General features: G+C 58.0%; 88 protein-coding genes, 2 rRNA genes, 1 other RNA gene and 3 pseudogenes (1 of these 94 running past the window's edge). 34 read left to right on the top strand and 60 right to left on the bottom strand.

The features are described 5' to 3' along the window. The 6 genes from carB to grpE form a co-directional block, all read right to left on the bottom strand. A protein-coding gene (carB, locus tag WG29040_RS20945) for a carbamoyl-phosphate synthase large subunit (protein WP_003439590.1) crosses the window boundary here: on the bottom strand, positions 1-372 show its start. 2,850 nt of this gene lie to the left of the window's left edge; the window shows 372 of its 3,222 coding nt (coding positions 1-372); its start codon is at positions 370-372; its stop codon lies off the left edge, out of view. Positions 373-486: 114 nt separating this feature from the next. Beyond that, positions 487-1,623 (bottom strand): glutamine-hydrolyzing carbamoyl-phosphate synthase small subunit, encoded by a 1,137-nt coding sequence (carA, locus tag WG29040_RS20950; protein WP_003439586.1) that lies wholly within the window; start codon positions 1,621-1,623, stop codon positions 487-489. Between the two features lie 259 nt (positions 1,624-1,882). Next, positions 1,883-2,689, bottom strand: coding sequence for a 4-hydroxy-tetrahydrodipicolinate reductase (gene dapB / locus WG29040_RS20955; RefSeq protein ID WP_127196819.1), 807 nt, complete (start codon positions 2,687-2,689; stop codon positions 1,883-1,885). Positions 2,690-2,699: 10 nt separating this feature from the next. Beyond that, on the bottom strand, positions 2,700-3,824 hold the full coding sequence (gene dnaJ, locus WG29040_RS20960; protein WP_003439584.1) for a molecular chaperone DnaJ: 1,125 nt from the start codon (positions 3,822-3,824) through the stop codon (positions 2,700-2,702). Positions 3,825-4,145: 321 nt separating this feature from the next. Further along, on the bottom strand, positions 4,146-6,059 hold the full coding sequence (gene dnaK, locus WG29040_RS20965; protein WP_003439583.1) for a molecular chaperone DnaK: 1,914 nt from the start codon (positions 6,057-6,059) through the stop codon (positions 4,146-4,148). A 100-nt stretch (positions 6,060-6,159) separates the two neighbouring features. Then, positions 6,160-6,726, bottom strand: coding sequence for a nucleotide exchange factor GrpE (gene grpE / locus WG29040_RS20970; protein WP_003439582.1), 567 nt, complete (start codon positions 6,724-6,726; stop codon positions 6,160-6,162). 253 nt (positions 6,727-6,979) lie between these two features. On the opposite strand from grpE, the gene recN reads away from it, so the two are divergent. Continuing rightward, the gene (gene recN, locus WG29040_RS20975) at positions 6,980-8,662 is read left to right on the top strand and encodes a DNA repair protein RecN (protein ID WP_003439581.1); all 1,683 of its coding nucleotides are present in this window, start codon (positions 6,980-6,982) and stop codon (positions 8,660-8,662) included. Positions 8,663-8,758: 96 nt separating this feature from the next. Here recN and fur read toward each other — a convergent pair whose 3' ends face one another. Further along, the gene (gene fur, locus WG29040_RS20980) at positions 8,759-9,172 is read right to left on the bottom strand and encodes a ferric iron uptake transcriptional regulator (protein ID WP_003439580.1); all 414 of its coding nucleotides are present in this window, start codon (positions 9,170-9,172) and stop codon (positions 8,759-8,761) included. 97 nt (positions 9,173-9,269) lie between these two features. On the opposite strand from fur, the gene WG29040_RS20985 reads away from it, so the two are divergent. After that, positions 9,270-9,803, top strand: coding sequence for an outer membrane protein assembly factor BamE (locus WG29040_RS20985; protein ID WP_003439579.1), 534 nt, complete (start codon positions 9,270-9,272; stop codon positions 9,801-9,803). Between the two features lie 56 nt (positions 9,804-9,859). Here WG29040_RS20985 and WG29040_RS20990 read toward each other — a convergent pair whose 3' ends face one another. From WG29040_RS20990 to WG29040_RS21000, 3 genes are read right to left on the bottom strand one after another with little or no spacing between them, the layout of a single operon-like run. After that, positions 9,860-10,165 (bottom strand): RnfH family protein, encoded by a 306-nt coding sequence (locus tag WG29040_RS20990; protein WP_127196820.1) that lies wholly within the window; start codon positions 10,163-10,165, stop codon positions 9,860-9,862. A 5-nt stretch (positions 10,166-10,170) separates the two neighbouring features. Further along, on the bottom strand, positions 10,171-10,605 hold the full coding sequence (locus tag WG29040_RS20995; protein ID WP_003439577.1) for a type II toxin-antitoxin system RatA family toxin: 435 nt from the start codon (positions 10,603-10,605) through the stop codon (positions 10,171-10,173). 7 nt (positions 10,606-10,612) lie between these two features. Beyond that, positions 10,613-12,016, bottom strand: a complete 1,404-nt coding sequence (locus WG29040_RS21000) for a sodium-dependent transporter (RefSeq protein WP_003439573.1) — start codon at positions 12,014-12,016, stop codon at positions 10,613-10,615. Positions 12,017-12,156: 140 nt separating this feature from the next. On the opposite strand from WG29040_RS21000, the gene smpB reads away from it, so the two are divergent. After that, positions 12,157-12,639 (top strand): SsrA-binding protein SmpB, encoded by a 483-nt coding sequence (smpB, locus tag WG29040_RS21005; protein ID WP_003439570.1) that lies wholly within the window; start codon positions 12,157-12,159, stop codon positions 12,637-12,639. A gap of 60 nt (positions 12,640-12,699) precedes the next feature. Here the strand turns inward: smpB and WG29040_RS21010 are convergent, their stop codons facing one another. Further along, positions 12,700-13,467: a GntR family transcriptional regulator gene (locus tag WG29040_RS21010; RefSeq protein WP_003439567.1), complete on the bottom strand. Its 768-nt coding sequence runs from the start codon at positions 13,465-13,467 to the stop codon at positions 12,700-12,702. A gap of 252 nt (positions 13,468-13,719) precedes the next feature. Between WG29040_RS21010 and WG29040_RS21015 the strand changes: the two genes are divergently transcribed. The 9 genes and pseudogenes from WG29040_RS21015 to WG29040_RS24605 all read left to right on the top strand — a co-directional run bounded on the left by WG29040_RS21015 (position 13,720) and on the right by WG29040_RS24605 (position 23,124). Next, complete coding sequence (locus tag WG29040_RS21015; protein WP_127196821.1) at positions 13,720-15,414, top strand: lactate permease LctP family transporter; 1,695 nt, start codon at positions 13,720-13,722, stop codon at positions 15,412-15,414. A 139-nt stretch (positions 15,415-15,553) separates the two neighbouring features. Beyond that, positions 15,554-16,378 carry a (Fe-S)-binding protein gene (locus WG29040_RS21020; RefSeq protein ID WP_127196822.1) on the top strand — a complete coding sequence of 275 codons (825 nt, stop codon included), beginning with the start codon at positions 15,554-15,556 and terminating at the stop codon, positions 16,376-16,378. Continuing rightward, positions 16,375-17,835 (top strand): LutB/LldF family L-lactate oxidation iron-sulfur protein, encoded by a 1,461-nt coding sequence (locus WG29040_RS21025; RefSeq protein ID WP_127196823.1) that lies wholly within the window; start codon positions 16,375-16,377, stop codon positions 17,833-17,835. The genes WG29040_RS21020 and WG29040_RS21025 overlap by 4 nt, the downstream gene beginning before the upstream one ends. Beyond that, positions 17,832-18,503, top strand: coding sequence for a lactate utilization protein (locus tag WG29040_RS21030; protein WP_127196824.1), 672 nt, complete (start codon positions 17,832-17,834; stop codon positions 18,501-18,503). Before WG29040_RS21025 ends, WG29040_RS21030 begins: the two co-directional genes overlap by 4 nt. Then, positions 18,500-21,304, top strand: a complete 2,805-nt coding sequence (locus WG29040_RS21035) for an FAD-binding and (Fe-S)-binding domain-containing protein (RefSeq protein ID WP_127196825.1) — start codon at positions 18,500-18,502, stop codon at positions 21,302-21,304. Before WG29040_RS21030 ends, WG29040_RS21035 begins: the two co-directional genes overlap by 4 nt. Before the next feature lie 230 nt (positions 21,305-21,534). Beyond that, positions 21,535-21,834 carry a hypothetical protein gene (locus WG29040_RS21040; RefSeq protein ID WP_003439557.1) on the top strand — a complete coding sequence of 100 codons (300 nt, stop codon included), beginning with the start codon at positions 21,535-21,537 and terminating at the stop codon, positions 21,832-21,834. A 76-nt stretch (positions 21,835-21,910) separates the two neighbouring features. After that, positions 21,911-22,302, top strand: a transfer-messenger RNA (tmRNA) gene (ssrA, locus tag WG29040_RS21045). A 75-nt stretch (positions 22,303-22,377) separates the two neighbouring features. Next, positions 22,378-22,818: pseudogene (locus WG29040_RS21050) on the top strand (integrase); the annotation flags it as partial. Next, positions 22,815-23,124 (top strand): annotated as a pseudogene (locus WG29040_RS24605) (hypothetical protein). The pseudogenes WG29040_RS21050 and WG29040_RS24605, both read left to right, overlap by 4 nt. Before the next feature lie 81 nt (positions 23,125-23,205). Here the strand turns inward: WG29040_RS24605 and WG29040_RS21060 are convergent. Further along, positions 23,206-23,571 carry a very short patch repair endonuclease gene (locus tag WG29040_RS21060; protein ID WP_372238810.1) on the bottom strand — a complete coding sequence of 122 codons (366 nt, stop codon included), beginning with the start codon at positions 23,569-23,571 and terminating at the stop codon, positions 23,206-23,208. A gap of 61 nt (positions 23,572-23,632) precedes the next feature. On the opposite strand from WG29040_RS21060, the gene WG29040_RS21065 reads away from it, so the two are divergent. From WG29040_RS21065 to WG29040_RS21085, 5 genes are all read left to right on the top strand, one after another. Continuing rightward, complete coding sequence (locus WG29040_RS21065; RefSeq protein WP_127196826.1) at positions 23,633-25,258, top strand: DNA cytosine methyltransferase; 1,626 nt, start codon at positions 23,633-23,635, stop codon at positions 25,256-25,258. A gap of 218 nt (positions 25,259-25,476) precedes the next feature. Then, positions 25,477-26,943, top strand: coding sequence for an ATP-binding protein (locus WG29040_RS21070; protein ID WP_127196827.1), 1,467 nt, complete (start codon positions 25,477-25,479; stop codon positions 26,941-26,943). After that, complete coding sequence (locus tag WG29040_RS21075) at positions 26,940-29,669, top strand: Z1 domain-containing protein (RefSeq protein WP_127196828.1); 2,730 nt, start codon at positions 26,940-26,942, stop codon at positions 29,667-29,669. The genes WG29040_RS21070 and WG29040_RS21075 overlap by 4 nt, the downstream gene beginning before the upstream one ends. Next, the gene (locus WG29040_RS21080; protein WP_165878379.1) at positions 29,659-30,591 is read left to right on the top strand and encodes a PD-(D/E)XK motif protein; all 933 of its coding nucleotides are present in this window, start codon (positions 29,659-29,661) and stop codon (positions 30,589-30,591) included. The genes WG29040_RS21075 and WG29040_RS21080 overlap by 11 nt, the downstream gene beginning before the upstream one ends. A 17-nt stretch (positions 30,592-30,608) precedes the next feature. Then, a complete protein-coding gene (locus WG29040_RS21085; protein ID WP_127196830.1) occupies positions 30,609-32,696 on the top strand; it encodes an AIPR family protein in 2,088 nt (695 codons plus the stop codon). A 550-nt stretch (positions 32,697-33,246) separates the two neighbouring features. Here WG29040_RS21085 and WG29040_RS21090 read toward each other — a convergent pair. After that, positions 33,247-34,020 carry an AraC family transcriptional regulator gene (locus WG29040_RS21090; protein WP_003439496.1) on the bottom strand — a complete coding sequence of 258 codons (774 nt, stop codon included), beginning with the start codon at positions 34,018-34,020 and terminating at the stop codon, positions 33,247-33,249. 373 nt (positions 34,021-34,393) lie between these two features. On the opposite strand from WG29040_RS21090, the gene WG29040_RS21095 reads away from it, so the two are divergent. From WG29040_RS21095 to WG29040_RS21115, 5 genes are all read left to right on the top strand, one after another. Beyond that, on the top strand, positions 34,394-36,031 hold the full coding sequence (locus WG29040_RS21095; RefSeq protein WP_127196831.1) for an APC family permease: 1,638 nt from the start codon (positions 34,394-34,396) through the stop codon (positions 36,029-36,031). Between the two features lie 43 nt (positions 36,032-36,074). Beyond that, complete coding sequence (locus WG29040_RS21100; protein ID WP_010656949.1) at positions 36,075-37,001, top strand: 4-hydroxyproline epimerase; 927 nt, start codon at positions 36,075-36,077, stop codon at positions 36,999-37,001. 77 nt (positions 37,002-37,078) lie between these two features. After that, on the top strand, positions 37,079-38,026 hold the full coding sequence (locus WG29040_RS21105; protein WP_003439474.1) for a dihydrodipicolinate synthase family protein: 948 nt from the start codon (positions 37,079-37,081) through the stop codon (positions 38,024-38,026). Between the two features lie 118 nt (positions 38,027-38,144). Continuing rightward, positions 38,145-39,722, top strand: coding sequence for an aldehyde dehydrogenase (NADP(+)) (locus tag WG29040_RS21110; protein ID WP_127196832.1), 1,578 nt, complete (start codon positions 38,145-38,147; stop codon positions 39,720-39,722). 3 nt (positions 39,723-39,725) lie between these two features. Next, complete coding sequence (locus tag WG29040_RS21115; RefSeq protein ID WP_010656947.1) at positions 39,726-41,012, top strand: FAD-binding oxidoreductase; 1,287 nt, start codon at positions 39,726-39,728, stop codon at positions 41,010-41,012. Positions 41,013-41,201: 189 nt separating this feature from the next. Here WG29040_RS21115 and WG29040_RS21120 read toward each other — a convergent pair whose 3' ends face one another. From WG29040_RS21120 to WG29040_RS21130, 3 genes are all read right to left on the bottom strand, one after another. Then, positions 41,202-42,509 (bottom strand): OprD family porin, encoded by a 1,308-nt coding sequence (locus tag WG29040_RS21120; protein WP_003439465.1) that lies wholly within the window; start codon positions 42,507-42,509, stop codon positions 41,202-41,204. A gap of 248 nt (positions 42,510-42,757) precedes the next feature. Then, complete coding sequence (locus WG29040_RS21125) at positions 42,758-44,164, bottom strand: YfcC family protein (RefSeq protein WP_127196833.1); 1,407 nt, start codon at positions 44,162-44,164, stop codon at positions 42,758-42,760. A 28-nt stretch (positions 44,165-44,192) separates the two neighbouring features. Next, a complete protein-coding gene (locus tag WG29040_RS21130; protein WP_127196834.1) occupies positions 44,193-45,317 on the bottom strand; it encodes a M20 family metallopeptidase in 1,125 nt (374 codons plus the stop codon). Between the two features lie 123 nt (positions 45,318-45,440). Here WG29040_RS21130 and WG29040_RS21135 point away from each other — a divergent pair, with 123 nt between their 5' ends. Continuing rightward, positions 45,441-46,364 (top strand): LysR family transcriptional regulator, encoded by a 924-nt coding sequence (locus WG29040_RS21135; protein WP_003439457.1) that lies wholly within the window; start codon positions 45,441-45,443, stop codon positions 46,362-46,364. Positions 46,365-46,543: 179 nt separating this feature from the next. Here the strand turns inward: WG29040_RS21135 and garD are convergent, their stop codons facing one another. The 11 genes from garD to WG29040_RS21190 all read right to left on the bottom strand — a co-directional run bounded on the left by garD (position 46,544) and on the right by WG29040_RS21190 (position 61,027). After that, on the bottom strand, positions 46,544-48,097 hold the full coding sequence (gene garD / locus WG29040_RS21140; protein WP_010656944.1) for a galactarate dehydratase: 1,554 nt from the start codon (positions 48,095-48,097) through the stop codon (positions 46,544-46,546). Positions 48,098-48,108: 11 nt separating this feature from the next. Beyond that, complete coding sequence (locus tag WG29040_RS21145) at positions 48,109-49,473, bottom strand: MFS transporter (RefSeq protein ID WP_003439453.1); 1,365 nt, start codon at positions 49,471-49,473, stop codon at positions 48,109-48,111. Positions 49,474-49,628: 155 nt separating this feature from the next. After that, positions 49,629-50,540: a 5-dehydro-4-deoxyglucarate dehydratase gene (gene kdgD / locus WG29040_RS21150; protein WP_003439451.1), complete on the bottom strand. Its 912-nt coding sequence runs from the start codon at positions 50,538-50,540 to the stop codon at positions 49,629-49,631. A 375-nt stretch (positions 50,541-50,915) separates the two neighbouring features. Next, positions 50,916-51,662 carry a FadR/GntR family transcriptional regulator gene (locus WG29040_RS21155; RefSeq protein ID WP_003439449.1) on the bottom strand — a complete coding sequence of 249 codons (747 nt, stop codon included), beginning with the start codon at positions 51,660-51,662 and terminating at the stop codon, positions 50,916-50,918. 112 nt (positions 51,663-51,774) lie between these two features. Next, positions 51,775-52,551, bottom strand: coding sequence for a TorF family putative porin (locus tag WG29040_RS21160; protein WP_127196835.1), 777 nt, complete (start codon positions 52,549-52,551; stop codon positions 51,775-51,777). Between the two features lie 94 nt (positions 52,552-52,645). After that, positions 52,646-54,388 (bottom strand): amidohydrolase, encoded by a 1,743-nt coding sequence (locus WG29040_RS21165; protein WP_127196836.1) that lies wholly within the window; start codon positions 54,386-54,388, stop codon positions 52,646-52,648. A gap of 77 nt (positions 54,389-54,465) precedes the next feature. Next, entirely contained in the window at positions 54,466-55,764 is a 1,299-nt protein-coding gene (locus WG29040_RS21170) for an FAD-binding oxidoreductase (protein ID WP_127196837.1), read from the bottom strand. 51 nt (positions 55,765-55,815) lie between these two features. After that, entirely contained in the window at positions 55,816-56,904 is a 1,089-nt protein-coding gene (locus WG29040_RS21175; RefSeq protein WP_003439441.1) for a polyamine ABC transporter substrate-binding protein, read from the bottom strand. A 53-nt stretch (positions 56,905-56,957) separates the two neighbouring features. Next, positions 56,958-58,316 carry a glutamine synthetase family protein gene (locus WG29040_RS21180; protein ID WP_010656940.1) on the bottom strand — a complete coding sequence of 453 codons (1,359 nt, stop codon included), beginning with the start codon at positions 58,314-58,316 and terminating at the stop codon, positions 56,958-56,960. 150 nt (positions 58,317-58,466) lie between these two features. Further along, positions 58,467-59,345 carry a helix-turn-helix domain-containing protein gene (locus WG29040_RS21185; protein WP_127196838.1) on the bottom strand — a complete coding sequence of 293 codons (879 nt, stop codon included), beginning with the start codon at positions 59,343-59,345 and terminating at the stop codon, positions 58,467-58,469. A gap of 1,199 nt (positions 59,346-60,544) precedes the next feature. Then, positions 60,545-61,027 (bottom strand): Lrp/AsnC family transcriptional regulator, encoded by a 483-nt coding sequence (locus tag WG29040_RS21190; protein WP_127196839.1) that lies wholly within the window; start codon positions 61,025-61,027, stop codon positions 60,545-60,547. Positions 61,028-61,163: 136 nt separating this feature from the next. On the opposite strand from WG29040_RS21190, the gene WG29040_RS21195 reads away from it, so the two are divergent. Next, positions 61,164-61,781: a LysE family translocator gene (locus WG29040_RS21195; RefSeq protein WP_127196840.1), complete on the top strand. Its 618-nt coding sequence runs from the start codon at positions 61,164-61,166 to the stop codon at positions 61,779-61,781. Positions 61,782-61,812: 31 nt separating this feature from the next. Here the strand turns inward: WG29040_RS21195 and WG29040_RS21200 are convergent, their stop codons facing one another. From WG29040_RS21200 to WG29040_RS21260, 13 genes are all read right to left on the bottom strand, one after another. After that, positions 61,813-66,501: an AAA domain-containing protein gene (locus tag WG29040_RS21200; RefSeq protein WP_127196841.1), complete on the bottom strand. Its 4,689-nt coding sequence runs from the start codon at positions 66,499-66,501 to the stop codon at positions 61,813-61,815. A gap of 242 nt (positions 66,502-66,743) precedes the next feature. Continuing rightward, complete coding sequence (locus WG29040_RS21205; protein ID WP_003439429.1) at positions 66,744-67,322, bottom strand: TerD family protein; 579 nt, start codon at positions 67,320-67,322, stop codon at positions 66,744-66,746. A gap of 37 nt (positions 67,323-67,359) precedes the next feature. Next, a complete protein-coding gene (locus WG29040_RS21210; protein WP_003439428.1) occupies positions 67,360-67,935 on the bottom strand; it encodes a TerD family protein in 576 nt (191 codons plus the stop codon). A 26-nt stretch (positions 67,936-67,961) separates the two neighbouring features. After that, positions 67,962-69,005, bottom strand: a complete 1,044-nt coding sequence (locus WG29040_RS21215) for a TerC/Alx family metal homeostasis membrane protein (RefSeq protein ID WP_003439426.1) — start codon at positions 69,003-69,005, stop codon at positions 67,962-67,964. Between the two features lie 7 nt (positions 69,006-69,012). Next, positions 69,013-69,462, bottom strand: coding sequence for a tellurite resistance TerB family protein (locus tag WG29040_RS21220; protein WP_003439424.1), 450 nt, complete (start codon positions 69,460-69,462; stop codon positions 69,013-69,015). A gap of 66 nt (positions 69,463-69,528) precedes the next feature. Then, positions 69,529-70,737, bottom strand: a complete 1,209-nt coding sequence (locus WG29040_RS21225; RefSeq protein WP_127196842.1) for a TerD family protein — start codon at positions 70,735-70,737, stop codon at positions 69,529-69,531. Further along, positions 70,734-71,324 carry a TerD family protein gene (locus WG29040_RS21230; RefSeq protein WP_003439420.1) on the bottom strand — a complete coding sequence of 197 codons (591 nt, stop codon included), beginning with the start codon at positions 71,322-71,324 and terminating at the stop codon, positions 70,734-70,736. The genes WG29040_RS21225 and WG29040_RS21230 overlap by 4 nt, the downstream gene beginning before the upstream one ends. A 73-nt stretch (positions 71,325-71,397) precedes the next feature. Beyond that, positions 71,398-72,072, bottom strand: coding sequence for an HAD-IB family hydrolase (locus WG29040_RS21235; protein ID WP_003439418.1), 675 nt, complete (start codon positions 72,070-72,072; stop codon positions 71,398-71,400). Beyond that, entirely contained in the window at positions 72,069-73,028 is a 960-nt protein-coding gene (locus WG29040_RS21240) for an HpcH/HpaI aldolase/citrate lyase family protein (RefSeq protein WP_127196843.1), read from the bottom strand. Before WG29040_RS21240 ends, WG29040_RS21235 begins: the two co-directional genes overlap by 4 nt. Next, positions 73,028-74,122, bottom strand: coding sequence for a cysteine protease StiP domain-containing protein (locus WG29040_RS21245; RefSeq protein WP_127196844.1), 1,095 nt, complete (start codon positions 74,120-74,122; stop codon positions 73,028-73,030). Before WG29040_RS21245 ends, WG29040_RS21240 begins: the two co-directional genes overlap by 1 nt. Further along, positions 74,115-74,873 carry a hypothetical protein gene (locus WG29040_RS21250; RefSeq protein ID WP_003439414.1) on the bottom strand — a complete coding sequence of 253 codons (759 nt, stop codon included), beginning with the start codon at positions 74,871-74,873 and terminating at the stop codon, positions 74,115-74,117. Before WG29040_RS21250 ends, WG29040_RS21245 begins: the two co-directional genes overlap by 8 nt. Beyond that, positions 74,863-75,999 (bottom strand): phosphoribosyltransferase domain-containing protein, encoded by a 1,137-nt coding sequence (locus tag WG29040_RS21255; RefSeq protein ID WP_010657268.1) that lies wholly within the window; start codon positions 75,997-75,999, stop codon positions 74,863-74,865. Before WG29040_RS21255 ends, WG29040_RS21250 begins: the two co-directional genes overlap by 11 nt. 97 nt (positions 76,000-76,096) lie before the next feature. Continuing rightward, on the bottom strand, positions 76,097-77,119 hold the full coding sequence (locus WG29040_RS21260; RefSeq protein WP_127196845.1) for an ATP-grasp domain-containing protein: 1,023 nt from the start codon (positions 77,117-77,119) through the stop codon (positions 76,097-76,099). Positions 77,120-77,363: 244 nt separating this feature from the next. On the opposite strand from WG29040_RS21260, the gene WG29040_RS21265 reads away from it, so the two are divergent. Both WG29040_RS21265 and WG29040_RS21270 read left to right on the top strand, forming a co-directional pair. Then, positions 77,364-78,830, top strand: a complete 1,467-nt coding sequence (locus tag WG29040_RS21265) for a glycosyltransferase family 39 protein (protein ID WP_127196846.1) — start codon at positions 77,364-77,366, stop codon at positions 78,828-78,830. 91 nt (positions 78,831-78,921) lie between these two features. Beyond that, positions 78,922-79,428 (top strand): hypothetical protein, encoded by a 507-nt coding sequence (locus WG29040_RS21270; protein ID WP_127196847.1) that lies wholly within the window; start codon positions 78,922-78,924, stop codon positions 79,426-79,428. 119 nt (positions 79,429-79,547) lie between these two features. On the opposite strand, the gene WG29040_RS21275 is transcribed toward WG29040_RS21270, so the two are convergent. Next, the gene (locus tag WG29040_RS21275) at positions 79,548-80,225 is read right to left on the bottom strand and encodes a histidine phosphatase family protein (protein ID WP_127196854.1); all 678 of its coding nucleotides are present in this window, start codon (positions 80,223-80,225) and stop codon (positions 79,548-79,550) included. 544 nt (positions 80,226-80,769) lie between these two features. Here WG29040_RS21275 and WG29040_RS24745 point away from each other — a divergent pair. Together WG29040_RS24745 and WG29040_RS24750 are read left to right on the top strand one after the other, a co-directional pair. Continuing rightward, positions 80,770-81,702 (top strand): annotated as a pseudogene (locus WG29040_RS24745) (methyl-accepting chemotaxis protein); the annotation flags it as partial. Positions 81,703-81,843: 141 nt separating this feature from the next. After that, positions 81,844-82,557, top strand: a complete 714-nt coding sequence (locus WG29040_RS24750; RefSeq protein ID WP_369826392.1) for a methyl-accepting chemotaxis protein — start codon at positions 81,844-81,846, stop codon at positions 82,555-82,557. A gap of 57 nt (positions 82,558-82,614) precedes the next feature. Here WG29040_RS24750 and WG29040_RS21285 read toward each other — a convergent pair whose 3' ends face one another. The 9 genes from WG29040_RS21285 to WG29040_RS21325 all read right to left on the bottom strand — a co-directional run bounded on the left by WG29040_RS21285 (position 82,615) and on the right by WG29040_RS21325 (position 93,564). Beyond that, the gene (locus WG29040_RS21285; protein WP_127196848.1) at positions 82,615-84,045 is read right to left on the bottom strand and encodes an amidohydrolase family protein; all 1,431 of its coding nucleotides are present in this window, start codon (positions 84,043-84,045) and stop codon (positions 82,615-82,617) included. A gap of 1 nt (position 84,046) precedes the next feature. Continuing rightward, positions 84,047-84,907 (bottom strand): MurR/RpiR family transcriptional regulator, encoded by an 861-nt coding sequence (locus WG29040_RS21290; RefSeq protein WP_003439399.1) that lies wholly within the window; start codon positions 84,905-84,907, stop codon positions 84,047-84,049. Next, positions 84,908-86,257 carry a gluconate:H+ symporter gene (locus WG29040_RS21295; RefSeq protein WP_003439398.1) on the bottom strand — a complete coding sequence of 450 codons (1,350 nt, stop codon included), beginning with the start codon at positions 86,255-86,257 and terminating at the stop codon, positions 84,908-84,910. 259 nt (positions 86,258-86,516) lie between these two features. Then, entirely contained in the window at positions 86,517-87,962 is a 1,446-nt protein-coding gene (locus WG29040_RS21300) for a SulP family inorganic anion transporter (protein WP_003439397.1), read from the bottom strand. Positions 87,963-88,124: 162 nt separating this feature from the next. Further along, positions 88,125-89,792, bottom strand: coding sequence for a gamma-glutamyltransferase (gene ggt / locus WG29040_RS21305; RefSeq protein ID WP_003439396.1), 1,668 nt, complete (start codon positions 89,790-89,792; stop codon positions 88,125-88,127). A 176-nt stretch (positions 89,793-89,968) separates the two neighbouring features. Then, positions 89,969-90,862: an NAD-dependent epimerase/dehydratase family protein gene (locus WG29040_RS21310; RefSeq protein WP_003439395.1), complete on the bottom strand. Its 894-nt coding sequence runs from the start codon at positions 90,860-90,862 to the stop codon at positions 89,969-89,971. Between the two features lie 114 nt (positions 90,863-90,976). Continuing rightward, positions 90,977-91,888 carry a LysR family transcriptional regulator gene (locus WG29040_RS21315; RefSeq protein ID WP_003439394.1) on the bottom strand — a complete coding sequence of 304 codons (912 nt, stop codon included), beginning with the start codon at positions 91,886-91,888 and terminating at the stop codon, positions 90,977-90,979. A gap of 159 nt (positions 91,889-92,047) precedes the next feature. Next, the gene (locus WG29040_RS21320; RefSeq protein WP_003439393.1) at positions 92,048-92,632 is read right to left on the bottom strand and encodes an NAD(P)H-dependent oxidoreductase; all 585 of its coding nucleotides are present in this window, start codon (positions 92,630-92,632) and stop codon (positions 92,048-92,050) included. Between the two features lie 167 nt (positions 92,633-92,799). Then, positions 92,800-93,564 (bottom strand): sulfite exporter TauE/SafE family protein, encoded by a 765-nt coding sequence (locus WG29040_RS21325; RefSeq protein ID WP_127196849.1) that lies wholly within the window; start codon positions 93,562-93,564, stop codon positions 92,800-92,802. Between the two features lie 159 nt (positions 93,565-93,723). Here WG29040_RS21325 and WG29040_RS21330 point away from each other — a divergent pair, with 159 nt between their 5' ends. From WG29040_RS21330 to WG29040_RS21340, 3 genes are all read left to right on the top strand, one after another. Beyond that, a complete protein-coding gene (locus WG29040_RS21330) occupies positions 93,724-94,617 on the top strand; it encodes a LysR substrate-binding domain-containing protein (RefSeq protein WP_060781833.1) in 894 nt (297 codons plus the stop codon). 137 nt (positions 94,618-94,754) lie between these two features. After that, positions 94,755-96,158: an amino acid permease gene (locus WG29040_RS21335; protein WP_003439390.1), complete on the top strand. Its 1,404-nt coding sequence runs from the start codon at positions 94,755-94,757 to the stop codon at positions 96,156-96,158. A 165-nt stretch (positions 96,159-96,323) separates the two neighbouring features. Continuing rightward, entirely contained in the window at positions 96,324-96,668 is a 345-nt protein-coding gene (locus tag WG29040_RS21340; RefSeq protein ID WP_003439389.1) for a cupin domain-containing protein, read from the top strand. Positions 96,669-96,722: 54 nt separating this feature from the next. On the opposite strand, the gene mmsB is transcribed toward WG29040_RS21340, so the two are convergent. Together mmsB and WG29040_RS21350 are read right to left on the bottom strand one after the other, a co-directional pair. Further along, on the bottom strand, positions 96,723-97,610 hold the full coding sequence (mmsB, locus tag WG29040_RS21345; protein WP_003439387.1) for a 3-hydroxyisobutyrate dehydrogenase: 888 nt from the start codon (positions 97,608-97,610) through the stop codon (positions 96,723-96,725). A gap of 11 nt (positions 97,611-97,621) precedes the next feature. Then, positions 97,622-99,136: a CoA-acylating methylmalonate-semialdehyde dehydrogenase gene (locus WG29040_RS21350; RefSeq protein WP_003439386.1), complete on the bottom strand. Its 1,515-nt coding sequence runs from the start codon at positions 99,134-99,136 to the stop codon at positions 97,622-97,624. 182 nt (positions 99,137-99,318) lie between these two features. On the opposite strand from WG29040_RS21350, the gene WG29040_RS21355 reads away from it, so the two are divergent. The 3 genes from WG29040_RS21355 (at position 99,319) to WG29040_RS21365 (ending at position 102,563) form a co-directional block, all read left to right on the top strand. Beyond that, positions 99,319-100,266: a LysR family transcriptional regulator gene (locus tag WG29040_RS21355; RefSeq protein ID WP_003439384.1), complete on the top strand. Its 948-nt coding sequence runs from the start codon at positions 99,319-99,321 to the stop codon at positions 100,264-100,266. A gap of 210 nt (positions 100,267-100,476) precedes the next feature. Beyond that, entirely contained in the window at positions 100,477-101,226 is a 750-nt protein-coding gene (locus WG29040_RS21360) for a carbonic anhydrase (protein WP_003439381.1), read from the top strand. A gap of 146 nt (positions 101,227-101,372) precedes the next feature. Then, on the top strand, positions 101,373-102,563 hold the full coding sequence (locus WG29040_RS21365; RefSeq protein ID WP_127196850.1) for a glycoside hydrolase family 5 protein: 1,191 nt from the start codon (positions 101,373-101,375) through the stop codon (positions 102,561-102,563). A 77-nt stretch (positions 102,564-102,640) separates the two neighbouring features. Here the strand turns inward: WG29040_RS21365 and WG29040_RS21370 are convergent, their stop codons facing one another. From WG29040_RS21370 to WG29040_RS21405, 8 genes are all read right to left on the bottom strand, one after another. Next, positions 102,641-103,144, bottom strand: coding sequence for an OmpA family protein (locus WG29040_RS21370; protein ID WP_003439378.1), 504 nt, complete (start codon positions 103,142-103,144; stop codon positions 102,641-102,643). A gap of 21 nt (positions 103,145-103,165) precedes the next feature. After that, entirely contained in the window at positions 103,166-104,422 is a 1,257-nt protein-coding gene (locus WG29040_RS21375; protein WP_003439376.1) for a diguanylate cyclase domain-containing protein, read from the bottom strand. Further along, on the bottom strand, positions 104,419-104,994 hold the full coding sequence (locus WG29040_RS21380) for a YfiR family protein (RefSeq protein WP_003439374.1): 576 nt from the start codon (positions 104,992-104,994) through the stop codon (positions 104,419-104,421). Before WG29040_RS21380 ends, WG29040_RS21375 begins: the two co-directional genes overlap by 4 nt. A gap of 168 nt (positions 104,995-105,162) precedes the next feature. Then, a complete protein-coding gene (gene recD / locus WG29040_RS21385; protein WP_127196851.1) occupies positions 105,163-107,247 on the bottom strand; it encodes an exodeoxyribonuclease V subunit alpha in 2,085 nt (694 codons plus the stop codon). Further along, positions 107,244-110,933 carry an exodeoxyribonuclease V subunit beta gene (recB, locus tag WG29040_RS21390; RefSeq protein WP_127196852.1) on the bottom strand — a complete coding sequence of 1,230 codons (3,690 nt, stop codon included), beginning with the start codon at positions 110,931-110,933 and terminating at the stop codon, positions 107,244-107,246. Before recB ends, recD begins: the two co-directional genes overlap by 4 nt. Beyond that, positions 110,933-114,382, bottom strand: a complete 3,450-nt coding sequence (gene recC / locus WG29040_RS21395) for an exodeoxyribonuclease V subunit gamma (protein WP_127196853.1) — start codon at positions 114,380-114,382, stop codon at positions 110,933-110,935. The genes recB and recC overlap by 1 nt, the downstream gene beginning before the upstream one ends. Positions 114,383-114,661: 279 nt before the next feature. Next, positions 114,662-114,777, bottom strand: a 5S ribosomal RNA gene (gene rrf, locus WG29040_RS21400). 156 nt (positions 114,778-114,933) lie between these two features. Further along, positions 114,934-115,033 (bottom strand): 23S ribosomal RNA (locus WG29040_RS21405); the annotation flags it as partial.

Genomic DNA, 115,033 nt, shown 5'->3' on the forward strand with positions numbered 1-115,033 from the left:
GTCGATGGTGTCGGCATTGGCGCCGATCATTTCTACGCCGAACTTCTCCAGAACGCCTTCACGCTCCAGATCCAGTGCGCAGTTCAGAGCAGTCTGGCCGCCCATGGTCGGCAACAGAGCGTCCGGACGCTCTTTTTCGATGATCTTGGCAACAGTCTGCCACTTGATCGGCTCGATGTACGTTGCGTCGGCCATGTCCGGGTCGGTCATGATGGTGGCCGGGTTGGAGTTCACCAGGATGACGCGATAGCCTTCCTCGCGCAGAGCTTTACAAGCCTGGGCGCCGGAGTAGTCGAATTCACAGGCCTGGCCGATAACGATCGGGCCAGCGCCGAGAATCAGGATGCTTTTAATGTCTGTACGTTTTGGCATGGGTTTGTCACTCAAATCCGCAGGTCAGTCGGCAAGCCGTCGATCAAGTCTGTGAAGCACCCAAGGGGCCGCCGGAGTCCGGGGCCGGCACTGGGTACTAGCACAAGGGTATGATCAGCGGCGCTTGGCCATCTCATTGATGAAACGATCGAACAGCGGCGCTACGTCGTTCGGGCCAGGGCTGGCTTCAGGGTGACCCTGGAAGCTGAAAGCGCTCTTGTCGGTCAGCTCGATACCTTGCAAGGTGCCGTCAAACAGCGACTTGTGGATTGCGCGCACGTTGGCCGGCAAAGTCGCTTCATCAACCGCAAAACCGTGGTTCTGACTGGTGATCATCACAACGCCCGTGTCCAGATCCTGAACCGGGTGGTTCGCACCGTGGTGGCCGTGACCCATTTTCACCGTCTTGGCGCCGGACGCCAGAGCCAGCAACTGGTGTCCCAGGCAGATACCGAACACCGGAATTTCGGTTTTCAGCACTTCCTGAATAGCCGTGATTGCGTAGTCGCATGGCTCCGGATCACCCGGGCCGTTGGACAGGAACACACCATCCGGATTCAGTGCCAGTACGTCGCTGGCCGGAGTTTGTGCCGGCACAACAGTGACGCGGCAGCCACGCTCAACCAGCATGCGCAGGATGTTCCACTTTACGCCGTAGTCGTAGGCAACTACGTGATAAGGCAGCTCGGACGCTTCAATTGTCGGATGGCTATCGGTGGCCAGGTTCCAGACACTGGAGCGCCACTCGTAAGCCTTCTCGGTGCTGACAACTTTCGCCAGATCCATGCCTTTCAGGCCCGGGAAGCCGCGCGCAGCAGCAATGGCAGCTTCGTCAGAAATGTTGTCGCCGGCCATGATGCAGCCGTTCTGCGCACCTTTCTCACGCAAAATGCGGGTCAGGCGACGGGTATCGATACCTGCGATAGCGACAACATTGTTGGCTTTCAGGTAATCGGAAAGCGACATCGTGTTGCGCCAGTTGCTGGCAACCAGTGGCAGATCACGAATAACCAGACCTGCGGACCAGACACGATCAGACTCGGCATCTTCCGGCGTAGTACCGGTATTGCCAACATGCGGGTAAGTCAGGGTAACGATTTGCTGAGCGTAGGATGGATCCGTCAAGATCTCCTGGTAGCCAGTCATTGCGGTGTTAAACACCACCTCTCCAACGGTCTGACCGTCGGCTCCAATGGCTTCGCCGCGAAAAATGCTGCCATCAGCGAGGGCGAGTATGGCTTGCTTAGTCAAGAAGACCTCCCGTAAATAAAGCCTGAAAGGGCGATCGCAGGTTGTAAAAAAGCGGAGTGACGTATGGACACGTCACCCCGCTTCTTCATCGAATTATCTGCGCGCTTTTAGTGGACACACTAAAGCTGTAGCTTACAGAAAAAGGCTTTTTTGGTCTACCGCTAAAGAGCCTAAAAGGCAGAGGAATGCGACAGAACATCGCTTAGCGGTTAAAAGTCAGGCTGCCGGCGCGCCAACAGCCTGATTTTACAGAGACAACTCAACGCAGGTCGAGCACATCCTGCATGTCATACAGCCCGGGCTCACGCCCGTCGAGCCACAGCGCAGCACGAACGGCACCCTTGGCGAAGGTCATGCGGCTGGATGCCTTGTGGGTGATCTCAAGACGCTCGCCCTCGGTCGCAAACAGAACCGTATGATCCCCCACCACATCACCGCCCCGAACTGTCGCAAAACCGATGGTTTCGCGCTCGCGGGCGCCGGTGTGACCTTCGCGACCATAGACCGCCACCTGCTGCAGGTCACGCCCCAATGCACTGGCAATGACCTCACCCATGCGCATCGCGGTTCCCGAAGGCGCGTCGACCTTGTGCCGGTGATGAGCTTCGATGATTTCGATATCAGCATCTTCACCCATCACCCGTGCCGCCATATCCAGCAGCTTGAACGACAGGTTGACGCCCACACTGAAGTTGGAGGCAAAAACAATCGCAATATCCTGGCCGGCTTCAACCAGCAACTGCTTTTGTTCGGCATTCAACCCCGTAGTACCTATCACCATGGCCTTGCCCAACTGGCGACACACGGCCAGGTTGGCCAGCATCACCTCAGGCAGGGTGAAATCGATCAGTACGTCGAAATCAGCCGCGACCGCATGCAGGTTTTCCGACAACGGCACACCGATACGCCCGATAGAGGCCAGCTCACCGGCATCCGCCCCCACCAGGGAGCTGCCCGGGCGCACGATGGCCGCCGTCAGCCCGCACACTGGTGAGCGCTGCTGCACCGCATCGACCAAGGTCTTACCCATGCGCCCAGCAGCGCCCATCACAGCCATACGTCGCATGTCCCGCTCCTTACAAATCGCCGAAGAAGCGCTTCACGCCTTCGAACCAGCCGGTTGCGTTCGGCGAATGACTACTATCGCCTTCGAGTGTCGAACGGAACTCTTCCATCAGCTCACGCTGACGACGGCTCAGTTTCACCGGCGTCTCGATCACCACACGGCACATCAAGTCACCAGCGCCGCCGCCACGTACCGGAGCAACACCCTTGCCACGCAGACGGAACTGCTTGCCGGTTTGCGTGCCTTCCGGAATCTTCAGCTTGACCCGGCCATCCAGGGTCGGCACTTCAATCTCGGCACCCAGCGAAGCATCGGCAAAGTTGATCGGCACTTCACAGAACAGATGCTTGCCGTCGCGCTGGAAGATCGCGTGCTCACGCACTTCGATCACCACGTACAGATCGCCGGTCGGCCCGCCCTGCACACCCGCCTCGCCTTCGCCCGAAAGACGAATCCGGTCGCCCGTATCTACGCCCGCAGGCACTTTTACGGAAAGGGTTTTGTATTCCTCTACGCGGCCTTCGCCACGGCAGCTGTCGCACGGATCAGAAATGATCTTGCCCTGACCGTGGCAACGCGGACAGGTCTGCTGCACAGCAAAAAAGCCCTGCTGCATGCGCACCTGGCCAATACCGCCACAGGTCGTACAGGTAACCGGCGAAGAACCTTTCTTGGCACCCGAACCATCGCATGGTTTGCAGTTGACCAGCGTCGGCACACGAATATTGACCGTGGTACCGCGTACGGCCTCTTCCAGATCCAGCTCCAGCGTGTAGCGCAAATCGCTACCCCGTTGAGCGCCGCCCCGGGAGCCACCGCGACCACCGCCGAAGAAATCACTGAACACATCGCCGAAAATATCGGAGAAGTTCTGCCCGCCAAAACCGGCACCGCCACCACCCATTTGCGGATCAACACCGGCATGGCCGTATTGATCATAGGCGGCACGCTTACTGGAGTCCGACAGAACTTCGTAAGCCTCGTTGGCTTCCTTGAACAACTCTTCGGAAGCCTTGTCATCCGGATTGCGATCCGGGTGATGCTTCATTGCGAGGCGACGATATGCCTTCTTCAACTCCACTTCAGTGGTAGTACGTTCAACACCCAATATTTCGTAATAATCGCGCTTTGCCATAATTCTTTGCACTCTCAAGGACGTTCGGCAAAACCCTCCCGAGCCTCACCAAACCCGCCGGACCCCAGTAAAGACCAAGCCCGACTCACGTCTTTTTCAACGATATTGGTTTCTGATTAACAGCCAATGCATCGGCCAACAGGAGCGGTTACAGCCAAGCGGAAACAAAAAAGATCCGGACCCAACCGCAAGCATTCGACCATGTCGCATGCTGTAAAAATTCCTCTACTCCAGACACGCCAACGCGGGAGCAAGCTCCCGCGCGGCGACATCCTACCAGTCACCGCTAATGCACGGTCAACCGGCCGACCAACAAGCTAATTACTTGTTGTCTTTTACTTCTTCGAACTCGGCGTCGACAACGTCGTCAGCCTTGGCTTCTTCAGCAGGCTTGGCCGCTGCGTCTGCCGGGTTCGCTTGCTCGGCGTACATTTTCTGTGCGACCGGAGCAGACACCTTGGACAGCTCTTCAACCTTGGCTTCGATAGCAGCCTTGTCATCGCCTTTAACAGCGGCTTCAAGTGCAACTACTGCAGCTTCGATTGCAACTTTCTCTTCTGCGGTCACTTTATCGCCAGCATCAGCGATCATTTTACGAGTCGAGTGAACCAGTGCGTCGCCCTGGTTACGTGCAGCTGCCAGCTCTTCGAACTTGCGGTCTTCTTCAGCGTTGACTTCAGCGTCACGAACCATCTGAGCAATTTCTTCCTCGGACAGACCCGAGTTAGCCTTGATCACGATGGACTGAGACTTGCCAGTCGCCTTGTCTTTTGCACTTACGTGCAGGATGCCGTTGGCATCGATGTCGAAGGTCACTTCGATCTGAGGCACGCCACGTGGAGCTGGTGGAATGTCAGCCAGGTCGAACTTGCCCAACGACTTGTTCTGAGCGGCTTGCTTGCGCTCGCCTTGCAGCACGTGAATGGTCACTGCGCCCTGGTTATCGTCAGCAGTCGAGAACACTTGCGATTTCTTGGTAGGAATCGTGGTGTTTTTCTCGATCAGGGCAGTCATTACGCCACCCATGGTTTCGATACCCAAAGTCAGCGGGCTCACGTCCAGCAACAGAACGTCTTTCACATCACCGGCCAATACTGCGCCCTGGATAGCAGCACCCATTGCAACAGCTTCGTCCGGGTTCACGTCTTTACGTGCTTCCTTGCCGAAGAACTCGGTTACCAGCTTCTGTACCAGCGGCATGCGAGTCTGACCACCGACCAGGATCACGTCGTTGATCGCGCCAACGTCGATACCGGCGTCTTTCAGTGCAGTGCGGCAAGGCTCGATGGTGCGCTGAACCAGGTCTTCAACCAGCGATTCCAGCTTGGCGCGGGAAATCTTCACGTTCAAGTGCTTAGGACCGGTGGCATCTGCAGTGATGTACGGCAGATTCACGTCGGTCGACTGGCTCGAAGACAGTTCGATCTTGGCTTTTTCAGCAGCTTCTTTCAGACGCTGCATCGCCAGCGGGTCACCTTTAAGGTTCATGCCGCTTTCTTTCTTGAACTCGTCAACCAGGTAGTCGATCAGACGGATGTCAAAGTCTTCACCACCCAGGAACGTGTCACCGTTGGTCGCCAGCACTTCAAACTGGTGCTCGCCATCCACTTCGGCAATTTCAATTACCGACACGTCGAAAGTACCGCCACCCAGGTCATAAACGATGACAGTGTGGTCGCCTTTCGCTTTGTCCATACCGTAAGCCAGAGCAGCAGCGGTTGGTTCGTTGATGATGCGTTTTACGTCCAGACCCGCGATACGGCCGGCGTCTTTGGTCGCCTGACGCTGGCTGTCGTTGAAGTAGGCCGGAACGGTGATAACCGCTTCAGTCACTGGCTCGCCGAGGTAGTCTTCGGCGGTTTTCTTCATTTTCTTCAGAATTTCAGCCGAGATTTGTGGCGGAGCCATTTTCTGGCCGTTCACTTCAACCCAAGCGTCGCCGTTGTCAGCCTTGGCGATCTTGTACGGAACCATCTGAATGTCTTTCTGCACAACTTCTTCGTCAAAACGACGACCGATCAGACGCTTCACCGCGTACAGGGTGTTATGCGGATTGGTCACTGCCTGACGCTTGGCCGACTGGCCAACCAGAATTTCGCCATCGTTGGCATACGCAACGATCGACGGCGTGGTACGCGCGCCTTCAGCGTTTTCGATAACTTTTGCTTTACCGTTTTCAAGAACCGAAACACACGAGTTGGTGGTCCCGAGGTCAATACCGATAATTCTGCCCATGTTAACTCTCCCTAAATTTGAATTTTTTTGCCGCAGCAGTAATGACCAACTGCGGCATTACTTAACGCTTGACTTCTAAATGGGGGCCTTGCGGCCGATTTCAAGCCTGCTCGTCAATCGATGGCGAAACCGGCGCTGGAGCCTTGCTGACTACGACCATAGCCGGGCGCAGCAAGCGACCATTGAGCTGATAACCTTTTTGAAACACCTTGAGCACACTGTTTGGCTCCAGGTCAGCGCTTTCCTGCATTGCCATCGCTTGGTGATGCTCGGCATTGAAGGGCTCGCCGTGTGGATCGATAGCTTCCAGGTGATAACGCTTCAGGGTGTCCTGGAACATTTTCAGGGTCAGCTCGATCCCTTCACGCATTGGACGAATGCTTTCGTCGTCCGGGTTCGACAGCTCAAGGCCGCGTTCCAGACTGTCGATTACCGGCAACAGGTCGCCAGCAAATTTTTCCAGTGCAAATTTGTGTGCTTTTTCAACGTCCTGTTCTGCACGGCGGCGAACGTTCTGTAGATCGGCAGCTACGCGCAAAGCCTGATCATTAGCGGCCGCCAGCTGCTCTTCAAGCACTTGCACGCGGGATACCAGATCTTCGCTTCCTGCATCAGCGGCCTGATTAGCGTCTTGATTCTGCGTATCCATAGTCTGTTCGTCTGCCATAGATTTCTCCTTTCAAACTTTGTCCGCGAGCTCGACTCGCGCTTCTGCCAAGGTATATGGGGTCGCAATTTTCAGGTTCAAGAGCCAAAAAGCAGTAAGTGTGGTCTTTCCCCTCGAGCAAAAGCCCCGGCTGGACAATCGAAACGACCTAAAAAAGCAAAACGACCAAGCAAATCGAACTAAACGAAGGCATTGTCAGCACGAAACAAAACACTGTATAAATAACCAGACATTACGTTTTGGAGCAGCTCCTATGCTGGTGCACCTGTCCGTACATAACTACGCCATCGTTGAACATCTCGATCTTGAACTGGATCGCGGGATGAGTGTAATCACTGGCGAGACCGGTGCCGGTAAATCGATCATGCTCGATGCGCTCGGCCTTACCCTGGGTGACCGCGCCGACAGTGGCGTAGTTCGCCCCGGGGCCGAAAAGGCCGACATCCTGGCCACCTTCGACCTGCAGGATATCCCCGAAGCCCGGGCATGGCTTGCCGCACGCGATCTCGAGGCTGAAGGCCCGTGCATCCTGCGCCGAGTGATCACCGCCGAAGGACGCTCACGCGGCTACATCAATGGCACACCCTGCCCTCAAGGCGACCTGAAAGCCCTGGGCGAGTTGTTGATCGATATCCACAGCCAGCACGAACACCAGTCGCTGCTCAAACCCGACACCCATCGCCGCTTGCTGGACGAGTATGCGGGAGCCACCGATCTGGCCCGCCAGGTCCATCTGGCAGCACAACGCTGGCGCCAGACCCGCCAGGAACTCGAGCACCTGTCCAACTCGGGTGACGAGCAGCGCGCACGCCACCAACTGCTGAGCTACCAGCTCGAAGAACTCGAAACCCTCTCGCTGGGCGAAAACGAACTGGAAGAGCTGGAGCAGGAACACAAGAACCTGACCAACGCCGAAACCCTGCTGACTATCTGCCGCCAGGTGGTTGAACAGTGCAGCGAAAACGATTCCGGCAACGTACTCAACGCGCTGACCGTGAGCCTGAATCGCCTGTCGAGCATCAACAACAACTCCGGCTCGCTGAGCGAAGCAACCGACCTGCTGGCCAGCGCACAAATTCAAGTCGAAGAGGCCGTGGGCGAACTTAACCGTTTCCTCGATCATTTTGATGCTGACCCGGGCCGCCTGCAGTACCTCGAAGAGCGACTGGACACCATCTACACCCTGGCACGCAAACACCGCGTCCAGCCAAATGACGTTGCCGCCCTGCAGCAACGGCTACTGGAAGAGATCGAAACCCTCAACGCCAACGATGAGTCCATTGAACGCCTGAACAATGAACTGACCGCGTACACCCGCCACTATCAGGAGTGCGCACGCGAACTCAGCGGTTTGCGTGCCCATGCGGCAACACAGCTGAGCAGTGCAGTAGAAGAAGAAATCCAGCGCCTGGGCATGCCTGGTGGCCGCTTCGTCATCGAGTTGCGCCCACAAAACAGCACCGACCCGATGCCCCACGGTCTGGAGCAAGTTGAACTGCTGGTCAGCGCCAACCCCGGCCAGCCTCTTAAAGCCCTGGCCAAGGTGGCCTCTGGCGGCGAACTGTCACGCATCAGCCTGGCCATCCAGGTCATCACCGCACAAACCTCACGCGTACCCACCCTGGTATTCGACGAAGTCGACGTGGGCATCGGCGGTCCAACTGCTGAAATCGTTGGCCAGCTGCTGCGCAGGCTTGGCGAGCGCGGCCAGGTGCTGACGGTCACCCACCTGCCGCAAGTGGCAGCGCAATGCCACCAGCACCTTTTCGTACACAAGGTTCGCGAGAGCGAAACCACACGCACCGCCGTGTCGAAACTCAGTCAAAAAGAGCGAGTAGAAGAAGTCGCGCGCATGCTCGGCGGCATCGATCTGACCAAAGAATCATTGGCTCATGCCAAGAAAATGGTGGTCACAGCAAAAAACCTGGCAGCTTAACGACGAACGGTCAACAAACACCAAGATTCAGACAGCACGAAGGCGACCCTGGGGTCGCCTTCGTTGGTTTCGCGAACCGGGGTTCGCGCGACATGCTTATTTAGTTTTCTTGCGTACGTACAGCACCAGATTGTGATCTACCAGCTCGACGCCATGTTTGGCGGCGATGGCATGTTGCAGTTTTTCGATGTCTTCGTCGAAAAACTCGATCACTTCACCACTGTCCACGTTCACCATGTGGTCGTGGTGTCCGCCGTCGGCATCGGCCAATTCAAAGACCGCATGACCGCCATCAAAATTATGGCGAATCACCAGCCCTGCGGACTCAAACTGCGTCAGTACACGGTAGACCGTGGCCAGACCGACGTCTTCGCCAGCTTGCATCAATGCCTTGTAAACATCCTCGGCACTCATGTGACGCTGCTCGGCAGAGTCAAGCATTTGTAGAATCTTGACTCGTGGCAGAGTCACCTTAAGTCCGGCCTTACGTAGTTCGCTATTTTCAACCATGGTTAGCTTTCTCGCGGAAGCGCTTCGCAGCTTCTCTTAATACGGGTATGATCGGCGTTTACGTTGTCCCAGCCAAGATAGTGGAAGTCGCCCACCGATGCAAAACACCAAGCTCTTGCTAACCAGTTTCACCTTTGTGGGACTGCTCGCACTCGCCGGTTGTTCATTCCCCGGGGTTTACAAAATCGACATCCAGCAGGGCAATGTCGTCACGCAGGACATGATAAACCAGTTACGCCCGGGAATGACCCGCCGGCAAGTGCGGTTTATCATGGGCAACGCCCTGCTGACCGATACATTCCATCCGGATCGTTGGGATTATTTGTATAGCCTGCAACCCGGTGGCGGTGAACGCCAACAAGAACGCGTGAGCGTGTTCTTCAACGAAAACGACCAGCTCATCAGCTTGTCAGGCGATTTCAAGCCTGGCGTGAGCCGCGACGAGGCAATTCTCGGCAAAGACACTGCCCCGGGTGAAACCGCCCCGCCAGTGCCTGAGACTGCCCCGAGCGAGAATAGCGATGAGCCACCTAAACCTGGCTCGCTGCTCGATCAGATCCAGAAAGACGTCGATGGAGTCAAAGCGGTACCTGTACCGACTCCAGCGCCTCTGGATACAACCGAACAATAAAGGTTCGGCACAAAAAAGCCCGGCATGCCGGGCTTTTTGTTGTCTGTCTAAAGTGCTTACAGCTGGCTCAGGCGCTTGGCTTCAGCCGCTTTGGCTGCACGCTGGCGCCGGATTTCTTTAGGGTCGGCCAGCAAAGGACGATAAATTTCAACCCGATCACCGGCCTGCAATACATGGCTGTCTGGCGCTGCGACCTGCTTGCCGAAAATCCCCACAGGGCAATTCAGCAGATCCAGCTCCGCAAACTCGCTATCCATACCCGACGCCAGCACCGCCGCCCGTAAAGTAGTGCCTTGCGGCACCGCCAAAACCAGCAAGCGCTGACGATCGACAGCCGCGTAGACAACCTCAACATCAATCATCAGAGTCAGCCATACAACTGCTTGGCGCGCTGGCAAAACGCATCTACCAGCGTATTGGCGGCCTGATTGAACAACGGCCCCAAGGTCGCCTTCACAATCGCCCCGGCGTAATCAAACGTCATATCCAGACTGATCTTGCAGGCTTTCTCGCCCAATGGCTTGAACACCCAGAGGCCGTGCAACTTGGTGAATGGCCCCTCTTCCAGATTCATCTCAATGGATTGCCCCGGCACCAGCGTGTTACGCGTCACAAAGTGCTGGCTCAAACCGCCCTTGGCCACACCCAGGCTGGCGCGCATCAGCACCTCGGTGCTTTCAAGAATTTCGGCCGATGAACACCACGGCAAGAACTCCGGATAACTCGCAACATCGTTAACCAGGTCATAAAGAGCCTGCGCCGGATAAGGCAGCAAGGCGGAGCGTTGGATATGGGTAGTCATGTCAGCGTTACTTCCACAGCTGGGCGGCAAACACAATCAGAATGCCGAGTGGCGCCACATAGCGCATCAAGAAAAGAGTCAGGGTGAACATCGCCGGGCTGCGCATCGACAACTCGTCGCGTACCGCGCCACGCCCCATGATCCAGCCTGCAAAGACCACAAAGCACAGCCCGCCTAAAGGCAGCATGATACGCGAGGTGAAGAAATCAACGACACCAAAGAAGTCCAGACCGCTGGCAGCCCCCCATTGGTACAGGTGAAAACCTGATTCTTCGCTCACGAAAAACTTGGCCTGCTTCCAGATATTGAACGAAAACACCGTACCCAGACCGACGAACCAGCAGGTAAAGGCCAGCCAGAACGTGACCCAAAGGCGCCTGACCCGGGTCCGCTCAACAAGGTAAGCCACCATCGGCTCAAGCAGTGAGATAGCCGAACTCCAGGCTGCCACGGCCACCAGAACAAAGAACACCACCCCCATCAACTGACCGAACGCTACGTTGCCAAAGGCAAACGGCAGGGTCACAAACATCAGCCCTGGGCCTTCGCTCGGGTTCAAACCCGAAGCGAATACAATTGGAAACAATGCCAGTCCGGCCAGCAATGAGACAAAGGTATCGATCAGCGCCACACCGACAACCGTCCCGGAAATCGATGCGTTTTTCGGCATATATGCACCGTAGATCATGATAGAACCCACGCCAACACTGAGCGAAAAGAACGCATGCCCCATTGCCGCCAGCAAGCCGTCGAGCACCCGGTCGGGGTTGAAGTCGAACATGAAATGCACGCCCTCCATGAAGTGCCCCGTGGTCATGCTGTAACCCAGCAGCACCAGCAACAGTACAAACAGAATTGGCATCATGATCCGCAAACTGCGCTCAAGACCCGCTACCACGCCCCTGGCGATCACAAACGCTGACAGAAGCATGAACGCCGTATGCCAGAACGTAAGGCGCCATGGGTCGGCTATCACGCCACCGAAGTAAGCACCCACCTGATCAGCCGTCGCGCCCTGAAAATCGCCCTTGCCCATATTGATGATGTAATCCAGCGACCAGCCGCCGACCACACTATAAAAAGACAGGATCAGCAGTGCCGTGATCATCCCGGCAAAAGCCCCCCAGGACCAACGCCCGGAATGCCCGGCCTCCACCGCCAATACCTTCAAGGCATTTGCCGGACTCAGTCGCGCCCGCCGACCGATCAGGGTTTCAGCCAGCATCACCGGCACACCAATCAGCGCGATACAGGCCAGAAACACCAATACAAAAGCGCCGCCACCGTAGACGCCCACCATGTAAGGGAATTTCCAGATACTGCCCAGACCCACGGCAGAACCGGTCGCGGCGAAAATAAAGACCCAACGGCTTGCCCAACTGCCGTGGACAGAAACCTTGTCTGTCGACATCGTTACTACGCCCAACCACTAAAAAAAGAGGGCGCATTGTCCGGGAATCACCCTACGCGCTCAAGCACGCAGTCCTGCACGCACAAACTCGCAGGTTGGCCGTAGCCGACACGCTAGCAACTGCCTATAATGCCGGCCCTATGGCTAAACAGAAGAAACACCCCACAGGGACCATCGCGCAGAATAAAAAAGCGCGACACGATTACTTCATCGAACATCGGTTCGAGGCTGGTCTGGTCCTGGCCGGCTGGGAAGTAAAAAGTCTGCGTGCAGGCAAGGCACAGCTGGTCGACAGCTATGTGCTACTCAAGGACGGTGAAGCCTGGCTGCTTGGCAGCCATATTGCCCCCCTGACGACAGCCAGCACCCACGTTATTGCCGACCCGACGCGCAGCCGCAAACTGCTGCTTAACCAGCGCGAGCTGGAAAAGCTGTTTGCCGCGGTGCAGCAGAAGGGTTACGCCTGCGTCTGCCTCTCGCTTTACTGGAGCAAGCACTTGATCAAGTGCGAAATTGCCCTGGGTAAAGGCAAGAAGGAATACGACAAGCGTCATACCGAGCGTGAGCGCGACTCCGATCGCGAGCTGCAGCGTGCAGTGCGCAACAAGGGCAAGGAAGACTAAACCTCCCTGCCCCTATTATCTGCAGGAGCGAGCTTGCCTCGCCCCTGCAGGTTTGGCCCCTTACAGCCCGTTACGCCGCTCAGCCCGCGCCATGCGCTGAACTTCCTGACGCACCTCTTCCAGAACTTCCTGCACGTACACCAGGTGCCGGCTCGCCACTTCCCGGGCATCCTCTGCACGCCCCTCGATAATCGCCAGATACAACTCGCGATGCTGACTGATCAGCATGTCGCGCGTTTCACTGCGCTGCTTGTACATACCCCCGATGTTGGTCACCACGTTGCGCTTGAGCAGGTCGAACAAGCCCCGAATGGTGTGCAGCAACACTGCGTTATGACTGGCTTCGGCGATAGCCAGATGGAAGTTGGCATCCGCCTCGCCCTCCTCGGCGCGGCTCACCTCATCGACCCGCGCATAACAATCCTGCAACTGCTCAAAGGCCAGGCGCAGACGCTCGCGATCCATCTCGGTGGCGCGCGATGCCGCGTAAAAGGCACATGAAGCCTCAAGGGTATGGCGAAACTCCAGTAAATCGCGCTGCGCTTCGGGATTGCTCTCCAGCAATTGCAACAACGGATCACTAAAGGTCGAACCCAGCGCAGTCGCCACATAATTGCCGCCGCCCTGGCGACTGACCAGCAAACCTTTGGCCGACAGCTTTTGAATGGCCTCGCGCAACGACGGGCGCGACACACCAAACTGCTCCGCCAGCGCACGCTCAGCCGGCAAGCGCTCGCCTGACTTCAACGTTCCCTCAAGGATCATGCCCTCAAGCTGCTCGACAATATCGTCCGACAAACGGCGCTGACGAATTTGATCAAACCCCATAACTGCTCTCCACCCTCCCGACCGAGCGCCGGGGGCCGCTATTCTCGCCGATTGGCGCAATCCGCACACTCATCAGAAGCGCCGCTCCGGCCCCCATCAGATGCACTGAACACGAACATCCCGACAAAAGATTTAAGAGCGGCAAATTGACACATACCGCATAAGGCTTTTACCCTAGCCGGTAGCGGTTGTAAATTGGTAATACCAATTATCCAAGCACGCTCGACCAATAACAATTAGGGGCCACCCCATATGCAAACCTGGCAACAGCTCTATAGCCCGCTCGGCAGCCTCGGCCTGTCCGCTCTCGCGGCTGTCATTCCGATCGTGTTTTTCTTCCTGGCTCTGGCCGTGTTCCGTCTCAAAGGACACGTCGCCGGGAGCATTACCCTTGCCCTGTCCATTGTGGTGGCCATCTTTGCCTTCCAGATGCCTGTCGACATGGCCTTCGCAGCTGCCGGCTATGGATTTGCCTATGGCCTCTGGCCAATTGCCTGGATCATCGTTGCCGCGGTGTTCCTCTACAAACTGACGGTTAAAAGTGGTCAGTTCGAAATCATCCGCAGTTCGGTACTGTCGATCACCGATGACCAGCGCCTGCAAGTGCTGCTGATTGGCTTCTGCTTCGGTGCCTTCCTCGAAGGTGCAGCCGGTTTCGGCGCGCCGGTAGCCATTACTGCCGCACTGCTCGTAGGCCTGGGCTTCAACCCGCTGTACGCGGCGGGCCTGTGTCTGATTGCCAACACCGCCCCCGTAGCGTTCGGCGCACTGGGCATTCCGATCATCGTGGCGGGCCAGGTGACGGGCATCGACTCGTTCAAGATCGGCGCCATGGCCGGCCGTCAGTTGCCATTGCTGTCGCTGTTCGTACCCTTCTGGCTGGTGTTCATGATGGACGGCCTGCGCGGCGTGCGTGAAACCTGGCCGGCAGCCCTGGTGGCCGGCTTGAGCTTCGCCGTCACCCAGTACTTCACCTCGAACTTCATTGGCCCTGAGCTGCCGGACATTACCTCGGCCCTCGCCAGCCTGGTCAGCCTGACCTTGTTCCTGAAAGTCTGGCAGCCAAAACGGACTGCAGGCGCACAGATAGCAGGCGTTTCCTCTGACGTAATCGTGACAGCCAGCGCAGGAGGTTTCGGCAAACCGAGCAACCTCATGGCTTCGCCTTACAGCCTGATGCAGATTCTCAAAGCCTGGTCGCCGTTCCTGATCCTCACCGTTCTGGTCACCATCTGGACCCTCAAACCGTTCAAGGCCCTGTTCTCACCGGGCGGCGCGATGTATGGCTGGGTGTTCAACTTCGCCATTCCGCACCTTGATCAACTAGTGATCAAAACCGCACCCATCGTAAACGCACCGACCGCCATTGCTGCCGTGTTCAAACTGGACCCGATTTCAGCAACCGGCACAGCGATTTTCTTCTCTGCATTGATCTCGATGCTGATCCTGAAAATTGACATCAAGACTGGTCTTACCACTTTCAAAGAGACCCTCTACGAACTGCGCTGGCCGATCCTGTCCATCGGCATGGTGCTGGCCTTTGCCTTCGTCACCAACTACTCGGGCATGTCTTCCACCATGGCTCTGGTGCTGGCCGGGACTGGCGCGGCGTTCCCGTTCTTCTCGCCGTTCCTCGGCTGGCTGGGCGTATTCCTGACCGGTTCCGACACCTCCTCGAACGCGCTGTTCAGCTCGCTGCAAGCCACCACCGCGCACCAGATCGGCGTCAGCGACGTGTTGATGGTTGCGGCCAATACCAGCGGCGGCGTGACCGGCAAAATGATTTCCCCGCAATCAATCGCCGTAGCCTGTGCGGCCACCGGCCTGGTGGGCAAAGAGTCAGACCTGTTCCGCTTCACCCTCAAGCACAGCCTGTTCTTCGCCACCATCGTTGGCCTGATCACACTGGCGCAGGCCTACTGGTTCACCGGCATGCTGGTGCACTAATAAGACTATGGTTACTGCACGATAAAAGGCGCCGGCCTGCACGCCGGCGTCATTCATTCCAAACCCGGTCTGCCTGGCGGCTGAAGACGGTTTCAGCTGCTGACGCGGACACATAACCGGGACCACCCGGAGACGCCTGATGAGCGAGCTTTTTTACAACGCCGTGCCGAATGCGACCCGCGTCGCCCCGCCCCTCCCGACACCTCGTCAATACCCCTCGCACAAGCCACGCAAGGTCTATCTGTTTGGCACCTGCGTAGTGGACCTGTTCTTCCCCGAAGCCGGAATGGACGCCATTCACCTGATCGAACGCGAAGGTATCGCAGTCGACTACCCCCAGGGTCAAAGCTGCTGCGGACAACCGGCCTATACCTCCGGCTATACCGATCAGGCCCGCGAAGTCGCACGGTCGCAGTTGGCATTGTTCGCCGAAGACTATCCCGTGGTCGTGCCGTCCGGCTCTTGCGCCGGGATGCTGCGCGAGCACTACGAAGACCTGTTCAAGGACGAACCCGAAACCCTGCTCAAGGTCCACGCCCTGGCCGATCGCACCTTCGAACTCACCGAATTCCTGCTGTTTGTGTGCAAGGTGCAATTCAAGGACAGCGGTGCTCCGGTCAAAGTAGCGCTGCACACCTCATGCTCCGCACGGCGCGAAATGAACACCCACCTGCATGGCCGCGAAATGCTCGCGCAACTGAGTAATGTCGAACGTATCGACCACAGCCACGAAAGTGAATGCTGCGGTTTTGGTGGGACATTCAGCGTACGCATGCCGGATATTTCCGGGGCCATGGTCGCCGACAAGACCCGCTCCTTGATTGAAACCGGCGCCCATCAGGTACTGACTGCCGACTGCGGCTGCCTGATGAATATCAATGGCTCGCTGGAAAAACAGAAGCAGGCCCTGCGCGGCCAGCATCTTGCCAGCTTCTTGTGGCAGCGCACCGGAGGCCAGCAATGAGCACCAGCACACTGATCCCCACCGTCGCGATTGAAGAAGACTTTCGCGAGCGCGCCCACGAAGCCTTGGCCGACACGCAACTGCGAAACAACTTTCGCAGTGCCATGGACTCTTTGATGACCAAACGTGCGGCGTCCTTCAGCGACGCCCATGAACGCGAACACTTGCGAGCCCTGGGCAATGCAGTGCGCGCACGCGCCTTGTCCAAACTGCCCGACCTGCTGCAACAACTGGAAGCCAACCTGACTCGCAACGGCGTGCAGGTGCATTGGGCCGAAACCGTCGACCAGGCCAATGAAATCGTGATGTCCATTGCTCGCCGGCGCTCAGCCAGGCAAGTGATCAAAGGCAAGTCCATGGTCAGCGAAGAGATGGAGATGAACCACGTGCTCGGCGCCCAGGGCATTGAATGCCTTGAGTCCGACATGGGCGAGTACATCGTTCAACTCGACAACGAGAAGCCGTCCCACATCATCATGCCGGCGATCCACAAGAATGCCGGGCAAGTGGCTGACTTGTTCCACGAAAAACTCGGTGTGGACTACACCAAAGACGTCGACCAGTTGATCCAGATCGGCCGACGCGTGCTGCGCCAGAAATTCTTTGAAGCTGACATCGGCGTGTCCGGCGTCAACTTCGCAGTCGCCGAAACCGGCACCCTGTTGCTGGTGGAAAACGAAGGCAATGGCCGCATGTCCACCACAGTGCCGCCGGTGCATATCGCCGTCACCGGTATCGAAAAAGTCGTCGAAAACCTGCGCGATGTGGTGCCACTGCTGTCACTGCTGACCCGCTCGGCCCTCGGCCAGCCGATCACCACCTACGTCAATATGATCTCCGGCCCGCGCAAACCCGGCGAACTGGACGGCCCCGAAGAAGTGCATCTGGTACTGCTCGACAATGGCCGCAGCCAGGCATTTGCCGACAGCGAGTTACGCCAGACTCTTAACTGCATCCGCTGTGGTGCCTGCATGAACCACTGCCCGGTATACACGCGCATCGGCGGCCATGCCTACGGCGAGGTTTACCCGGGGCCGATTGGTGCAATCATCACGCCGCACATGGTGGGCCTGGCCAAAGTTCCGGATCACCCCAGCGCGTCGTCGCTGTGCGGTGCCTGCGGCGAAGTGTGCCCGGTAAAAATTCCGATCCCGGCCCTGCTGCGCCGCCTGCGCGAAGAGAACGTCAAAGCGCCGGATGCTTCGCCCCGAATCATGCGCGGCCAGGGCAGCAAGTACTCGCGCAAAGAGCGCCTGGTCTGGAACATGTGGGCCAGACTCAATAGCTCTCCCACCCTCTACCGCGTGTTCCTCAAGGCTGCCACCCGCCTGCGCGGGCTCACGCCGAGCAATGTCGGGCCGTGGACGCAAAACCACAGTGCCCCCAAACCCGCAGCCCGCTCCCTGCACGATATGGCCCGCGAGCACCTGGCGAAAAAATCGGGAGACCCGCGATGAGCGCTAGACAAAACATCCTCAACAAACTGCGTAACAGTCTGACAGGGACCACACCGGTGCCTGACAACTTCGACGAAGTGCTGGTGACACAACCCTGGACTTATACCCCGGAGCAACGCATCCCTCAGCTGCGCAAACTGATGGAAGCGGTGCACACCGAAATCCACCTCAGCACCGAACAGGACTGGCCCGCACTGTTGGCGCAATTGGTCACCGACCGTCAACTGCCGAGCCTGCTGATTGCCCCGACCACGGCCCACGGGCAAAAAGTGACGGCGCACTGGGAGCAAAATCCCGGGTTGGCGCCGCTCAAGGCCTACAACCGCCCGGTGGAAGAATGGAAAGCCGAACTGTTCAATGACACCCCGGCCAGCCTGACCACGACCCTGGGCGCGATTGCTGCCACCGGCAGCCTGATCATGTGGCCAACCCCTGAAGAACCGCGCCTGATGAGCCTGGTACCGCCGGTGCATTTCGCCCTGCTCAAGGCCAGCGAAATCCGCGACAACTTCTATCAGGTGCAGCAAGAGATGAACTGGGCCGCCGGGATGCCAACCAACGCATTACTGGTATCCGGCCCGTCGAAAACCGCCGATATCGAGCAAGTGCTGGCCTACGGCGCCCACGGCCCGAAAGACCTGGTGGTGTTGATCCTGGAGGATGCATGAGCCTGCCCGCTGCCTTTGTGCGTGATGTCGAACAACTGATCGCGCAGGACCGCCGTTTCAGCGACCCGCTGTCCACCCTGGCCTTTGGCACTGACGCCAGCTTCTATCGGCTGATCCCCAAGCTGGTGATCCGCGTCGAGTCCGAAGACGAAGTGGTCGAACTGCTGCGCCTCGCCCGTCGCGATCAGGTGCCGGTGACTTTTCGCGCCGCCGGCACCAGCCTGTCGGGGCAGGCCATCAGCGACTCGGTGCTGATCGTGCTTGGGGATAACTGGAACGCCAAGGAAATACGCGGCCAGGGCACACAAATCCGCCTGCAACCCGGGGTTATCGGCGCCCAGGCCAACGCCTGGCTGGCACCGTTCGGGCGCAAGATCGGCCCCGACCCGGCCTCGATCAACGCCTGCAAAATCGGCGGCATCGTCGCCAACAATGCCAGCGGCATGTGTTGCGGCACCGCGCAAAACACCTACCACACCCTGGCTGGCCTGCGCGTGGTGCTGGCCGACGGTACCCGGGTCGATACCGAAGACGCGAACAACGTCGCCGCCTTCCGCCAAAGCCATGCTCCATTGCTCGAACAGCTGGCGACATTGGCCCGCGAGACCCGCGCCAATCCTGAACTGGCTGCCAAAATTCGCCATAAATACCGTCTGAAAAATACCACTGGCCTGTCGCTCAACGCCCTGGTGGATTTCGATGACCCGCTGGATATCCTCAGCCACTTGCTGGTGGGCAGCGAAGGCACGCTGGGCTTCATCAGCTCGGTGACCTACGACACGGTAATCGACCATCCGAACAAAGCCTCGGCGCTGATCGTGTTCCCCGACGTTGAAACCTGTTGCAACGCAGTCACCGTACTGAAAAGCCAACCTGTGTCCGCCGTGGAGCTACTGGATCGTCGCAGCCTGCGCTCGGTACAGGACAAGCCCGGCATGCCGGCTTTCGTACAACAGCTGTCGGCCAATGCCTGCGCCCTGTTGATCGAGTCCCGTGCCGCAACCTCGACCTTACTGCACGAACAACTGGCGCAAATCATGGCGTCGATGGCGGCGTTCCCGGTCGAGAAACAAGTCGACTTCACCGAGGACCCGGTGGAAAACGCAAAACTGTGGGCGATCCGCAAAGACACCTTCCCTGCAGTCGGCGCCGTGCGCAAAACCGGGACCACGGTCATCATCGAAGACGTGACCTTCCCGGTCGAACAACTGGCCATCGGCGTCAATCGCCTGATCGAGCTGTTCGACAAACACCACTACGACGAAGCGATCCTGTTTGGCCATGCCCTGGAGGGCAACCTGCACTTCGTCTTCACCCAGGGTTTCAACAACCCCGAAGAAGTGGCGCGTTACCAGGCATTTATGGATGACGTGGCGCAACTGGTGGCCGTGGAATTTGGTGGCTCGCTCAAAGCCGAGCACGGCACCGGGCGCAACATGGCGCCTTTCGTAGAACTGGAATGGGGCAGCGATGCCTACCAGTTGATGTGGCAGCTCAAGCGTTTGCTGGACCCCCAGGGCATTCTCAACCCGGACGTGGTCCTCAGCGAAGACCCGCACATCCATCTAAAGCATCTGAAACCGATGCCCGCCGCTGACGAGATTGTGGATAAGTGCATCGAGTGCGGCTTCTGCGAGCCGGTATGCCCATCAAAAGGCCTGACCCTCAGCCCGCGCCAGCGGATTGTGATTTGGCGCGACATTCAGGCCAAAAAGCGCGCAGGTATCGACACCCTAGAACTGGAAAAAGCCTACGCCTACCAGGGCATCGACACCTGCGCCGCTACCGGTTTATGCGCGCAGCGTTGCCCGGTGGGTATCAATACCGGCGAGCTGGTGAAAAAACTCCGGGCACGCAGCGCACACAGCGTGAAAACCGCCGACTGGCTGGGAAATCACTTTACAACCACGCTGCAAGGCGCCCGCTTCATGCTGCACGCCGCCAATGGCGCACGCATGCTGCTGGGTGCGCCGCGGCTGGGCAAAATCTCGGCCGCGCTGACCAAGGCAAGCAAAGGCCGGGTACCCTTGTGGACCAACGCCATGCCGCAACCCGAACGGCCGATTCGTTTCAGCCCGCCGGTCAATGATGCACGGCCGCGAGTGGTGTATCTGGCCGCGTGCGTTTCACGGGTGATGGGGCCGGCGGCAGGCGACAGCGAGCAAATGTCGCTTCTGGATAAAACCCGCGGCCTGCTGGAAAAAGCCGGTTACCAGGTAGTGTTCCCCGACAACATGGACAGCCTGTGTTGCGGCCAGCCGTTTGCCTCCAAAGGCTATGCCGAACAGGCCGAACACAAACGCCAGGAACTCATCGGCGCCCTGCTGCATGCCAGCCGTGGCGGGCTTGATCCGATCTACTGCGACACCAGCCCTTGTACCTTGCGCCTGGTGCAGGACCTGAACCAGTCGCGCCTGGACCTGTACGACCCGGTGCGTTTTATCCGCACCCACCTTGTGCACAAGTTGAACTTCACCCCGCAGACCGCGCCGATTGCCGTGCATGTCACTTGCAGCACCCAGCACCTGGGCGAAAGCCAGGCGCTGATCGACATTGCACGGCTGTGCAGCACCCAGGTAGTGATTCCCGAAGGGATTCATTGCTGCGGATTTGCCGGCGACAAAGGCTTCACCACACCGGAGTTGAACGCCCACTCGCTGCGCACCCTGAAAGACGCCGTGCAGCATTGCAGTGAAGGGATATCCACCAGTCGCACCTGCGAAATCGGCCTGAGCCAACATGGCGGAATCGATTACCACGGGCTGGTGTATCTGGTGGACCGGGTGACCACCACCCTGTAGGAGCGAGCTTTTTACGTCGACGGCATGCAGGCTGGCTCGCCCCGGACGCCCTGCCGAACACTCAAAAAAACGCCCCACTTTTGGGCATAAAAAAACTCATTCCATGGCGGCCAAATACAGGCAGAACTCCTGAGCACAGCTATAGTCAATTGGCTTAAGGCCCCAATGTTTGGGGCATATAACCGAGTCCGGAGACACCGGGCCTACCCTGTACACAAGGAGTTTTCCCCATGAAGCGTACCGCTCTTGCTGGTCTGTTTATTTCCGCTGTGATGTTGGCCTCTCCGGTGTTTGCGGCTGAAACCGTTCCTGCAAAGGATGATTTGTGCGCCATCAACCTGCAAAGCATTGAAAACGCCATGGCTACTTCTGGCCAGACAAGTGAAAACACCGCCGACGACATCAAGGCTGGTTACGAAAAGGCCAAGAAAGAACAGGCCAGCGGCGATGACAAAGCCTGCATTTCAACCACCACTCAATTGCTCCAGCGTATCCAGGATAACAACAAAGGTGGTGATGACGGCAAGTAAGCCCTTGATGGGGTTGGCCTTCTGCGCCGCAAAGGCGTACACTCCGCTAGCTTGCTGGTAATACACAGCAAGCATCGGGGCCGTTTAGGATTCGACGCCGGTTGCGAAACTCTAGGTGCATGCCGAGTTGGTAACAGAACTCGTAAATCCACTGTTGCAACTACTTATAGTTGCCAATGACGAAACCTACGAGGGTCAAGCTCTCGCAGCGTAAGCTGCCTTAGCCATCCTCCTGGTACCTTCGGGTCCAGCAATCACTAGGGGATGCCTGTAAACCTGAAGTGATTGTCATATAGAACAGGATCGCCGTGCAGTACGTTGTGGACGAATCGGCTAAAACTTACACAACTCGCCCAAAGCACCCTGCCCTTCGGGTCGCTGAGGGTTAACTTAATAGATACGGCTAAGCATGTAGTACCGACAGCGGAGTACTGGCGGACGGGGGTTCAAATCCCCCCGGCTCCACCAACTCAACAAAAAAAGACGTCCTCGGACGTCTTTTTTTGTGCCTGGAATCGAGTGAATACGGGGGTTTCATGGCTGTTGCGCAACGAGGCCAAGCATTTGGGTCGCATCAATATCCAAGACGGCACCAAAGGCGGTCGCTCTGGGGCATCAGAGCCGCGATGGATTACTGCTAACAATGAGGTAAACGAGGCAATCCTCTTCGCAAGAAATGCATCACCGAGGGGCAGCCGTAACCTGCTGGCCCCAGAAGAAATCTACGCCGCGTTCCTGCAATTGACTGTGCGCCCCGCCCGCAAGATTCAGCATAGGCACAAGCTAAAGGGATTTCATGAACTGGGCGCCGCCTACGCTTGCAAACGCTACGAGCATTTCACAGGCTATGCAGCCCCAATCAATGGCGGCCACTGCTATCGCATCGACCCCGACCTAGATAAACAGGCACGCCTACAAATCAGTCTTGAGCTCGGACATAACCGGCTCGATGTGGTTTCGACCTACATCGGTGGCCGCTCATGAGCAAATCCTTTAATATGACGTTGTACCTGATCGGCGTTCAGTGCGGCTCGAAGAGCACGCAGCAAAGACACCTCCGACAAACTCAAATCATGCAAGCGGCGATCCAACACCGCTGGTAACGAAACCCCTTGGACCTGGCAGCAAAAGCATATGCGCTGGTTTTTGACTCACTTTCTAAAGGACCACTCAAGCGCAAGCCAGTACTACTACAAACTCATCGCTTTACTAATCAGTAAACGGCTAGGGACTACGTGGTTGCTGACAGATCGATCAATTGACAAGCACCCCTGCCGCAGACGGCCGTAGAAGCCACGATCACCATGTCCAGTCGGCACCAAGATTACCTAAAGCGAGGCCTCGCTGAGGCAGCGGACAATTCCCTCACCTTTAGGGCCTCATGTAAATCAGACAAGCGCCCCCCGCCTTGCTTGATCTCGCACTCCCACACAACCATGACCGTCCAGCTTTGGCCTGCAGCGCCTGTACATTTTCGAGGTCTCTTTCAACGTTCCTTGAAAATTTTGCCGCCCAGAATTCGCTCCGAGTCTTAGGTGTAGTAGCGTATGGACAGCCCGCATGTCGATGCCAAAAACATCCGTGTACAAATATACAGGTCAGGAGCTTGGGCATTACAATGTCGGGCTTGCCAGGGAGGTCCTTGCGGTGCAGGCGAAAACGATAACCCAAAGCATAAAGGAAACGGCGCAATGTGAGCTCGGGCTGTGTATTTTTGCCGGTTATCGCAGCCATCATCCGAGATCTGGTCGCTTTATCTACAACATCCACTTTCGTTTACCTTTGGCAGATGTAGCTCATGAATTGTAACAACCCTTTACAGGTCGTGGATCTCTTCGCTGGCCCTGGCGGCCTTGGTGAAGGTTTCTCTTCACTCAATGAGGGCAGAAGCTTTGATGTATTAGTCTCAGCAGAAATGGACCCGTTCGCTCGATCTACGCTAAGACTCCGTGCATTTTATCGCGCGCTTAAAAAAAATAATCCAGCAGCCCTTGACGACTACTATTACTACTGCGAGACGGGTAGGGCATCACAACCTTGGACTTCGAACAGCGCCAAAGAATGGCAGCATGCAGATAAAGAGGCCCGCCAAATTAAACTAGGGAGTGCGGAGGGAAATGCCGAGCTAGACCGCATTCTAGAAACTAGACTAGATACCAGTAAACCTTGGGTATTGATTGGTGGCCCCCCTTGCCAAGCTTATTCAATAGTTGGGCGAGCACGCAACAAGGGAAATGCAGAATACAAAGCGGAAGATGACCAACGCCACTTCCTCTACCGGGAATATCTTCGGATAATTCAGAGCAAGCGCCCTGCAGTATTCGTCATGGAAAATGTCAAAGGGATTCTTTCCTCTAAGGTTAGCGGAACTCAAATATTCCCACAAATACTCCAAGACCTAGCTGACCCTGATGCCGCATTAGGTATCAAAAACGGATGTGGTACAAAATATAAAATCTGCTCCTTGGTCTCTAATGAAATATATGAATCAGGAATGCCGCCAGATTCAATTGACTTTAGTAACTTTGTAATACGCGCTGAAGACTATGGCATCCCACAAGGTCGCCATCGGGTCATTTTGATCGGTGTTTCACAAGATTACATTGGTGAGGTTAACGAGCACAAGCTTGAAACTGCCGAACCAGTTACAGTTGGAGACGTAATCGGAAACCTTCCGCCTCTACGAAGTACGCTATCGAGGGGAAATGATACTCCAGACAAGTGGTGCAGTGAAGTTTTAAATCACTTGGACACTTTATATGCAGACCTGATTTCCTCTGGGAAGCAGGACCCAAACTTAGAGATGAACCTTAAAATCTTCCGAGATTCATTTTCGGGAGGCAGGTTGGATAATGGCGGGCTGAGAGTAAGAAAGACAAGCTCTTGGAGTGGAAGAACAAGATCGGAGGATTTGAACTCGTGGTTTACAGACGACAGGTTAAACGTTTGGCTCAACCATGAAGCTCGAAGTCACATGAGTGCAGATCTCAAGCGATATGTTTATGCCTCCGTCTTCGCACAGGCTCATCATATCTCTCCAAAGGGCCATAAAGAATTCAATCTTCCCGGATTGGCACCTGACCATAAAAACTGGGAAAGTGGTAAATTTAGTGATCGCTTTAGAGTACAACTTAACAACCAGTACTCCTCAACGATTACAAGCCATATATCGAAAGATGGCCATTATTTTATTCATTATGATCCCAATCAATGTCGCAGCCTGACTGTTAGGGAAGCAGCCAGATTGCAAACTTTCCCAGATAATTATTTTTTCCTAGGCAATCGCACACAGCAATACCACCAAGTTGGGAATGCAGTCCCACCGCTTCTTGCAAGTAAAATTGCCAAACTAGTAGAGCGTATAATTAAGGGCGGAGCTTCAAGTCCGGAGCATGCAGGAGTAGTGGATTCGATGATCATCTAAGTGATGACTAGGCAGGTCCAAAGCAGCGGAGGCTGAAAATGAGGCTTGCATCATAACCATTTCCATGCGAGGAATAGTGGCCAATGGATGTCACACCCTGCCGTGTGCGACTTATGCCCCACGGTAGAGGGACTGTAGGAAATCAACGCGAACCCTTGGGGGATAGAAATGTTGTTGGAGAGAGTCTTGGTTACCTTTTGTACTAGGAGACTGGTGCGATGATAGAGGTTCAGCACCCTCCCCACGCAGCGTCACTGCTCGAATCAATGCGGTCAATTGGCTACACCTTGGATTCGGCGTTGGCGGACTTAATTGATAATAGTATTTCCGCCCACGCCAAAGAGATCCACATCGAGTTCCGTCCTACTGACAACCCGTACATCGCGATAATAGATGACGGAAAAGGAATGTCGCATGAGGTATTGCAGAGCGCAATGCGACACGGTAGCAAAAACCCTCTTTTAGAGAGGGGGGAAGACGATATGGGTCGGTATGGCTTAGGGCTCAAGACAGCCTCCATATCACAATGCCGCCGGATGACTGTCATTTCCAAACAAGATGCTGATATCAACGCATTTTGCTGGGATCTCGATGTCGTTATCGAAAAAGGCGCTTGGGTCATGCTTCAGCTTGAAATTTCAGACTACCAAGCCTTACCGCACTTTAGTCAGCTAGAAAGTAAAAAATCAGGAACGATGGTACTGTGGCAAGAACTCGACAAATTGCTTGTTGGGGAAGCCGATCCAGAAAACGCATTGGGAACGAAAATGCTTGCGGCCCGCGAGCATCTATCACTTGTTTTCCATCGTTTCCTAACAAAAGAAGGGAGCAAGCCAAAAATATCAATGGCTCTCAACGGTTCTGCGATTGTTCCATTTGACCCTTTCTTGGCCAATCATAAAGCTACTCAGCCTCTGGATGAGGAGAAGTTTTCCGTCGAAGGCAAAAGGGTAATAGTCAAACCTTTTATTTTGCCACACATGAGCAAACTTAGTAGTAATGATGTACAGCTGATCGGCGGTAACGAAGGCTTTCGAAGCCAGCAAGGATTCTATATATATAGAAATAGAAGACTGATAATTTGGGGAACTTGGTTTCGCCTAGCAAGAAAAGACGAGCTAAGCAAGCTTGCACGAGTACGGGTGGATATCCCCAACACACTTGATCACCTTTGGACTCTAGATATAAAGAAATCTGCCGCTCACCCGCCTGAGTTGGTTCGGCAAAACTTAAAACGCACTGTAGACAGAATCAGATCTGTCAGCGGCAGAACGATCGCTTTTAAGGGTCGCAAAATCTCTGACTCTGATGTAGCCCTTGGCTGGAACGAAGTTCTCGATAGATCAGGCGTTAGATTCGATGTAAATCGGAACCACCCACTAATTTCAGAGTTCTCAAAATCTCTTGACAAAGAAGGAAGAGCACGACTAAACCTGGTTTTAGGGGTTATTGAGAGTTCATTCCCTGCGGACGCTTTGTACAACCGTATGGCAAGCGACGTCCGACCTGATTTCGCAAGTGACAGTGCGGTAGAAAACATCAACGATATGATTTCGACAATTATAGTAAATATGCCCGTAGATTCGCCGACCAGAAGGCAACTGCTAATGTCGCTTCATTTAATAGAACCATTTAATCTATATCCAGAACTGACAAAGAAAATTGTTGAGGAATATAACTTGTGAGTGAGACGTCAAGGATGGTGCTGTCAGCTAATGCTCGTCGCTTGGAATTGGGCGTTATCACAGCCCTAACAGTTGATGGGGTTCCAACCGAAGGAGCCATCTTTGACATGGCGTCCACTCTAAGGAGTATACCGCCCTACACTGTCACGGACGACGAGTTCGAAGTAGTTATTAAGCGACTTCATGAAGCTCTTACAGTTGATATGGGATTGGGAGACTGTGTTTATGATGAGCACAATCCTTGGCTGAGAGCTAAAAAAGCTGCAATCGAACCATTTTATTGGAGTCGCTATCAAACCGATCTTTTGAAGCAGGGTTGGGGTCCAAAGGTTGTCAACTCGCTAGATAAGGTAACGGATGAAATCCTAGATTTGATGGGCGACCCATCAGGTCGTACAGGATGGCCGCGCCGAGGTTTAGTAATGGGCGACGTGCAGTCGGGGAAAACCTCTAACTATACAGGTTTGATTTGCAAGGCGGCAGATGCCGGGTACAAATTAGTAATTCTGTTAACAGGAACGCTGGAAAGTTTGAGAAGACAAACTCAGGAACGTTTAGACTCTGGGTTTGTAGGACTGGATAGCTCGGGCGTCGTAAACAATCGAAAGCGCCACCGCAAAGAAATTGGCGTTGGATTAATCAATGGTGCACGCTCAGCAGGTGTCTTTACGTCTACAGTAGTAGATTTCCGGGCGGCAATGGTAAACCAACTTGGATTTAGGTTAAACGACTACAGAGAGCCTGTTCTTCTTGTAGTTAAGAAAAACAAGCGAATCCTCGAAAACCTTGCCGAGTGGCTGGTTAATTATAATGCTGGCTCCAGCGGAAACATTGACATCCCCCTTCTACTTATTGATGACGAGGCGGACAATGCGTCCATCAATACAAACCCCAAAAAGGCAACTGCTATAAATTCGGGAATACGTGGATTGCTGAAAGTTTTCCCGAGATCGAGTTATGTAGGGTTTACCGCGACTCCGTTTGCCAACGTATTCATCAACCCTGAAACAACGAATAATGTCGAGGGGGACGATCTATTCCCTCGCGATTTTATTTACACATTAGACGCGCCTACAAATTATGTTGGGGCAAGCCGGATTTTCGGCGAAAACTCCGACCTAGAGTGCTTAAACGTTATTGATGATGCCGAAGATTACTTTCCGCGTGGACAGGCCTCTGACAGCGTGGTGGAGGGCGTCCCGTCATCGCTTAAAGATGCGATCACATGCTTCTTCTTAGTTAACACGCTAATGGACATTCGTGTTGGGATGCCAAAGCATAGATCCATGCTAGTAAATGTTAGTCACTTCACCTTGATACAAAATCAAGTCCGAGACATCATCGACCATGAAGTCCGGCTGATGCAGGGAGACATTCGAAATTACGCTTCCTTACCTTTCGATGAAGCTATACGTAACAGCTCCATTAAATCTCTATACAACGTATTTCAGAGAAACTTCTCCAACCTAGAAGTAACGTGGCAGCAGGTTCAAACCCAACTTTCAGCTTCTACGATGCCGATTCAGACTACTGCAGTAAACCAAAAAAGCGGGCCGGCCAGTTTAGATTATACCGCCTACAAGGAGCACGGCTTGAGGGTAGTAGCAGTTGGTGGCAATAGCCTAGCGCGTGGTTTGACGCTTGAAGGGTTGTGTATTAGTTACTTCTACAGAACAACTCAAATGTATGATGCTTTACTTCAAATGGGACGGTGGTTCGGCTATCGATCCGGTTACGAAGATCTATGTAAAATCTGGATGACTGAAGAGACAGCAGATTGGTATGCACATATATCAGAGGCAACTGACGAGCTTCGTAACGAAGTGCGTAGAATGCAGAACTCTCGTCTCAAGCCAATCGATTTCGGGCTTCGCGTAAGATCTCACCCTGAGTCTTTACTCATTACCGCCAGAAACAAAATGAGGGACTCGGATGAAATAGTCCAGATAATATCTATTACTGAAGAGAGCTTGGAGTCGCCCCGTTTACTAAAAGACCCCTCGATAGTTTCCTCAAACTACAAGGAGGCGCAGAATTTTATACGATCAGTAACAAGCAGTCCAGATTCTAAAAAGATAGAAGATGGCGCCTTCCCCGTATGGCGGTCCGTGCCGAAGCAACTGGTCGTAAAATTCCTGAAGGCATTCATCAATCATCCTCTTAGCGTAAAGTTGCAAACATCTAGCTTGGCTGATTTTATTGAAAAATCAACAGACCACAAGCTTGATTTATGGGATGTAGCTTTACCCACGGGTAGCGGCAGCTCGATAAAATTTGCAGAAGAGTTAGAGCTAAAAAGAAGAGTTCGCAAGATATCTATTGATGACAATATAAAAGCCTTGCTTGTTAACGGGACTAAACTGCGGGTGGGATCAGCAGCCGACGAGAAGGCAGGATTGTCAAAGCCTGAAATCGAGGCAGCAGAGATTAGGTATAGAAGCGAAGCCAAAAAGACTATCCAAACAATTCCGGGTAAAGCATACACTGCCGTTAGACAGGCACCGCTATTGCTAATCCATTTGATTGAGCCCAGAAAAGAAAGTAAGTTTCAACTGCCGCCCGATTGCGACGCGCTTGTTGCCATAGGCCTAAGCTTTCCATCCCTTGATATCAGCAGTCATCGTGTAGCTTATCGTATTAACCTTGTCGAACTCCGAAATATGTTGTCGGGGGATAGCTCCTCAATTGATGACAACGATGATGAGGAAGACGATGATGACGAATAAAGTCAAACTTATTTGGGACACAGTGAAAGCAGAAGCGGTCGGATCAGGATTTCGCAGAGTTGATGTAGAGCACATCCTTGATTTCTACGCAGGCGTGGATTCATTGGGTCGACTCACTCTTTTGTTGATTACGCAAGAAAATCCCGGCGTTGACTTGGAACTTCAATCAGTAAAAATACACACTCTGCTCCGGGAGGATGGCCGATGGTCGCTACTATTCATATTGGAAAAGCCAGATCTTTTTGAGCTATTTCGATTGTTCTGTGAAGATTTAATTACATCTTCACGCCAATGCTCGGATAAATCTAATGGCCTTCCGTTCGTTTTAGCGCGTCTTGTTAGCTGGCGCCTACTGTTCGAACGAGGCAACCTAGAAACCTTGAACGAATCTCAAGTCCGGGGGTTGAGCGGCGAACTTCTTCACCTCAAATCACTCATTGAGATGATTAGCGCGCCTGCAGCTATTCAGAGCTGGAAGGGGCCTGATCGGGCTGATCAAGATTTCCAATTCGAGAAGCTGGCTTGGGAAGTAAAAACTGTCTGGCCATCAGTAAACGAGGTGACAATTGCATCTGAAAGACAGCTCGATTATACCCACCGCGAATTGCAGCTTGTTGTTGTTCAGCTGGGAAGCGGAGCAGAGAGCACAGCTAATGGATTTACGCTGAATCAGCTGGTTGACGATATCCGAAAATCACTTAAGTCAGACTTCGAAACCTACTCAGCCTTTGAAAACTGCCTATTGAGATGTGGGTACGCCACACATCCGGAATATGACAACCAGGTGATGATATTGTATAGCACCTCTCTTTACAAAGTAGTCACTGGCTTCCCTTGCATCCGACCGCAAGATTTGCCGCCAGGTCTTAGCAATGTAACATACAAGTTAAACCTTAATAATTGCACAGCCTTTCAAATCTAGCGCACGGGTCAATTCATATGAATCTTGATACTTTCCATAAAGATTTTATAGAGGCCGTTCGCTCAAAAGCGGAGTCTTCACGCGACTTTATCCGCACTGCTTTTGTGGAGGACTGCGGAGATAGACTCATAGAGGCTGAAGAGCTTCTATCCTTTGAAGTTTGTAGATTTGAAGGTGTTAACGGAAAACGCAAAAAGCTGCGCATCGACGGCTATGCATTTGATGATGCAGACAATTCGATGGCGCTTCTAGTCGCTGAGTTCTTCAATGAAGATGAAGTTACCTCATTCGTAACTTCCGATGTCAAGGCTGCAATTGGTGACTTACGCGCCTTCCTAGAGGAAGCATTGGACGGGAATTTGACTGACGGTAGCGTGGACGAAAGCCAACCAGGGCATGGCTTTGCATGTGACCTAATGGATTGGCATTCAAAGATAACTAAATATCGCTTCTATTTCGTCAGCGACGCGATGCTTAAAACTCGCCAAAAAGGCTGGCCTGAAGAGCAAGTGAGAGGAACCCCAGTCGAGTTTCATATCTGGGATATTGGAAGATTCCATTCAGCTTATGTATCAGCTACAGGACGGGATGATCTTGTGGTTGATTTTTCCTCAACTGTAAGCAGTGGATTGAAATGTCTTGCGGCAGCCGAGTCCCAAGGGGACTATAGCGCCTATCTCTGCATGATTCCTGGGGACACCTTGGCAGACATATACGACATGTATGGCAGCAGATTGCTTGAAGGGAACGTTCGAACCTTTCTCAGCACTAAAGGAAAAGTTAACGCAGCCATTCAAAACACTATACGCAATCAGCCTGAGATGTTCTTCGCTTTCAATAATGGAATTGCAGCTACTGCTGAAAATGTCGAACTTGAAGAAGATGCAGGCGGGGTGCGTATTCGAAGCGCCGTTAACCTGCAAATCGTGAATGGTGGACAAACCACTGCATCACTAGCGTTTGCGAAGAGAGGCGGTGCAGCCCGCAAAGAATGCTTGGACCTCTCGAAAGTTATGGTTCAAATGAAGCTTTCGGTTTTGCCTCCAGAAAAAGCAGGTGAATTAACGCCAGAAATTGCACGTTACGCGAATAGCCAAAACAAGGTAAGCGACGCAGACTTTTTCTCCAACCATCCGTTCCACATTCGACTTCAAGAGTTCTCCCGTAGGTTGTTTACCTCACCAAGCGGCGGGGCTCAGTATGGTACACACTGGTTCTATGAGAGAGCTCGTGGCCAATATCTAAATGAGCAAGCAAAACTATCGGCCGCCCAAAAAAATCATTTCTTAACGCAAAGCCCAAAAAGTCAGCTTTTCACAAAGACTGATGTTGCAAAATATGAGAACAGCTGGCGCGAGCAGCCTCACAGAGTAAGCATGGGCGCTCAGAAAAACTTCATATTCTTCGCCGACACTATCTCCAAGTCATGGACATCGGATGGCAAGATCTATAACGAAGAATATTTCCGCAAGGTAGTTGCTTTAGCTATAATCTTCAGAAAAACAGAAGCCTTGGTCAGTCAGCAGCCGTGGTATCAAGGAGGGTACCGAGCGAACATTGTCACGTACTCAATCGCTAAGCTGCACAACTTAATATCTGAAGATGCACTTGGCAAACAGCTTAACTTTAGGGCCATCTGGGACTCACAAGCTGTCCCACAATCGCTATGCGAGCAATTGTCCATAATTTCAGAAAAAGTCTTCCATGTGCTAACCGATCCTGACAGACCTAAAGACAACGTTACTGAATGGGCAAAAATGCAGGCATGTTGGGAGCAGGTAAAAAATACAAAAATAAGCTTAGTTTCAAACGCCGAAGAATTTTTCCAAGAGGTACGCCAATCTGTCGAAGAAGTTAAAAAATCCAAATCTACACAAAAGACTGATGACAGTATTCAAATTCAGATCATGGTAGTTGATCTACCTGGTGCTGAATGGACTCGACTATTGAACTGGGGAGTTAAAAAAGAAAAGCTTTCTCCTCGACAGATAAATCTATTAAAAATCGCCGCGCAAATACCACACAAGCTCCCTACAGAACGCCAATGCATCGAACTTTGGAAACTACGTGGAGAATTAGTCAAAGATGGCTATCTTGCCCTTTAAATAAAGCATAAAGGTAAAAGTGGAGAGCTACTGCTTTTACCTTTTTATCTAAACGCGCTTAAATCCACATTTATCTGAAAATATGTGCTGCTACTTTTTTGATTACCACGTGGCTTCGGCCCTCTAAGAGGGCCGAAGCCACACTGGAGAGCACCGTTCATGTACAGGAGCATAGGGTCGCGCAGTCGCATCATGCATGCAGCAGGTAAATCCGACCAAGCAATTCACTAGCATTCAAGATTAATTTGCGTGCTGCACACCATTTCATACAGCTGGAATAAATTAGACTCAGCGGTTAATCGAGTGGGAAAGCTATACCCTCGGCATTCCAATCAGTATTCCAACAAAATTCGATTACTAAAATCACTATTATTAGTCAATACCTTGCCCGCTCCGTTCAACTTCCCCCGGCTCCACCAACTCAACAAAAAAAGACGTCCTCGGACGTCTTTTTTGTGCCTGGAATTCAGGGCTTTCAGCGCCGCTGACGAGGTGTGACCCATGACATTGCGCAGGAAAACGCCTCAGGTGCTGCCTGTCACCTCGGCCCTCAATGCCCGGTAGCCTGCCGATACTGACGCGGGGTAAAGCCGGTCAATGCCTTGAACTGTCGGGTGAAAGCGCTGTGGTCGGTATAGCCGCACTGCAACGCCACTTCGGTGATGGGCATGTCGGTATGCAGCAGGCGATGGGCGTGCTCCAGGCGAACCTTCTGGATCATCTGCCGCGGCGTCAGGTGGAACACTCGCTTGCAGTATCTTTCCAGTTGCGCCACGGAAATGCCGGCGATTCGCGTCAGCTCGCCCAAGGTGACGCGGCGATTGAAATGCGCGCGTATGTATTCGTCGACCGCGGCCAGGCGCTGGTAGGCCGGGTGCGTGTCGGCGGCCGATTGCAGGTCAACCGAAATCCCCGCCAGGCCGATGATTTCTCCGTTGCGGTTATATAGCGGCCGTTTGTGGGTCAGGCACCAGCCGGGCTCCCGGCTGCCGTATAAATGCAGCTCCAGTTGGTCTTCCAGGACCAGGCCCTGTTCCAGAACCCGGCGGTCCTGTTCGGTGTAACCGGGGCCCAGTTGCGCGGGGAATACTTCGGCACTGGTTTTGCCAAGCAAGGGTTGCAACTGTTTCAACCCGCAGCGCTGAACCAGGGTGCGGTTGGCCATCACGTAGCGCGCGTGGATATCTTTGATAAAGATCGCGGCATTCGGAATCACATCCAGCAGCGGCAACAGCAACGCCACCCCCGCCAGTAGTTCATCGAGGCTGTCAGGGCGGCTCCGGTCGCTGCCCTGCCCCAGGATCGCAAACGCGCTTAGCGGCATGACTCTCACTCTCTCAGGGTTCGGACAGGCAAAAGTCTACCCGTGCCGCACCTCGTCGGCAATTTGGAATTGTGCTGATTTCGTCATCGACCCAAGTGAAAAACATCAATCGAGCAACCGCTGAAAAGTCCACTCTAGAGCCATTGCATGCCCCTTGAAAAACTCTGACGGATTGGCAAGCAAGCGTCAGCCCGCATCCAGGAAGGTATAGGCGATTACACGGCACGACCTATGGAAGTGAAGGATTCCTGAACCCGGTTTTTATAAGTGCGCGGTTGTTAGCAGCCGCAACGTTATCTACGGCGATCCCGAGCATAACGTTTTCAAATGACATCACTCCTGCCTATCCAATAACTCACAAGAAGGCACCGCCATGTCAGGCAAAGGTAAGTTCAAAAAGCAGCTTTCATTGATAGACCTTACGTTTATCGGGCTGGGAGCCATCTTCGGTTCTGGCTGGCTGTTTGCCGCCAGCCACGTTTCCGCCATTGCGGGCCCCGCAGGCATCTTTTCCTGGCTGCTGGGCGGGTTTGCCGTGCTGCTGCTGGGCATCGTTTACTGTGAACTGGGGGCAGCACTGCCGCGGGCCGGCGGTGTGGTTCGTTACCCGGTGTACTCCCACGGCCCGTTGCTCGGCTACTTGATGGGCTTTATCACCCTGATCGCCTTCTCCAGCCTGGTGGCAATCGAAGTAGTTGCCTCTCGCCAGTATGCTGCCGCCTGGTTCCCCGGGCTGACCCAGGCCGGCTCCAACTCCCCTACGGTGATTGGCTGGCTGATGCAGTTCGGTCTGCTCTGCCTGTTCTTCATGCTCAACTATCGCAGTGTGAAGACCTTCGCCAAGTTCAATAACCTGGTCAGCGTATTCAAGTTCATCGTTCCGCTGCTGGTGATCGGGGTGCTGTTCACCTTCTTCAAACCGGCAAACTTCGAGGTCCATGGCTTCGCGCCATTCGGCATGGCGGGCATCGAGATGGCCGTTTCCGCTGGCGGTGTGATCTTCGCTTTCCTGGGGCTGACCCCCATCATCTCGGTGGCCAGCGAAGTACAGAACCCGCAACGCACCATTCCGATTGCACTGATCCTGTCGGTGCTGCTGTCCACCGCCATTTATGTGCTGTTGCAGACGGCCTTTCTCGGCGGTGTGCCCACCGAGATGCTGGTCAACGGCTGGACCAGTGTGTCCAAGGAACTGGCGCTACCTTATCGCGACATCGCCCTGGCCCTGGGTGTGGGCTGGCTGGCCTACCTGGTGGTGGCTGATGCGGTGATCTCGCCCAGCGGTTGCGGCAACATCTATATGAACGCTACCCCGCGGGTGGTCTACGGCTGGGCAAAGACCGGTACCTTCTTCAAGATCTTCACCCGCATTGACGAAAATTCCGGCATCCCGCGCCCTGCGCTGTGGCTGACCTTCGCCCTGTCGGTGTTCTGGACCATGCCCTTCCCTTCCTGGGAAGCCCTGATCAACGTCGTCTCCGCAGCACTGGTGCTCAGCTACGCCGTGGCTCCGGTGTCTGTGGCCGCACTGCGCCGCAACGCCCCTGACATGCCGCGCCCGTTCCGGGTCAAGTGGATGGCGGTACTGGGCCCGCTGTCGTTCGTCATCGCGGCACTGATTGTCTACTGGTCAGGCTGGAACACCGTGTCCTGGTTGCTTGGCCTGCAGATCGCGATGTTCGTGGTGTACCTGATGTGTGGTCGCTTTGTACCCACCTGGCACCTGAATCTGGCCCAGCAAGTTCGCTCTTCCATGTGGTTGATCGGCTTCTACGCCGTGACCATCGTGCTCTCCAAGCTCGGCAGTTTCGGTGGCATGGGCGTGCTCACTCACCCCTTCGACAACCTGGTGGTGGCGACCTGCGCCCTGGGCATCTACTACTGGGGCGCGGCCACCGGTGTACCGGCGCATCTGGTGCGCCTGGAAGATGAGGACGAAGACGATGAACAGGTAGTCCATCAGGCAGCAGCCCACTCTGCGCATCCCGCCGGGGCATACGCCGGGGCTTGATCCCGGGATTCCAGGCCTCTTTGCGCGTCTAAAGGACAGGTATATGAAACAAGTACATATCATTGATTCCCACACCGGCGGCGAACCCACGCGCCTGGTCATGAAAGGCTTTCCGCAACTGGCCGGCAACACCATGGCCGAGAAGCTCAATGCCCTGCGCGACCAGCATGACCAATGGCGTCGTGCCTGCCTGCTGGAGCCCCGCGGCAACGATGTGCTGGTAGGCGCCCTGTACTGCGAGCCGGTCTCGCCGGATGCCACCTGTGGCGTGATCTTCTTCAACAATGCCGGCTACCTCGGCATGTGTGGTCACGGCACCATCGGCCTGGTGGCCTCGTTGCATCATCTGGGGCACATCAGCCCGGGCGTGCACAAAATCGATACGCCAGTGGGTCCGGTCAGCGCCACGCTGCATGAAGATGGCGCTGTGACCCTGCGCAACGTACCCGCCTACCGCTACCGCAAACAGGTGCCGGTGGACGTCCCCGGCCACGGCCTTGTGTACGGCGATATCGCCTGGGGTGGCAACTGGTTCTTCCTGGTTTCCGATCACGGCAAAGCATTGCAACTCGACAACGTCGAAGCCCTCACCGAGTACACCTGGGCGATGCTCAAAGCTCTGGAAGCCCAAGGCATCCACGGCGAAGACGGCGCCCTGATCGACCATGTCGAGCTGTTTGCCGAGGACCACCAGGCCAACAGCCGCAACTTCGTCATGTGCCCGGGCAAAGCCTACGACCGCTCACCCTGCGGCACCGGCACCTGCGCCAAGCTGGCTTGCCTGGCAGCCGATGAAAAACTGGCCGCAGGCGAGCGCTGGGTCCAGGCCAGCATCACTGGCAGCCAGTTCATCGGCAGCTACGAATGGGAAGGCGAGCGTATCCGCCCTTCCATTACTGGCCGCGCCTACATGACCGCCGACAGCACGCTGCTGATCGACGAACAGGATCCCTTCGCGTGGGGCATTTGAGCCACCCCGCCGGATGCCGTTCAGACGGCCCCTTATAGCTTCAATAGACAACAATAAATTTTCCAGGAGTTACAGCAATGACCGATAACATTTTCACTGGCTGCATGCCGGCCCTGATGACCCCTTGCACCGCTGACCGCCAGCCGGATTTTGACGCGCTGGTGGCCAAGGGCCAGGAACTGATCGATATCGGCATGAGCGCCGTGGTGTACTGCGGCTCCATGGGCGACTGGCCACTGCTGACCGAAGCCCAGCGCCAGGAAGGCGTCGCGCGCCTGGTGGCCGCAGGCATTCCGACCATCGTCGGTACCGGTGCGGTCAACAGCCGTGAAGCGGTTTCCCACGCAGCCCATGCAGCCAAAGTTGGCGCCCAGGGCCTGATGGTTATCCCGCGCGTGATGTCCCGTGGCGCCTCTGCCGCCGCGCAAAAAGCTCACTTCGCCGCGATCCTGGAAGCCGCTCCGGGTTTGCCGGCAGTCATCTACAACAGCCCTTACTACGGCTTTGCCACCCGCGCCGACCTGTTCTTCGAACTGCGTCGCGAGTACCCGAACCTGATCGGCTTCAAGGAGTTCGGTGGTGCTGCAGACATGCGCTACGCCGCCGAGAACATCACCTCCAAGGACGATGACGTGACCCTGATGGTCGGTGTCGACACCCAGGTGGTGCATGGCTTCGTCAACTGCAACGCCACCGGCGCCATCACCGGCATCGGCAACGCCCTGCCGCGCGAAGTGCTGCAACTGGTAGCCCTGAGCAAAAAAGCCGCCAAAGGCGACGCCAAGGCTCGCCGCCTGGCCCGCGAACTGGAAGCTGCTCTGGCCGTGCTCTCGTCCTTCGACGAAGGCTGCGATCTGGTGCTGTACTACAAGCACCTGATGGTGCTCAACGGTGACAAGGAATACACCCTGCACTTCAACGAGACTGATGTGCTCAGCGATGCCCAGCGCAATTACGCCGAGAACCAGTACACGTTGTTCCGCCAGTGGTACGCCAACTGGTCGGCAGAGCAGAACGTCGCCTGACGTTTCGCCCACCACCTGCCTGCACGGCGGCGCCCCGATGCGCGCCGCCCTCTATTTATGCCCGGCTGCCAAGCCCCGTGTTTGGCAGCCGGACTCCCCTACTGCTCCAGGAACCGCCATGACTCTGACAGGCCAAATGCTGATCGGCACCCACGCCATTACCGGCAGCCGCGAAGCGATCCGGGCGATCAATCCCGCCACCGACCAACCGCTCGAACCGGCCTATCCCGGCGGTACCGCTGAGCATGTAGAACAGGCCTGCGCCCTGGCATGGGCAGCCCTGGACCGCTATCGCGAGACATCACTGGCGGCACGCGCCGAATTCCTCGAAACCATTGCCGATGAAATCGAAGCCCTTGGCGATGAACTGATCGACCGCGCCACGGCCGAGAGCGGCCTGCCACGCCCGCGTATCCAGGGTGAACGTGGCCGCACCTGCCACCAGCTGCGCACCTTCGCCCGCACGGTACGTGCCGGCGAATGGCTGGATGTACGGGTCGACCCGGCACTACCGGAACGTCAACCTCTGCCCCGCTCTGACCTGCGCCAACGTCAGGTGCCGCTGGGTCCGGTGGCCGTGTTCGGCGCCAGCAATTTCCCCCTGGCCTTCTCCGTTGCCGGCGGCGATACCGCCTCGGCCCTGGCTGCCGGTTGCCCGGTCGTCATCAAGGCCCACAGCGCGCACCCGGGCACCAGCGAACTGGTAGGCCGCGCAATTGGCCGCGCCGTGGAAAAATGCGCTCTGCCTGAAGGCGTGTTCTCGCTGTTGTTCGGCTCGGGTCGCGAAGTGGGGATCGCCCTGGTCAGCGACTGGCGGATCAAGGCCGTCGGCTTCACCGGCTCGCGCAGTGGCGGCATGGCCTTGTGCAAGGCGGCCCAGGCACGCCCGGAGCCGATCCCGGTGTATGCGGAAATGAGCTCGATCAACCCGGTACTGCTTTTCCCGGCGGCCCTGCACAATCGTGGCGAAGCGCTGGCACAAGGCTTTGTCGCTTCCCTGACCCAGGGCGCCGGCCAGTTTTGCACCAACCCGGGCCTGGTAATTGCCCGTCAAGGCCCGGCCCTGGACAGTTTCATCCGCGTGGCAGCGGACTTCGTCCAGCGCAGCCCGGCGCAGACCATGCTTACCCCCGGCATCTTCAGCGCCTATCAAGCCGGTGTCGGCGCTCTGGCCGAAAACCCCCACGCCCGGGCAGCGGCTGCCGGCCTGCAGGGCGAAACCCCGAACCAGTGCCAGGCCCGACTGTTCGTCACCCGGGCAGAAGATTTCCTCGCCGACCCGTCCCTGCAAGGCGAAGTGTTCGGTGCCGCGTCGCTGATCGTGCAATGTGCCAATGACGACGAAATCCGCCAGGTTACCGAGCACCTGGAAGGCCAGCTAACCATCACCCTGCACCTGGATGACGCCGACCTGGAAAGCGCCAGGGCGCTGCTGCCGATCCTGGAGCGCAAGGCCGGTCGCCTGCTGGTCAACGGCTGGCCAACCGGTGTTGAAGTGTGCGATGCCATGGTCCATGGCGGTCCTTTCCCGGCCACCTCCGACACGCGTACAACCTCGGTCGGCACCGCCGCCATCCTGCGTTTCCTGCGGCCGGTCTGCTACCAGGACTTCCCCGATACCTTGTTGCCAGCCGCGCTCAAGCACAGCAACCCGCTGCTGCTGCGCCGCCTGTTCGACGGCCAGAGAGAAGCCTAGGAAATGTCGAACCCCTTCAATTCCAGCAACCCTGACGACAGCGTTGACATTGCCGTGGTCGGCGCCGGGATCATCGGCGTTGCCTGTGCCCTGCAACTGGCACGCCAGGGCCAGCGCGTAGTGGTTATCGACCAGCAGGACCCCGGCCACGGCGCCTCATTCGGCAACGCCGGGCATCTGGCGACCGAGCAGGTGTTTCCCATCGCCGATGTGTCGATCCTCAAGCGCTTGCCCGCCATGCTCATGGACCCCATGGGCCCGCTGCGCCTGGACTGGAAATACCTGCCCCGTGCCATGCCCTGGTTCACGCGCTTGTTGTTGAACCTGCGACCGGCGCCTTACCAGCGCACCGTGGCCGGCATACGTGCGCTCAACGAAAGCAGCCTGGGTGCCTGGCACCGGCTGCTGGAGTCGATCGAACGGCCGAACCTGATGAAGGAAGACGGCTCGTTGCTGGTGTTCGAACGCGCCGAGTCGCGCCAGGCGATCGAAGCGCTACAGGCACGCATGCGTCAACAAGCAGTACCGGTCGATATGTGGCAGGCCCAGGCCATCCGCGACGTCGCCCCGCAATTGAGCGAGCAGATCCAGGGCGGGTTGTTCTTCCCCAGCACAGGGCATTTTCTGGACCCCTACCAGGTGGTCTGCGAACTGGTCGAGGCCGCCAAGGCCTGCGGTGTGCGCTTCATCAAGCAACGGGTGCAGGACGGACACCTGCATCAGAACGGCGTTTCGCTGCACACCGACCAGGGCAGTTTGACTGCCCGCCAGGTACTGATCGCCTGTGGCGCCCACTCAGCCAGGCTCACCGCAAAGCTGACGGGCAAGAAGGTCCCCCTGGATACCGAGCGCGGTTATCACCTGATGCTGCCCCATGAACACGAGCGGCTGCCTTTCGCAGTCACCTCGCTGGAACGCAAGTTCATCATGACCCCCATGACCGATGGGCTACGGTTGGCCGGCACTGTCGAGTTCGCCGGCCTGGAGCGCCCCCCGACCATGGAGCGCGCCTGGCAGTTGCACCGGTTGAGCAAAGGTCTGTTCCGCCAGGACTTGAGCGCCGAGGGTGCCACTCCCTGGATGGGTTTGCGCCCGTCCTTGCCGGACTCTCTGCCGATCATCGACCGGGTATGCAACGGCAAGGTACTGCTTGCCTTCGGCCACCAGCACCTGGGCCTGACACAGGCCGCAGTCACTGCCGAGCTGATTGCGCGGATGGTTGCACCGGCGACCGCGACCCCGTCTCATCCGTTGCCGGGGCTCGAACCGTACCGGCTGGATCGCTTCTGAGGCAATCGCGGGAAATGGCTGGCTGCGGGCCCGACGCCGGCAGGCCATGCCCCTGCGGGAGCAACGATTCACAATAGAAGCTTCAGGCAAAAAAACGGGCTGCCAGGTATCACCTGGCAGCCCGCTGGCCTTGGGAGAAAAGGCTCGATGCGCCTGTTCAGCGCACTTGAGGGCTAGTGCCCAGCGGCCTTAGAAAAGCGCAATGCTGTAGCTCAGAAACACCCGGTTCTGATCTTGATTGCGGGCTGCCTGGCTATGGGACTTACCATTGCGCCAACCCAGCCCCACACCTTTAAGCGCTCCGGATTGCACGACGTAATCCAGGCTGAAATCCCGCTCCCATTCCTTCAGCCTGTCGCCGCTGACAGTCTTGATATTGTCCCCCCGCAGGTACATCACCGAGGCTTTCAGGCCCGGCACGCCGAGGGCAGTAAAGTCATAGGCATACTGGCCAAATGCTGTGCGCTCCCCGGCCCGGGTGAAACTTTGGGTCAGGCGGTCGGTGTACAGGTACAAGCTCGCGCCGCCAGCACCTTTGCCTTCCAGCCCGCCCTGATTGAGCTGAGTGAAATTACTGCCGTCGGAAACACTTTGATAGCCGGCGGTGACCCCATGGCTGCCAATGCTGTAAATAAATGCAGCACTCCAGGTACGGTTGTCGATCTCGCCATCGCCCTCTTTGGTGTAACCACTGATGCGGTAGCCCGCAGCTCCCGAACTGTTTTTACCCGAAGATTCAGTTCGGAAATAACGCAGGTCGGTTTTTAAAGACTGGTCATTCGAAAACTCAAGGGTGTGAACCAATCCAAAAAACTGCTGGCTGTAATAGTCTTCAAGGTGACCGTAGTAATACTGTGCGAGCAGGTCCCTGGAAACTCTCCAGTCAGCCCCGGCAAAATTGAACTGGTTGCTTTCGCGCTGACCACCCACAGCGGCCAGACCGGTCCGGTCAGTAGATCCACGGCCAGTTGCATGCTCAATCCGCCCACCATTGAAGGTCACATTAGCCAACTCCCGTGAGACTACCTGGCCCCCCTCGAAGGTTTGGGGAAGCAGCCGTCCATCGTTGGCAACCAGCACCGGAAGTCTGGGCAGAAGTGTTCCGTAGCGAAGTTCGGTCCTGGAAACTTTGACTTTCCCCGTCAGCCCCAGGCGCCCCCACTGACTGACGGGCCTGTCGTCACTGCCGACTGGAATCATGGTGCTACCCACAGACCGCCCCTTGCCGCCATCCAGGGTCACACCCAGCAACCCCAAGGCATCGACCCCAAAGCCGAAAACGCCGTCGGTATAGCCCGACTTGTAATCCAGCATAAAGCCCTGCGCCCACTCTTCGGTTTTTGAAGGCTTCGCGGCGCCCTCACGACTGTCATTGTTGAAGTAGAAGTTCTTCAACCCCAGCGTGGCTTTACCGTCACGCAGAAAATCAGCCTGTGCCTGAGTACTCAGGGCAATACCGCCCAGAAGAAAAGTTGCAGCTATATTGTTTACGGTCACTTACAGCGCTCCGATTTATTATTTTAATTTGCTCAATCCACAGGCAAACCCGCCCGCTGCCCCAAGGCTGTTTACTTGAACCATTGCTATCGCAACTGCAGGCACGAGCTTGTCTCGCGATGACTTAGAGAGCGCCGTGTTTAAACTGTAATCACGGGTTATCGCTAACAAACATCCCAAGACAAGTTCGCGCCTGCTACATCAGGGTTTAATGACTTGATCACTACAGCCAGGGCGGGATGAGAACTTCAAAACGGGCCCCACTTCATTTCTACGCCAACAATCAGTACAACCACACAAATCACCATCCATACGGCAATCAGCGGCGCTACAAACTTCACCCACTTGCCGAAAGGAATACCGGCCACGGCAAGAACGCCCATCAAGACACCGGAGGTCGGGTTAATACAGTTAACGATACCTTCGCCAAACAATACGGCATGCACCACTACTTGCCGTGTCAGCCCGATCATGTCGCCGATAGGCACATAGATGGGTATCAGCAATGCCGATTCTCCGGAGCCGGAAGAAATAGCAAAGTGCATCAGCGCTGCACTCAGGTACATACCGATGGCGGCCATGGCGGGATGCAGCGGCGCCAGCAAGTCAGCCAGATGCCCGACAATCGGATCAAGGATATGACCGTTATCCAGAACGATTGATATTGCCCGGGCCATGCCGACAATCAGTGCCCCGGAGACAATCCGGGAACAACCACCCAGAAAACTGTTGGCAATTTCAGACGCCGACAGTTTGCCAATCATGCCTGCGACTATCGCCATGAACACAAACATGGCGGTCATCTCGAGCTCTCCCCACTTCATGGTCATGGCGCCATAAATGAAGGTCACCAGCGTGCCGGAAGCGAACGCCAGAATCAGCCAGTGGCGGGTTGTTGCCTTTTCGTCTGCCGCGATGGAATCAGTCAGTTCAGGACGTTTTTCACCATTTTTGCGGCATTTGCGCATGTAAATCATCAAAAAAGCGATACAGGCCAATATGAACAGTGCTGAGGTAATGCCGCGCAACCCGAAGCCGGAAAATAATGGCAGTTGGGCCAGTCTCTGAGTAAGCCCGGTAGTCACCGGGTTAGTGAGCGCCACATTGAAACCGGACGCGCACGTCAAATACACCAGCGAGACCCCGAAGAAAGGGTTCAACCCCAGAGACCTGGCAACCAGCAAACCAATCGGAACGAAAGCAACAACCGCATTGACCACAACGCCCGTGGTTCCAAGCACTCCAAAGATCAGACCAAAGATTGCCACGACCACGTAATCATTAAGCTTTGTACTGCGTGCAATGCCATTGAGTGCCTGGTGAATGGCTCCGGTACTTTCCAGTACCGCTAAAGCGCCGCCGGTAAAGAGGATCAGAAAGATGATAGGTGCAGAACTCTGCAACCCGGAAGCAATCGCCGTAAAAACCCCTAGCGGATGCACGCCATTTTGCGGAACGGCATGAAGACTGCCATTCACGACAAATGAGATGCCATCGCGCATTTCACGATCAAACACACCCGCGGGAATAATCCATGTAGCGGCCGCCGCAATCAGCAAGATAATAAAAAGAAAAACATAGGGACTTTTGATTTCTTGCTTTGAAGATGTAGAGGCCGTACTTACGCCCTCAGAAGCCGATTTTATATTTATCATAGCTTTTACCTCAGGTTTCTCAGCCGGTTTAAAGTCTCTGGATCAGTTCAGCCAGAAGTGCGGCCCGTACTGGTAAATCCGAGATAATGATGTGTTCATGGGTAGAGTGCGGCCCTACCCCCGTAGCCCCAAGTCCGTCCAGGGTCGGGATACCGATGGCAGAGGTGAAGTTGCCGTCACTTCCTCCTCCCACCGAGGCACCTTTGATTTGAATGCCCAGTGCCTCTGCAGCCTCTTGGGCTACGGCAAAAAGTTTCTGGTTTAACGGGGTGTATTCAAGGGGAGGACGCACCAGACCACCGCTGACAGCGATCTGCGCGCCAGCCAGGCATGGTTTCATGTCTTTGACGATGGATTCAATCCGCCGGGCCTCTGCCAAACTGCTGACACGCAGGTCAACACTCAACTCTGCACTGTCGGCGATCACATTGGTACGCAGGCCGCCGTTGGCAATCCCGACATTAATGGTTGTGCCCAATTCAGGCGCATTCAGTCCATGAAGGAAAAGAATCTGCTCAGCCATTTCATGTACTGCGCTGATTCCGTCTTCGGGGTTGTTACCTGCGTGAGCTGCCCGACCTTTGATCTTGATATCGAAACGGCCTGTGCCTTTGCGCTCGATCTTCAGTTCATTGGTATGCGAGGTGGCCGGCTCAACCACCAGCACTTGTTCGCACAGACGCGCTTCACTTTCAATCCACTCACGAGAACTCGGGCTGCCGATTTCTTCATCACTGGAACATAAAAAGCGGATTTGCCGATCCCCCAGCAAGCCAAGGTCAATCAGGGCCTTGGTAGCCCAAATGGCCTGAATGAGCCCACCCTTCATATCCAGAATGCCCGGGCCGTAAAGTTTGCCTTCTTCGACCCGCAGTGAAAGACGGCCGATGTCCCAAACGGTATCAAAATGCCCGAGCACAGCCGTGCGCTTTGGCCCTTTACCCACCGTGAACATCAGATGATTTCCGTACTCCTCGCGCGCGACAACCTCCACGGTAGCGCCGATGCGCTGCGCCATGATGTCTTGCAGCACTTCACCACAGGCATCAACAGCCCGCTTGTCTGTAGAGGGGGACTCGGCAAGTACCAGTCGCTTTAAATCGGCGAGCAGAACATCGGAGTGCAGGCGAAGGTATTCTTGTACGGCGCTCATATTTTGGGCCTGTCCTGGAGGAGTAGGCCCCGAGTATGGAATGCTCTTGTGGGTTGAAAAATACGAGGGTGAACACTAGATTGTTGCCCACAGAGCAACAGTTGACGACCAGAAGGCTAAGAGATGGAGAACAGTTTCCAGGAAAAGCGCCTTGGCTACCTGCACGAAGTCGGGTTTCAAGGTGGCATTCGCAAAGCAGCCGACGTACTTGACGTAAACCCCTCCGTCATCAGCCGACAGATCGCCCTCCTCGAGCGCAGCCTGCATTTACCCTTGCTTGAACGTCGCGGACGCAATGTAGTGCTGACTGAAGCAGGCAAACTCCTGTCTGATCATTTCAGTGAAACGCAAAAACGTCGGGAAGTCCTGAGCAAACAATTGAATGACCTGCGATATATGCGCGGCGGAACCGTCTCCCTGAGAATCGGACCCGGGATGGTTGCCGACTTTGTCGCCAACGAATTGCGTGAATTCTCCAAAGTCTATCCCGACGTTTTTGTGGACATCAGTTCCGGGGATATGAGCGCCACACTGATGATGCTGGTACGCGGAGAGGTCGATATGGCGCTGTCATTCGGCCCCATCGACAACGTATCGCTGCAGCGTCGCAGTTTCACCAGAGGCCCTATTTGCGCAATTGTTCCTGAAGATCATCCCTTAAAAGAATTCACTGTCATTGCTGTCAGTGAACTGGCCAACCACAGGTTGATTGGCCTGTCTAACGCCTATGGCGTACAGCGCTATATCAATAAAATATTCGAGTCTGAAAATCAGGTATTCACCCCCGCCTATCGCTGCAACCAACAGTCTGTGGCGATCACCCTGTGCCAGGCAGGTCTTGGCGTAGCGTTCATGACCGCTCAGTCTCTGGGGCAACAGGGCAAAGATTCAAAACTGCTGGCCATCCCCCTGGATCACCCCATAGCAAGGGCCTCGCAGTGTCATATTCTGCGCAGCTCCGATCGACGACTACACCCGGCGTCAGAACATTTATGGTGGCTGCTGGTGAATTACCTGGAAAGAACCCAGACCGAAGAAACCCTGTAAAGCCCGGGCAGCGCAGGACAATTTATTGATTCAGCACCTCTGCGGCGCACTGCCCCGAGATGTGCGTGCAGGGATCAGCAAACTGTCACTGCTGACCGCGAACCGGCCGATGCCGGCCTTCGGCGGGCTGCCCAATGGACTTAACTCTTGAGACATGCGCCTGGATTGAACAGGGAACCTCAGGTAATGGGCGCCGGGTTGAACAAGGTAATGTCGTTGTGCAATTTGTGCTGTTCGGCCCAGGTGTGTTTTTTGCCGCTGGCCACATCCAGGTAGTAGTGGAACAGCTCCCAGCCCAGCTCTTCTATGGTCGCGCGGCCGGTGGCAATGCGCCCGGCGTCGATATCGATCAGGTCCGGCCAGCGCTGCGCCAGCTCGGTACGGGTCGAGACCTTGACCACCGGTGCCATGGCCAGACCATAAGGGGTGCCGCGCCCCGTGGTGAACACGTGCAGGTTCATCCCCGCGGCCAGTTGCAAGGTGCCGCAGACAAAATCGCTGGCCGGTGTTGCACAGAAAATCAGCCCTTTGCCCGTGAAACGCTCACCAGGGCCGAGCACAGCATTGATCGCGCTGCTGCCGGACTTGACGATGGAACCCAGGGATTTTTCGACGATGTTCGACAGCCCGCCTTTCTTGTTGCCCGGTGTGGTATTGGCGCTGCGATCCGCTTCGCCTTTGGCCAGATAGCGGTCGTACCAGTCCATTTCCCGCACCAGTTCCTGGGCGACGCTGCGGCTTTCGGCACGGGAGGTCAGCAGGTAGATGGCATCGCGCACTTCAGTGACTTCAGAAAACATCACCGTCGCTCCGGCCCTGAGCAGCAAGTCCGAGGCATAGCCCAGCGCCGGGTTGGCGGTGATCCCGGAAAACGCATCGCTGCCGCCACACTGCATGCCCAGAATCAGCTCGGACGCGGGCACGGTTTCACGGCGGCGCAGATCGAGTTTCTTCAGACGGGTCTCTGCCAGCGCCATGATCTGTTCGACCATTTCGCCGAAGCCGTGGCTGGAATCCTGCAAGCGGTACAACCACGGTTCGCTGAGGTCCACCGAACTGTCGTTGTCGTGCATCACCTGGCCGGCCTGAAGTTTTTCACAGCCCAGGCTGATGACCAGCGCTTCGCCGCCCAGGTTGGGGTTGCGTGCCAGATTACGCACCGTGCGGATCGGGATGTAGGCATCGGTGGCGCTGATGGCCACGCCGCAGCCGTAGCTGTGGGTTAACGCGACCACATCATCGACATGGGGGTATCGGGGCAACAGTTCATCACGGATACGCTTGACCGCGTGGTTCAACACCCCGGTCACGCACTGCACAGTGGTGGTAATCCCCAGAATGTTGCGCGTGCCGACGGTGCCGTCGGCATTGCGATAACCCTCGAAGGTGAAGCCCTCAAGAGGCGCCTGGGCCACCGGCACCTCGGTGGCCAGCGGCAGGCTGTCCAGGGGTGGCGCAGTGGGCATGCGCAGTTGGTCTTCATTGACCCAGCTGCCGCGGGCGATGGCCTGCAAGGCGTAGCCGATGGTCTGGCCGTATCGAATGACTGCGCCGCCCCGGGCAATGTCCACCAGCGTGACCTTGTGGCTCTGCGGCACAAAATCCAGGGTCACCAGGCCATCGGCAAGCTCGGTCCCGGCCGGTACGCCCTGGTCGTTGACCACCACCGCGACGTTGTCCAGGGCATGCAGACGGATAGTGCGCGGCGAGTCGGAGTGTTCAATCAAAGTCATGGCGCCGCCCTTCAAGGATGTGCTGAAACAAGTTTGGTCAGTTGTGGCCCGCTTACCGGCGGCTCTTTGAGCACCACCCGTTTGATCGGGCCAACGATAACCAGATAGCTGAACACCGCCACCAGCGCATTGCAGCCGACAAACACCAGTGCCCACTTGAACGAGCCAGTGGTGCTGATGATGTAGCCGATGACGATCGGCGTGGTGATCGAGGCAATGTTGCCGAACATGTTGAACAGACCGCCACTCAGACCGGCGATTTGTTTCGGCGAGGTGTCAGACACCACCGCCCAACCCAGAGCGCCAACGCCTTTGCCGAAGAAGGCCAGGGCCATGAAGCCCACCACCATCCATTCAATATCGACATAGTTGCAGGCCACGATGCTGGTGGACAGCAACAGGCCGCCAATGATCGGGGCCTTGCGGGCGAAGGTCAGGGAGTGGCCTTTACGCAGCAGGTAATCGGAAATCACACCGCCCAGCACACCCCCGATAAAGCCGCAGATCGCCGGAAGCGAGGCAATGAAGCCGGCTTTGAGAATGGTCATGCCGCGCTCCTGGACCAGATACACCGGGAACCAGGTCAGGAAGAAATAGGTAATGCCGTTGATGCAGTACTGGCCCAGGTACACGCCGAGCATCATGCGGTTGGTCAGCAACTGGCGGATGTAATCCCACTTCGGACCGTCGACTTTTTTACCTGTGCCCTTGTCCTGATCCATGTCCACCAGCCCGCCGTTGTCGGCGATATGCCTGAACTCGGCCTCGTTGATCATTGGATGCTGGCGCGGGCTGTGGATAACTTTGAGCCAGATCAGCGAGAACACAATGCCGATGCCGCCCATCACGATAAACACGTGCTGCCAGCCGAAGGTGTAAACGATCCAGCCCATCAGCGGAGCAAAAATCACCGTGGCGAAGTACTGCGCCGAATTGAAGATCGCAGACGCGGTGCCGCGTTCGGCGGTGGGAAACCACGCGGCGACAATACGGGCATTACCGGGAAAGGAAGGCGCTTCCGCCAGGCCCACCAGAAAACGCAGCATAAACAGCGCCACCACGGCGGTGGAGATGCCGAATTCCCCGACATAGCCTTGCAGCACGGTGAACAGCGACCAGGTGAAGATGCTCAGGGCATAGACTTTTTTCGAGCCGAAACGGTCGAGCAGCCAGCCGCCGGGGATTTGTCCGGCCACGTAGGCCCAGCCAAAGGCAGAAAAAATGAAACCCAGGGTAACGGCGTCGATACCGAGGTCTTTTTGCAGGCTTGAACCTGCGATAGCGATGGTGGCGCGGTCGGCATAATTGATCGTGGTCACCACAAACAGCATGAGCAGAATCAAATAACGGACATGCGTCGGCTTGGTCGCTGGCATGTAGATGTACTCCCACTGATTATTTTTATGCGCGGGTAACTATTTTTTATCCTGCAGGCGCGGGCTTTTAAACCTGGACAGCTCGCTCCTACAAGGTGGATCGGTGTGTCTACAACGCAAAAGGCCGCTGATTTCTCAGCGGCCTTGATTATGGGTTACTGCGGACCTTGCTTGTCGATCAAGGCGGCCAGTGCTTCGTATTCTTCCGGCAGCAAATCGGTCAGTGGCGTACGCACCGGACCTGCGGTGTAACCGGAAATGGTGGCGCCGGCCTTGACGATGCTCACTGCGTAACCGGCCTTGCGGTTACGGATATCCAGGTACGGCAAGAAGAAGTCATCAATGATCTTGCCCACGGTGGTGTGATCTTCACGGGCGATGGCGTGGTAGAAATCCATCGCGGTCTTGGGAATGAAGTTGAACACTGCCGAGGAGTAAACCGGCACGCCCAGCGCCTTGTAGGCAGCGGCATAGACTTCTGCGGTTGGCAGGCCACCGAGGTAGCTGAAGCGATCGCCCAGACGGCGGCGGATCGAAACCATCAACTCGATATCACCCAGGCCATCTTTGTAACCGATCAGGTTCGGGCAGCGCTCGGCCAGACGCTCCAGCAGCGGCGCGGTCAGGCGGCAGACGTTACGGTTATAAACGATCACCCCGATCTTGACCGACTTGCACACGGCTTCAACGTGGGCGGCAACCCCGTCCTGGCTGGCTTCAGTCAGGTAGTGCGGCAGCAGCAGCAAACCTTTGGCCCCCAGACGCTCGGCTTCTTGTGCGTATTCGATGGCCTGACGGGTCGAGCCGCCGACACCGGCGAGAATCGGCACGCTGTTGGCACAGGTATCGACTGCGGTTTTGATCACTTGCGAATATTCGCTGGCCGCCAGGGAGAAGAACTCACCGGTGCCGCCTGCGGCGAACAAAGCAGAAGCGCCATACGGGGCCAGCCATTCCAGACGCTTGATGTAGCCCTCACGGTGGAAATCACCCTGGGCATTGAAATCGGTAATCGGGAAAGACAGCAGACCGGAAGAGAGGATGGACTTCAGTTCTTGTGGATTCATTATTCGAACACCCTGGGAGCTTGTAGTAATGATAAAAACGGCAGCGCTTTCGCCGTGTCGTACGTCATCGTACAACTATAAATATAATCGTCAATCCAAATTCTTCAAATTGCCTGCACAGGGGTTCCGTTGCCGAGCCACAAACCAGAGCAAAGGCCCGTGGCACAAGGGTTTCTGAAGGTTGGCGGATGGATGAAAATTAATTCAAGGACGGATGCAGGTTGTACGAGAAGACGTCACAACCGCAACCGTAGTCGCTGACGAGGCACCAGGCTGCGAGCTTTTCGAGGGAAGCCCTGCTTCCAGGCTACGACTGCTTCGCAGCCGATCGCAGCCCCGTGCCTCGTCAGCGACTAGGGGTTCGCGGGGGTTCGATCAACCCCTTGCTTCGGCTTCTTCGTGGGCATGGCGCAGTCGTTCGCGACTGTTGGTCAGGTGCAGGCGCATGGCGGCCCGGGCGGCGTCCGAGTCCTGGCGGGCAATGGCGGTGTAGATTTCTTCGTGCTCCCGGCTCAGGCGATGCATGTACTGCTGCTGGTCATCATGGGCCAGGTGCGCAGAGTTGAGCCGGGTACGGGGAATGATGCTGGTACCCAGGTGGGTCATGATATCGGTGAAGTAGCGGTTGCCCGTCGACAACGCAATCTGTAGATGAAACTGGAAATCCGAAGCCACCGCATCACCGTCACGGGCGGTATTTTCGTTCAACGCATCCAGTGCCGCCCGCATCGCGGCCAGTTGCTCGTCGCTGCGCCGCTGGGCGGCCAGCCCGGCAGACTCGACTTCGAGGCTGATACGCAGTTCAAGAATCGCCAACACATCACGCAAAGTGACCACGGTGGCCGGGTCGATGCGAAAACCGCTCGGGCTCGGTGTGTCCAGCACAAAAGTGCCGATGCCATGCCGGGTCTCGACCTGGCCTGCTGCCTGCAAACGAGAAATCGCCTCACGTACCACCGTGCGGCTGACCCCGTGCGCTTCCATGATCGCGGACTCGGTGGGTAGTTTGTCACCTCGTTTGAGCAAGCCGTCACGAATCTGTTCGGACAGCACCGTCACCAACTCCTGCGCGAGGCTGCGGCGTTTGCGCGGAAGGCGGGGGACGTCGTTTGGGTTTTCCATGGTGAAAATCTTTCTCGGATTCAAGGGCATCGGGGCAAAACATCCACGCATGATAGCTCAAGCGGGTTGTACGATCACATGCTGAGCTTGCCGACACCCTTGCAACCCCGGTTTAGAAGGTTTTGCTGGCGCTGGCCAGCAGGGTCGCACCACACACATCGTCATAACCGGTGTAGCTCTGGCACTCGGCTTTCGACAGGCTGGTGTCGATGTAACTCAAGCCCCAGCTGACGCCGACAAAGTCGCGAGTAAGCTTGATTTCCCAATCGGTGTAGTCCGCCCGCCCCTTGCCGCTGTCGCTGAAAAAAACCTTGTCCTTGTAGTCCACATATTCATAACGCAGCTCTAAACCGAACTCTGCAGGCAACAGCGTGCGGTAGCCGACAAAAAACGTCGACAAGTCCTCGTCTTTTTTACCTTCATGAAATTCGCCGTTCTCGTCCTCGTATTCTGGACCCTGCATGTTGGTGACATATTTGCCCCCCAGTAATACACCGTACACATCCAGCACGGTCTGCACGTCGCTCTGGTTGTAGCCGCTTTCACGGGGATATTCATAACGGGTGTAGAAAGTATCCAGGCTGATGTTGTCGTTGATTTGCCAGGCATAGCCGGCGTAGTACTCGATTTCCTGGCGCGCTTTTGAGCCATAGCCGAAATTGACATTGGAGGTCCAGATACCGGCGTACAAACCACTGGCGTGGCTGAGTGTGACGGCCAGTTGCGCGGCAGGATCGCCCTTGGTTTGTGAAAGCCCGTTGGCCCGGTAATCACTGACCAGCGTGGGGGTGATCAGCAGGGAAAACTGGTCATTGAGTTCCACCGCCTGGGCGCTGAGCAATGGCGACAGGGCGAGACCGGCAAGCATGAAGACTGAGGCTGCGTTCATAGGGTTTCTCTTGTTTTTATAGAGCTGCATGGAAACTCACCCACGGCTGCGCCGGACGCCACGGGGTCGTGGCGCCAGAGGCAGGGTTTTTCAATCAGGCTTCGGGGGCGTTTACCGGCTTACCGGCGAAGTAGGTTTTCAGCACTTTGGTATCGTACAACTCGTGGTCGCCGACGTTGAACACATCACGATCGAGGATGATCAGGTCAGCCTGCTTGCCCGGTGCCAGGGAACCGATCTGTTCAGCCAGCCCCAGGGTTTTGGCAGCGTTGATGGTGTAGGCGTAAAACATGGTCTGGCGATCGACTCGTTCTTTGGCATTGAGCACGCCCATGGGGCCATCGCGAGTAACGGCCTGGCCGATGGCGTTCCACGGGTTAGGGCTCGATACCGGCCAGTCACTGGCACCCGAAATCATCGCACCCGCGTCCTGCAGGGATTTGGCCGGGTACTGATAGCCATAAGCGAAGGCACTGATATAAGGCTTGACCAGGTCAATGGTGTAGCTCTCCTCGATGGCCCACAGCAGTTGCATCGAGGCAATCACACCGAGCTGGGCAAAGCGTGGAAACTCTTTGGGATTGACCAGTTGCAGGTGGCTGATGCTATGGGCCATCGGGGTCGGATTGAGCTTGCGCGCATACTCAAAGCCGTTGAGCGACTCACGTACCGCGCGGTCACCGACTGCGTGCATGTGCACGATCCAGCCGCGCTTTTCTGCCGCGACCACCAGCTCACCGAAGTGCGCCGGGTCGATCAACAGCTCGCCATTTTTGTTGCTGTTTTTATACGGCACGATCACCGCTGCGGTTTGCCCCGGGTACTCCAGAATGCCGTCGGCAAACACCTTGATCCCGGGGAATGTGAGGTTGGGCACGCCTTCGAACTGCTTCATGACCCGGGCCAGCACTTCAAGATCGGCAGGCTTGCTTTGGGAGTTGGTGAGCATCAGCGCCGCGACGTGGGCGGTGAGCTCGCCATTTTCTGCAAGCTGGCGATAAAGCGGCAGCACTCCCAGGGTTTGCTCGGTAGCCGTGAAATCAAACAGCGCGTCACCGGGGCCAGCGTTGGAGGCCGCGTCCATCCAGGCCGTCACCCCGTATTGATTATTGACCTTTACCGCTTCGCGGGCAGCTTTGAGCATGACCTCAGGACTTGCCGGAGGAATCTGGCCCCGGACCTGGTCCCAGCGCGACTCGGCAAAAAAACCGGTTGGAGTGAAGTCTGCTTCGTGGCCCACATAGCCCTGCTCGTTGGCTGGCAGGCTTTTGACCAGGGCGGCATCAATTTTCGCACGCTTGAGCATCGCGTTATTGGCCCAGCCGGTGTGCCCGTCGATGCCGCTCAATACCAGCGGCTGATCGGCCCAGCGGCCCTGATTGAAAATTTTCCCCAGCTCCCGCGCCTGCTCCCAATAAGCAGAACTGACCCCGGCAATATTGATCACGTCGCCCGACCGCGCGGTGCCCGCCTTGTCCTGCTCGATGATCCATTGCTCAAGTTCGGGCAGCGGTTTTTCTTCGTCGAGCAAATTCGCCCCCAGACTGTTCAGACCGGCGCTCACCGGATGACTGTGGGTATCAATCATCCCGGGCATCAGCACCTTGCCTGCCAGGTCGACACGCTGGGTGCCGCTGTCGGCCAGTGCCTGGATTTCGGCATCACTGCCCACCTTGCTGATTTTACCGTTTTCCACCGCCACGGCGCTGACCAAGGGCTGACCCGGCACGCCGGTGAATACCTTGCCATTGATGAACACCAGGTCGGCAGCGGCCAGAGCTGGCAAAGACGGCAACGCGAACAGCGCGGCCAGCACACAGGGGGTAAATCGCTTCATGTGAAGGTCCTTTGAGGATTTTCTTGTTGTTGTCAGACACACCCTTCGGGAGCTGGCAACCAGCTCCCGAAGGGTGATTAATGCCCTGCTATTTCCTTGAGCCGGTACCACAACATGCCCAGCGCCAGCAGCGGTGAACGCAGGTGCTTGCCCCCCGGGAATGTCATGTGTGGCACGCGGCTGAACAGTTCGAAACCATTGCTCTGTTCAAGGCTGATCGCTTGCGCGACCAGGCGCGCCGCCATATGCGTGGTGTTGATCCCGTGCCCGGCATACGCCTGGGCATAAAACACGTTGGGATGGGCCTGCAACCGGCCGATCTGCGGCAGCCGGTTGGCACCGATGCCGATCATGCCGCTCCACTGGAAGTCGATGCGCTTGCCCGCCAGCTGCGGGAAGACCTCCAGCATTTTCGGGCGCATGTAACCGGCGATGTCCTGCAAGGTGCGCCCCGAGTAATGGCACGCGCCCCCGAACAACAGGCGTCGGTCAGCCGACAACCGATAGTAATCAAGCCCTACCCGCTGATCGCACAAAGCGCGATTGTCCGGAATCAGCGCACTGGCCAGCTCCTCGCTCAAGGGTTCGGTGGCGATGACATAGCTGGCGGCGGCCAGCACCTTGCCACTGAGTGCCGGCTCCAGCTCGCCCAGATGGGCATTGCCGGCGAGTACCAGGGTTTTGGCCCTGACCACGCCGCTGGCGGTATGGACCCGGATCTGCGGGCCATATTCGATACGGGTGGCGGCACTGTTCTGGTACAACCTGACGCCCAGTTGCTGAGCTACCCGGGCTTCGCCCAGTGCCAGATTGAGCGGATGCAAGTGCCCCGAGCCTTCATCAGTCAGCCCGCCGAGGTAGCGATCGGAACCCACCACCCGGTGCATGTCAGCGCGCCCGATCAGCTCGACCTTGTGCCTGTAGCCCAGCCTGTGCAGCGACTCTTGCTCGGCGATCAGGTTTTCAACATGGCGCGGGGTATTGGCCAGCTCGCAGAACCCCCAGCGCAAGTCGCAGTCGATGGCATGTTTTTCGATGCGCTGACGCACCAGATCCACTGCGTCCAGGCCCAAATGTTCCAGCACTCTGACGCCTTCACGGCCGATGGTTTTTTCGTGCGCATCCAGATCGTGACCCACCCCGCGAATCAACTGCCCGCCGTTACGGCCACTGGCACCCCAGGCGACTTGATGCGCCTCGAGCACGATCACCGAATGGCCGCGCTCCGCCAGTTCAATCGCGGTATTCAACCCGGTAAAACCCGCGCCGATGATGCACACGTCCGCCTCGGCCTGCCCCTCAAGTACCGGGCAAGTGAGCTGCTGATTGCGGGTGGCGTTGTAATAGGTATGCGGTAAAGACAGCATGGACGTCATAAAGAATTTGCCTGCTCAGTGACCGGGCACCCCTGGGTGCCCGGCACAGGATTAACGACCGGACTTGAACTTGTTCCACGAGCGCGTCATCCAGCGCATAAGGTCAGGTGGCAGCTCCGATGACACATAGAGCTTGGCCTGCACCGACTCGGGCGGGTAGATCGACGGGTTGTGGGTAATTTCATCACTCATCAGGGCCGTGGCCTGGGTGTTGGCATTGGCATACCCCACGTACTCGCTGATTTTGGCAATCACCTCGGGTTGCAGCAGGTAATTGATAAACGCGTGGGCCTGCTTGGGGTTCTTGGCATCGGCCGGGATGGTCAGCATGTCGAACCACAGATTGCCCCCCTCTTTGGGCACCACGTAGGCAATGTTCACCCCGTTGCCCGCCTCTTGCGCACGATGGATGGCCTGGTACACGTCTCCGGAATAACCGAAGGCGATACAAATGTCGCCGTTGGCCAGGTCGGTCACGTATTTGGAGGAATGGAAGTAGCTGATATAGGGCCGCAGTGGCTGCAGTTTTTTCTCGGCGACCTTGTAGTCCTCAGGCTTCAGGCTGCGGGCGTCGAGCCCCAGATAGTTGAGCATCGACGGCATCACTTCGTCGGCGGAGTCCATAAAGGCAACACCGCAGCTTTTGAGTTTCTTCAGGTTTTCAGGCTCGAACAGCACGCTCCAGGAGTCTATTTTGTCGATGCCAAGCACCTGTTTGACCTTGTCGACGTTGTAGCCAATGCCATTGGTGCCCCACAGATAAGGCACCGCGTACTCATTGCCCGGGTCGTTGGCTTCCAGGCGCGCCAGCAACACCGGGTCAAGATTTTTCCAGTTGGGAATCTGGGACTTGTCGAGTTTCTGGAACACCCCGGCCTTGATCTGACGCCCCAGGAAGTGGTTGCTCGGCACGACCACGTCGTAGCCGGTGCGCCCGGCCAGCAACTTGCCTTCCAGGGTTTCGTTGGAGTCAAACACGTCATAAACCGGCTTGATCCCGGTCTGATGCTCAAAGTTCACCAACGTGTCTTCGGCAATGTAGTCCGTCCAGTTATAGATATTGACCACGTCTTGCGCCGACGCCTGGCCAGCAAGGCCGCAAAGTGCCGCGAGCGTCAGTTTCAGGGCGATACGTTTCATCCACATGTCCTTTCTCTGAGTACATTTTGCAATGCTTTGGCCGCAGGTACGGCCTACACGCTGAACAGCAGGAACTCGCGTTCCCAGGAACTGATGACCTGTTTGTAGTTCTCGTGCTCGACGCGCTTGACCGCGACAAAGCCCTTGGTGAAACGCTCACCCAGATATTTTTTCGCCATGTCCGACTGCTCCATGCATTCCAGCGCAGCTTCCAGGGTCAGCGGCAGGCGCAGGTTGCGCCGTTCATAGCCGCGGCCGACCACCGGCGCGCTCGGTTCGATACCCTCGACCATACCGGCATAACCGCAGAGCAGACTGGCGGCCAGGGCCAGATAGGGGTTGGCATCGGCACCGGCCAGGCGGTTTTCCACGCGGCGGTTCTGCGGATCGGAGTCCGGCACGCGCAGGCCGACGGTACGGTTTTCTTCGCCCCATTCCACGTTCACCGGGGCCGAGGTATCGGGCAGGAAGCGGCGGAACGAGTTCACGTTGGGGGCGAACAGCGGCAGGGTTTCAGGGATGTATTTTTGCAGGCCGCCAATGTGATGCATGAACAGCTCGCTCATGCTGCCATCGGGATTGGAGAACACCGAAACTCCGGTCTCCAGATCGACCACGCTCTGGTGGACATGCATGGCGCTGCCCGGTTCACCGGTCATCGGCTTGGCCATGAAGGTGGCGCTGACGTCATGTTTGAGCGCCGCTTCACGCATGGTTCTTTTGAAAATAATGATCTGGTCGGCCAGGGACAGCGCGCCACCGTGACGGAAGTTGATTTCCATCTGGGCAGTGCCTTCCTCGTGAATCAGAGTGTCCAGATCCAGCCCCTGGGCTTCGCTCCAGTCATACATGTCTTCAAACAGCGGATCGAATTCGTTGGTGGCCTCAATTGAATATGACTGGCGCCCGGTCTCCTGGCGGCCCGAACGGCCGACCGGGGGTTTCAACGGATAGTCCGGGTCAGGGCTGCGCTGGGTCAGGTAGAACTCCATTTCCGGCGCCACGATCGGCTTCCAGCCACGGGCGGTATAGAGGCTCAGGACTTTTTTCAGCAGGTTGCGCGGCGACAGCTCGATGGCGTTGCCCTGCTTGTCATAGGTGTCGTGAATCACCTGGGCGGTGGGCTCGGAGGCCCAGGGCACGATAAACACGGCGTCCTGATCCGGACGGCAATGCATGTCGATATCTGCGGCATCCAGCAACTCGTAGTAAATATCGTCTTCGACGTAATCCCCGGTAACGGTCTGCAACAGGACGCTCTCCGGCAGGCGCATGCCCTGCTCGTTGAGGAACTTGTTGGTCGGCGATATTTTGCCCCGTGCGATACCGCTTAAATCAGAGATGAGGCACTCAACTTCGGTGATTTTGTTTTCTTTTAGCCAATGGCTGAGTCGATCCAGATTGCCTTTCATAACGCCTCTTACAGGAATTTGACTGGGCGCCACATGACGACCCGGTTCCATGCTGCAAGGCGATAGTGCAATCGTGGGCAGGAGGGCTTCTATCCGATTTGCGCTTTTATTAACGCCCCATTTTGGGGCGTCAGAGGAACTCAGGCGGCGTCAGCGAGGGCGCAGCAAGGTCTGGCTGGGCAGTTCGCCAAACAGGCTGCGGTAGGTCTGGGAGAAACGCCCCAGGTGCCAGAAAGACCAGCGCATGGCGATTTCCGCCACCCGGGTATCGCCAGGGGTGCAGCGCAGCAAATCCCGGCGGGCGAAATTCAACCGCCGCAAGCGCTGCCACTGGCTCGGCGAAACCCCGGCGAAAGAAGTGAAGCTGTGCTGCAACTGGCGAACGGAAACGCCGACCCCCTTGGCCAGGTGCAATACATCCAGGTGTTCCTGGGGGCTGGCCATGACCAGATCAAATACTCGCTGTATCAGCCGCCGATCATGGGCAAGGTGTTTCTGGCTGGTGCGGTCCGGCGCCTGGCTGGGGCAGTCGAGGATATACAGGCAATCGTCGACCAGTTGCTGCGCCAGGCTTTCCTCGATCAGGGGCGAGTGCTGGGTGGCCAGCTGCTGCAATGTACGGCTCAACCAGCGGCCAAAAACCTGGCTTTGCTGAGACACCAGCTGCGTCAGGAACAGGCCGTCCATGTGGCTCAGGTTATCGAGCTGGCTTAAATAGCGGGGGCCGATCACGACTCCGACTTCCTGATAGTTCTCGGGGGTGATCCAGGTGTTTTGCGTGTCTTCATTGAGCAGATACAGGGAGCCGTTACGCGTATCGAAACTGAAGACCAGTGAGTCTGCCGGCGCTTGAAAATGCTGCTCGATGCGCGTGTTCATGCGTTCTTCATAGGCTTCAATGCCATTGAGCTGCATGTGCACCACTGCACCGTGGAAACAGCCCGCGGACATTTGCTGGTAATGCTCATGCCAGCCCGCGATGACTAATTGCTGATCCACATCCGCCGTGTCATGGGATTGAATCTGCATACGGCTGCCCTTCCTTGTGCCCGGGTCCAAGCCAACGGGACACTGCCAGTAATAATTATTATTGGCGCACCTTAGCCTAATGCCCACCAGTAAAGAAACACCCAAAAGGGCCATGCGCGGGTCTGGCTTGCCCGGGATTGGCTGTACGGGGCCAAGAGTAAAACCGCGTCGCCTGCATCGCTGGCAAGCCAGCTCCCACAGAGGGGCTTGTGAAGCTGAGAGCTTTTTGTGGGAGCTGGCTTGCCAGGGATTGGCTGTGTGGCCATGCCTTCTCCCACAGGGGGCTTGTGAGGCTGAGAGCTTCTTGTGGGAGCTGGCTTGCCAGGGATTGGCTGTGTGGCCATGCCTTCTCCCACAGGGGGCTTGTGAAGCTGAAAGCTTTTTGTAGGAGCTGGCTTGCCAGCGATTGGCTGTGTGGGCATGCCTTCTCCCACAGGGGACTTATGAAGCTGAAAGCTTCTTGTGGGAGCTGGCTTGCCAGCGATTGGCTGTGCGGGCATGCCTTCTCCCACAGGGACTTGTGAAACTGAAAGCTTCTTGTGGGAGCTGGCTTGCCAGGGATTGGCTGTGTGGGCAAGCCTTCTCCCACTGAGACTTGTGAAACTGAAAGCTTCTTGTGGGAGCTGGCTTGCCAGCGATTGGCTGTGTGAGCAAGCCTTCTCCCACTGAGACTTGTGAAACTGAAAGCTTCTTGTGGGAGCTGGCTTGCCAGGGATTGGCTGTGTGGGCAAGCCTTCTCCCACTGAGACTTGTGAAACTGAAAGCTTCTTGTGGGAGCTGGCTTGCCAGCGATTGGCTGTGTGAGCAAGCCTTCTCCCACTGAGACTTGTGAAACTGAAAGCTTCTTGTGGGAGCTGGCTTGCCAGCGATTGGCTGTGTGAGCAAGCCTTCTCCCACAGGGGCTTGTGAAGCTGAAAGCTTTTTGTGGGAGCTGGCTTGCCAGGGATTGGCTGTGTGGGCATGCCTTCTCCCACAGGGACTTGTGAAACTGAAAGCTTCTTGTGGGAGCTGGCTTGCCAGCGATTGGCTGTGTGGGCATACCTTCTCCCACAGAGGGCTTGTGGAGCTGAAAGCTTTTTGTGGGAGCTGGCTTGCCAGCGATTGGCTGTGTGGGCATGCCTTCTCCCACAGGGGGCTTGTGAAGCTGAAAGCTTTTTGTGGGAGCTGGCTTGCCAGCGATTGGCTCGCCGGCATTGCGGTCACGCTTTTGGGCCTTTGACCGGCCAGGCCATGAACGGCTTGATTTCCTTGAGTACAAACATGCTCTGCATCTCTTTGATCCCTGTCAGGCGCCGGATCACCGACATGGCAAAGTCGGCAAAGGTGTCCAGGTCCCGCGAGACCACTTGCAACAGAAAGTCCGCGTCGCCACCAATGCTGTAGCAAGCCACCACGTCTTCGAGGGCCATGACTTCCTGCTCGAACTTGCGGGCTTCGACTTCGCTGTGACGATCAATGGTGACCCGCACAAACACCAGCACCCCCAGCCCGATCTTGCGGCGGTCCAGTACCGCGCGATAACCCTGAATCACTTTGTGCTCTTCAAGCTGGCGCACCCGGCGCCAGCAAGGCGAGGCCGACATGCCAATGCCATCGGCCAGGGTCTGGTTGGTCGTGCGCCCATCCTGCTGCAAGGCCGCGAGAATTCTGGCGTCGATTGCGCTTAAAGCCTGCTCGGTCATAAATACCTTCCCATGGTTTGTTCAGGGTAAATCTGACCCAAAATCCAGCAGCCGACAACTTGAATAGACCAATTTATCCTGGGTCCGGGAGATATGCTTATTTGCACAAACTCTCTCCCAAGGATGCCTTCGAATCATGCTGGAATTTTCTCAGGTACTCACGTACACCGCCGCCCTCGCTGTTGCCGCGGCTATCCCCGGGCCCGGCATGGCGGCACTGGTGGCCCGCAGCGTGAGCGGCGGTGCCTTGCCCGGCTTCAGTTTGCTGCTTGGCTTGATTCTGGGGGATTTGATTTATTTATCGTTCGCAGTATTTGGCCTGAGCCTGGTCGCCCAACACTTCGATACCTTGTTTGTACTGGTACGAATATGTGCTGCGCTGTATCTGGCTTATCTGGCCTGGCAGTTCTGGAGGGCGCAACCCCAGCCCGTCAACGTGGGCAAGCCGCTGAACAGACAAGAGCTGTTCAGCGCCTGGCTCTCAGGCCTGACCATCACCCTGGGCAACCCGAAAACCATTGCCTTCTATCTGGCGCTACTGCCGCTGGTGATCAACCTGGAGTCGGTGTCCCTGCAAGTCTGGGGCGTCATGCTGGTGCCGCTGACCATTGCTGTTTTATTTATGGTCGGCGGCCTGTTTGTGCTGGGCGCGGTGCGCATCCGCCATATGCTTGCCAGCCCCCGGGCCCAACGGGGGCTGTTCAGGGGGGCGGCGATCATCATGCTCGGCGCCGCAGCGGCCATGCTGGTTTAGGCCACCTGACACCGGGCGCGCACCGCTTCGCTCAGGCCATCTGCGGGGCAGACAAGTCCGGTTGGGGATCACTGGTTGCCGGGCCATCCGGCACCCAGAACAGGAACGGATCTTTGGCCGGACGATGGTCGTAAGGGCGCACTGCACCCTCCCCGCCGGCGCGCTTGAATCCATACACCTGACGCCGCTCGACATGAATGCTCGGGGCCGCGCCTTCACCACTGCACGGTTCGATATTCATGGCCTTCAAGGTGCTTAGCAGGTCGTCAATAATCAGCTGCCGATTGAGGGTGAAGGCCGATGCAAAACAGCGCCAGAAACGCCACCCGGCACGTTCCAGAATGCGCTGGCGGCGCATGTCGCTGTCCCAGCGGTCGGGGCCGTGGAAGCGGTCGCCGTCACACTCGATTGCCAGGCGACTGTCGTTGTCGCCTTCGACCACCATGTCTATGCGGTAAGCGCCCACGCCGACCTGCGGAATCACCCGGTAGCCGCGCCGGGTCAGTTCATCGTACATGTCACGTTCAAAACCGGACTCGCACAACTCGCGCAAATCGCTGACCTGTTCGGCATCCTGAGTAAAGGGGGTTTCGAAGTGCTCAATCAGACCACGGCGCAAAGTATCGACTGCGCTGAGGTCGGTGAGCTCGACACTGCGCACCAGGTACATGCGGTCCCGCGCCCGGGACGCCGCCACGTTGAAGCGCTGGGCAATCGAGTCGCGGCTGTTGGCAAAGCAGTCGCCGGGGGACGCGACCAGCGAAAGGAACATCACGTCGCGCTCCTTGCCCTGGAAAGTGCGTGCATCGCCACAGCTGATCTGGAACCGGGTGATGACTTCTTCGCCCAGTTCCCGGGTCAGGGTTTGCATGATGGTTTGTGCTTGCTCGGCCCCCAGTAGCGAGACCACGCCGATGCTGCGCCCGGCGATCTGCGGCAGTGCGATCAAACGGCGGATCTCCTCGACAATCACATTGGCTTCACCGAGGTTCAACTTGCCCTTTTTCACCCCGTCCATGACCAGCAGATCAATGAGCGGCGGGTCCAGACGCTCGGTCATCAGCGGCAGGCGCAGAGGTTTGAGTTCGTGGTTATAGAACTCGCGCTTGGAGTACTCGATGATCGGCGCCACGCAGCGAAAGTGCTCGCGCAACATGGTGCCGCTCTTGGCAAACACCACTTTGAACAGGTCGTACAATGAGCGCTCGGGTGACATCAACGGTCGGTAGAGCCCGACTTGATTGCCCAGAAAGCGCGTCATCATATTCTGCACCCGCTCCTCTTCCATGCCGATACCGTCGGGGGAAACCTGCTTGTCGTCGCCCACCACCAGCACTTTCCTGGCCCGCAACAAGGCCGGTAGCGCGCTCAGGTCGGATTGCGAAGCTTCGTCGATAATCACCAGGTCGAACGCGCCATACTGCGCTGGCAGGCTCTCGCAGATCCGGTAGTGCGGCATGATCCAGCAAGGAATCGCCGAAATGGCCACATCGGCAGCCAGTCGCGCATCCTGTCGATAACGTCCGGCCCGGACGCCGGTGCCCTTGCCAATTTTGCGAATTGCCGTGCGGTACAGCTCCAGCGCGGCCCGGACACTCGGGGTAGCGTTTTCTGACAGTCGCAGCCAGGTCCGCTTGACCACCGCATCCTGATACAGGCGCGACAGGCTCAGCTCCAGCTCTGCGCGCAATTTAAACAGCCGCTTGAGATCTTCGCGCCCGTCGATGCTGTCCAGGTAACTGGCCAGCCGGCTCAGGCGCCATATCTCCAGGCAGTTGTCCGGGAGCAAGGCATCCACCGGCCCGGTGCACGGCTCTTCTCGTAACCGGGCCGCCCAGATCAGGCCACCGCTTTGGGCAATAACCGTGGTCACCTGCTGCACCGTATCGAGGGCGTCCGTGAGCGCCAGGACGCCGCGCAACTGATCCATCAATTCCGACCACTGCACCTGTATCTCAGCCACCTGTACGTCCGGCTGGCCGAGGCTCAGGTCCAGGAACCCTTGCAAGCGTTCGCTCACGGCACCGCCACAACCGGCCAGTGCCTTGTTAAAGGTTTCCTTGATTACCCAGGTGGCTGCCAGCCGCTGGCGCATCAGGTGATGACGCAAAATGCTTTCACCCTGGCCCAGTACCGCCTCGTCAGTGCGCAGGTTGTTCACCTGTGGCCACTCCGGGAGCAGCTGGCGCAGTTCGGTCTGAGCACGGCTCTCCCAACGTTCGGCGCGCACAATATCGTCAAACTGCTCAATCGCCCGGGCAGCCGCCGGCAGTTGCTCGGCATCGGCCTCGAACAGCGGAAGCGGCATTTCGGCGGCCAGCGCATTCCAGCGCAGCAGCAAGGTGCGACTGTGCTGCTGAAAGTGCACGAACCCTTGCACATGGGCCCAGTCCTGATCGCTTTGCGGCTTGCTGCCGAGCACCACAATGGTGTCCAGCAACTGCTTTTGGCTGCCCTTGCCGATCAGGCCGGACAACCCGAACGGACGGCGCCCCTGGGCCAGGTTATCGATGGCGGCCAGTACCTCAGGCTGCGTGTGCAGCTCGAACGGCAGGCTCACCGGCCGTGCCACAAATGCTTTGCGCCCCGCGAGGGTGTCCTCGATTTCGACCTTCAGGCTGTCGAAAAGCGCCAGCACATCATTGTTGGCGTTGCGCATAAACCAGGCCTGCATGGTTGGCACCCAGCCCTGTTGCGCAGCCGTGATAGCGGTGCGCAAGGCCTGCAAGTGGCCGATGTGTTCGAGCAAGGCCTGCACCTGCTCCAGGGTCGGCCCACTGCTGTCCAGCAGTCGCGGCACTTCGCCGATGCTTTCCTTGTGTTGCAGCTGGCTTTCCTGCGCCAGATCCTGATGGACCTGAATCAATGTCTGCGCATCCGGGAAATCGGCCAGTTGCGGCACCTTGTGCCCCAGATAAGACAACCCGTCCTTGAGCTCAAGCCGCGCCTCGCGCACGGCGATGATGTCTTGCAGGGTGAACAGCGCACGATGTTCTGCGCCAATGCCGAGCCGGTCAGCAAAGCTGTTTATTTGGTCCTGGGCAGCGGCCACCTGTAACGCGGCGTGGGTGGGGCTCAGCCGTTCACCGTCGATTTCCAGCTCTGAAAGATTACGCTCGGCCCACTGGGTGATCTCACGATCAACGGCGGATATCTGACCGTGGAGCGTGTTGATTTCATCATCAATCTGGCCGATTTCGCGCTTGTACAGCGCGCGGTCAATTCGTTGCACCTCAGCCGAAATCTTCTGGATCGCGAACTCGAACTGCTTCATGCCGTCCGCTTCGCTGCTCAGCAAGCTGATCGCCAGCGGACGAATGTCTTCGGGGAGTTTCTCCTGCAACACGGCCAGCGCCGGATCCTTCATGGACGTCACCAGTACCCGCTTGCCATTGGCCAGGTAATGACTGATGACGTTGGCGATGGTGTGGGTCTTGCCGGTGCCGGGCGGCCCTTGCACCACAACCCCGTCGTGCACCTCCAGCAACTGGATGATTTGCACTTGCTCGTCGTTGTAAGGCTTGGGGAAGTACAGCTCGTGCACTTTTGACGCGCCAGCGTCAGCACCCTGGGTGCCGCTGACATAGGACAAGCCGCGAAACGGCGGCAGAACCACATCCTCAAGCACGTTTGAAGGCTCGGTCAAAATCGCCTGCAATGCCGGCGGCAAATGCTCCAGGTCCTCGATCCCGGCGTCAAAGCGGCCCAGGTCCTCAATAAACATATTGCTGTCGCGGGCGCGGGCAAACAGGGTCCAGGTATCAGTGACGCACAAGTGCTCGGCAGCCTTGGGCACAGAGCGGTCCCCGTCGGCAATCGTCACCGGCAGGAACTGCCCCTGGGCATCGAGCAATGACGATGCCGAACGGATCACCGGGTCGTAGCTGGAAGAATTGAACGGGCTGATTCCCGCCTGATCCTTCTTGAAGAAATCCTTGGCCAGCTTGTCCAGGGCACCGACACCGGCGATATCCGCGGCCACATAGGCGTCCACTTCAAGACGCGGCTCGGCGACCCGCGGGCGCACTTCGAGGGCCATGCTGTCCGGGTTGATATCGATCTCGACCAGTTGACTGATCAGCGGGTAGTGGATGACGCCGATCTCGGGATGCTCCCACGTCGAAACGCCCATACCCCACACCAGTTCCAGCTGTGCGTCTCCCAGGTTGCCCTGCATCTGCTGCACCAGCAAAAACAGCTCGGCGTAGAGCTCGATACTTTTGCGCCGCTGCTTTTCCTCTTGCGCCCACAGTCGCCAGGCAGTCTGGCTGTAGGACTTGAGCTGAGCCTTGATTTCACCGGCATCCAGGCAGTCTTCCAGATTGACCCACTCATCCTCGGCGGACTCTTCACTGCCGGGAGTGGCGGTGAGCGATGCCGGTTCGGTCAGGACGCCACTGGCGCGCAACGCCTCGCGTGCTACCCGCTGCTTGAGCCCGGGCTCGATTTGCGGCGTGCCCTTGAGCTCGATCCACAGCCCCAGCAACGGGCTGAGCGGCACAGGTGGCCGGGTCTCGTGCAAACGCTCGAGCCGAAGCCAGATTTCATCTTCATCGCCCACGTGAACATCCAGGCTGACACCCGGTAGTGAGCGCAACTTTTCTTCGCTGGCACTGAATGTGTTGTGCTGGCTGACGGTTAACGCGGGGCGCTTTTGCATGAGCGCGGTCTGTTTGACGAACTCAATCAGACTGGCGAGACGTGCACGTACTGTATCCATGTCGGGGCTGAACCACTTCGATAAGAGGGCGCGGTAGTGACTGAAAAAACCTGAAGGCGCCGAAAAAGGTGAAAAACTTACAAGTGCCGACACGATACAGAGGTTCAGGTTGTATTCAGATACATCATTTTGTAAAAACCGGCAGGAGCGAGCTTTGTTAACCAGCTCGCTCCTGCAGGGTCAGGCAGGCATAAAAAAGGCCCTCCCCGTTACCGGGGAGGGCCTTTGGTGTAACGCCGGGCTTAGCCCAGGTTAACCCCAAAGTTCGATGCCAACGGTGCCAGACCGCCTGCAAAGCCCTGGCCGATTGCCTTGAACTTCCACTCTTCGCCATTGCGATACAGCTCGCCGAAGACCATGGCGGTCTCGGTGGATGCGTCTTCGCTCAGGTCAAAACGTGCCAGCTCTTTGTTATCCGCTTTGTTCAGTACGCGGATGTAAGCGTTCGACACCTGGCCGAAGTTCTGCTTGCGGCCATCAGCGTCGTGGATGGTCACGGCGAAAGCCAGTTTCTTGGCTTCTTGTGCCAGACCAGCCAGGTTGACGTTGATTTGCTCGTCGTCGCCTTCGCCAGCGCCCGAGCGGTTGTCGCCCTGGTGCACGACGTTGCCGTCCGGTGAGGTTTTATTGTTGTAGAACACAAAGCTGCCGTCGTTCAGCACTTTGCCGCTCTCGCCAACAATAAATACCGAGGCGTCCAGGTCGAACTCGGTGCCGTCGGTGACACGTGGATCCCAACCCAGGCCAACAATTACTTCTGTCAGGCCAGGTGCTTCTTTGGTCAGGGAGACGTTGCCGCCCTTGCTCAGACTTACTGCCATGTTCGTGAACCCTTATATAGAAAGATGGATGGGTCGATTAAAACTTCAGACCGAAGCTTTCAGCCAATGGCTTGAGGCCACCGTTGAAGCCCTGGCCTACAGCGCGGAATTTCCATTCGGCGCCATTGCGATACAGCTCGGCAAAGATCATTGCGGTTTCGGTGCTGGCATCTTCCGCGAGGTCATAGCGAACAACTTCGTTGTTGTTGTCCTGGTTGACCAGACGGATGAAGGCATTGCGCACCTGACCGAAGTTCTGCTTGCGGGCGTCAGCTTCGTGGATGGTCACAGTGATCGCGATCTTGTCGATCTCGGCAGGGACTTTGGACAGGTCGATCTTGATCGCCTCGTCGTCGCCGTCGCCTTCACCGGTACGGTTATCGCCGGTGTGCTCAACCGAGCCGTCGGTGCTTTTGAGCTGGTTGTAAAAAATGAAATCGGAGTCAGCGCGTACTTTGCCGTCAGCCTTGAGCAAGAAAGCGCTCGCATCCAGGTCGAAGTCTTGACCATCGGTGGAACGAGCGTCCCAGCCCAGGCCCACGAGGACTTTAGTCATCCCCGGAGCTTCTTTGGACAGGGACAGGTTGCCGCCTTTGGAAAGGGAAAGTGCCATGTGTAATTCTCCTTAGTAATGTGCGATCAAGCGTTCGTGTCGTTTTTAACGTCGGACTGCTCTTCTTTACCGGGAAACATGATGCTGGCCACAACACCGATGGCCAGTACCACCAACACCACGATCAGGCTGGTGTTTGGATCAATTTCATAACCATGGCCAAACAGGTGATCGGTTGCGTTCAAGGCCAGCTTGCCGGCGATAAAGAACAACAGCGCGATAACCGATTTCTCCAGGTGAACCAGGTAGCGCTTCAGCGCTTCGAGGACAAAGTACATGGTCCGCAGGCCAAGAATGGCGAACATCATGGCCGAGTACACGATCAACGGTTCACGGCTCACTGCGATGACTGCAGGTACGGAGTCGAAGGCGAACAAAATGTCCGAAACCTCGACCACTACCACACACAGAAACAGCGGTGTCGCGAACAAGGTGCCTTTGGCAGCCAGGGTCATTCCCTTGTTCTGCGGCTTCGTGATCTCTTTTTCAAGCTCTTTGCGCGAAACAAAGAAATTATGTCCGTGCAGCTTCGGCCAGACCGGGAACAGTTTTTGCGCAAAGCGGTAGGCCATGTGCTTGGAGTAATCCTCCTCTTCATCCTCTTCCTTGCTGCGCAGCATCATGATTGCGGTCCAGGCCACAACCACCGCGAACAGCACTTCGACCCAGGGACCGAACGCCAGCAGGCCGGTACCGATTGCCACAAAGATCAGGCGGAAGACGATGGCACCGATGATGCCCCAGTACAGAACGCGGTGACGCAGCGCGTCAGGCACCTTGAACCAGGCAAAGATGGCCATGAACACGAACAGGTTGTCGACGCTGAGCACTTTTTCCAGCGCATAACCGGTAACGAACAGACTGGCCACGCTCGGACCGTGGGCGTAGTACAGGTAGCCCGCGAACGCGAGCGAGATCAGCACCCAGAACACCGACCAGACGGCGGCGTTGGTCAGCGTGACCGGTTTATCGCTTTTGTGGGTAAACAGGTCGACTGCCAGAGCAATGACCGCTAGCGCCACAAATACAGCGATGGTAGTTGGCGGAAAGCCAATTGCCGTGTTTTCCATGATGTCCTCAGAGATCAAAATCGCCAGGGTTCAACCCCAGCTCATTGCAGATAGTGCGGCAAGCAGCCCGCTCACTTTCATCGAAGTTGCCGTCGGCGCTACCGATTGCGCAGCAAACACGCACCAGCAGACGGGCAGCATCTTCTTTTTTTCGTAACTGACCGATCGACTTCAGGGCTTCTGCGCGACCGATCTGCTGATCGAATTCAAACTTGTCGCAGACCTCGTTGAAGGACTTGATCACGTCTTTAACGTCAAAGGCCTTCAATTCGTTTGAGTTCTGGATGAACCCGACCATCTTCTGCTTTTCGTCGCTGCTGATGTTGCCATCAGCTGCCGCCACCAGTGCGCATCCGGAAACCACGGCTTCCATGAACTCACGGTTTTTAAATTTGCTGACTTCCGCCGAAAGCTTGTCACGGGCGGCGGTTGCGTTGGTTTTCAGCCATTCAAGCATTGGGGTCACCTTGTCAGAAATTGAGTGAATGCCGCCAGCCTCGGCTGGCGGCCAATTACATAACGCTCATTTGGAGCCGGCAGCCCAGCGCATGCCCCAGCCAAATGCTTTGTCCATGTCCGAGTGCCCTTTGAAGAACTCGACCCTGCGGTTGACCTTGACGCTGCCACCGACGTTTTCGAGCAAGGCAATGGCGCACATGCCTTTGGTGCCGCCCTCTTCACTCAGACGCACTTCAATTGGGGGCTCGCCCGGAATATACAAGGTAATCACGCCATCGGTGGCCTGCCAGTTCGGGGCGCCTTCGTAGATGAATGCGTACACCAGTACGCGACGCATCTTGCGCCACTCCTTGCCGTTGATGCGCAGCCACTCGCCGTCGCTCACGGAGCCGGTGCGGTCGTCACCCATCAATTGAATGAACGGCTCGTCACGGAAATCGCCAAACGCGTTGCCCAGGGCCTGAACGGCACCCTTGCGGCCGTTTTCCATTTCGTACAGGCAGCCGACATCAAGGTCGATACCGCCCGACTTGCCGCGCAGCGAGGCAAAGAAACCACCGCCGCCGCTCGGCGTGGCGCGGTTCCAGTTGAGGTTGATTTTGATCTCGCCAAAATCACCGTCCTTTTTGTCCAGGCTGATCGAGGGACGCTGCTTGTCGAGGGTGATTTTCGACAGGTTGACCTTCGATGCCGGGGCTGGTGCAGCCGCCGGAGCAACAACTGGCGCAGGCGCTGCTGGCGGTGCTGCCGGGGTCGGTGCAGGTGCAGGTGCCGCAATATCAACCCCGAAGTGCTGGGCCAAAGGCGCCAGACCACCGGCAAAACCCTGGGCCACGCAACGGAACTTCCACGCGCCCTGGCGGCGGTAAAACTCGCCGAGGATCAATGCGGTTTCCTGCATGCCCACGGTCGGAATCGGCGCTTCAATACCGCCGCTCACAGACACATTGAGCTGCGGGAACGCGTCGAACCTGGCCTTGTTCTCATAAATGGTCGCGGTCAGTGCGACTTTATCGATAGCCGCGTCTATGGCGTCCAGATTGAGGCTGAACACGCTGCGACCGGGCGCAGATTCCGCCAGCTTTACCGCGCCATTGTTGACGCTTTGCTGGCCGAAGAAACACATGTCGTTGTCACCGCGAACCTTGCCCGACTCATTGAGCAGGAAGGCCGACACGTCCAGATCAGCCCCCGGCACAGGGCTGTAGCTGATGGTGACACTGAGGGTGCCGGTGGTCACCGCAGTGTTGGCGCCGGGAGTCAGAGTACTCATGGGCGCACCGCCTTGGCGGCCTCGCTGCTCAGGTCCTGTGCCGTACGGCCATTGGCAACGGTACCCACTGCGGTCAGGTCCCAACCCGCCGCAGTACGGCTCAGGTAGGCCATTACTACACCGGTGTGGCGGCCCTTGTCGGACAGGTTGAAGCGCGCCAGTTCCTTACCGCTCAGTTCATCGACGATACGGCAGTAGGCATTCTCTACCGCTTCAAAGTTTTGCCCGGTGAACGAGTTAACGGTAAACACCAGGTGTTTCACGCTGGCGGGCAGTTGCTCAAGATTGACCTGTATCGACTCATCGTCTCCATCGCCTTCACCCGTACGGTTGTCGCCGGAGTGAACGATGGAACCGTCAGTGGATTTGAGCTGGCGGAACCACACCAGATCCTGGGGTTGGCCGGCACTGTCGAGCAGGATGCATGAAGCGTCCAGATCGATGGCGGTATCACTGTTGAGCAATTTGGCAAAAAAACCGCTCGGCTTGACCGGGTCCCATCCCAGGCCCATGCGAATTTTCTTAAGACCGGTTCCGGCTTCTTTCTCGAGAGAAATGGTTTGGTTCTTGGATAGCGAAATGGCCATGAAGCGTCTCCTTGTCTGCACTGAAGCACGATAGGTTGGTGCTGATTATTGACGTGCTTTGCTTACGCCTTGCTTACAACTCTTCGCGCAAGCACACATCAAGTGGCCGCTTGCGGCGCCACAGCGCGTGAAATTCGCGCCAATGTGGCTCCTCGGCGGCTCCGAGCATTTGTTCATCACCCCGGGTGTCACCCCAGGCGCGCAATGTGTAGCGGTCCAGAGGCCCATACTTGGCCTCTAACCGGATGACTTTTTGTTCACAGCGACAGTTGGTACCGTCGATCTCTCCCGTCAGTACGCCGTCGACTGATGCCAGCCGGGTACCGATCAGGCCGATACCAAGCTTTTTGGCGAAAGGCGTGAGCACCAGTTCGGGGGACGCCGAGCAAATGGTGACCGTGGCGCCCTGCTCCAGCTGGTTGGCGACAGATGTTAAGCCCAAAGGGCGCATTAGGCGCTGCCACGAAACGTCACAAAATGCTTCTGCACGTTCCTTGACCCAGGCTTCTTTGGCACCTGTCAGATAGACCGTGATCAGCTTTTCCTTCAAATCATTACGCGATATCTGACCCAGCAGGTAACAAACTGTTGATGGAATCATCCGCATCAAGCGCATGGCGAACAGCCGGTTGCCAAAAGCAAAGCGCAAAAACGGCACAAAGGTATCGTGATAGGTCAGCGTGCCATCGAAATCAAACGCTGACAGAACCTGCTTGCCTTTAACTGGTGTATTCAAAACGTCGTTCAACCCACTAATTCAGCCAATCGCAGGCTGCCTCCAAAAGTGTCCGACGAGCCGCCGGTTTCAGGGCGAACCCCCTGCCAGTGCGCTCGCTCAATAATTGTTTGCGCCCATTTGTAATGGGTCGCAGGCTCGCACATGGCGTCGTTGAACTTGAACACCGCAGGCGCCGCCTCACTCAGTATGTGGCGTGCGCTGTTGAGATCTTCAAGGCTGACTTGCAACGCCCTGTGGATAACTGCAATTTGCGACGGATGGATAGCGGTTTTACCCACCAGCCCGTGGGCCATGTCCAGCGCCAGTTCCTGCTCCAGCAACTGCGGGCTATTGAGCTGTTCAAACACCGGGGCCGTAAGGGCGAAACCGGCAGAGCCCATCACGCCGCACAGCATCGGAATAACATAGCTCATGGGCGTGCTGTACAGGGTCATCGCCGGGCTGCGACGCAAGCCCAGGCAACCCATCAAATCGTTGCCGCCGATGCGCAAGGCGATAATCCGCCCCGGCAGTTGCTCGAGCATCGCACTGCGCAATTCAACCATGGCCCCCGGGTCATACACCTCGGGAGTTTCCAGGGTCGGCATCAGCATCAATTCGTTGCGGGTCACCGCCTGCTGCCACTCGCGGATATTGCCAAGACGCAGTTTGGGCACCACAAAACCGTCGACGTGACGCATCAACGACCACTCATTAAGCACCGCTGCCATTGCCGCATCCCGGGGCCGAACAAACAGGATCGGCCCGCCGGACGGTCGACCGCCGCGCACCTCGATGCCCAGCAACAGATTTTTCAGGTTGCTGAGCCCCTGCTGCACGTCCGTCTCGGCCACTGCGTCTTCAAGGCACACCACCAGCGAACGCAGGCCCTGGATTTTCTCGCCCATGACCACGTCCATAATGTCGGGACGGGTGGCCGGCATATAAAGAGTGGCGCCCAAGGCAAAGGCGGAATGCTTGATCATCAGCGAACACTCCTGATTACAGTCACGGCGCGATACGGCCCCAACTCTTCACCGACTTCTTCGACCTCGATATTCGCCTGCCGGGTAAGGTGCAGCAGCAATTGAACATCCTGATCGTCGCGGTTGCGCACCAGCACGTGGTCCGGCACCCGGCGCATGACTGCGCGCGTGGCCTCGGCGATGCCCGGTTTGACGCGGTTCGGGTTGCTCACTGCAAACCGTGTCGAGATACGTTCGACCGCAGCCACGGCTGAGCGTTGCAATATTTGCGCCTGCTCCGCAGTCCAGGGTTGGGCGGCTGCCTGGGGCGCCAATTGCGCGCGCTCGGCTTCGATACTGCGGATAAAGTCTTGTGTCACGTCGTGCCCGGCCAGATGCTCATACACCACGCAACCATGCAGGCCGGGGTCTTGCGGCCAGATCGAACGGGAAACAAGGCCCGACACTGTCGCCCCCAGGATGCCCGAAGGAATCAGCCAGTCTTCTGCCGAAGCCGCCAGCCAGGCCCTTCCGCAGGGGTCGGCCAGCACCACCAGGCGCGGGTCGGCCGGGAAACGCGAATCGCCGGCCAGGCTGTCGCGGATCTGCCCGCTGATTGCACCTTTGCCGGTCCAGCCATCCACAAACACGATGTTCTCGGCGCCGTGGGTCTTGATGATAGCTTCGAGTGCGACGTTGTCGATTCCACGATCACGAATAATGCTGATCCCGTAATGCCGGGCGTCACGGCCCGATTCGACCAGCGCACGACGCAACAACACACCCAGCGGCAACCCGGCACGCACGAACGACACCAGCGCAATGGTCGGGCCGTTGTAACGCTGGTCCAGGGCCCGGGCCAGCGCCTGTACATCTGCGGCCATGCGCGCGCCGTTCTGCGCCAGCGCCAGGCGGTACAGGCTTTTATGGGTGTCGGACGGCGGATGTTCCTGGCTGATCATCTCCGAGTAGTGACGCTGACGGGTCTGGATCAGGCGCTCTTTTTCCTGCACATCGGTGACTTCAATCTGCATGGTGCGCAGCAAAAAGTGCACATCATCGGTGGCATAACTGCCACTGCCGACGGTTTGCAGGCCTTCGAAAGCATTACTCATGGCTGACGCTCGCCAGCACATGACTGGCCAGCTGACCACGCTTGGGCGTCCCCCACCAATCGCACTCGGTCATGAAGCCCATGTCCGAGACACTGTCGCCAAAGCCCAGCAACGGTCGTTTACCGTTGATCGCCTGATCGCGACGTACCCATTCGCGCACTGCGGCGCGCTTTTGCAGGGCCACCGGCAGGAACGCCAGGTTGTTGCCGTTGCCGTGCACGTACAACCCGTCCAGCAAACCGCGCGCCTTGACCACGGCCAGCACGGTGAGCAGTGCATCGTCAGTTTCGTTGTTGTGCTTGGTGACCACGTAATTGGCCAGGCCTTGCTCTTCAACCACCCAGCCACGCAGGGAGAAACCCAGCTCGGCGCCAATGGCCAGGGTTTGCTCACTCAACTGATGCAGGCGGGTTTGCTCCAGCGCCAGCTCAGTACCCATGTGCGCATGCCAGACCGGGTCCAGCGAACCGTCAGGATTGAGGATCACCCCGCCATGGGCGCACACCGCGCCATGCACGAAAGGCAGTTGCACCCGTTGATAGGCCTCGATGCTGCGGGCGGTCACCGGGACCACATCGGCAGTGGCCAGCAGCCATTCGACGAAGCTTTTCTGCGTCGCGCTCATAAAGCCGTTGGGCTGACCGTCCACATCCAGGGTCGCCGGGAAGCGTGGCTCATCCCCCATTTTGCGGGCGGTCTGAAACAGGGTGTCGTCCAGATCAACGAACACCAGTGGACGATTAACGCTCATCAACGATCACCTGTGCATTCAATGCGCTGACCAGCGCCGGATCCACCGCCGCTGCCGGAGTTTCAGTACAGATCAGCACCCGGTCGAACTGGCCGGGAGCGACGTTGTACAAGAAGTTGGGAATACCCAGACCGTAGTTGTCGCAGAACGACAGTGCATGATCGATGGCATGCCCCAGCGCAATCGGCGAACGGCTGGTGGAGCTGAAGTGCACATCGGCACCGGCTCGCTCAAGGCGCTCGGCCAGCAGGAACGGGCGCCATACATACTCGCTGGTACCAATGACCAACACCCGCTCCCCTGGCAAAACCTGCAAGCCGGGCGCCAGGGTATCGAGGTGTTCACGCACCCCCATACGGGCCCAGTCGCGATTCGGGTCCAGGGGCCAGTCGCCCCGGGCCACACTGCCGACTTCAGGCATGTCGGGCAGTTCTGCGGCGGGGTCTTCGGTGAAGGTGTAGCGACCGTCGAGCAACGACACGCTGCTGACGTGATCGCCCATGGCCTTGCGCACCGCGTCCCCGGACCAGTCGGTCAGGGTTGCCGTGACTATCCGTTGAATGGAATCCAGCCCGGCTTCGGCAAGCGCCTTGCTCAGGTTGATGAAGGTATTGCCGGTCGAGGCTTCGTCGTCCACCAGAACCAGCGAACGGGCAGTCAGCATCATCTCCCGGGTCCTGGCATCTTGCGGCAGGTGCAGCAAATGCGAGCTGGCGTGGCTGTGTTCTTCTTCAAAACGGGTGAACAGTTCGCCGCCGGTGGGGTGGCGACTGCTGCACAGGTACAGGCTGTCATCACGGGTCCGGCTCAGGGCGCGATGCACACCTGCACCCAGGCCCACGGCGGTTTCTGCCATGCCGATCACCAGCACCGGGCCAGGCAGGTCGGCAGGGATTTTCGCCGCCAGCGCGTTAAAACTTGCGGCCATCAGCGACGGACGAGCCGGGATATGCCGGCCGAGCACACGGGAAACAAACAAAAAAGCGCGCTTGGGATTGCGGCGCTCGGCAAAACTGAAAAGTGCCTGGGGATCAAAGGTCGATGCATTGACCTCAACATCCAGTCGACCGCGCTTAAGGTTTGCGTGCAAAGCCTTGGATCCGGTCATGGGGTTACCGCTGTTCATCAATGTTTTACTACCTGGAAAGACTTAAAAAGTGAGGGACGATCTGGGAGCCCGGGTTTTAGGACAAGTTAAAAATGGTTACCAAAGATGGCCAAAATCAATTCTGCCGATCCAAAAGCGCTTCGCCGCAAACCGGAACCACGACAGTGATCGCCTTTACCTGAACATTCTCGCGCCAGACACTGGCCGGCGCGGGCATTCCCAGGCGACGGGCGGCGAAAATACCGGGCAGGTTAACCCCCGCTTCCCGGGTATAGCCGATACCACCGGAGTAACGCAGATTGATCTCCAGCAGATGCGGATTGCCTTCGGCATCATCGCGGGTTTGCACGTTGACGATGCCGTCGCAGCAAAAATGCCGCGCGGCTCTGAGTGCCAGTTCGACGGCGGCACCGTCGCATTCGAATGACTGCATCAGCCCCTGTTTGCGCCGCCCGACATATGCCACCGCGTTGCCCGCTTCGCACACCATGTCCACCGACACCTCGCTACCGGGCATGTACGGCATGACCAGCAACGGTTTGGGCTCAATGGACTGGCCGTAGGCCCGGGCAAATACCTCGGCATTCACCTCATGGGCATCGGCATTGGCAAAGCTGCGAAACGGATCGACATCATCCCCCAGGCGCCAGAAGCCCTGACCATAAATGCCGCGGGTCGGTTTCACACACACCTGCCCTTCACGGGACAGCCGCGCGTAGGCCTCTTGCAGCTCGGCCTGGTTGTGCACGGTCACCGCCGGAATGCAGGCAAGCCCTGCGGCCAGCGCCTGACGGGTGAATACCGACTTGTCGTCGACCCGCTCAAAGGTGTCCAGGTCCAGGGCGCCCGTGACCAGTTGCAAGCCTGCGGCCTCGAATTGGCCACGATGGGCTTCATAGACCTGCCCCACACGCCCGGCCAGCACCAGCTTGATCTGATGGCTCAGGGCCTGCTCAATGACCCAGGCAATACGCTCTTGATTGTCCAGCGGCTCGCGCCAGGCGACATCCGCCAGTCCGGTTATTTCAGGGCGATTTTGACGGTGCGAGGCGAAAATCCGAACTGCATCGGGCAGCGCCGCGCGCGCGCCGGCAATCACATCGCGCTGGCTGGATTGCCCTTCAAGAAACCAGATCATGAACATCCTTTGCTGCAGAGGGAGGAGACACACGTTGAGCGCGGGAGTCTAGCGGATGGGGCCGGCAGATGCCCCAGTGATTGACCGGTGTGCCTGCCGGAGCTGGCAGGCCGGCGCCCGGATGAGTACCTCCCGCAGCCCGCACACCCTTTGCAGCCCGGAGGTCTCAGGTTTCACATTTTGTTAAGAATTGCCCTCCTATACTCCAGCGCACCATTACTTCCGACTCTGCCCTGGTAGCCAAATGCGCCTGACCCGCCCTGCTCTGCTGTTATTGCTGCTCGGTTGTCTGCTGTTCTTTTTTGCCCTGGGCAACCACCAACTGCAAGGCTCGACCGAGTCCCGGGTGGCGGGCATCGCCATGCAGATGCACCTGAGCAACGATTGGGTGACGCCGTCCCTGCTCAACCAGCCCTTCCTCGAAAAACCGCCGCTAAGCCTGTGGCTGGATACGGGCGCCATTCGCCTGTTCGGGGGTGAACTGTTCGCCGTGCGCCTGGCATCAGCCTTCGCCGGATTATTTTGCGTCATGTTGCTATACGCCATGCTGCGCAAGCTTGGACGCCCCACGGCACTGGCCTGGACGGCTGCCGCCATGCTGGCGACCATGGGCAGTTTTTGGGGCAATACCCGTCAAGTGGGGGAAGATGCCCTGCTGACATTGGGCGTGAGCATGGCGCTGCTGGCGTTTTTTCACGCCAGCCGCCAGCCGGGCTTTGCACGGGGCAGCTGGCTGCTGTTTGCTGCCGGGATCGCCATTGCAACCCTGAGCAAAGGGGTATTGGGGCTGGCGCTGCCAGGGGTGGTGATCTTTGCATTTCTGCTGTGCGAAAGCCTGATGGAGAAGCGCTTTGTCCTGCGACACTGGCTACGACCGGCACTGTTGACCCTGCTGGGACTGATTCCGCTGATGATCTGGTTGTGGGTGCTGTATCAGCGCGGCGGGCTTCAGGCTGTGGGCGAAGTGCTGTGGACCAACAGCGTCGGACGTTTCAGCGGCTCCTTTGTTGATGCCGGGCATTACGAACCGTTTTACTACTACCTGAGGAAGCTGCCCGAAGCCTTCCTACCGTGGAACCTGCTGACCTATCTGGGGCTCTGGCACTTTCGCCGGCAACTGCGTAGCAACCCGTATTTGCTGTTCTTCTGTGTCTGGCTACTGGCGCAGTTTCTACTGCTGAACCTGGCCTCAAGCAAACGTGCGGTGTACCTCATGTCACTGACCCCGGCCGCTGCTGTCATTGCCGCCGAATATGCCCGGGTGGTGCTGGACTGGCTGTACAAGAAAAGCCGGACCTCGACCCTGGCCAGATTCCTGAGCGAGCATCATCGTGCCCTGGCAGGAATGGTTTTAGCCTGCATCGTGGCCAGCTACCTGCTGGCGGCGCTGTGGGCGCCACGGGCCGACAAGGAGGAGTCATTCCAACCGGTAGCGGCCCATGCACTCAACCTGCAAGCCGCCGGCAAACACATCGCCTTGATGCAACCGGACGAGCGCCTGGGCGCCCTGGTGTTCTACAGCCAGCAACTGCAGCAGACGCTGGACTCCACAGCCGAACTGCAGGCCTTTCTCCGCGCCTCGCCCGATAACGTCGCCATCGTCGAACAACCGGTTATGCCCGGGTTAGCCTTGAACATAGTGGACAAGGTCAGCGTCGGACGTCACCACTATTACTTCATCAGCCTGGCAACGCCCGGGCCCCGGACTTGATCCCGGGCAATACAAAGCCGGTTAGCGTGGCCGATTACCCTGCATTGACTACGCTCCCTGTGCTGGACGATTCCCAGCCAAGGAGCCTGTCATGACCATCAACATCACCAGCAAGACCCTGAGCGACTATGACGCTCATCTGGCGTTCAATACGGCCACCGCGTTTCTGCGCAAGTCCGATCTTGCCAACTATTTGATTGATCAGCTTGAACAGCAAGACGTAAAACTCAGCATTGACGTCAGCAGCGACCCGGCGCTGGCGCAAAAGGATGCTTCAAACAACGGGGTGATTTTATGGAACCTGCACACCGCGACCTCGCCAAGCCCGCAACTGGCCGACGTGGCGCCCCTGCTCAGTCGTATCCCGGCCGGGCAGAAGCAATACATCACCAGCCAGTGGGTGCTGATGCATTTACTCGCACTTGCCTGCCATCAATTAAACGATCAGCTGAATTTTCGCGATGCGGATGCGACGTGGCCATGGCTGGACGAAAAAGTCCTGAGCGCCGGCGATATCGAAAATGTTGTGGCCCGTGAACTCAGCGACCTGCCGTTGCCCGAAGAGCAAAACTGGAACCGCCTGCTTAATCGGGCGTGAGCTGCACACAGGCCCGGAGAGGTTGTCAGTCAGGGCAAACCCTGTGCAAGCATGGCTTGCCCGCGTTAGCACCGGCTTGTCTGCACTGCAGACAAGCCGGCACCTGCAGTGGAATTGGCTCAGAATTGCGAGGCTTCGAACACGTGATGCTCTGGTGCTGCCTCCGGCAGGATGGCCGACCAGTCGTTGGTCTCGACATACCCCAGCATCTGCGGGTCATGGGTGCCATCGTCCTGGATGAACAATGAAGCCCCGTAGCCGAACGTTGTATCCGTTGGCACATGCATGTCCGCTTCCAGCGCGTCCATGCATTCGCTGTGGGTCACCAGCACCAGGTTGCGCCCCGGCACCTTGTGCTTGAGGGCATCACGCAACATCGTGTCGCGGCAGTTGAATAACCAGTCCTGCGCCGGCACCGGGCGAATGAACATGGCATCGGCGGTTTGCCGCGCCCGGGTCAACTCACTGCTGTAAATATCGACGTTCTTCAGCCCCAACTGCCTGAAATTGGCGCCCAGCCCCTGAACCACCTCTTCGCCATGCACCGTGATCCCGTCAGGCAGGCCCAGGCATGGGGTCGACGAGCGATCGCAGCGCTCGCCATGGCGCACCAGTGCAATCACATCACCTCTGGCCCAGCTCTGGGTCAGGGTCAGTACCTGTCCGGCATGTTTTGACTGCGCCAGATTGGGCGCCGGCACTGGCGCCAGAAGGTTCCACGTGACCGCACCGGTGAGCAGGCTTGCGGCGACTATCACCAATGCATTTCTGTAACGCGCCAGCACACCGCGCAGCATGGCACGTGTGGCTCCAGCCAGACGAAGACTCAAAATCACGGAAGAAATACCCTCTATGGCAGTCAGTGGACGACACTGGCCGTTACCCTAAAACGCGAATATGACAATGGGTCGATGCGTGCCTCTTTTTGTAAGAGCAAAGATTGCACACGACGGATATCGGTTAGCTGAACCAGATTCTAAAAACCCCCACGTCAGGGACAGGTGAAACGAATGTGAAAAAAAACGTAAAGCCGCCCCTTGCCCACATGCTTGCAAGGGCTTTTCGCCGAATATTCATTGTTATCAAGAAAACATTTCAGCTCTGAGAACTGCCGCCGATACACCCCAACACAAGCATTCTGCTGGGCCAATAACTAAAACCCTCCAGCGAAATTCGATCCTGCGTGCACCGTTCCTGGAGAACTTTATGAACAGCTGGCTGAGCAACATCAGCGTCAACCTGAAACTGACCCTTGGCTTTGGCCTGGTACTGCTCCTCACTTGCGTAATGGCGATCTTTGACTGGCTCAGCCTGGACAAAATGGTTGATCGCAGTAACTGGATGAGCGATATCACCCGGCTCAATACCGCGTTTACCAACCTGCGGGTGACACGCTTGCAGTACATGCTGACTGACGGCGACGAGACCGCCGCGCAAGCAGTGCAAGGCAGTATTGATGCCTTTCAGGAACAGCAGAAAAAGCTGATCGACACCTTCAAGAGCCAGGAAAACCTCGTACTGCTCAAGGAGCAGCAAGCCATCATCGGCGACTACGAGCGCGCACTGGTGACCATGCGCAAGGCATATGTCGAGTCTGCCGAAGCGCGGGCCGCCATGGACCGCAATGCCAAACTGGCCCAGGACGCCATCGCCACGCTGCTGGCCAGCACCCTGCAACTGCCTGCCGCTGAAGAGTCCCGTTTCGCGATGTACCAGACCGTGTCTGAAGTCCGCGAACAATTCCTGCTCTCGCGTTATCAGGTCCGTGCCTATATTGCTGCGCCAACGCCGGCGACCGAAAAGGCCGCCAGCCAGCAACTGGAAAAGACCGTCGACAGTCTTGAAAAGCTCAACCCTTATTTCGCGACGAGCGCCGCAGAGACCCTGCGTACCCTGACCCGGACCATGGAGCAGTACCAACAGGCGCTGCAGGTGTACAGCAGCACCGACAACACCATCATCGACGTGCGCAAGAAGATGACCGAGTACGGCGCCAGCGTTCTGAGCCGCAGCGATGAGCTGTACAAACTCCAGTTGCAGCGCCGCGACATCGAAAGTGCCACCGCCAACAGCATGCAAGCGATCACCACCCTGCTGGTGCTGCTGTTCGGCATCGCTGCTGCGGTGATCATCACCCGCCAGATTACCCGCCCGTTGCGTGAAACCCTGGATGTGGTCGAGCGCATTGCCAGTGGCGACCTGAGCCACAACCTGCAGGTGACCCGTCGCGATGAACTGGGTGTGTTGCAGCAAGGTATTGCGCGCATGGGCACCACCCTGCGCGACCTGATCGGCGGTATTCGCGACGGGGTAACGCAAATCGCCAGCGCCGCCGAAGAGCTGTCAGCGGTCACCGAGCAAACCAGTGCCGGGGTCAACAGCCAGAAGATCGAGACCGATCAGGTGGCCACTGCCATGCATGAAATGACGGCGACCGTGCAGGAAGTTGCACGCAATGCCGAGCAGGCTTCGCAAGCCGCCGCAGCCGCCGACGGCGAAGCCCGTGAGGGCGACAAGGTGGTCAATGAAGCCATTGACCAGATCGAGCGTCTGGCAGTTGAAGTCGGTCGCTCGACCGAAGCCATGGCCGTGTTGCAACAGGAAAGCGACAAGATCGGCAGCGTCATGGATGTGATCAAGGCCGTCGCCGAGCAAACCAATTTGCTGGCCCTTAACGCCGCCATCGAAGCCGCCCGTGCCGGTGACGCCGGACGCGGTTTTGCCGTGGTGGCCGACGAAGTGCGTGGCCTGGCCCAGCGTACGCAAAAATCCACCGAAGAGATCCAGACCCTGGTTGCAGCCTTGCAAAGCGGTACCCAGCACGTGGCCAACGTGATGAACAACAGTCGCTCCCTGACTGACAGCAGCGTGACCCTGACCCGCCAGGCGGGCACCTCGCTGCAGGGCATTACCCGTACCGTGTCGAACATTCAGTCAATGAACCAGCAGATTGCCGCCGCCGCCGAACAGCAAAGTGCAGTGGCTGAAGAGATCAGCCGCAGCATCGTCAATGTGCGCGACGTTTCCGAGCAAACCGCAGCCGCCAGCGACGAGACGGCCAAGTCCAGCGTTGAACTGGCGCGTCTGGGCAATCAGCTACAAGAGATGGTGAGCCACTTTAAAGTCTGACCCTCACTGCAGGAGCGAGCCTGCTCGCTCCTGCACCGGGACCATTGAGCCTCCTCTCTATCGGGGCAGAAACACACCGGCGCGGTTACCGTTGGCCACGCCGTTTTCATAACTCAACACCCCGTTGACCCACACCCCGTCAATCCCTTGTGCCGCTTGTTGCGGGGAGTTGAAGTCGGCGACATCACGTACTTTCGCGGCATCGAACAGCACCAGATCCGCCCAGTTGCCTTCGCGTATTTCTCCCCGCCCCTCAAGACCAAAACGAGCCGCCGACAACCCGCTCATTTTGTGCACCGCCGTGTGCAGCGGGAACAACCCCAGGTCACGACTAAAATGCCCCAACACCCGTGGAAAAGCCCCCCACAAGCGTGGATGCGGAAACGGATCGTCAGGCAGGCCGTCGGAGCCGATCATTGACAGCGGGTGCGCCAGAATCCTGCGAACGTCGCTTTCGTCCATCCCGTAATACACCGCGCCCGCCGGTTGCAGGCGCTGCGCTGCATCCATCAGCGATACGCCCCAAAGCCCTGCAATGTCCTGCAAGTCACGCCCGCCCATTTCAGGATGCGGAGTCGACCAGGTAATGGTGATCCGGAACGCGTCAGTCACTTGCTTGAGGTCCAGAGTCGAAGAACTGGCGGCGTAGGGATAACAGTCGCACCCCACAGGATGGGTTTTCGCTGCCTGCTCCAGAGCTGCCAGCAAGTGCGGACTGCGCCCCCAGTTACCCGCCCCGGCACATTTGAGATGGGAAATAATCACCGGCACCCGGGCCTGGCGACCGATCAAAAACGCTTCATCCATGGCCTCCAGCACCGGCTCGAATTCGCTGCGCAAATGCGTGGTGTAGAGCGCGCCGAACGCGGTCAGTTCTGCGGCCAGTTGCAGCACCTCGTCGGTCTCGGCATTAAACGCACTGGCATACGCCAGCCCTGTGGATAACCCCAGCGCCCCCGCTTCCAGGCTTTCCCGCAGCTGCTGACGCATCCCGCGAATTTCGCCGGGGGTGGCGGTGCGCTGCAGATCGTCCATGTGATTGCTGCGCAACGCCGTATGACCGATCAGCGCACCAACGTTCAACGCGGGACCGGCCGCCGCAACGGCGGCGCGGTAGTCGCTGAAACGCGGGTAGGCAAACGCGGCCTTGTTGCCCAGCAGGTTCATCGGGTCCGGCGGCTCATCGCGCAAGGTCACCGGCGACGCGCTGATCCCGCAGTTGCCGACGATCACTGTGGTCACGCCCTGACTGAGTTTGGGCAGCATCTGCGGCTGGCGGATCACCACCGTGTCGTCGTGAGTGTGCACATCAATAAAACCCGGCGCCAGCACCCGGCCCACCGCGTCTATTTCCCAGGTGCCGCGCACATCACCGAGGTTGCCAATACGCTCGATACGCCCTGCGCGTACCGCCACGTCAGCGCTATAGGCCGGCGCGTTGCTGCCATCTATAACCCGGGCATTGCGGATCACTGTGTCGTAGTTCATTTCAATCCCCCAATGGCAGGCAATCATCACCGCCGCGATAGTCATCCAGTGCCAGTTTGATCCGGCGCAAGCGCTCCTGGTTGGCTTCAGGCATCGACAGCGCCAGCTCGGTGGCAAGCACGTCAATGGCCAGCAGCATCCCGTAGCGGGCCGCCGTTGGTTTGTAGATAAAGCTGGTTTCCACCCCTTGCAGCGCCAGCACCACATCGGCCAGTTGCGCCAGCGGCGTAGCGGGCCGGGTGATGGCAATCACTTTGGCGCCATAGTTATGCGCCAGCTTTACCACCTCGATCAGCTCGGGGGTCAGCCCGGTCAGCGAGCACACAATAACGGCATGCTCCGGTCCCAGGGTCGCCGCCGTGACCCGCATCATCACGACGTCGCGACAGGCCGCGACCGGGTACCCCAGGCGCACCAGACGCACCTGCAATTCATCGCTGTAGACACTGGAACAGCCGCCCATCCCGAACGCATGAATCATCTTCGCTTCGCCCAGCAGCTTGACCGCATCGGCGAAATGCACGCCATTGAAGCCGGCCAGATGCTCGTGCAGCGTCGATTCAATATCACTCACAATCTGACGGAAAAAAGCCGACTGCTCAGGCATGCTGCCGGTATCGAGAAAACGACTGCCCACCCCGCTGGCCTGGGCCAGTTGCAGGCGCAAGTCACGCAAATCACGGCAGCCGACACTGCGCGCAAAGCGCGACAGCGTGGCGCTGCTGACCTCGGCCCGCAGCGCCAGCTCATCGAGGCTGGCACTGGCGGCAAAACCGGTATCGCTGAGTATCAACCGGGCAATGCGGGCCTCGGCAGCGCTGAAGGTGTCCTGGCGAACCCGGATTTGATACAGGATGTCCATTTAAATCAGCTCTGAAAGGATCAGGGTAAAACCGAACGCCACGACTGAAATCAAGGTTTCCAGCACGGTCCAGGTTTTGAAGGTTTGGGCGACGGTCATATTGAAGTATTCCTTCACCAGCCAGAAGCCGCCGTCGTTGACGTGGGAAAAAATCACCGAGCCCGCGCCCGTGGCCAGCACCAGTAATTCCGGGTGCGGATACCCCAGGCCCAGCGCCACTGGCGCCACAATCCCCGAAGCCGTGGTCATGGCGACGGTGGCCGAGCCCGTGGCGATGCGCATCAAGGCCGCAAATACCCAGCCCATGAACAGCGGTGACAGCTGAAAGTCCTGGGCCAGACCGACAATTTCGGTGGTCACCCCCGAGTCGATCAGAATCCGGTTCAGGCCGCCTCCGGCCCCCACCAGCAGTGTGATGCTGGCCGTAGGCGCGAGACATTCGTTGGTGAATTTGAGGATAGATTCACGGTTGAAGCCCTGGGCCAGCCCCAGGGTCCAGAAGCTGACAACCGTCGCAATCAGCAAAGCCATTACCGAGTTGCCGATAAATTGCAGAAACTGATTAAACCCGCTGCCGGGGGTAGAGATCAGGTCGGCCCAGCCGCCGATCAGCATCAGCACGACCGGCAACAGAATCGTCGCCAGAGTGATGCTGCAACTGGGTAACCGGGCCCGCGGTTCACGATTGATGAACTGCTGTTCCAGCGGGTTGATATCGGGCAACTGAATACGCGGCACGATGAATTTGGCAAAAACCGGACCGGCGATGATCGCAGTGGGGATGCCGATCAGAATCGCGTACATCAGAGTTTGCCCGACCGACGCCTGGTAGGCCTGTACTGCCAGCATCGCTGCCGGGTGCGGTGGCACCAGTGCATGCACCACCGACAACCCGGCCACCATCGGCAAGCCCACCATCAGTACCGACACCCCGACCCGCCGGGCAACGGTAAAGGCGATCGGCACCAGCAGTACAAAACCGACCTCGAAAAACAGCGGCAAGCCCACCAGGAAGGCGATACAGACCATGGCCCAATGCGCGTTGCGCTCACCGAAGCGATCGATCATCGTCCGTGCTACCTGCTCCGCGCCCCCCGACTCGGCCATCATCTTGCCAAGCATGGTGCCCAATGCCACCACCAGCGCAATATGCCCCAGGGTTTTACCGACACCGCCCTCGTACGCCCCGATCACACTGCCCGCAGGCATGCCCGCCATCAGGCCCAGACCGATGGCCACCAGGGTAATGACGATAAACGGATTGATCTTGTAGCGCGCAATCAAAACGATCAGCGCAATGATGGCAATGGCCGCATACAACAGCAGCCCATAGCCCGAAGATGGCGTCATGCGATGTTCCCCCGGCAATATTTTTTGAGTTCTTCTGAAACTTAAAAAGCATTACCCGGGTGAATTAACAATCTTTATGAAAGTAATTTTCGCGCAGCGATATGTGTTGTCGCGATCAGGCATGGACGACAGGCCGAAATGAAAATCACAGGGGTGTATTTTCATCGATCGGGGCTGGGGCTGGGGCTGTAGGAGCGGCTTGCTCGCGAGCTGTCTGAAAAGCTCGCGAGCAAGCTCGCTCCTACAAATAGGCGGGGGGTTACTCGTGGTGGACGCGGGCGCGCTTGAGCAGTTTTTTGCTGCGCTCGGACAAATGCAGGACCCGCAGGTGCTTGCCCGCTTTTGTGTAACGCTCGCGCAGGGTGTCCAGCGCGGCAATGGCCGAGTAGTCGACAAAGCTCAGATGGCTGCAATCCAGGGTCACTCTGGCCGGGTCGCCAGCAGGATCGAACTGTTTGAGAAAGGCCGCCGTCGAGGCAAAAAACAAGGTGCCGTGGACCCGGTAAAGCTTGCTGCCATCAGTTTCCAGATAGGTGTCGGCGTACAGCTGGCGCGCCTGCTGCCAGGCAAAATTGAGGGCCGCGATGATGACCCCGCACAACACCGCAACGGCCAGATCGGTGAACACGGTGATCACCGTTACCGCGACAATCACCAGAACATCGTTCAACGGCACCTTGTTCAGCACCCGCAATGAGGCCCAGGCAAAGGTTTGTTGCGCGACCACAAACATCACGCCCACCAGCGCCGCCAATGGAATGCGCTCGATAAACGGCGACAGAAACAATACGAACAGCAAGATCATGATCCCGGCCGTTACCCCGGACAGGCGACCGCGTCCGCCAGAACTGAGGTTGACCACGGTCTGGCCGATCATGGCGCAGCCACCCATGCCGCCAAACACGCCCGATACCATGTTCGCGGCGCCCAGCGCCACGCACTCGCGGTCCGGATAACCACGGCTTTCGGTGATTTCATCGGTCAGGTTCAGGGTCAGCAGGGTTTCCAGCAGGCCCACCAGCGCCATGACGATGGCGTAGGGCGCAATGATGCCCAGGCTTTCCAGGTTCCACGGGATATCGGGCAGGCTGAACGTCGGCAAGCCGCCGGCAATATGCGCCATGTCACCCAGGGTGCGGGTCGGCAAACCCAGCAGATAAACCGCCAGCCCGACCCCGAGGATTGCCACCAGGGCCGGCGGCGCGGCCCGGGTCACCCGGGGCAGCAAATAAACGATGGCCATGGTCAGCGCCACCAGCCCGATCATCAGGTACAACGGCGCGCCGCTCAGCCAGGTTGCACCATCCTTGAAATGATCCAGCTGGGCCATGGCAATGATGATCGCCAGGCCGTTGACGAAGCCCAGCATCACCGGGTGCGGCACCATGCGCACCAGCTTGCCGAGCCTGAGCAGCCCGAACGCCAGCATGATCAGACCGCCCAGCAGCACAGTGGCCAGCAGGTATTGCACGCCGTGTTGCACCACCAGCGCGACAATCACCACGGCCATGGAGCCGGCAGCACCGGAGACCATGCCCGGCCGGCCGCCAAAGAGCGCGGTAAGGGTGCAAATGATGAACGCGCCATACAGCCCCATCAACGGATTGAGGTGGGCTACCAGCGCGAAAGCGATGCACTCGGGCAGCAGGGCAAACGACGTCGTGAGTCCGGCCAGGGCATCAGCGCGCAGACGTGTGAGTTTCATGGCGTACCTAAAATTCGGGGCGGGAAAAGCGGAGGGGGTATCGAAAAAAGAATGGTAACAAATTGCGAAGATGCGGGATAACCGTAGGAGCGAGCTTGCTTGCGAGCTTTTCAGCGCAGAGCTCGCGAGCAAGCTCGCTCCTACAGGTTTTTCAGGGTGTTCTTACTTCACAACCTTGCCAACCCCGCGACCACGGGGATCAGAGGCGGTTTCCAGCTGGGTGCCGTTAACCCGGATCGCCTGTATATCACCCATGTTCCAGCCCTGATCCTCCAGGGTGTAGCCCATGGCTTTGAGCTCATCGGCAACTTTGCCGGTGAGCGGCGCGTAGGCGTCGTAGTAGATCGTGTCTTTGGGCAGCAACTGGTGATGTACCCGCTGGGCGGCCACGGCTTTTTCCAGCGGCAGGTTGTAGTCGTAGATATTGTTCAGCACCTGGAAGATCGAGGTGAAGATCCGCGAACCGCCCGGCGTACCGAGCACCAGGGTGACCTGACCATCACGGGTCACCAGGCTCGGGCTCATCGACGACAACATGCGCTTGCCCGGCTCGATGGCGTTGGCATTGCCCCCCACCACACCAAAGGCGTTGGCCACGCCCGGCTTGGAGCTGAAGTCGTCCATTTCATCGTTGAGCAGGAAGCCCGCGCCTTTGACCACGACGCCACTGCCGTAATCCCAATTCAGGGTGTAGGTGTTGCTGACGGCGTTGCCGTCTTTATCGACAATGGAGAAGTGCGTGGTCTGATGCGGCTCAAGTCCGGGCTTGATATTGGCCGTCGGCGAAATCGCTTTCGGGTTCACTTCTTTTGCCCGCTTGGCGATGTAGGCCGGGTCGGTCAACTCGGCCACCGGCATCTTGCCGAAGTCCGGATCACCGAGGTAATCGGCACGGTCGGCAAACACGCGCTTTTCAATTTCGGACAACAGGTGGATGTAAGGTGCCGAGTTCAGTTCGACACCTTTGAAGTCCGCGGCGCGGTCTTCCTTGATGCCGATCAGTTGCGCCAGTGCGATACCGCCAGAACTTGGCAGCGGTGCTGTGTACAAGCTGTTGCCGCGGAAATCGACCCGCATCGGCTCACGCCAGTTGACCTTGTAGTCATTCAGATCTTCTTTGGTGATCAGGCCCTTGTCCTGCTGCATCTGGGCAATCAGCAGGTCGGCGGTCTGGCCGTGGTAGAACTCTTTGGCGCCCTGGTCGGCAATACGTTCCAGGGTGGCGGCCAGTTCAGGCTGCTTGAAGGTTTCGCCAGGTTTCATGCTGCCGAAATAGTCGCTGAAATTGGTGGTGCCCTTGAACAGCGCCAACGCATCTTCGCGGTACTGGTATTGCTGATCGGCCACCTTGAAGCCGTTTTTCGCGTAGCCCACGGCGGGGGTCAACAACTCGCTCCATGGCAATTTGCCAAAGCGCTGATGGACTTCCCACAGGCCCATCACCGTACCCGGCACGCCAGCGGCGCGCGAGCCGACCAGGCTCAGGTTCTCGATGATTTCGCCTTTGTCATTGAGGTACATATCGCGGCTGGCAGCCTTGGGCGCCGTTTCGCGATAGTCGAGGAAGTAGGGTTTGCCATCGATAAACAGGGTCATGAAACCACCGCCACCAATGTTACCGGCTTCGGGGTAAGTCACGGCCAGGGTGAAGGCGGTTGCGACTGCGGCATCGACTGCGTTGCCGCCTTTTTTGAGAATTTGCGCCGCGACTTCAGCGCCGTACTGATCCGGGGCGGCGACTGCACCGCCTTCCAGCGTAACGGCATAGGCTGAACAGCTGGCTGCGATGGCAGCCGTCAAGGCCAGGGTTTTGAACCATACAACACGCATTGGAACTTCCTTTTATTTTTGTATAACGATGCCGAACATTGTCTGATTTCAGAAACGTTTACAAACAACAAAAGTAAAAATGCGGGCCTGTGCACAAACCGAAAAGCTATCCAAGAACAGCAGGAGCGAGCTTGGGCGCAAAAGAGCTCGCTCCTGCGGGGGGCAGAGATCAGGGGTTACAGCATTTGGTTTTTGATCCACTCCACCACGCTGCTGCGTTGCGGCGTCCAGCCCAGCAGTTCGCGGGCGTTTTTGCCGCGTACCCGGCTGTTGGAACCCAGGCCGTAGTTGGCCATTTCATAGCCCCATTCAGCTTCAGCATCGGCCAGCGGCCAGTCGTGGGCTTCACCCAGCCCCAGCACCCGGGCGATGGCGTTGCTCATGTCGGCAAACGCCGCTTCGCCACTTTCAACAAAGTAGAAAGTCCCGGCCGGGGTGTTTTCCAGTGCCAGCAGGTACAGGGCCACGACGTCGTCGATATGCACGTTGGACCAGATGTTTTGCCCGCTGCCGACATGACGCACGACTCCGCTCTTGCGGGCCTGTTTGAGCAGGCGCGGCAGTTGCACGCTGTCGCGTTTTACCCCCAGGCTGTGGCCGTAAATCAGGGTGTTGCAGATGACCGCTGAACGTACATTGTCGTTGGCCGCCGCCAGTACCAGATTGTCGATGGCAACCCGCGCCGCCTTGTCGACGCTCGGCTCGGGCAACTGACCTTCGTAGTAGACAACGTCGCTGGCCTTGCCACCCGAGGCGTCGCCAACAATGCTCGAACCGCTGGTGTGCAAAAACACTTTGCCGCTGCCGCGCAGGGCCTTGAGCAAGGCTTCGACGGCGCCCCGATGGTCGCTGCTGGCCGCGTTGATCACCGCATCCGCCTGGCTGGCCTGCTTGGCGAGCAAGTCGCTGTCATCCAGGGCGCCCAGCACCGGCGTGATGCCAAGGGCGAGCATTTCCTGTTGCTGATCGGTGTTGCGCACCAGACCCGTAACCTGATGCCCGGCCTTGACCAAAGCGCTGGCAATTGAACCGCCGATAAATCCTGCTGCGCCGGTAACGAAAACCTTCATGGAGTGACTCCCGCGTGAAATAAGTGATGCCGCCAGTATCGAAGAGTGAGGGCAGTGGAAAAACCCGCCGCGGGCCAATTCAGTCTTGCGTACAGATCACTAATGCGCGGGGATTTACCCTTTGAAGTACGGCACCGCATAGCTGGCGAGCTTGTCCTGGATGAAGTCCAGAAAGCACTGAATGCGTAGCGCCAGCTGCGAGTTGCGGTAGTACACCGCGTGGATCGGCTGGCGGTAGCCGCTGTTGAATTCGCCCAGCAGCACTTGCAGGCGCCCGGTCTTGACGTCTTCATGGGTCATGAAATGCGACAGGCAGGCGATGCCCTGCCCTTGCAGCGCCAGATGGCGGACCGTCTCGCCACTGGAAGCACTGATGTGCGGCTCGATGGCCCAGCGATCGCCTTGTGCATAACGCAACGGCCATTGGTTCAAACCGTCATTTTGGGTAAAACCGATCAGGGTGTGACTGGCCAGATCGGCGACGCTGCCGGGGGCGCCGTGGCGGGCGATGTAGTCGGGGCTGGCGAGGATGCTCAAGGGGCTGCAGCCCAATGAACGGGCGTGCAAGGTGGAATCGGCCAGGGTACCGATGCGGATCGCGATGTCAGTGCTTTGCTCCAGCAAGTCGATGATCAGATCATTACTGTTGAGCTCCAGCTGGATCTCGGGGTAGAGCTCACGGAACTCGCTGATATACGGCACGATGGCATGCAGCATGAACGGCGAGGCGGCATTGATCCGCAGACGCCCGGAAGGCGTGCGCTGGTGGGAAATCAAACGGTCTTCAAGCTCATCCATTTGCTCCAGGATCAGCTTGGCCCGCTCGAAGAAAAACTTGCCCTCCTCGGTCAGGTCCATGCGCCGCGTGGTGCGGTTGATCAAGGTGGTTTCGAGCTTGGCCTCCAGCCGTGACAAGGTACGGCTGACCGCCGAAGGGGTTTGTCCGGCCTGTTCGGCAGCCGCGGAAATGGAGCCGCACTCAATCACTGAAACAAAGATTTGCAGCTCATCGGATCTGGCTTTCACACGTGCCCCTCATTGGTAACTGCCTGCAGCGTAGTCGCTGACTCGCGAAGCGAGGCTGCGATCAGGGTAGCAATTTCACACTGATCGCAGTCCCGCGGTGCGCAATTAAACGGCTCGCAGCCGCGCTCCGCGAGTCAGCGACTACCGCAATTGCAGGCGTTAGATGGCGAACACTTGTTTCAGGTGTTGCTCGTAACGGGCGGCATCGTCCTGGGGTTGTGGACGTTTCATCACGTCGACACACAGGAAGGTCGGCAAGGCGCTCATGCCGAGGAACTCATTGGCCTTGTGGAACGGGAAGTACACCGCGTCCACGCCTTTGCCTTCGAAGAAGTCGGCCGGATCATCAAAGGCTTGCTGCGGTGCGTTCCAGGTCAGCGACAGCATGTACTTTTTGCCGTGAATCAAACCACCGCTGCCGTAGCGCTGCGAAGCGTCGGAACGGGTACGGCCGTCACTGGCGTAGAGTTTGCCGTGACCTTCGGTGAAGACTTCGTCGATGTACTTTTTAACGATCCAGGGGGCGCCCATCCACCAGCCCGGCATTTGATAAATGATCACGTCGGCCCACAGGAATTTCTCGACTTCCTCGGCCACGTCATAGCCTTCATCGATGTGGGTGACTTTGACTTCGAAGCCTTGGCGATCGAAAAAAGCCAGCGCAGTGTCGTGCATGGTCAGGTTGTAGCGACCATCGGAGTGGGCAAATTTTTTGGCACCGTTAAGCAAGAGTATTTTTTTCATCATCAGCCTCATTCGGGATTAACCCTCAGCGCTGTTGAGCGGCCTTCGGGTGTTAAAGATTTAATACCTGGCAGGGTATCGATCACTGCCCTCGGGAAAAACCCGCATCGGAGCAAATTACCTTTGCTTATCAAGCACGAATAGCTGCCATATTGTTGCCAAAACCTTTAACCAGCGATTAGCAGATGCATACCCAATAGCGCCATACCGATAAAAAATACGGATTTGAATAATGCGCCGCTGATGCGCTGACGCAGCCATTGACCCAGCCACATGCCGAGCATGGCGGGCAGCAGCGCCAGCAATGACCCATTGAGCTCGCCGCCACCCAGACTACCGCGCCAGTAAAGCCCGGCAGCCAGGGCCAAGGTGGAGACGCTGAAGGACAATCCCAAGGCCTGTACCAGCTGATTTTTGCTTAAGCCCAGGGCCTGCAGATACGGCACGGCAGGGATTACAAACACACCGGTGGCCGAGGTAATGATCCCGGTGATCAACCCGCAGGTTGGCCCCAGCCAGTTCTCCATCCGTGGCGCGACCCGCAGCACGGGCAGAAACAGCCCGCTCAAGGCATACAGCAACAAGGCCATGCCCAAAGCCCGTACCACCCAGCTGCCGCCATCACTGCTGAGCCACAGCATGCCAAGGCCGGTGCCCAGCAAAATCCCCAGTTGCATCGGCCACAGCCGCTTTATCAGCCCGCGTAGCCGGCCGCCCGCAGCCAGTTGCCAGGTATTGGTGACGATGGACGGGATGATCAGCAATGCCGCTGCCTGTTCCGGGGCAATAGCCAGACCCAGCAAGCCCATGGCTACCGTCGGCAAGCCGAGGCCAATCACCCCCTTGACCGTTCCGGCCACCAGAAAAGTCAGCAGCACCAGCAGTGACAGGGACCAGCCAAGGTTTTGGTAGAACTCGAAGAGTGTTTTCATGGCCCTATGCTGGGCCACGGTGCCGGGGTTGGAAATGCGTCATATACTGAGCCAGCCTCTTGCATGACAAGAGGCTGATTTATCAATGCAGCGCGCCAGCAAGACCGGGGCTGTATCGCGGCCAGGCCCGCTGCCACAAGGCAGGTGACATGGAGGCTTATGCACTTCGATCTGGTGGATTTACGGCTGTATCTCAATTGCCTGCAGACCGGCAGCATCACCGCGGGTGCCGGTCTCAGCCATTTGTCCCTGGCCGCCGCCAGTGCGCGCATCAGGGCGATGGAAGCGGCGCTGGGGGTGGCATTCTTGCAACGCAGCCGGCGGGGCATCAGCCCGACACCTGCGGGCCAGGCGCTGGCGCAACATGCCCGGCTGCTGCTGCGACAGGTGGAACGCATGAATCACGATCTGGCCGAATACGCCCAGGGCTTTAAAGGCCAGGTACGGTTGCTGTGCAATACCGCAGCCCTTACCGAATATCTGCCCGAGTTGCTGGCCGATTTTGTACGCCAGCATCCCCATATCAGCGTCGACCAGCACGAATTGACCAGCCTGCGTATCACCCATGCCCTGCGCCAGGACGCCGCCGATATCGGGATAGTTTCCAATGCAGTCGATACCCGGGATCTGCAAACCCGGCCCTTTCGCGATGATCCGCTGGTGCTGGTGCTACCCCAGGAGCATCCACTCTCCAGTCTGCCGCAGCTCAGGTTCAGCGACACCTTGAGCCATGACTATGTTGGACTGTCAGCCAGCAGTGCACTGGCCGTGTATCTGGAAGAGCAGGCGCTGCACAGCGGTTGCCGCATGCAGGTGCGCATCCGGGCCGAGGGCTTTGATGGGGTCTTGCGCATGGTCGCCCGGGGCGCCGGGCTGGGCATAGTGCCCAAGGCCACCATCGAACGCTGGCAGGCACCGCGCACCTTCAAGGCAGTGCCCCTGAATGAGCCCTGGGCAGACCGCAAACTGCTGCTGTGCGCCCGCTCCTTCGAACAATTACCGGCCTGTGCGCAAACCCTGCTTGGGGCGCTATCGACCCCGGATAACCGATAAGAAACTTCCTAGAGTGCTGTTCGCCTGTATGCCTGAATTTTTACCAAGAGTAATATCCGGGGCTTGCTGACCCAACGCGGCGCCTGTCGTCCCGTTGATTTCATCATCATTGAGAATAACCACCCACAAGGCACCCGATGGCTGACGCTAACTCCCCCCCGGTCACACTCAAACGCGGTTTGAAAAATCGTCATATCCAGCTGATTGCCCTGGGCGGCGCTATCGGTACCGGGCTGTTTCTGGGCTCGGCGGGCGTGCTCAAGTCCGCAGGGCCGTCGATGATTCTCGGTTATGCGATTGCCGGCTTTATCGCGTTTCTGATCATGCGCCAGCTCGGCGAGATGATCGTCGAAGAACCCGTGGCCGGCTCGTTCAGCCACTTTGCCCATAAGTACTGGGGCGGCTATGCGGGCTTTCTGTCGGGCTGGAACTATTGGGTGCTGTACGTGCTGGTGGGCATGGCCGAACTGACTGCGGTCGGCAAATACATCCAGTTCTGGTGGCCCGAGGTTCCGACCTGGGTCAGTGCCGTGGTGTTCTTTGTGCTGGTCAACCTGATCAATACCCTGAACGTGAAGGTCTTCGGCGAGATGGAGTTCTGGTTCGCGATCATCAAGGTGGTGGCGATTGTCGGCATGATAGTGCTGGGTTGCTATCTGCTGATCAGCGGCACCGGCGGCTCCCAAGCCTCATTCAGTAACCTATGGAGCCATGGCGGATTCTTCCCCAATGGCGGCACCGGTTTGCTGATGGCCATGGCCTTTATCATGTTCTCCTTCGGTGGCCTGGAGCTGGTGGGTATCACCGCCGCCGAAGCCAGCGAACCGAAAAAAGTGATCCCCAAAGCCATCAACCAGGTGGTGTACCGGATTCTGATTTTCTACGTCGGCGCCCTGACTGTTCTGTTGGCCCTGTACCCCTGGGACCAGTTGCTGGTGACCCTTGGCGCCGGCGGGGATGCATACGGCAGCAGCCCGTTCGTGCAGATTTTTGCCTTGATCGGCAGCAATACCGCCGCCCAGATCCTCAACTTTGTGGTGCTGACGGCCGCCCTGTCGGTCTATAACAGCGGCGTTTACTGCAACAGCCGCATGCTCTTCGGTCTGGCCGAACAGGGCGATGCACCCAAGGCGCTGATGAAGCTGACCAAAAATGGTGTGCCATTGCGGGCACTGGGGGTGTCGGCGCTGGTGACCTTGCTGTGTGTAGTGGTCAACTACCTGGCGCCGCACAAGGCACTGGAGTTGCTGTTCGCGCTGGTGGTGGCTTCGTTGATGATCAACTGGGCGCTGATCAGCCTGACCCATATCAAGTTCCGCAAGGCCATGGCGGTACAGGGCGTGAAGCCTTCGTTCAAAGCGTTCTGGTTCCCGTTCAGCAACATCCTGTGCCTGGTGTTCATGGCCACCATCGTCTCGGTGATCTGGATGATCCCCGATGTACGTGCGTCGGTGTATGCGATCCCGGTGTGGCTGCTGATCCTTTACGGGTTCTATCAAGTACGCCTGCGTACGGGCAAAGCATTGGCAAACCCGCGCTGATCCTTGCCTGACACAACAAAGCCCCGGTCCTTGCATCAAGGATCGGGGCTTTTTCGTATCCGCAGGCTGCGTATTCGGGTCACTGGGGGTCGGAACCAGACATCTGCCGGACACCGCCGCCGGTTAGGCTGAAATCCGTGTCTTGATCCATCTACCGGAGTCCTTATGTCTGCGCCAATTACCGTACTTCGCGACACCCACCCCCTGCCCGTGCTTGATGCCTGCAAATGGGAAAAGCTCGAAGGCGATCCGCACACCGTGAACCTCAATGCCTACACCAGCGATGATGGCAGCAAAATCATGGGCACCTGGATTTGCACGCCCGGCAAGTGGTACGTGGAATACGTGAAGTGGGAGTACTGCGATTTCCGCGAGGGCTACTGCATCATCACCCCCGAGGGCAAACAACCGATTCATCTGCGGGCCGGGGATATCTTTATCGTGGAGCCGGGGATGAAAGGCACATGGGAAGTGGTTGAAACAGTGCGCAAGTATTTTGTCTTTGCCTGATTGGCACCACGCAAAAAACCGGGAGTCCGCCCGACGCGGACTCCCGTAAATGCCCTATTCGGGCTTGCGATAGCTATTGATGATGGCCGAGAAGTCTTTACCGCCCTCTCCGCGCAAACTCATTGCCTGGTACAACTGTTGCGCCACTGCGCCCATGACCACGGGCTGATGCGCCTGACGTGCAGCTTCGGTGGCCAGCCCCAGATCCTTGAGCATCAGCTCGGCACCAAAACCGCCGGTGTAGCCGCGCGAAGCGGGTGCCGTTGGCACAATGCCCGGCCACGGGTTGTAGATTTCGGAACTCCAGCAGCGTCCGGTGGAACTGTTGATCACCCCGGCCAGCACTTCGCTGTCGATACCCAATGCCGCCCCCAGAGCCATGGCTTCACTGACCCCGACCATGGAGATACCCAGCAGCAGGTTGTTGCAGATTTTAGCCACCTGGCCGGTGCCCACATCCCCACAATGGACTATGTTGCGGCCCATTTGCGAAAGGACCGGGTGCAGCGTATCGAACAGGGCCTGGCTGGCACCGACCATAAAGGTCAGGGTGCCTGCCTGCGCCCCGCCGGTGCCGCCGGACACCGGGGCATCGGCCATTTGCACGCCTTGTTTGGCCGCCGCGCCCGCTACATCGCGAGCGGTCTGCGGGTCAATGGTGCTGCAATCCACCGCCGGGACACCTTCGCCGATGCCGGCCAGCACCCCGTCTTCACCCAGCCATACGCTGCGCACATGGGCGGCAGCCGGCAGCATGGTGATCACCAGTTCAGTACCTTTGGCCGCCTCACGGGGCGAAGCGCTGACATGGCCGCCCAGGGCCGCCAGTTCAGCCAGAATGTCCTTGTTCAGATCAAAAAGGTTCAACGAGTGCCCGGCCTTGAGCAGGTTGCGCGCCATCGGTGCGCCCATGTTGCCCAAGCCGATAAATGCAATGTTCATGGTCTGTGCCCTCAACGAAGATTGATGGTGGTGTTGACGCCATCATTCACGCTGTCATCGTCGAACCAGCGACTGGTGACGGTCTTGGTCTGAGTATAGAACTGCACCACTTGCTTGCCGTACGGCCCCAGATCGCCCAGCTTGGAACCACGGGAACCGGTGAAGCTGAAGAACGGGACCGGCACCGGAATCGGGATGTTGATGCCGACCTGGCCCACGTCGATTTCGTTCTGGAATTTACGCGCCGCCGCACCGCTTTGGGTGAACAGGCCGGTGCCATTGCCGAACGGGTTGGCGTTGACCAGCGCAATGGCCTGGTCAAGGGTATCGACTTCAATCACCACCAGGACCGGGCCGAAGATTTCCTGGGTGTAGATCTGCATGTCGGTGGTGACACCCGAGAACAGGGTTGGCCCCACAAAGTTGCCGTGCTCGAAGCCCGGGACCTTGATATCGCGGCCATCCAGCTCCAGTACCGCGCCTTCCTTGATCCCGCTTTCAATCAGCCCCAGCACGCGCTCTTTCGCACGCTTGGAAATCACCGGGCCGACATCGGTACCCGCCTCGCTGCCGGCATTGACCTTGAGCTTTTGTGCCAGCGCCTTGAGGTCCGGCAACCATTGTTTGGCCGCGCCCACCAGCACCACCACCGAGGTGGCCATGCAGCGTTGCCCGGCAGCACCGAAACCGGCGCCGACCAGAGCATTCAGGGTTTGCTGGCGATTGGCATCGGGCAGTACCACGGCGTGGTTTTTGGCGCCCATCATCGATTGCACGCGCTTGCCGTGGCGGCCTGCCAGGTCATACACGTGGGTGCCCACGGCGGTTGAACCGACGAACGATACAGCCTTGATATCGGCGTGGGTGCACAGAGCATCCACCACGTCCTTGCCGCCATGGACCACGTTAAGCACGCCTGGTGGAACCCCGGCTTCAAGAGCCAGTTCCACCAGCATCAGGGTCGACAGCGGGTCTTGTTCTGACGGTTTGAGGACGAAGGTGTTGCCGCAGGCGATGGCCATCGGGAACATCCACAGCGGAATCATTGCAGGGAAGTTGAAAGGCGTGATGCCTGCACAAACGCCGATAGGTTGACGCAAGGTGTAGGTATCCACCCCGCTCGCAACGTTTTCTGCGAACTCACCCATCTGCAGGGTACCGATAGAGCACGCGTGCTCCACGACTTCCAGGCCGCGAAAAATATCGCCCTCGGCGTCGGCAATGGTTTTGCCCTGCTCGGCACTGAGCACCGTGGCGATACGCTTGGAGTGTTCACGAATCAGCGCCTGCAACTTGAGCATGATGCGCATCCGCGCGCCGATCGGCGTCAGCTTCCAGGTCTGGAAGGCGCGTTGCGCTGCGGCGATAGCGGCGTTGACTTCATCGGGGGTAGCGAAAGGGACTTTGGCCAGTACTTGCTGAGTCGCCGGGTTGACGATGTCGTGCCACTCGGTGGTCTGGGACTCGACCCACTCGCCATCGATCAGCAGTCGGGCATTTTGGTACGGGGTAGTAGAAACGTTCATGGAAGTCTCCGAAATTATTGTTATGTCCGGTCACGCCAATCTGTAGGAGCGAGCTTGCTCGCAAGCAAGCTCGCTTCTACAGATTAAGTCGTGCACCGGTGCGCCCGGATTGGTCGCAGGACTGTTTTTGGAGTATAGGTGTGCGTTCTTCTAATAAGAACGCACATAAAAGCCGGTCTAACATGCAAAAAAACATCACATCGTTAAGCGCACTGAACTGGGACGACCTGAAGTTTTTTCTCGAGGTGGCCCGCACCCGCAAGGCCAGCAGCGCCGCCAAGCGCCTGGCGGTGGACTACACCACCGTGTCACGGCGTATCAGTTCGCTGGAAGCCGCGCTGGGTACCTTGCTATTCGAAAAATCCCGTACCAATGGCTTCACCCTGACCCCTGAAGGCCAGCGTCTGCTGGGCTATGCCGAGTCAATCGAGAGCACGCTGCACATGGCCTGCGAGCAGGTTTCGGGCTCGGGCGTGGCGCTGTCGGGGCATGTGCGAATGGGCTGCACTGAGGGCTTCGGAAGTTTTTTTATCACCCCGCAGCTGAGCCACTTCGTGGATGCCTACCCAGCCATTTCCGTGGACATCTTGCCGTTACCGCACTTCATCAGCCTGTCCAAGCGCGAAGCCGACATCGTGATTGCCCTGGAGCGTCCGGAACACGGGCCGTATGTGTGCTGCAAGCTGTGTGACTACCAGTTGCAGTTATTTGCTACCCAGGAATACCTGGACCAGCACCCGCCGATTCGCCGGGCGGCCGACCTGGTGGATCACCCGTTTATCAGTTATGTCGACGATCTGGCGTTCAGTTCCGAGTTGCTGTATCTGGCCAATGTGCTGCCCGGCGCCAGCGCCAACCTGCGCAGCACCAGCGTGATCGCGCAGTTCGTGGCGGCGCAGCAGGGTCGCTCGCTGGCAATCCTGCCGTGCTTTCTGGCGGCACAGGACCCGCGTTTGCTGCCGGTACTGCCGGACGAGATCAACCTCACACGCCAGTTCTGGATGTACTGCCGGGAGGATTTGAGGAAGCTCAAGCGAATCACCCTGTTGTGGGATTACATCCGCGAAGTGACGGAGCTGAATGCACCGTTGTTGCTGGGGGAAAGTCGCGAGATGCGTTTCGCCGATTAACAGTCCTAAACGCGCAGCCGACACAGGAGAGCCGCACCTGCGTACTGCGCTGCGCGCCGCCGGCCTTAAGAAATTTAGGACAAATCCCATAGGCGCCAATTTTCACCACTCTTACTCTGCGGCTCCGGGCACCGACTGTCAGCCCCCGACCTCCGATTAGCCGAGGTGCCATGGCTTCCATGCCCTCATCCATCAAGAGTGTTCCCTCCCATGTGCATTTCCTGCGAACCGTCACCTGCACCCACCATCAATCATCGCCGTAATTTCCTCCGCCTCGCGGGGGGCGCTGCCGGCGCTTTGATGCTGGCCGGCGCGCTGCCCGCGCAACTGGCCCAAGCCGCCAGCGACGGCCCGGTCCCCAAACCGCAAAACCGGCTTGATCCGCAACAGGCTTTGACGCGGTTGATGGCAGGCAATGCCCGTTACGCCCAGGGCGTGACCCGGCGCCATGACTTTCTGACCGAGCGCGAGGCCCTGGTCAACGGGCAAAACCCCTATGCCGCCGTGCTGGGTTGCGCCGACTCGAGAATCGCCCCGGAGTATGCATTCGATACCGCGCGCGGCGACCTGTTTGCGGTGCGGGTGGCGGGTAATTTCGTGACGTCCGACGGCCTGGCAAGCCTGGAATATGCCGTGGCCGTACTGGAAACACCTTTGATCATGGTGCTCGGCCACGACAGTTGTGGTGCGGTCTCGGCCGGGGTCAAGGCGCAGAAAGACGGCGCGAAGTTTCCCGGGCAGATTCAGGGGCTGGCGGATGCGATCAAGCCCTCGGTGGCCAAGGTGTTAACCCGGCCCGGAAACCTGCTGGACAACGCCATCGCGCAAAACGTCAAAGACACAGTGGCCCGCCTCAAAAGTGAATCAAGCCTGTTGTCGGATGCGCTGGCCAAGGGAAAGCTGAACATCGTGGGTGGCATCTATAAACTCGACAGTGGCAAAGTCGAGTTGATCGCCTAGAACCCTGAACATGTTCCCGGGCTGCAGCCTTTGCGTGCTTTATGCAGGGGACTGGCGCCCGGAACATGCATCCCGCTGTTAAAAGCCCTGCTTGCTGCTGATGAACAATCCGCTTCCCGTCCCTCAGCATCCGAGGAAAAACCGCCATGAAACTCAGGACGATGCCCGCCCTTTTGTTACTGGGTGTACTGTCTGGCGCAGCTGGTGCCGCGGACATGATTGCCTTTTGGGACAAGCCTGAACGTGGAGGAAACAGTTTCAATCGACTGCCTCCCGATCAAGCCTATTTCGATGCTCTGCAGAACTATGGCGCGAGCTGGGTGCGCCTGTCCTATGACAAGTGGCAGCCGGCAGAACGGGACTACCTGATTGGCAATGCAGACCAGTACCAGGGACTGGTTGCCAAGGATCTGCAACAGCTGAAAACCACCCTGGACCGGGCACATGCCGCAGGGCTCAAAGTAGTGATCACGCCCCTTTCGCTGCCGGGTATGCGCTGGGCGCAAAACAATGGCGACCGCTTCGATGACCGCTTGTGGCAAGACAAGCAATTCTGGACCCAAAGTGCTGCCTTTTGGCGTGATCTCGCCGCAGTGCTCAAAGAGCACCCCGCGGTTGCCGCTTACAACTTGATCAACGAGCCGGCACCGGAAAAACAGGCGGGGCTGGCCGAGCACGCCGATGCTGCAAAGATGCGGGACTGGTACGAAAAACAGGTCGGCAGCGCACGGGATTTACCCGGGTTTTACCAAACCCTCATCAGCGCCATCCGCGAAGTTGATCCACTCACACCGATCATGGTGGACGCCGGCTGGTACGGTGCGGCCGATGCATTCTCATACTGGCCAGCCCCGTTGGCCGACAGCCGCGTGCTGTACAGCTTTCACATGTACGAGCCCTATGCGGCAACCAGCGCCCCCAATTTGCAACGGGCCAGACCCTATACCTACCCGGGCCTGGTGCCATTTGCTGCGGGCATGCAGAAGTGGGACCCGAACCGGGTTCGCAGCTATCTTCAGCAGCCACTCGACTGGGCCGCACAGCACGCCATACCGGCCAACCGGATGGTCGCGGGTGAGTTCGGATGCATGCGTAAACTGCCCGGTTGTCAGCAGTATCTGGAGGATGTGCTCAGCGCACTGGAAGCAGCCAGGGTGCACTGGGCGTTTTACAGCTTTCGCGAGGACAGCTGGGACGGTATGGATTACGAGCTGGGAAACGCCAACGTTCCCTGGGCTTACTGGAAAGCGGCTGAGGACGGGCAGCCGGACCCGGTCAAACGATCTGCCACAGCTGAATTCGAACCCATCAGCAAGCGGCTGAAGAAGAGTGAATAAAAGCCCCGCCCCCTCCTGACACTCGCACACTGATCTGATAGCGATGCCAGGAGAGGCCGTAGCCATAACGCGGGCCTTTATTCGGCAATCACCACAATCGCCACCCGCCGATTTTCAGTACGTCCGGAGCGGGTGCTGTTGGACGCTACCGGCACCCGGCTACCCAGCCCGCGGACCTCAACATTTTCAGGCTGCATGCCGACTTTGGTCAGCACTTTGACCACGCTGTTGGCACGCCGTACGGACAGCTGCTCGTTGTAAGCGTTGCTACCGGACGAGTCGGTATGGCCGTCAACCCGTACGCGCTGGATGTCGGCGGCGAGCAATGCTTTACCGATGCGTTCCACGATTTCCTGGCTCTGGGGGTTGAGCACTTCCAGGTCGCTGCCGAACAGCACTTTGCCTGACAAGCCAAATGCCCAGCCTTCATCGGTCAGTTCAAACCCCTGTTGCTTGAGCACGGCAATCTGCGCCGGCGTCAGCCCTTTGGGCGGGGCGGTCTGACAGCCGGTCAATGACAACATGGCCAACAACAAGACAGCACTAAAAAATTGCAGGTAACGCTGGGTCAATACACGCATGGGGGGACAAGCTCCTGATTATCACTGGGCTGCGGGGTACTCCAACTCCGCAACCTGTTGCCCGCCTCGGGCGAGGCGTTTGGCCTGGTACATCGCCGAATCCGCTGCACAGAGCAGCGTATCCGGGGTTGCACCATGTTCGGGGTAAACGGCGATTCCAATACTGAGCGACGTCACGACATGGCTGTCATCCGGTAACCGGATCGGCTCAAGCATGCTGGCGATGATTTTGTCTGCAATACGCTGGGCATCTTCGATGCGGTGCAGCGGGGTCAGGGATATGGCGAATTCGTCGCCGCCCAGACGCGCCACCACATCGTTTTCGCGCAACTGGGCGCGGATCCGCGTTGCCACGGCGACCAGCACCGCGTCTCCTGCGGCATGGCCATGGGTATCGTTGATGTCTTTAAAGCGGTCGCTGTCGAGAAACAGCACGGCAACCTTATCTCCAGGCTTGTTCAGCGTGCGCAAGGTCAGCGCCAGCCGCGCGGCAAAATAGGCTCGGTTGGGCAGATTGGTCAGCGAGTCGTGGCTGGCCTGGTGCGCCAGACTCTGATTTTCATTTTGCAAGTGGCTTTGCCATGACTCCAGCTCATCAAGCAAGGCATTGAAGTCGTTGCCCAGGCTGTCCAGCTCGGCGATATGGGCAGGCGGCACGCGACGGTCAAACGCCCGATCGATGCGCGCGGCGTGGGCAACTTCGGCCAACTGCTGCAAGGGGCCGGTGATGCCGCCAAGCAGACGCCGCGACAGGTACAACGCGCTCCAGGCACTGAGCGCCGTACACAGAAGCACGCCAAGCAAGCCGCTGAGTAAAAAGCGCAACATGTTGGCGCCGTGCCCGCTGACCACCACCACCCCGACTTCCCGCCCCTGATGCTCAATCGGGACCTTGATCGGCTGTTGCAGCAAACTGTCGGCCAGCAGCATTTCGACCTTCGACAGCAAGCCGGTTTCCGGGCGCCGCCAATGGGCGAGCAATTCACCATTGGCGGTGTAGACCTCAGCCTCGGCGACGGCTTCGGTGGAAGCGATCATGTCCAGCGCTTCGGTTGCCGCCACCTGATCATCAAACACCACGGCAGCTTCCACGGTGTAGTTGATGGAGCGGGCGATCAAGTGCAGGTTGTGGTCCGCATAAACCTTGAGCGCCAGCACGCCCAGCAGGGTCATGGACGCGCTGGCCAGGATCACTGCTACCAGCGCTACTCCCAGATGCCCGCGCCGCAGCACAGAGCGCAGGCTGCGCCGCTGTTCAGGAGCTTTGAACAGGCTCATGGTTGAACCGCCCGACGCCGTGACAGTTGCAACACGCTGGGGTGAATACGCACACCGCTGCGGGCAACAGAGTCGAGGTTGACCTCAAATGTCACTTGCTCATCGGTCACCCGCAGGCAGAACAGACTGCCGACGGTGCATTGATCACCGTATTCGCTGATGCTCAGGACGGCTTGTCCGCTCAGGGAACTGAACAGGCTGCTGCGCTCTGCGGTGCTTAGCTTGCCCAGATACACCGCGTTGCACTCGCGGGCTATGGCCGGGTTACTCACCAGCATGCGCCGCACTTGCACCTGCCGACCACTGGACTGGGTAGCACCTTGAAGCAAGTCATCGGTGTATTCAGTGGGGCCCACCACGCACAACTGCATTTGAGCCGGCTCGATGGGCCAGCGTGCATAGCTGAGGATGCCCAGGACCACTTGGGTCACAGCCTTCGCTCGCTGATCTGCCAGGTTGCTGGACGCTTCAGGCTGGGCCAGGCAGGGAGTGCTCAACAGTAACAGGCAAAGTGATAGCCGCCGTAGCCGCCATCCAGCCCCTTGTCCTGTCGGTGGGACAGCCACGTCCATGCCTGAAATCTCTGTATTCATTAGGTGAGTGATGTCGCAACGATAGCACGGCGCGCATCAAAACGTGATGCGCGTCACATTATGCCCGGCCCGCAACGGTTTGCGCAGGACTCATGCCCCGAGGTTCTGCCGCAAGTTGCGGCCAGGGCCATAAGCAGGGGACCATGGCTACTTCAGCCCCAGCATCAAGCCGCTCAAGCGCTTAACCTTGCGCTGTACCGCTTCTTCGAAGACACCGGCACGCGGTTCGACCAGGCTGAACCAGTGTTTGGCCCGGGTGATACCGGTGTAAATCAGCTCCTTGGTCAATACCGGGTTCAGCGCTTCCGGCAGCACCAGCGCGGTGTGGGAGAACTCCGAGCCCTGGGATTTGTGCACGGTCATGGCGTACACCGTTTCCACATCATTGAGGCGGCTTGGCAGCACAAAGCGAATGCCGCCCTGCCCGTCGTTGCGAGCGAAAGCCACGCGCAACACGTACTTTGGTGTCAGTCCGTCACGCTCAGGGAGTTTGAGAGCAATGCCGATATCGCCGTTCATCAACCCCAGGCCGTAATCATTGCGGGTCATCAGCACCGGGCGACCTTCGTACCAGTGCTGGTCGCTGTCAATCAGCTTGTGGCCGAACAGGGCACGGGTGATGCGCTCATTCAGACCTTCGACACCCCAGGGACCTTTGCGCACCGCACACAGTACTTGAAACGCTTCGAACGCCTCCAGCACCTTGCCGGCCCACGCGCCCCAGCAGGGGTCTTCAAGCCCCGCCTCGGCTGCCGGGCGCTGCTCGCGCAACACCTCGAGATAGTGTCGATAGCCTTTGGCCTGCGCCCCTCGCCCTTCCAGCGCCAGGCGCTCAAAGGCACGGTCCTGTTCACCCTTGAGGGACAGGGCAAAAAGGTCGGCATGGCTGCCGGCCGCCAATAGCGCCCGCGCAGCATCGGATTGCTGACGATTGACCAGACGCGAGAGCTGGCCGATGCCGCTGCCTTCGCCAAAGCGCCGCGAATGGCGGAGCATGACCACTTGCTGGGCTAACGGATGAGAACCGTCGAGATCTTGCTGCAATTCACTGGCGGCCAGGCTTTCGCCGCTGACGTGCTCCAGCCACTCCCGGGTTTGCGGGGTGTACCAACCCGCTTCGGCATCGCGACACAAATCCCCCAGCACGGCACCGGCTTCAACCGACGCCAGCTGGTCCTTGTCCCCCAGCAGCACCAGCCGGGCATGGGCGGGCAGTGCATCGAGCAGGTTGGCCATCATTTCCAGGTCGATCATCGAGGCCTCGTCAACCACCAGCACGTCCAGCGGCAAACGGTTGCCCGCGTGATGGCGGAAGTGCCGGGTGCCGGGGCGACTGCCAAGCAGGCGGTGAACGGTGGTCACATCACTGGGGATTTTTTGCCGGACCTTGTCGTCCACTTCCAGTGACTTGACTTGCAGACTGATGGACTCGGTCAAGCGTGCCGCTGCCTTGCCGGTCGGCGCGGCAAGACGGATCCGCAACGGGGTCCCCGCTTCAACGGCCGGGGCTTGAAGCAGTGCCAGCAAACGTACCACCGTGGTGGTTTTACCCGTACCGGGACCGCCGGTGACAATGCTGAACGCGCCCCGGGTGGCCAGGGCGCAGGCCAGCTTCTGCCAGTCAATCGGCGCATTCGCGGCGGGGCTGCCGAACAGGCTGTCGAGGCGCGCAGGCAAATCCGCAGAGGTCGCTTGAGTGGCTGCCAGCCGTTGGCGCAATGCGCTGTCGATGCGCCGCTCATACGCCCAGTAACGACGCAGATACAGACGCCGGTCACTCAGCACCAATGGCCGGCTTGCGGCATCGGCCAGCGACTGGCCGGCATGCTCTACCAGCGGGCTGGCTTGCAAAGCCTTGCACCAGGCGTCGCCATCCAGCGCTTCGAGTAATTGTGAGGGCAGCAACATGGCTCCGGTCTGCACATCCCCCTCAGGCGGCAGGGACAGCGCGAAATCGGGCTCTTTCAGGGTTTCAAACAGGTCCAGGCAGACGTGCCCGTGCCCCAGCTGGTGGCTGGTCAACGCCGCCGCCAGCAGCACCAATGGATCGCCATGGGGGTCGCGCTCATGCAGAAATGCGACAAAGGCTTTATCCAGAGCGCGCAGCCAGCCGCGCTCCACCCAGCGCTCCAGCAATAGCAGCAAATCCTCGGCCCGGTGCAAGGGTTGCAACCGGGCCAGGCTCTCGGCCGTCAGCGGGGTAGGCAACAGCTCGGCAAATGAACGACTCATAACAACACTCCCTGTTCCCACGCCGGCTCTGCCTGTTGTGCCGCAGGTTTGCCCTGGAACATCAGGTCCAGGCTTTCGATCAATAGTCTGGGCGGACGGGTGAAGAACACGCCCTGCCCCTGGGACCGGGTACCGCGCAAGAACAGGTAGAGCGCGCCGCCCATATGCCGGTCATAGTCGTAATCGGCCAACCTGGCCTTTAGCTGGCGATGCAGGGCCAGCAGGTACAACACGTATTGCAGGTCGTAGCGGTTATCCAGAATGGAGGCCGTCATCGCTTGCTCGGTGTAGGCCGAGTCGTCGGCACCCAGCCAGTTGGATTTGTAGTCCGCCACGTAGTAACGCCCCTGGTGTTCAAACGTCAGGTCAATAAAGCCTTTGAACATGCCATTGAGCAGGCTCGGTTCCGCTGCCGCACGTGCGGCACCGCCATGGGTGTGCTGGCGTACCAGCCTGTCCAGTTGCAGGACATCAACCTTGTGGCTGGCAAACCAGAATTCCATTTCGATCTGATACTGGCTCAGCTCGCTGAGGACCACTGCCGGCTGACCGTTATTGAGGCGCAGCGGCTCATCTTGCAGATGCTGCAACCAGTCGCTCAGGGTCTCGATCCAGCCTTGCCAGCCACGACGGTTGCAACGCCGGGCCACGGCATCCTGGATGGCCTGCGGGTCTGCCTTGAAGCCTTCGCTGCCCGCCCATTCGAGCAGACCATGGAGGAAGGTTCCGGGATTGGGCCCGCGGGGAAACCGGTGAATGTCGCCGCCACTGAGCAGCACTTCACGCGGCGCATCCGGATCAAGCCGCTCATCGTCCGAGAGTTTTTGCGCCAGGGCGCTTTCAGGGGCTTCGGCGGGGCTGAGGCTGTCACCAATGCGCAAGGCACTGTAGGACGCGATCCACCAGTTTTCCGCTGCCCGACGTGCCGGTAGCAGCGGCTTGAGCAGGGTCGCCTGATTGAGCGGTGGATAAAATTTCGCCTCGCTGGCCATCGGCACGGGCAAGTAACGGATCGCCACGCAGTCTTGTTGCAAGTCAGTCAGCCAACCCTGCAATCCTGCGGACTCGGCCAGCAGCGCACCCCCTCCGAGCAAATAGCCCAGTGCTGAAAGATGCAGCACCGAACGATTGTTGTTACCGCGCTTGAGGTCGGCCACCCCCAGCCAGCAAGCATGCTGGGCCCGGGTCAGGGCCACATAGAGCAGGCGCAGGTCTTCGGCCAGACGCTCGTCATCGGCCTGGGTTATCAGCTCTGGCGTGGCCTTTAAACTCACCCGCGGGTTGCCCGCATCATCGTGATAATGCAGCGGCAAACGGCTGCCATCCACAGGTTTGGTGGAGCAAATAAACGGCAGGAATACCAAGGGGTATTCCAGGCCTTTGGACTTGTGAATGGTCACCACTTTGACCAGTTGCTCGTCACTTTCAAGGCGCAGGATTTGCTCTTCCCCGGCCTGCCCGGATAGCGCCAGGTGCTCGGCCAGATGCCGGATCAGCGCCTGTTCGCCATCCAGTTCGGTGGCGGCCTGCTGCAGCAGTTCGGACAGGTGCAGGACGTTGGTCAATATCCGTTCGCCATCGACACGGGCAATCAGCGCCTGAGGCAATTGGAAGTCATGCAGCAGTCGGCGCAACATGGCCAGCACACCCTGCTTGCGCCAGATCTCGCGGTAGCCCCGGAATTGCATGACCCGGGATTCCCAGGCCAGTTCGTCCTGATTCAGACGTTCGAGTTCAATCAGCGGCAGGTCGAGGGTGATGCAGGCCAGGGCGGCCCGCAGCGGGCGTTCAACGTCCGGCTCGGCACAGGCTTTGAGCCAGGCCAGTACATCGTGGGCTTCCTGGGCGGCGTAGACCGAATCCTTATCAGACAGGTAAACGCTGCGTACGCCCCGTGTCGACAATTCACGTCTGACCGCCTGAGCTTCCTTACCGTCACGCACCAGAATGGCAATGTCTGCCGGCAATACACCGCGCAGGGCTTTGCCCGGCTGGGCAAAACCGCACCGACCTTGCTGACCGCCATTGAGCAACTCAACAATTTGGCTGGCACAGGCCGCTGCCAGTTGCTGACGATAAATGACACCTGACAGCGGCTGCTCGGAGGGCAGTTGCCAAAGGGTCAATGCAGTGGCGGGCTGGCCATCCAGTTGCAGGACTTCTTTACGGCCCTGGGATTTGACCGACACAAAGGGCACCGGATTCTCCGGACCTTCGCGGAACAAAAATGCCCCCCGCCCGCTGTCCCGCTGCTCGGCCCGGGCAAATACGTGGTTCACCGCTTCGACCATTACATGGCTGGAGCGGAAGTTGGTATCAAGGGTATGCAGTCGGCCACTGGTGGCGTGACGGGCACGCAAATAGGTGTAGATGTCGGCGCCGCGAAAGGCATAGATCGCCTGTTTCGGGTCGCCGATCAGGAACAGGCCGGTATCGGGACTGTTGTCTTCGATACGGTAGATGGTCTCGAAGATGCGGTACTGCACCGGGTCGGTGTCCTGGAACTCGTCAATCAGGGCCACCGGAAACTGCTCGCGAATCAGGGTCGCCAGACGCTCGCCGCCGTCGGCCTGCAACGCCGCGTCGAGCCGCAGCAGCATGTCGTCAAAGCCCATCTCGGCACGCCGACGCTTTTCTTCTTCAAAACGTTTGCTCACCCAATAAGCGGCGTGTTCAAGAACTGCGGCATCCGGCGTCGGCAAGGCATCAAGCGCGGCTTTCAGGCCGTGCATGGCGTCCAGCGCTGGATGCTGCGGGGGCTCGCCTTTCCAGGCTTCTGCGAAGCCATCGGGGGTCAGGCGGGTGAAACCTGTGCCCAGATCCAGCTGCTCCAGAGATTCGTCAGCCGCCCAGGCACTGAGTTTTTCAAACCAGGGTTCAAAATAACGGGCCTGCATTTTCCTGCCGTCCACCGCTTTGGCGGCCACGGCCTGCAGGCAGATTTCACGCAGCTGCTGGGCCCATTGCAACCAGGGGGTTTTCAGCTGTGCAAGGGCCTGGCGACGTTCCAGCAAACAGGCTTCGATCATCGAGGCCGGTGTTTGCTCCACATTTTCAGGCGCCCTTGAGCTGCCGAACAAGGCTCGAACCCGCGGTAACAAGGCGGCCGGGCCACTCCAGTTGGCGCGCACCCAGTTCAAGGCATCGCCATGCATGGGGTAACAAAACAGTCGCCAGTAATCGCGCAATACTTCGCCGAGCAAATCGCTGTGGTCGGTTTCCAGGGTCTGGGTAAACAGGCTGCCACTGTCGAAGGCATGTTCACGCAGCATCCGCTGGCACCAACTGTGGATGGTCGAAACGGCAGCTTCGTCCATCCACTGTGCTGCGATATCGAGGCGCCCGGCACAGGCGGCCCATTGCCCGGGCGCGAACTGGTCCCGCAGTTGTGCAACCAGGGCGTCCGGGGCTTCGATCTCGTCACGGAAGAACCGCGCGGCTTCAGCGAGTCGGGTGCGGATACGGTCACGCAGCTCTTTGGTCGCGGCATCGGTGAAGGTCACCACCAGGATTTGCGGGGGTAGCAACTCGCGGCCGAAGCCCGACTCCCCGGCGCCATGCCCCAGAATCAAACGCAAATAGAGTGCCGAGATGGTGAAGGTTTTGCCGGTGCCCGCGCTGGCCTCGATCAGTTGACTGCCGCGCAGGGGAAAGGCCAGGGCCAGAGGTGTTTTTTGCTCGTTCATTAGCGGGACGCCTCGCTGTTCAATGAACGCCATGGCGCATCAAAGAGTGGTCGATAGAGGGCATCGCACCACTCTGCAAATTCTTCACTGGCCATCAGGGCCGGGTAATCAGGGAACTGGCGTGCGAGTGCGGCACTTTCGCGACGCTCGCCATCGCTGGTCTGGCCGTCGCCTTCGTAGGCTTTTTGCGCCGCGGCATCGGCTTTGGCCGGATCGGTCTGGGCCAGCCAGGCGAAGGCTGTTTTGACTGCAATGGGTAACGGGCGGCCCATGCCGACTTTCCAGGCCATCAGCAAGTTGCCAAGAATTTCACTGGCGTGCTTGGCCTCCAGAGGCGCGAGCAGCAAGGTGTCATCGCTGGCTACCAACGCAGTGGACATGTCCAGGCCACTGGCGCAAGCGACCAGGTGGTTGACCCAGGGCCGGGTCAAGCGATGCCATTTACGGGTTTTGATCGCGCCAATACTGTTAGGAATAGTAGTGACGGACAGTAGGCCCTTGTCACTGCGTTGATGCAGATTGCTCAGCCAGCCTTCCAGAGTCAGGCCGTTTGACTCAAAGCTGACGGGAAGCGCGCTATTGAGCGGCGTAGGCCAAAGGGCAAGTAATTGCTGATAGCGCTGTAGTACATCTGGAAGTGGCTCTATCAGTTCTTGCTGCAGACTCTCGCCAAAACCGGCCATGGGCAGCAGACCGCTGCCCTGTAAACGCAGGGCCCGGGTATGCAAGGCCTGTTCAGGCTGGTCTGGCTGCGCCAATGCGGCTTCGAGCAAGCTGTCGCTCAGGGTGTAGCGCTGTAACGCGTCGAGTACGAAGGGTTCCTCATCTGCCAGAGGCACTTCGGCCGCCTCAAAGAACACTTTCAAACGTTGGCTAAAGAAGTGCCGTACAGGATTACGCAAGAAGTCCTGCAGTTGGGTCAGGTTCAAAGGTTCTTCTTGTTCGTGCGCGGTCAGGATGCCCGGCGCAACAGGTGCCGGTTGGGGCTCGTGCAAACGCTGCCATTCCCGGGCATAGCTGAACAGGTTGGAATTACCTTCATGGAAGTAGCGGGTACTGAAGGGTTGAAGCGGATGTTCCTGGGTCATGGCTTGCAGCAAGTCGCCCCCGCCCACCAGTTGCCAGCCGCTGGCCAGGTGGTCGCGCAGTTGCCCGATCAATACGCAGGCAGGACGCTCGCTGTTGTCGCGAATACTGCGCCCGACCCAGCTGATATAGAGCTGATCCCGTGCAGAAAGCAGCGCTTCGAGCAGCAGGTAGCGGTCATCTTCCCGGCGGGATCTGTCACCCGGGCGGTAGTCACTGCCCATCAGGTCGAAATCAAGCGGTGGTTGCGCACGCGGGTAGTCGCCATCGTTCATGCCCAACAGGCATACCAGCTTGAACGGAATGGCCCGCATCGGCATCAGGGTGCAAAAATTCACCGCCCCGGCCAAAAAGCGCTGCGACAGCTTGCCTTGATCAAGCCCGGCCAACCAGGCTTCACGTACTACGGTTAGCGGTAACTCGTCTTGCAGACCGACCAGCTCACAGGTTTCGAGCCAGGTTTCGCGAAGCTCTTCGAGCTGGGCCAGCAGGTAATCGTCATGTTCGGTTTCTGCCTGGAAAAACAGTTGCACCAATGCCTGCAGGCGCTCGCCCCATTGCCCCGGCAAAGCCGGTCGAGACAGCTCTTGGTGGGCAATTTCCAGTGCGTCCAGCAATGCCACGAGGGGGCCGATCAGTACCGCATCGAGACCGCCAATTTCATCATAAGGCTCAATTCCATCGCAGGCTTCGGCGCTACCGACGGCATAACCGAGCAACATGCGGCGCAGGCCAAAGCGCCAACTGTTTTGTTCCAGATGAGCCGGCAAACCGAGGCCGGCCCGTTGCTCTGCATTCAGTCCCCAACGAATCCCCGCACCTTCAATCCAGCGATGCAGGGTCGGCAAGTCGCGCTCTTGTACGTTGAAGCGGGCGCGCAGGGCCGGAACATCCAGCAAGTCGAGAATTTCACTGACGGGAAAACGGCTGTCCGGCAGCTTGAGCAGATGCTCGATGGCGATCAGCAGCGGATCACGGCCACGCTGGCCCTGGTCGGCCAGGGTGTAGGGGATGAACCGGCGGTCGTCTCGCTCGATCTGGCCAAATACCGCACGGATATGGGGCGCGTAGCTGTCGATATCCGGCACCATCACGATCACATCCCGCGGCTGCAACTGAGGATATTTTGCGAATCGGGCGAGCAACTGGTCGTGAAGGATCTCGACCTCGCGCTGCGCACTGTGGGCAACCTGGAAGCGGATTGATTGATCCTGATCCAAATCGACGGCGGGCCATAACTCGCGGGTTTCGCTGAGGGGGCGCAGTTCGAGGATGTCATCCTGCAACTGGTTCAGCTGGTTCAGTGGTTGCACCTCACTGAACAGGTCGATACGACCATCACGAAAAGCAGCGCGATAACTATTGGGGTCATCGTAGCTGTCGAGCAAATTGATGTAGTCACGCCCTTGTTTGCCCCAGGCAGCAAGCAACGGGTGGGCGTGTTGATGCAGGATATCCAGGTCCAGGGCTGCAGGCATTCCCGCTTTGCGCGCCTGACGTTTGTACTGGTGACGCAGCAGGTCTTTATCCGCAACGATGTCAGACCAGTGATGGCGACAAGGGTTGTGTACACACAGCAGCACCTGGCTGAAACGGGAAAGTCCGGCCAGGGCTTCGAGCGCCTGGGCGGGCAGTGAAGAAATCCCGAATACAATCACCCTGGCCGGTAAACCGGGCGGCGCTTGCTCAAGGCTGTTGATCTTATCCATGAAGCGCTGGTGAACACCGGCCCGACTCTGGGACATGCCCTCCTCACCCACATCGAGCAATAACGCACGCCAGAGTTCGGCCTGCCAGCAGTTAGCCGGGCTCAGGGCCGGACTTTCACCCCGGGCGTTGCGCAATTGATGGCGGCCTGCGGCCCAATCTTCCAGCCAGTCGGCCCGGTAAACCTGATATTGGTCGAACAGGTCAGCCAGCCGCTCTGACAGCTGATAGCGTTTGCGCAGATCGCTGTCATGGGTAAGGAAGCGCTGCAAGGGTTCGAAGTGCGGCTGATCGATAAGCGCCGGGAGCAAGCGCATCAGGCGCCAGGTCAGCGGGGCCTTATCGAGCAGGGACGTTGCAGGGATTTGTTCACTGCCCAGGACGACTCTATAAAGTTGCCACATGAAACTGCCGGGCAACTGCACGTCTACCGCGGCGGCAATACCACAGCCGCCAAGGTCATCGTCCCGGGCATCTTCCGCCAGAGCCAGCTTCAGCCATTGGGCGATACCGTTGCTCTGCACCAAAGCAATTTCGTTCTCCAAAGGAGCCAGAGGGTAGCGGCGCATCCAGCTCACAACCAGGCTGCGCAACTCATCAAGGCGGTTACCGTGAACCACCATAAAACCCGCATTGAGGGACGTAGCAACCGGCATGACGGCATCCTTAGGAGAGAGCAAATCCAAAGGCGAACCTTATCATTGCCCGGGAGCATTGGTGGAGTATTGCAAGACCGGTCCGGCCCTGCAGTCGCTACCGAAGGCTGCGATAGACAGTAAGTCTTGCGCAAGAGAAGCCCTGTGCCACCTGTTGCCTTGCGCATTCGGCGACTGTAGCAGCGGAAGAGTTGTTGCAGCGTGTCGCGGGCTGCAACTTTTCTCGGCACAAAAACAAACCCCCTGTCTGCGTGAGCAGACAGGGGGTTTGGAATTTAATCTTGACGATGACCTACTCTCACATGGGGAAACCCCACACTACCATCGGCGATGCATCGTTTCACTTCTGAGTTCGGGATGGGATCAGGTGGTTCCAATGCTCTATGGTCGTCAAGAAATTCGGTAGCCAGCGCGTTTACCTTACGGTCAACGTTCCAGCGAATGGGTATGTAATAGATTTGTGTGTTATGCAAACTTTCGGTTTGTATCGTCTTCACACACCGCAACTTGTCTGTTCTTGCAATCAAGAACGCAAATTGCTTGGGTGTTATATGGTCAAGCCTCACGGGCAATTAGTATTGGTTAGCTCAACGCCTCACAGCGCTTACACACCCAACCTATCAACGTCGTAGTCTTCGACGGCCCTTTAGG

Origin of the sequence: Pseudomonas sp. PAMC 29040 (assembly GCF_003994535.1) — a bacterium.
In the GTDB taxonomy this organism is placed as follows: domain Bacteria; phylum Pseudomonadota; class Gammaproteobacteria; order Pseudomonadales; family Pseudomonadaceae; genus Aquipseudomonas; species Aquipseudomonas paraversuta.

Coding starts and splice junctions, on each gene's coding strand:
- WG29040_RS21155 (WP_003439449.1), bottom strand. CDS start 51,662: ATGGAAAACCCAAACGACGTCCCCCGCCTTCCGCGCAAACGCCGCAGC.
- WG29040_RS21210 (WP_003439428.1), bottom strand. CDS start 67,935: ATGGCACTTTCCCTTTCCAAAGGCGGCAACCTGTCCCTGTCCAAAGAA.
- WG29040_RS21105 (WP_003439474.1), top strand. CDS start 37,079: ATGACCGATAACATTTTCACTGGCTGCATGCCGGCCCTGATGACCCCT.
- recB (WP_127196852.1), bottom strand. CDS start 110,933: ATGAACGAGCAAAAAACACCTCTGGCCCTGGCCTTTCCCCTGCGCGGC.
- WG29040_RS21190 (WP_127196839.1), bottom strand. CDS start 61,027: ATGACCGAGCAGGCTTTAAGCGCAATCGACGCCAGAATTCTCGCGGCC.
- WG29040_RS21135 (WP_003439457.1), top strand. CDS start 45,441: ATGGAGAACAGTTTCCAGGAAAAGCGCCTTGGCTACCTGCACGAAGTC.
- WG29040_RS21220 (WP_003439424.1), bottom strand. CDS start 69,462: ATGCTTGAATGGCTGAAAACCAACGCAACCGCCGCCCGTGACAAGCTT.
- WG29040_RS21370 (WP_003439378.1), bottom strand. CDS start 103,144: ATGCGTGTATTGACCCAGCGTTACCTGCAATTTTTTAGTGCTGTCTTG.
- WG29040_RS21170 (WP_127196837.1), bottom strand. CDS start 55,764: ATGACGTCCATGCTGTCTTTACCGCATACCTATTACAACGCCACCCGC.
- WG29040_RS21330 (WP_060781833.1), top strand. CDS start 93,724: ATGCACTTCGATCTGGTGGATTTACGGCTGTATCTCAATTGCCTGCAG.
- WG29040_RS21165 (WP_127196836.1), bottom strand. CDS start 54,388: ATGAAGCGATTTACCCCCTGTGTGCTGGCCGCGCTGTTCGCGTTGCCG.
- ggt (WP_003439396.1), bottom strand. CDS start 89,792: ATGCGTGTTGTATGGTTCAAAACCCTGGCCTTGACGGCTGCCATCGCA.
- WG29040_RS21230 (WP_003439420.1), bottom strand. CDS start 71,324: ATGGCCATTTCGCTATCCAAGAACCAAACCATTTCTCTCGAGAAAGAA.
- recD (WP_127196851.1), bottom strand. CDS start 107,247: ATGAGTCGTTCATTTGCCGAGCTGTTGCCTACCCCGCTGACGGCCGAG.
- dnaJ (WP_003439584.1), bottom strand. CDS start 3,824: ATGGCAAAGCGCGATTATTACGAAATATTGGGTGTTGAACGTACTACC.
- WG29040_RS21015 (WP_127196821.1), top strand. CDS start 13,720: ATGCAAACCTGGCAACAGCTCTATAGCCCGCTCGGCAGCCTCGGCCTG.
- WG29040_RS21200 (WP_127196841.1), bottom strand. CDS start 66,501: ATGGATACAGTACGTGCACGTCTCGCCAGTCTGATTGAGTTCGTCAAA.
- dapB (WP_127196819.1), bottom strand. CDS start 2,689: ATGCGACGTATGGCTGTGATGGGCGCTGCTGGGCGCATGGGTAAGACC.
- mmsB (WP_003439387.1), bottom strand. CDS start 97,610: ATGAACATTGCATTTATCGGCTTGGGCAACATGGGCGCACCGATGGCG.
- WG29040_RS21205 (WP_003439429.1), bottom strand. CDS start 67,322: ATGGCAGTAAGTCTGAGCAAGGGCGGCAACGTCTCCCTGACCAAAGAA.
- WG29040_RS21195 (WP_127196840.1), top strand. CDS start 61,164: ATGCTGGAATTTTCTCAGGTACTCACGTACACCGCCGCCCTCGCTGTT.
- WG29040_RS21095 (WP_127196831.1), top strand. CDS start 34,394: ATGTCAGGCAAAGGTAAGTTCAAAAAGCAGCTTTCATTGATAGACCTT.
- WG29040_RS21185 (WP_127196838.1), bottom strand. CDS start 59,345: ATGCAGATTCAATCCCATGACACGGCGGATGTGGATCAGCAATTAGTC.
- WG29040_RS21260 (WP_127196845.1), bottom strand. CDS start 77,119: ATGATCTGGTTTCTTGAAGGGCAATCCAGCCAGCGCGATGTGATTGCC.
- WG29040_RS21025 (WP_127196823.1), top strand. CDS start 16,375: ATGAGCACCAGCACACTGATCCCCACCGTCGCGATTGAAGAAGACTTT.
- WG29040_RS21380 (WP_003439374.1), bottom strand. CDS start 104,994: ATGGACGTGGCTGTCCCACCGACAGGACAAGGGGCTGGATGGCGGCTA.
- WG29040_RS21030 (WP_127196824.1), top strand. CDS start 17,832: ATGAGCGCTAGACAAAACATCCTCAACAAACTGCGTAACAGTCTGACA.
- WG29040_RS21265 (WP_127196846.1), top strand. CDS start 77,364: ATGCGCCTGACCCGCCCTGCTCTGCTGTTATTGCTGCTCGGTTGTCTG.
- WG29040_RS21060 (WP_372238810.1), bottom strand. CDS start 23,571: ATGATGGCTGCGATAACCGGCAAAAATACACAGCCCGAGCTCACATTG.
- WG29040_RS21300 (WP_003439397.1), bottom strand. CDS start 87,962: ATGAAACTCACACGTCTGCGCGCTGATGCCCTGGCCGGACTCACGACG.
- WG29040_RS21010 (WP_003439567.1), bottom strand. CDS start 13,467: ATGGGGTTTGATCAAATTCGTCAGCGCCGTTTGTCGGACGATATTGTC.
- kdgD (WP_003439451.1), bottom strand. CDS start 50,540: ATGAATCCACAAGAACTGAAGTCCATCCTCTCTTCCGGTCTGCTGTCT.
- WG29040_RS20990 (WP_127196820.1), bottom strand. CDS start 10,165: ATGATTGATGTTGAGGTTGTCTACGCGGCTGTCGATCGTCAGCGCTTG.
- WG29040_RS21350 (WP_003439386.1), bottom strand. CDS start 99,136: ATGAACGTTTCTACTACCCCGTACCAAAATGCCCGACTGCTGATCGAT.
- WG29040_RS21255 (WP_010657268.1), bottom strand. CDS start 75,999: ATGAACAGCGGTAACCCCATGACCGGATCCAAGGCTTTGCACGCAAAC.
- smpB (WP_003439570.1), top strand. CDS start 12,157: ATGGCTAAACAGAAGAAACACCCCACAGGGACCATCGCGCAGAATAAA.
- WG29040_RS21290 (WP_003439399.1), bottom strand. CDS start 84,907: ATGGACATCCTGTATCAAATCCGGGTTCGCCAGGACACCTTCAGCGCT.
- WG29040_RS21275 (WP_127196854.1), bottom strand. CDS start 80,225: ATGCTGCGCGGTGTGCTGGCGCGTTACAGAAATGCATTGGTGATAGTC.
- WG29040_RS21100 (WP_010656949.1), top strand. CDS start 36,075: ATGAAACAAGTACATATCATTGATTCCCACACCGGCGGCGAACCCACG.
- WG29040_RS21355 (WP_003439384.1), top strand. CDS start 99,319: ATGCAAAAAAACATCACATCGTTAAGCGCACTGAACTGGGACGACCTG.
- recC (WP_127196853.1), bottom strand. CDS start 114,382: ATGCCGGTTGCTACGTCCCTCAATGCGGGTTTTATGGTGGTTCACGGT.
- WG29040_RS21110 (WP_127196832.1), top strand. CDS start 38,145: ATGACTCTGACAGGCCAAATGCTGATCGGCACCCACGCCATTACCGGC.
- WG29040_RS21320 (WP_003439393.1), bottom strand. CDS start 92,632: ATGAAAAAAATACTCTTGCTTAACGGTGCCAAAAAATTTGCCCACTCC.
- WG29040_RS21340 (WP_003439389.1), top strand. CDS start 96,324: ATGTCTGCGCCAATTACCGTACTTCGCGACACCCACCCCCTGCCCGTG.
- WG29040_RS21225 (WP_127196842.1), bottom strand. CDS start 70,737: ATGAGTACTCTGACTCCCGGCGCCAACACTGCGGTGACCACCGGCACC.
- WG29040_RS21090 (WP_003439496.1), bottom strand. CDS start 34,020: ATGCCGCTAAGCGCGTTTGCGATCCTGGGGCAGGGCAGCGACCGGAGC.
- WG29040_RS21125 (WP_127196833.1), bottom strand. CDS start 44,164: ATGATAAATATAAAATCGGCTTCTGAGGGCGTAAGTACGGCCTCTACA.
- fur (WP_003439580.1), bottom strand. CDS start 9,172: ATGGTTGAAAATAGCGAACTACGTAAGGCCGGACTTAAGGTGACTCTG.
- WG29040_RS21240 (WP_127196843.1), bottom strand. CDS start 73,028: ATGATCAAGCATTCCGCCTTTGCCTTGGGCGCCACTCTTTATATGCCG.
- dnaK (WP_003439583.1), bottom strand. CDS start 6,059: ATGGGCAGAATTATCGGTATTGACCTCGGGACCACCAACTCGTGTGTT.
- WG29040_RS21020 (WP_127196822.1), top strand. CDS start 15,554: ATGAGCGAGCTTTTTTACAACGCCGTGCCGAATGCGACCCGCGTCGCC.
- WG29040_RS21085 (WP_127196830.1), top strand. CDS start 30,609: ATGAATCTTGATACTTTCCATAAAGATTTTATAGAGGCCGTTCGCTCA.
- WG29040_RS20995 (WP_003439577.1), bottom strand. CDS start 10,605: ATGACTACCCATATCCAACGCTCCGCCTTGCTGCCTTATCCGGCGCAG.
- WG29040_RS21130 (WP_127196834.1), bottom strand. CDS start 45,317: ATGAGCGCCGTACAAGAATACCTTCGCCTGCACTCCGATGTTCTGCTC.
- WG29040_RS21375 (WP_003439376.1), bottom strand. CDS start 104,422: ATGAGCCTGTTCAAAGCTCCTGAACAGCGGCGCAGCCTGCGCTCTGTG.
- WG29040_RS21080 (WP_165878379.1), top strand. CDS start 29,659: ATGACGAATAAAGTCAAACTTATTTGGGACACAGTGAAAGCAGAAGCG.
- WG29040_RS21070 (WP_127196827.1), top strand. CDS start 25,477: ATGATAGAGGTTCAGCACCCTCCCCACGCAGCGTCACTGCTCGAATCA.
- WG29040_RS21335 (WP_003439390.1), top strand. CDS start 94,755: ATGGCTGACGCTAACTCCCCCCCGGTCACACTCAAACGCGGTTTGAAA.
- WG29040_RS21040 (WP_003439557.1), top strand. CDS start 21,535: ATGAAGCGTACCGCTCTTGCTGGTCTGTTTATTTCCGCTGTGATGTTG.
- WG29040_RS21310 (WP_003439395.1), bottom strand. CDS start 90,862: ATGAAGGTTTTCGTTACCGGCGCAGCAGGATTTATCGGCGGTTCAATT.
- WG29040_RS21325 (WP_127196849.1), bottom strand. CDS start 93,564: ATGAAAACACTCTTCGAGTTCTACCAAAACCTTGGCTGGTCCCTGTCA.
- WG29040_RS21250 (WP_003439414.1), bottom strand. CDS start 74,873: ATGAGCGTTAATCGTCCACTGGTGTTCGTTGATCTGGACGACACCCTG.
- WG29040_RS21215 (WP_003439426.1), bottom strand. CDS start 69,005: ATGGAAAACACGGCAATTGGCTTTCCGCCAACTACCATCGCTGTATTT.
- grpE (WP_003439582.1), bottom strand. CDS start 6,726: ATGGCAGACGAACAGACTATGGATACGCAGAATCAAGACGCTAATCAG.
- WG29040_RS24750 (WP_369826392.1), top strand. CDS start 81,844: ATGCATGAAATGACGGCGACCGTGCAGGAAGTTGCACGCAATGCCGAG.
- WG29040_RS21035 (WP_127196825.1), top strand. CDS start 18,500: ATGAGCCTGCCCGCTGCCTTTGTGCGTGATGTCGAACAACTGATCGCG.
- WG29040_RS21115 (WP_010656947.1), top strand. CDS start 39,726: ATGTCGAACCCCTTCAATTCCAGCAACCCTGACGACAGCGTTGACATT.
- recN (WP_003439581.1), top strand. CDS start 6,980: ATGCTGGTGCACCTGTCCGTACATAACTACGCCATCGTTGAACATCTC.
- WG29040_RS21175 (WP_003439441.1), bottom strand. CDS start 56,904: ATGAAACGTATCGCCCTGAAACTGACGCTCGCGGCACTTTGCGGCCTT.
- WG29040_RS21295 (WP_003439398.1), bottom strand. CDS start 86,257: ATGACGCCATCTTCGGGCTATGGGCTGCTGTTGTATGCGGCCATTGCC.
- WG29040_RS21360 (WP_003439381.1), top strand. CDS start 100,477: ATGTGCATTTCCTGCGAACCGTCACCTGCACCCACCATCAATCATCGC.
- WG29040_RS21065 (WP_127196826.1), top strand. CDS start 23,633: ATGAATTGTAACAACCCTTTACAGGTCGTGGATCTCTTCGCTGGCCCT.
- WG29040_RS21365 (WP_127196850.1), top strand. CDS start 101,373: ATGAAACTCAGGACGATGCCCGCCCTTTTGTTACTGGGTGTACTGTCT.
- WG29040_RS21245 (WP_127196844.1), bottom strand. CDS start 74,122: ATGAGTAATGCTTTCGAAGGCCTGCAAACCGTCGGCAGTGGCAGTTAT.
- WG29040_RS21180 (WP_010656940.1), bottom strand. CDS start 58,316: ATGAAAGGCAATCTGGATCGACTCAGCCATTGGCTAAAAGAAAACAAA.
- WG29040_RS21160 (WP_127196835.1), bottom strand. CDS start 52,551: ATGAACGCAGCCTCAGTCTTCATGCTTGCCGGTCTCGCCCTGTCGCCA.
- WG29040_RS21270 (WP_127196847.1), top strand. CDS start 78,922: ATGACCATCAACATCACCAGCAAGACCCTGAGCGACTATGACGCTCAT.
- WG29040_RS21285 (WP_127196848.1), bottom strand. CDS start 84,045: ATGAACTACGACACAGTGATCCGCAATGCCCGGGTTATAGATGGCAGC.
- WG29040_RS20985 (WP_003439579.1), top strand. CDS start 9,270: ATGCAAAACACCAAGCTCTTGCTAACCAGTTTCACCTTTGTGGGACTG.
- garD (WP_010656944.1), bottom strand. CDS start 48,097: ATGACTTTGATTGAACACTCCGACTCGCCGCGCACTATCCGTCTGCAT.
- WG29040_RS21000 (WP_003439573.1), bottom strand. CDS start 12,016: ATGTCGACAGACAAGGTTTCTGTCCACGGCAGTTGGGCAAGCCGTTGG.
- WG29040_RS21145 (WP_003439453.1), bottom strand. CDS start 49,473: ATGCCAGCGACCAAGCCGACGCATGTCCGTTATTTGATTCTGCTCATG.